107 protein-coding genes, 2 pseudogenes, 3 riboswitches and 1 other annotated feature (1 of these 113 running past the window's edge) are annotated in these 115,343 nt (G+C 54.5%); of the genes and pseudogenes, 20 read left to right on the top strand and 89 right to left on the bottom strand.

All coding sequences use genetic code 11. The annotated features are described in order from the left end of the window. Positions 1–130 precede the first annotated feature (130 nt). From ACI7RC_RS07645 to ACI7RC_RS07665, 5 genes are all read right to left on the bottom strand, one after another. A complete protein-coding gene (locus ACI7RC_RS07645) occupies positions 131–553 on the bottom strand; it encodes a hypothetical protein (protein WP_408107648.1) in 423 nt (140 codons plus the stop codon). Between the two features lie 18 nt (positions 554–571). Further along, a complete protein-coding gene (locus ACI7RC_RS07650) occupies positions 572–4,345 on the bottom strand; it encodes a S8 family serine peptidase (RefSeq protein WP_408107649.1) in 3,774 nt (1,257 codons plus the stop codon). Positions 4,346–4,493: 148 nt separating this feature from the next. Next, complete coding sequence (gene sdhB, locus ACI7RC_RS07655) at positions 4,494–5,243, bottom strand: succinate dehydrogenase iron-sulfur subunit (RefSeq protein WP_408107650.1); 750 nt, start codon at positions 5,241–5,243, stop codon at positions 4,494–4,496. Positions 5,244–5,245: 2 nt separating this feature from the next. After that, positions 5,246–7,006 (bottom strand): succinate dehydrogenase flavoprotein subunit, encoded by a 1,761-nt coding sequence (gene sdhA / locus ACI7RC_RS07660; RefSeq protein ID WP_408107651.1) that lies wholly within the window; start codon positions 7,004–7,006, stop codon positions 5,246–5,248. Between the two features lie 18 nt (positions 7,007–7,024). After that, positions 7,025–7,639, bottom strand: coding sequence for a succinate dehydrogenase cytochrome b558 subunit (locus tag ACI7RC_RS07665; RefSeq protein WP_408107652.1), 615 nt, complete (start codon positions 7,637–7,639; stop codon positions 7,025–7,027). Between the two features lie 476 nt (positions 7,640–8,115). On the opposite strand from ACI7RC_RS07665, the gene ACI7RC_RS07670 reads away from it, so the two are divergent. After that, a complete protein-coding gene (locus tag ACI7RC_RS07670) occupies positions 8,116–8,592 on the top strand; it encodes a DUF2507 domain-containing protein (protein ID WP_408107653.1) in 477 nt (158 codons plus the stop codon). A gap of 66 nt (positions 8,593–8,658) precedes the next feature. On the opposite strand, the gene metX is transcribed toward ACI7RC_RS07670, so the two are convergent. From metX to trxA, 11 genes and pseudogenes are all read right to left on the bottom strand, one after another. Then, on the bottom strand, positions 8,659–9,723 hold the full coding sequence (gene metX / locus ACI7RC_RS07675; protein WP_408107654.1) for a homoserine O-acetyltransferase MetX: 1,065 nt from the start codon (positions 9,721–9,723) through the stop codon (positions 8,659–8,661). Between the two features lie 87 nt (positions 9,724–9,810). Continuing rightward, positions 9,811–9,920, bottom strand: a riboswitch (SAM riboswitch). Between the two features lie 112 nt (positions 9,921–10,032). Then, the gene (locus tag ACI7RC_RS07680; RefSeq protein ID WP_408107655.1) at positions 10,033–11,274 is read right to left on the bottom strand and encodes an aspartate kinase; all 1,242 of its coding nucleotides are present in this window, start codon (positions 11,272–11,274) and stop codon (positions 10,033–10,035) included. Between the two features lie 181 nt (positions 11,275–11,455). Then, positions 11,456–11,647: riboswitch (Lysine riboswitch) on the bottom strand. A gap of 94 nt (positions 11,648–11,741) precedes the next feature. Beyond that, complete coding sequence (gene uvrC, locus ACI7RC_RS07685; protein ID WP_408107656.1) at positions 11,742–13,517, bottom strand: excinuclease ABC subunit UvrC; 1,776 nt, start codon at positions 13,515–13,517, stop codon at positions 11,742–11,744. Between the two features lie 152 nt (positions 13,518–13,669). Further along, positions 13,670–14,041, bottom strand: a complete 372-nt coding sequence (locus ACI7RC_RS07690; RefSeq protein WP_408107657.1) for a YxiJ family protein — start codon at positions 14,039–14,041, stop codon at positions 13,670–13,672. An 88-nt stretch (positions 14,042–14,129) separates the two neighbouring features. Beyond that, positions 14,130–14,225, bottom strand: a pseudogene (locus ACI7RC_RS07695) (TraB/GumN family protein); the annotation flags it as partial. A 104-nt stretch (positions 14,226–14,329) separates the two neighbouring features. Next, on the bottom strand, positions 14,330–15,046 hold the full coding sequence (locus ACI7RC_RS07700) for an ABC transporter ATP-binding protein (RefSeq protein WP_408107658.1): 717 nt from the start codon (positions 15,044–15,046) through the stop codon (positions 14,330–14,332). Further along, on the bottom strand, positions 15,030–15,809 hold the full coding sequence (locus ACI7RC_RS07705; protein WP_408107659.1) for an ABC transporter ATP-binding protein: 780 nt from the start codon (positions 15,807–15,809) through the stop codon (positions 15,030–15,032). The genes ACI7RC_RS07700 and ACI7RC_RS07705 overlap by 17 nt, the downstream gene beginning before the upstream one ends. After that, positions 15,810–16,772 carry a branched-chain amino acid ABC transporter permease gene (locus tag ACI7RC_RS07710; protein ID WP_408107660.1) on the bottom strand — a complete coding sequence of 321 codons (963 nt, stop codon included), beginning with the start codon at positions 16,770–16,772 and terminating at the stop codon, positions 15,810–15,812. It abuts the gene before it with no gap. Between the two features lie 17 nt (positions 16,773–16,789). Next, positions 16,790–17,656 carry a branched-chain amino acid ABC transporter permease gene (locus ACI7RC_RS07715; RefSeq protein ID WP_408107661.1) on the bottom strand — a complete coding sequence of 289 codons (867 nt, stop codon included), beginning with the start codon at positions 17,654–17,656 and terminating at the stop codon, positions 16,790–16,792. 94 nt (positions 17,657–17,750) lie between these two features. Further along, complete coding sequence (locus ACI7RC_RS07720) at positions 17,751–18,947, bottom strand: ABC transporter substrate-binding protein (RefSeq protein WP_408107662.1); 1,197 nt, start codon at positions 18,945–18,947, stop codon at positions 17,751–17,753. A gap of 116 nt (positions 18,948–19,063) precedes the next feature. Then, positions 19,064–19,387, bottom strand: a pseudogene (trxA, locus tag ACI7RC_RS07725) (thioredoxin); the annotation flags it as partial. A 224-nt stretch (positions 19,388–19,611) separates the two neighbouring features. Between trxA and ACI7RC_RS07730 the strand changes: the two are divergent. Further along, positions 19,612–19,935: a winged helix-turn-helix transcriptional regulator gene (locus ACI7RC_RS07730; RefSeq protein WP_408107663.1), complete on the top strand. Its 324-nt coding sequence runs from the start codon at positions 19,612–19,614 to the stop codon at positions 19,933–19,935. 54 nt (positions 19,936–19,989) lie between these two features. Here ACI7RC_RS07730 and ACI7RC_RS07735 read toward each other — a convergent pair whose 3' ends face one another. From ACI7RC_RS07735 to ACI7RC_RS07760, 6 genes are all read right to left on the bottom strand, one after another. Further along, on the bottom strand, positions 19,990–20,949 hold the full coding sequence (locus ACI7RC_RS07735; protein WP_408107664.1) for an electron transfer flavoprotein subunit alpha/FixB family protein: 960 nt from the start codon (positions 20,947–20,949) through the stop codon (positions 19,990–19,992). A gap of 16 nt (positions 20,950–20,965) precedes the next feature. Further along, entirely contained in the window at positions 20,966–21,733 is a 768-nt protein-coding gene (locus ACI7RC_RS07740; RefSeq protein ID WP_408107665.1) for an electron transfer flavoprotein subunit beta/FixA family protein, read from the bottom strand. A 14-nt stretch (positions 21,734–21,747) separates the two neighbouring features. Then, complete coding sequence (locus tag ACI7RC_RS07745; protein WP_408107666.1) at positions 21,748–22,524, bottom strand: enoyl-CoA hydratase; 777 nt, start codon at positions 22,522–22,524, stop codon at positions 21,748–21,750. Between the two features lie 119 nt (positions 22,525–22,643). Then, positions 22,644–23,237 (bottom strand): fatty acid metabolism transcriptional regulator FadR, encoded by a 594-nt coding sequence (gene fadR / locus ACI7RC_RS07750; RefSeq protein ID WP_408107667.1) that lies wholly within the window; start codon positions 23,235–23,237, stop codon positions 22,644–22,646. Positions 23,238–23,349: 112 nt separating this feature from the next. Next, a complete protein-coding gene (locus ACI7RC_RS07755) occupies positions 23,350–25,053 on the bottom strand; it encodes a long-chain-fatty-acid--CoA ligase (RefSeq protein ID WP_408107668.1) in 1,704 nt (567 codons plus the stop codon). 146 nt (positions 25,054–25,199) lie between these two features. After that, a complete protein-coding gene (locus tag ACI7RC_RS07760) occupies positions 25,200–26,228 on the bottom strand; it encodes an LCP family protein (protein ID WP_408107669.1) in 1,029 nt (342 codons plus the stop codon). A gap of 332 nt (positions 26,229–26,560) precedes the next feature. Here ACI7RC_RS07760 and csaB point away from each other — a divergent pair, with 332 nt between their 5' ends. Both csaB and ACI7RC_RS07770 read left to right on the top strand, forming a co-directional pair. Continuing rightward, positions 26,561–27,664 carry a polysaccharide pyruvyl transferase CsaB gene (gene csaB / locus ACI7RC_RS07765; RefSeq protein WP_408107670.1) on the top strand — a complete coding sequence of 368 codons (1,104 nt, stop codon included), beginning with the start codon at positions 26,561–26,563 and terminating at the stop codon, positions 27,662–27,664. 32 nt (positions 27,665–27,696) lie between these two features. Further along, entirely contained in the window at positions 27,697–28,548 is an 852-nt protein-coding gene (locus ACI7RC_RS07770) for a class I SAM-dependent methyltransferase (protein WP_408107671.1), read from the top strand. Positions 28,549–29,345: 797 nt separating this feature from the next. Here the strand turns inward: ACI7RC_RS07770 and murJ are convergent. The 7 genes from murJ to ACI7RC_RS07805 form a co-directional block, all read right to left on the bottom strand. After that, positions 29,346–30,881, bottom strand: a complete 1,536-nt coding sequence (gene murJ, locus ACI7RC_RS07775; RefSeq protein WP_408107672.1) for a murein biosynthesis integral membrane protein MurJ — start codon at positions 30,879–30,881, stop codon at positions 29,346–29,348. Then, positions 30,878–31,939, bottom strand: a complete 1,062-nt coding sequence (locus ACI7RC_RS07780) for a glycosyltransferase family 4 protein (protein WP_408107673.1) — start codon at positions 31,937–31,939, stop codon at positions 30,878–30,880. The genes murJ and ACI7RC_RS07780 overlap by 4 nt, the downstream gene beginning before the upstream one ends. Then, on the bottom strand, positions 31,926–33,263 hold the full coding sequence (locus ACI7RC_RS07785; RefSeq protein WP_408107674.1) for an O-antigen ligase family protein: 1,338 nt from the start codon (positions 33,261–33,263) through the stop codon (positions 31,926–31,928). The genes ACI7RC_RS07780 and ACI7RC_RS07785 overlap by 14 nt, the downstream gene beginning before the upstream one ends. A 4-nt stretch (positions 33,264–33,267) precedes the next feature. Next, complete coding sequence (locus tag ACI7RC_RS07790; RefSeq protein ID WP_408107675.1) at positions 33,268–33,570, bottom strand: hypothetical protein; 303 nt, start codon at positions 33,568–33,570, stop codon at positions 33,268–33,270. Then, the gene (locus tag ACI7RC_RS07795; RefSeq protein ID WP_408107676.1) at positions 33,570–34,067 is read right to left on the bottom strand and encodes a DUF4330 family protein; all 498 of its coding nucleotides are present in this window, start codon (positions 34,065–34,067) and stop codon (positions 33,570–33,572) included. Before ACI7RC_RS07795 ends, ACI7RC_RS07790 begins: the two co-directional genes overlap by 1 nt. 13 nt (positions 34,068–34,080) lie before the next feature. Beyond that, the gene (locus ACI7RC_RS07800; RefSeq protein WP_408107677.1) at positions 34,081–34,575 is read right to left on the bottom strand and encodes a DUF4330 domain-containing protein; all 495 of its coding nucleotides are present in this window, start codon (positions 34,573–34,575) and stop codon (positions 34,081–34,083) included. 89 nt (positions 34,576–34,664) lie between these two features. Next, positions 34,665–36,038: a glycosyltransferase family 4 protein gene (locus tag ACI7RC_RS07805; protein ID WP_408107678.1), complete on the bottom strand. Its 1,374-nt coding sequence runs from the start codon at positions 36,036–36,038 to the stop codon at positions 34,665–34,667. 124 nt (positions 36,039–36,162) lie between these two features. On the opposite strand from ACI7RC_RS07805, the gene ACI7RC_RS07810 reads away from it, so the two are divergent. Further along, positions 36,163–37,326, top strand: coding sequence for a glycosyltransferase (locus ACI7RC_RS07810; RefSeq protein WP_408107679.1), 1,164 nt, complete (start codon positions 36,163–36,165; stop codon positions 37,324–37,326). A gap of 5 nt (positions 37,327–37,331) precedes the next feature. Continuing rightward, positions 37,332–38,243 carry an NAD-dependent epimerase/dehydratase family protein gene (locus ACI7RC_RS07815; protein ID WP_408107680.1) on the top strand — a complete coding sequence of 304 codons (912 nt, stop codon included), beginning with the start codon at positions 37,332–37,334 and terminating at the stop codon, positions 38,241–38,243. A gap of 73 nt (positions 38,244–38,316) precedes the next feature. On the opposite strand, the gene ACI7RC_RS07820 is transcribed toward ACI7RC_RS07815, so the two are convergent. The 4 genes from ACI7RC_RS07820 to ACI7RC_RS07835 all read right to left on the bottom strand — a co-directional run bounded on the left by ACI7RC_RS07820 (position 38,317) and on the right by ACI7RC_RS07835 (position 42,608). After that, the gene (locus ACI7RC_RS07820) at positions 38,317–39,207 is read right to left on the bottom strand and encodes a putative RNA methyltransferase (protein WP_408107681.1); all 891 of its coding nucleotides are present in this window, start codon (positions 39,205–39,207) and stop codon (positions 38,317–38,319) included. Positions 39,208–39,456: 249 nt separating this feature from the next. Continuing rightward, on the bottom strand, positions 39,457–40,299 hold the full coding sequence (locus ACI7RC_RS07825) for a VOC family protein (protein ID WP_408107823.1): 843 nt from the start codon (positions 40,297–40,299) through the stop codon (positions 39,457–39,459). After that, positions 40,290–41,279 carry an ornithine cyclodeaminase family protein gene (locus ACI7RC_RS07830; protein ID WP_408107824.1) on the bottom strand — a complete coding sequence of 330 codons (990 nt, stop codon included), beginning with the start codon at positions 41,277–41,279 and terminating at the stop codon, positions 40,290–40,292. The genes ACI7RC_RS07825 and ACI7RC_RS07830 overlap by 10 nt, the downstream gene beginning before the upstream one ends. A gap of 30 nt (positions 41,280–41,309) precedes the next feature. After that, the gene (locus tag ACI7RC_RS07835) at positions 41,310–42,608 is read right to left on the bottom strand and encodes an MFS transporter (RefSeq protein WP_408107682.1); all 1,299 of its coding nucleotides are present in this window, start codon (positions 42,606–42,608) and stop codon (positions 41,310–41,312) included. 128 nt (positions 42,609–42,736) lie between these two features. Between ACI7RC_RS07835 and ACI7RC_RS07840 the strand changes: the two genes are divergently transcribed. The 4 genes from ACI7RC_RS07840 to ACI7RC_RS07855 all read left to right on the top strand — a co-directional run bounded on the left by ACI7RC_RS07840 (position 42,737) and on the right by ACI7RC_RS07855 (position 46,047). Continuing rightward, complete coding sequence (locus ACI7RC_RS07840) at positions 42,737–43,141, top strand: hypothetical protein (protein ID WP_408107683.1); 405 nt, start codon at positions 42,737–42,739, stop codon at positions 43,139–43,141. A gap of 187 nt (positions 43,142–43,328) precedes the next feature. Beyond that, positions 43,329–44,246, top strand: coding sequence for a DMT family transporter (locus ACI7RC_RS07845; protein WP_408107684.1), 918 nt, complete (start codon positions 43,329–43,331; stop codon positions 44,244–44,246). A gap of 92 nt (positions 44,247–44,338) precedes the next feature. Next, positions 44,339–45,082 carry a class I SAM-dependent methyltransferase gene (locus ACI7RC_RS07850; RefSeq protein WP_408107685.1) on the top strand — a complete coding sequence of 248 codons (744 nt, stop codon included), beginning with the start codon at positions 44,339–44,341 and terminating at the stop codon, positions 45,080–45,082. Between the two features lie 137 nt (positions 45,083–45,219). Continuing rightward, complete coding sequence (locus ACI7RC_RS07855; protein WP_408107686.1) at positions 45,220–46,047, top strand: M55 family metallopeptidase; 828 nt, start codon at positions 45,220–45,222, stop codon at positions 46,045–46,047. 347 nt (positions 46,048–46,394) lie between these two features. On the opposite strand, the gene ACI7RC_RS07860 is transcribed toward ACI7RC_RS07855, so the two are convergent. The 6 genes from ACI7RC_RS07860 to ACI7RC_RS07885 all read right to left on the bottom strand — a co-directional run bounded on the left by ACI7RC_RS07860 (position 46,395) and on the right by ACI7RC_RS07885 (position 51,645). Beyond that, entirely contained in the window at positions 46,395–46,889 is a 495-nt protein-coding gene (locus ACI7RC_RS07860; protein WP_408107687.1) for a VanZ family protein, read from the bottom strand. Next, a complete protein-coding gene (locus tag ACI7RC_RS07865; protein WP_408107688.1) occupies positions 46,886–48,187 on the bottom strand; it encodes a nucleotide sugar dehydrogenase in 1,302 nt (433 codons plus the stop codon). Before ACI7RC_RS07865 ends, ACI7RC_RS07860 begins: the two co-directional genes overlap by 4 nt. Positions 48,188–48,221: 34 nt before the next feature. Further along, positions 48,222–48,374 carry a hypothetical protein gene (locus ACI7RC_RS07870; protein WP_408107689.1) on the bottom strand — a complete coding sequence of 51 codons (153 nt, stop codon included), beginning with the start codon at positions 48,372–48,374 and terminating at the stop codon, positions 48,222–48,224. Between the two features lie 109 nt (positions 48,375–48,483). Further along, positions 48,484–48,783 (bottom strand): 2Fe-2S iron-sulfur cluster-binding protein, encoded by a 300-nt coding sequence (locus ACI7RC_RS07875; RefSeq protein WP_408107690.1) that lies wholly within the window; start codon positions 48,781–48,783, stop codon positions 48,484–48,486. 30 nt (positions 48,784–48,813) lie between these two features. After that, complete coding sequence (locus ACI7RC_RS07880; protein WP_408107825.1) at positions 48,814–49,218, bottom strand: DUF350 domain-containing protein; 405 nt, start codon at positions 49,216–49,218, stop codon at positions 48,814–48,816. Between the two features lie 48 nt (positions 49,219–49,266). Next, positions 49,267–51,645 (bottom strand): endonuclease MutS2, encoded by a 2,379-nt coding sequence (locus ACI7RC_RS07885; protein WP_408107691.1) that lies wholly within the window; start codon positions 51,643–51,645, stop codon positions 49,267–49,269. A gap of 158 nt (positions 51,646–51,803) precedes the next feature. Here ACI7RC_RS07885 and ACI7RC_RS07890 point away from each other — a divergent pair, with 158 nt between their 5' ends. Then, positions 51,804–52,178 (top strand): phage holin family protein, encoded by a 375-nt coding sequence (locus ACI7RC_RS07890; protein WP_408107692.1) that lies wholly within the window; start codon positions 51,804–51,806, stop codon positions 52,176–52,178. A 72-nt stretch (positions 52,179–52,250) separates the two neighbouring features. Here the strand turns inward: ACI7RC_RS07890 and larB are convergent, their stop codons facing one another. The 8 genes from larB to ACI7RC_RS07930 all read right to left on the bottom strand — a co-directional run bounded on the left by larB (position 52,251) and on the right by ACI7RC_RS07930 (position 60,929). Continuing rightward, a complete protein-coding gene (gene larB, locus ACI7RC_RS07895) occupies positions 52,251–53,012 on the bottom strand; it encodes a nickel pincer cofactor biosynthesis protein LarB (protein WP_408107693.1) in 762 nt (253 codons plus the stop codon). After that, positions 53,005–53,880 (bottom strand): ATP-dependent sacrificial sulfur transferase LarE, encoded by an 876-nt coding sequence (gene larE / locus ACI7RC_RS07900; RefSeq protein ID WP_408107694.1) that lies wholly within the window; start codon positions 53,878–53,880, stop codon positions 53,005–53,007. Before larE ends, larB begins: the two co-directional genes overlap by 8 nt. Positions 53,881–53,998: 118 nt before the next feature. Then, positions 53,999–55,147, bottom strand: coding sequence for a glycosyltransferase family 4 protein (locus tag ACI7RC_RS07905; protein WP_408107695.1), 1,149 nt, complete (start codon positions 55,145–55,147; stop codon positions 53,999–54,001). Between the two features lie 112 nt (positions 55,148–55,259). After that, positions 55,260–55,535 carry a cell division protein ZapA gene (gene zapA / locus ACI7RC_RS07910; protein WP_019120277.1) on the bottom strand — a complete coding sequence of 92 codons (276 nt, stop codon included), beginning with the start codon at positions 55,533–55,535 and terminating at the stop codon, positions 55,260–55,262. A gap of 79 nt (positions 55,536–55,614) precedes the next feature. Further along, entirely contained in the window at positions 55,615–58,038 is a 2,424-nt protein-coding gene (pheT, locus tag ACI7RC_RS07915; RefSeq protein ID WP_408107696.1) for a phenylalanine--tRNA ligase subunit beta, read from the bottom strand. Positions 58,039–58,053: 15 nt separating this feature from the next. Further along, the gene (pheS, locus tag ACI7RC_RS07920; RefSeq protein ID WP_408107697.1) at positions 58,054–59,088 is read right to left on the bottom strand and encodes a phenylalanine--tRNA ligase subunit alpha; all 1,035 of its coding nucleotides are present in this window, start codon (positions 59,086–59,088) and stop codon (positions 58,054–58,056) included. Between the two features lie 49 nt (positions 59,089–59,137). Next, positions 59,138–59,374, bottom strand: a binding site (T-box leader). Between the two features lie 89 nt (positions 59,375–59,463). Next, positions 59,464–60,273 (bottom strand): TrmH family RNA methyltransferase, encoded by an 810-nt coding sequence (locus ACI7RC_RS07925; RefSeq protein WP_408107698.1) that lies wholly within the window; start codon positions 60,271–60,273, stop codon positions 59,464–59,466. Then, positions 60,273–60,929 (bottom strand): potassium channel family protein, encoded by a 657-nt coding sequence (locus tag ACI7RC_RS07930; RefSeq protein ID WP_408107699.1) that lies wholly within the window; start codon positions 60,927–60,929, stop codon positions 60,273–60,275. Before ACI7RC_RS07930 ends, ACI7RC_RS07925 begins: the two co-directional genes overlap by 1 nt. A gap of 145 nt (positions 60,930–61,074) precedes the next feature. Between ACI7RC_RS07930 and sspI the strand changes: the two genes are divergently transcribed. Beyond that, entirely contained in the window at positions 61,075–61,317 is a 243-nt protein-coding gene (sspI, locus tag ACI7RC_RS07935) for a small acid-soluble spore protein SspI (RefSeq protein ID WP_408107700.1), read from the top strand. A gap of 97 nt (positions 61,318–61,414) precedes the next feature. Here sspI and ACI7RC_RS07940 read toward each other — a convergent pair whose 3' ends face one another. The 15 genes from ACI7RC_RS07940 to ACI7RC_RS08010 form a co-directional block, all read right to left on the bottom strand. Further along, positions 61,415–62,497, bottom strand: a complete 1,083-nt coding sequence (locus tag ACI7RC_RS07940; protein WP_408107701.1) for a M42 family metallopeptidase — start codon at positions 62,495–62,497, stop codon at positions 61,415–61,417. 26 nt (positions 62,498–62,523) lie between these two features. Further along, on the bottom strand, positions 62,524–62,874 hold the full coding sequence (locus ACI7RC_RS07945) for a DUF1294 domain-containing protein (protein ID WP_408107702.1): 351 nt from the start codon (positions 62,872–62,874) through the stop codon (positions 62,524–62,526). Positions 62,875–62,910: 36 nt separating this feature from the next. After that, a complete protein-coding gene (locus ACI7RC_RS07950; RefSeq protein WP_408107703.1) occupies positions 62,911–63,510 on the bottom strand; it encodes a DedA family protein in 600 nt (199 codons plus the stop codon). A gap of 190 nt (positions 63,511–63,700) precedes the next feature. Then, positions 63,701–65,479 carry a B12-binding domain-containing radical SAM protein gene (locus ACI7RC_RS07955; protein ID WP_408107704.1) on the bottom strand — a complete coding sequence of 593 codons (1,779 nt, stop codon included), beginning with the start codon at positions 65,477–65,479 and terminating at the stop codon, positions 63,701–63,703. A 67-nt stretch (positions 65,480–65,546) separates the two neighbouring features. Continuing rightward, the gene (locus ACI7RC_RS07960; protein ID WP_408107705.1) at positions 65,547–66,059 is read right to left on the bottom strand and encodes a MogA/MoaB family molybdenum cofactor biosynthesis protein; all 513 of its coding nucleotides are present in this window, start codon (positions 66,057–66,059) and stop codon (positions 65,547–65,549) included. Between the two features lie 150 nt (positions 66,060–66,209). Next, entirely contained in the window at positions 66,210–66,974 is a 765-nt protein-coding gene (locus tag ACI7RC_RS07965; protein ID WP_408107706.1) for an SDR family NAD(P)-dependent oxidoreductase, read from the bottom strand. 28 nt (positions 66,975–67,002) lie between these two features. Beyond that, positions 67,003–67,800 carry an SDR family NAD(P)-dependent oxidoreductase gene (locus tag ACI7RC_RS07970; protein ID WP_408107707.1) on the bottom strand — a complete coding sequence of 266 codons (798 nt, stop codon included), beginning with the start codon at positions 67,798–67,800 and terminating at the stop codon, positions 67,003–67,005. A gap of 344 nt (positions 67,801–68,144) precedes the next feature. Continuing rightward, the gene (locus ACI7RC_RS07975; RefSeq protein ID WP_408107708.1) at positions 68,145–68,903 is read right to left on the bottom strand and encodes a class II aldolase/adducin family protein; all 759 of its coding nucleotides are present in this window, start codon (positions 68,901–68,903) and stop codon (positions 68,145–68,147) included. Between the two features lie 27 nt (positions 68,904–68,930). Continuing rightward, a complete protein-coding gene (locus ACI7RC_RS07980; protein ID WP_408107709.1) occupies positions 68,931–69,167 on the bottom strand; it encodes a type 2 periplasmic-binding domain-containing protein in 237 nt (78 codons plus the stop codon). Positions 69,168–69,200: 33 nt separating this feature from the next. Further along, positions 69,201–70,151, bottom strand: a complete 951-nt coding sequence (locus tag ACI7RC_RS07985; protein WP_408107710.1) for a D-2-hydroxyacid dehydrogenase — start codon at positions 70,149–70,151, stop codon at positions 69,201–69,203. 54 nt (positions 70,152–70,205) lie between these two features. After that, positions 70,206–71,795 carry an amidohydrolase gene (locus ACI7RC_RS07990; RefSeq protein ID WP_408107711.1) on the bottom strand — a complete coding sequence of 530 codons (1,590 nt, stop codon included), beginning with the start codon at positions 71,793–71,795 and terminating at the stop codon, positions 70,206–70,208. 22 nt (positions 71,796–71,817) lie between these two features. Beyond that, positions 71,818–73,239 (bottom strand): aminotransferase family protein, encoded by a 1,422-nt coding sequence (locus ACI7RC_RS07995; RefSeq protein WP_408107712.1) that lies wholly within the window; start codon positions 73,237–73,239, stop codon positions 71,818–71,820. 154 nt (positions 73,240–73,393) lie between these two features. Further along, the gene (locus ACI7RC_RS08000; RefSeq protein WP_408107713.1) at positions 73,394–74,743 is read right to left on the bottom strand and encodes an MFS transporter; all 1,350 of its coding nucleotides are present in this window, start codon (positions 74,741–74,743) and stop codon (positions 73,394–73,396) included. A 129-nt stretch (positions 74,744–74,872) separates the two neighbouring features. After that, a complete protein-coding gene (locus ACI7RC_RS08005) occupies positions 74,873–75,394 on the bottom strand; it encodes a hypothetical protein (RefSeq protein ID WP_408107714.1) in 522 nt (173 codons plus the stop codon). Positions 75,395–75,486: 92 nt separating this feature from the next. Continuing rightward, entirely contained in the window at positions 75,487–77,226 is a 1,740-nt protein-coding gene (locus tag ACI7RC_RS08010; protein ID WP_408107715.1) for a sigma 54-interacting transcriptional regulator, read from the bottom strand. A gap of 162 nt (positions 77,227–77,388) precedes the next feature. On the opposite strand from ACI7RC_RS08010, the gene ACI7RC_RS08015 reads away from it, so the two are divergent. The 3 genes from ACI7RC_RS08015 (at position 77,389) to ACI7RC_RS08025 (ending at position 79,605) form a co-directional block, all read left to right on the top strand. Beyond that, the gene (locus tag ACI7RC_RS08015; RefSeq protein WP_408107716.1) at positions 77,389–77,574 is read left to right on the top strand and encodes a hypothetical protein; all 186 of its coding nucleotides are present in this window, start codon (positions 77,389–77,391) and stop codon (positions 77,572–77,574) included. 65 nt (positions 77,575–77,639) lie between these two features. Continuing rightward, positions 77,640–78,242, top strand: coding sequence for a DedA family protein (locus ACI7RC_RS08020; protein ID WP_408107717.1), 603 nt, complete (start codon positions 77,640–77,642; stop codon positions 78,240–78,242). A 13-nt stretch (positions 78,243–78,255) separates the two neighbouring features. Next, positions 78,256–79,605, top strand: coding sequence for a TrkH family potassium uptake protein (locus tag ACI7RC_RS08025; RefSeq protein WP_408107718.1), 1,350 nt, complete (start codon positions 78,256–78,258; stop codon positions 79,603–79,605). Between the two features lie 54 nt (positions 79,606–79,659). Here the strand turns inward: ACI7RC_RS08025 and ACI7RC_RS08030 are convergent, their stop codons facing one another. The 14 genes from ACI7RC_RS08030 to ACI7RC_RS08095 all read right to left on the bottom strand — a co-directional run bounded on the left by ACI7RC_RS08030 (position 79,660) and on the right by ACI7RC_RS08095 (position 95,988). Then, a complete protein-coding gene (locus ACI7RC_RS08030) occupies positions 79,660–81,435 on the bottom strand; it encodes a S8 family serine peptidase (protein ID WP_408107826.1) in 1,776 nt (591 codons plus the stop codon). A gap of 196 nt (positions 81,436–81,631) precedes the next feature. Then, complete coding sequence (locus ACI7RC_RS08035; RefSeq protein ID WP_408107719.1) at positions 81,632–82,906, bottom strand: TRAP transporter large permease; 1,275 nt, start codon at positions 82,904–82,906, stop codon at positions 81,632–81,634. Beyond that, the gene (locus ACI7RC_RS08040) at positions 82,903–83,415 is read right to left on the bottom strand and encodes a TRAP transporter small permease (RefSeq protein WP_408107720.1); all 513 of its coding nucleotides are present in this window, start codon (positions 83,413–83,415) and stop codon (positions 82,903–82,905) included. Before ACI7RC_RS08040 ends, ACI7RC_RS08035 begins: the two co-directional genes overlap by 4 nt. A gap of 22 nt (positions 83,416–83,437) precedes the next feature. Beyond that, complete coding sequence (locus ACI7RC_RS08045; RefSeq protein ID WP_408107721.1) at positions 83,438–84,517, bottom strand: TRAP transporter substrate-binding protein; 1,080 nt, start codon at positions 84,515–84,517, stop codon at positions 83,438–83,440. A gap of 27 nt (positions 84,518–84,544) precedes the next feature. Further along, on the bottom strand, positions 84,545–85,447 hold the full coding sequence (locus ACI7RC_RS08050; RefSeq protein WP_408107722.1) for a hydroxymethylglutaryl-CoA lyase: 903 nt from the start codon (positions 85,445–85,447) through the stop codon (positions 84,545–84,547). Beyond that, positions 85,447–86,649, bottom strand: a complete 1,203-nt coding sequence (locus ACI7RC_RS08055; RefSeq protein ID WP_408107723.1) for a CaiB/BaiF CoA transferase family protein — start codon at positions 86,647–86,649, stop codon at positions 85,447–85,449. Before ACI7RC_RS08055 ends, ACI7RC_RS08050 begins: the two co-directional genes overlap by 1 nt. Before the next feature lie 10 nt (positions 86,650–86,659). Further along, positions 86,660–87,328: a GntR family transcriptional regulator gene (locus tag ACI7RC_RS08060; RefSeq protein ID WP_408107724.1), complete on the bottom strand. Its 669-nt coding sequence runs from the start codon at positions 87,326–87,328 to the stop codon at positions 86,660–86,662. Between the two features lie 169 nt (positions 87,329–87,497). Continuing rightward, complete coding sequence (gene leuB / locus ACI7RC_RS08065; protein ID WP_408107725.1) at positions 87,498–88,598, bottom strand: 3-isopropylmalate dehydrogenase; 1,101 nt, start codon at positions 88,596–88,598, stop codon at positions 87,498–87,500. Between the two features lie 61 nt (positions 88,599–88,659). Continuing rightward, positions 88,660–90,192, bottom strand: coding sequence for a 2-isopropylmalate synthase (locus ACI7RC_RS08070; protein WP_408107726.1), 1,533 nt, complete (start codon positions 90,190–90,192; stop codon positions 88,660–88,662). 47 nt (positions 90,193–90,239) lie between these two features. Next, positions 90,240–91,235 (bottom strand): ketol-acid reductoisomerase, encoded by a 996-nt coding sequence (ilvC, locus tag ACI7RC_RS08075; protein ID WP_408107727.1) that lies wholly within the window; start codon positions 91,233–91,235, stop codon positions 90,240–90,242. Between the two features lie 42 nt (positions 91,236–91,277). Continuing rightward, entirely contained in the window at positions 91,278–91,778 is a 501-nt protein-coding gene (ilvN, locus tag ACI7RC_RS08080; protein WP_408107728.1) for an acetolactate synthase small subunit, read from the bottom strand. Beyond that, on the bottom strand, positions 91,779–93,515 hold the full coding sequence (ilvB, locus tag ACI7RC_RS08085) for a biosynthetic-type acetolactate synthase large subunit (RefSeq protein WP_408107729.1): 1,737 nt from the start codon (positions 93,513–93,515) through the stop codon (positions 91,779–91,781). A gap of 549 nt (positions 93,516–94,064) precedes the next feature. After that, complete coding sequence (sat, locus tag ACI7RC_RS08090) at positions 94,065–95,237, bottom strand: sulfate adenylyltransferase (protein WP_408107730.1); 1,173 nt, start codon at positions 95,235–95,237, stop codon at positions 94,065–94,067. Between the two features lie 19 nt (positions 95,238–95,256). Then, on the bottom strand, positions 95,257–95,988 hold the full coding sequence (locus ACI7RC_RS08095; RefSeq protein WP_408107827.1) for a phosphoadenylyl-sulfate reductase: 732 nt from the start codon (positions 95,986–95,988) through the stop codon (positions 95,257–95,259). Between the two features lie 177 nt (positions 95,989–96,165). On the opposite strand from ACI7RC_RS08095, the gene ACI7RC_RS08100 reads away from it, so the two are divergent. Further along, positions 96,166–96,840, top strand: coding sequence for an ankyrin repeat domain-containing protein (locus ACI7RC_RS08100; RefSeq protein ID WP_408107731.1), 675 nt, complete (start codon positions 96,166–96,168; stop codon positions 96,838–96,840). A 123-nt stretch (positions 96,841–96,963) separates the two neighbouring features. Here the strand turns inward: ACI7RC_RS08100 and ACI7RC_RS08105 are convergent, their stop codons facing one another. The 5 genes from ACI7RC_RS08105 to ACI7RC_RS08125 all read right to left on the bottom strand — a co-directional run bounded on the left by ACI7RC_RS08105 (position 96,964) and on the right by ACI7RC_RS08125 (position 104,055). Next, positions 96,964–97,755, bottom strand: coding sequence for an SDR family NAD(P)-dependent oxidoreductase (locus ACI7RC_RS08105; protein WP_408107732.1), 792 nt, complete (start codon positions 97,753–97,755; stop codon positions 96,964–96,966). A 203-nt stretch (positions 97,756–97,958) separates the two neighbouring features. After that, a complete protein-coding gene (locus tag ACI7RC_RS08110) occupies positions 97,959–98,969 on the bottom strand; it encodes a helix-turn-helix transcriptional regulator (RefSeq protein ID WP_408107733.1) in 1,011 nt (336 codons plus the stop codon). A 289-nt stretch (positions 98,970–99,258) separates the two neighbouring features. Beyond that, positions 99,259–100,422 carry an aminotransferase class I/II-fold pyridoxal phosphate-dependent enzyme gene (locus ACI7RC_RS08115; RefSeq protein ID WP_408107734.1) on the bottom strand — a complete coding sequence of 388 codons (1,164 nt, stop codon included), beginning with the start codon at positions 100,420–100,422 and terminating at the stop codon, positions 99,259–99,261. Beyond that, the gene (locus ACI7RC_RS08120; protein ID WP_408107735.1) at positions 100,419–101,582 is read right to left on the bottom strand and encodes an aminotransferase class I/II-fold pyridoxal phosphate-dependent enzyme; all 1,164 of its coding nucleotides are present in this window, start codon (positions 101,580–101,582) and stop codon (positions 100,419–100,421) included. Before ACI7RC_RS08120 ends, ACI7RC_RS08115 begins: the two co-directional genes overlap by 4 nt. Positions 101,583–101,685: 103 nt before the next feature. After that, a riboswitch (SAM riboswitch) is annotated at positions 101,686–101,801 on the bottom strand. Positions 101,802–101,889: 88 nt separating this feature from the next. Next, positions 101,890–104,055, bottom strand: a complete 2,166-nt coding sequence (locus ACI7RC_RS08125) for a M28 family metallopeptidase (RefSeq protein ID WP_408107736.1) — start codon at positions 104,053–104,055, stop codon at positions 101,890–101,892. A 156-nt stretch (positions 104,056–104,211) separates the two neighbouring features. Here ACI7RC_RS08125 and ACI7RC_RS08130 point away from each other — a divergent pair, with 156 nt between their 5' ends. Continuing rightward, on the top strand, positions 104,212–105,456 hold the full coding sequence (locus ACI7RC_RS08130) for a cysteine desulfurase-like protein (RefSeq protein WP_408107737.1): 1,245 nt from the start codon (positions 104,212–104,214) through the stop codon (positions 105,454–105,456). Between the two features lie 49 nt (positions 105,457–105,505). Here ACI7RC_RS08130 and ACI7RC_RS08135 read toward each other — a convergent pair whose 3' ends face one another. Continuing rightward, the gene (locus tag ACI7RC_RS08135; RefSeq protein ID WP_408107738.1) at positions 105,506–105,868 is read right to left on the bottom strand and encodes a VOC family protein; all 363 of its coding nucleotides are present in this window, start codon (positions 105,866–105,868) and stop codon (positions 105,506–105,508) included. A 150-nt stretch (positions 105,869–106,018) separates the two neighbouring features. On the opposite strand from ACI7RC_RS08135, the gene ACI7RC_RS08140 reads away from it, so the two are divergent. After that, positions 106,019–107,023, top strand: coding sequence for a copper amine oxidase N-terminal domain-containing protein (locus ACI7RC_RS08140; protein ID WP_408107739.1), 1,005 nt, complete (start codon positions 106,019–106,021; stop codon positions 107,021–107,023). Position 107,024: 1 nt separating this feature from the next. Beyond that, on the top strand, positions 107,025–107,498 hold the full coding sequence (locus ACI7RC_RS08145; RefSeq protein ID WP_408107740.1) for a GyrI-like domain-containing protein: 474 nt from the start codon (positions 107,025–107,027) through the stop codon (positions 107,496–107,498). A 34-nt stretch (positions 107,499–107,532) separates the two neighbouring features. Here ACI7RC_RS08145 and rplT read toward each other — a convergent pair whose 3' ends face one another. From rplT to ACI7RC_RS08180, 7 genes are all read right to left on the bottom strand, one after another. Further along, positions 107,533–107,892, bottom strand: a complete 360-nt coding sequence (gene rplT / locus ACI7RC_RS08150; protein ID WP_019120324.1) for a 50S ribosomal protein L20 — start codon at positions 107,890–107,892, stop codon at positions 107,533–107,535. Between the two features lie 98 nt (positions 107,893–107,990). Then, a complete protein-coding gene (gene rpmI, locus ACI7RC_RS08155; RefSeq protein ID WP_408107741.1) occupies positions 107,991–108,188 on the bottom strand; it encodes a 50S ribosomal protein L35 in 198 nt (65 codons plus the stop codon). A 17-nt stretch (positions 108,189–108,205) separates the two neighbouring features. Further along, positions 108,206–108,718: a translation initiation factor IF-3 gene (gene infC / locus ACI7RC_RS08160; protein ID WP_408107742.1), complete on the bottom strand. Its 513-nt coding sequence runs from the start codon at positions 108,716–108,718 to the stop codon at positions 108,206–108,208. A 300-nt stretch (positions 108,719–109,018) separates the two neighbouring features. Beyond that, entirely contained in the window at positions 109,019–110,932 is a 1,914-nt protein-coding gene (thrS, locus tag ACI7RC_RS08165; RefSeq protein ID WP_408107743.1) for a threonine--tRNA ligase, read from the bottom strand. Between the two features lie 345 nt (positions 110,933–111,277). After that, positions 111,278–112,150, bottom strand: a complete 873-nt coding sequence (ytxC, locus tag ACI7RC_RS08170; RefSeq protein WP_408107744.1) for a sporulation protein YtxC — start codon at positions 112,148–112,150, stop codon at positions 111,278–111,280. Between the two features lie 239 nt (positions 112,151–112,389). Continuing rightward, positions 112,390–113,496, bottom strand: a complete 1,107-nt coding sequence (mqnC, locus tag ACI7RC_RS08175) for a cyclic dehypoxanthinyl futalosine synthase (RefSeq protein WP_408107745.1) — start codon at positions 113,494–113,496, stop codon at positions 112,390–112,392. Positions 113,497–113,572: 76 nt separating this feature from the next. Further along, entirely contained in the window at positions 113,573–114,388 is an 816-nt protein-coding gene (locus ACI7RC_RS08180) for a spore coat protein (protein WP_408107746.1), read from the bottom strand. Positions 114,389–114,847: 459 nt separating this feature from the next. Here ACI7RC_RS08180 and ACI7RC_RS08185 point away from each other — a divergent pair, with 459 nt between their 5' ends. After that, positions 114,848–115,343: the 5' portion of a YqaA family protein gene (locus ACI7RC_RS08185; protein WP_408107747.1), read on the top strand. 71 nt of this gene lie beyond the right edge of the window; only the first 496 of its 567 coding nucleotides appear in the window; its start codon is at positions 114,848–114,850; its stop codon lies beyond the right edge, outside the window.

A 115,343-nucleotide genomic window follows, 5' to 3' on the forward strand; every position in this document is an offset into this window, starting at 1 on the left:
CGCTACCCTTCAATCGTGCCACCCCTCCTTGTGGGCTCTACAGGAACAAGGTTGAGGGATTACAGTCACCTTATCCTATGTCAGGGGGTGGGTGATGGTGCCGGAGTATAAGGGATTTTAGGCTTTTGCCTTACAGTCTATTCGCAGAATGGGCGAATGGTTCCTCCCCTTGTGGGGTTCTGATGGCGATTACGGGAATTCCCGGAAAAAGCGCCTGCAGCGGCTCCCGTTCGCCTACTGTGTAAATCCCGCTGGCCAGCCGCAGATCGAGGGTTGGAACACCGACTTCTCTCTGGCTGAGCTGCCACAGCGGGTCGGGCAATGTCGGGAAGACGAAGACGGTATCGCCAAAAGCAAGGCATTCGGAGATGCAGCGATCACCGGGATAGTCAGCGCCATCTTCCAGTAAATGGATCGGCTCAAGTCCAAATTGCTCAATCAGGTGCCGGCCGTCTTGAAGCTGCATCCAATTTTTGCTGGAGACGCTGCGCCGGGGGGAGAGGATCGGATAGTGGCGGAAGACGTATTTCCGCTTTATACCGTGGTAAAACACTTCGCCACCCTGGCCGTTTTACCGCTTCTTCGCCGTTACCGTGGCCTGGGCCTTGATCTCCCGGCCAAGCGCATCAACGCCGACCACGGTCAGGTTTTCCCGCCCGTCTTTGGTGAGTTGGACGAACAGGCGGAATTCGCCCCGGTCATTGATGTCCCCCATCAGCCTTTGCTCGCCCAGAAAGAACTGCAGGCGGGTCGGCGATTGCCCGACCACTTTGCCTTGCACCATGACTGTGTCGCCAACGGCCACCTGATACTCCGGCTTGGTAAACCCGATTGACGGCACCGGTGCCGGCTCGGCCTTGTAGGTGATCTTTCGCTCTCCGTTGAGCAGGACGAGCGATCCTGCCGACGGGTCTGCGTACACGTTCAACTGCAGGGCTGTCTTGTTCCCCGCTTCGTCCCGCCCTTCGATCAGCAGTTTGTTCTCCCCTGGAGTAAGCGGCTGCAGCTGCTCGAAGTACTTGTACGTGGCCTTCTCCAACTGCTCTTCTTCCCAACTGCGGATGATCATCCCGTTCAGGCTGACCCGCCCCTTGTAGTTCATGTCCCGGTAGCTGATCCGAAGCGGCAGCAGCATCCTTTTGGCGGCAGAGTCGTAGACAGGCTGCTCCGATCCGTCATTGGCCAGAGCGACGATCGGAGGAGTCGTGTCGACGATGACCCGCTGGGTAAACTGGCGGTTGTTGCCGTAGACATCGGTTGCGCTGTACGTTACAAAGTTGAGGCCCTCCGCCAGCTGCAAGACGGTTTTAAACGAGCCGTCGACATCTACTTTTACAGGCTGATCGTTAATCGTAAGCTTGACGCGATCCATCATATCCTCGCCGCTGATCCGGCCGCTGACGGGATAATGGCGCTGGGAGATTACCTGCACCTGCTGAAACAAATTTTGCGGGAACTCGACCAACGGCGGGACCGTGTCGCTCTGTCCGTTGACGGGCTGAATCGTAATATTGCCTGCGTAATCGTATGCCACCAGCGTGATTTTCTTGTTGGGCTGGCTGACTATCGTGCTGCTGATGGAAGCGGAGTACGGACCGCCCTGTTTTTTGCCGCCCACGTAGAGCAGGTACCCTTGAATGTCCTTGTCACGGCTGCTCCAGCTTACCCGATTACCCTCGAGCTTCGCCGTGACCACGGGTGGCTGCCGGTCGACGCGGACAGGAAGGGTTATCGTCTGCCAATTGGCATCGCGGCCGTCGATCTTGGCGCGGATGACGAACTGATAAGCGCCGTCAGGAGCGGGGACGTATTCTCCTTTCTGGGCGGAATACACCGTCCCATCCCAGCTCCACTCTTCTTTTTCCTTGTAGTAATAAGGCGTTCCTTTTTTGGACTGGTCAAATTTGGATACCTTCTCGTCCTTCACCAATGTGCGAACCAGCTTTCCCTGACTGTCGACGACATCGATCGACAACTGCTTGGCATTGCGCAAAAACGCAATGGACGGAGAGGCATGGTCGTAGTGGCCGTCCCCATTGGGGGAAAACGCAATCTTGTCAGGATCCACCTTCACGCCGCTATTCTCATCGACGCCGACAACCCCGAGATAATCCCTGTACTTCCACTTGTCGTTAAATTTGTCGTGATACCAAGTGGTCTTGATGCCCGTACGCTTTTCCTGGGCTTCCGGCTTCCACATCGGCGGATCCATCACACGGGGTTCGTCCCAGTCCCCGTAAAAGCCGAAGTAGGGGACGTGCAGGACGGGAACCTCTGCATCCAGCGGTGTCAGCGCGATAAACCCTTCGGTAAAAATGTTTCGCTTCGCATCCGGCGGGATGGTCAGCGTTACCTTAACCTGCTGTTTGGCGCCCGGCGCCACCGTCACCTTGTCACGGGAAAACTGCAGCTTGGCTCCTTTCAGCGGAATGTCTGTCAGGAGATTGTTGCCCTCGTGGAGAAGGTCCGTCAAGACACCGTATGGATCGCTTAGCTGGTATGTGATCGGCTTGCTGCCAAAGGCATTGTGGAGGACGAGCGAAAAGGTGATCTTTTTGCCGATCTCCCCGAGGGAAATCCCCGCTTTCCCCTTCGTATCTGTCACGATGACAGGAGTCTTGATCGCTTTGGCCACCTGCATCATCCCTGCTCCTTGGACGCGGGGCGAATACGGGTAGGATCCTTTTTTCGCAGCCGATGAAAAAGTGGGTATGTCTCTTGGATCGAGAATGGGCTGGGCGGTGTTCATGGCGGCAGCTTTCAGCGTTTCGACCAGGTCGCGTCCCTGCAGGTTGCGACCCATTTTCTGGTAAGCCTCCTTGATCAGTGCCATTCCCCCCGCTGCATGGGGTGTAGCCATCGAGGTGCCGCTCTTTACCGCGTACTCTGCATCGAACACCGTAGACAAGATCCCTCCGCCCGGTGCGGTGATTTCCGGTTTGAACTGCAGATCAGGGGTAGGACCCCAGGAAGTAAACGCGGATACCGTCCCGCCGTTGGGGTATGGCAGCCCGTTTTGACCGTATTCTCCGTCAAAGACAATCTCTACCTTTTTGCCCTTTTTCAGTTGGGCGGCGATCTGCTCCCCGGTGTTTCGCAAAATGGTGACAGCAGGGATGTTTTTTGTCTCTTCCGCGCTCATGATCAAGGGGCCCGCTTGGTTATTGAACAGAACCACGCCGGCTGCACCCGCTTCCCGGGCGTAGCGAAGCTTTTCGTCAAAGGTGATCTCGCCTCGCTCTAAGAGGACTACCTTTCCCTTGACGTCCTTGTTGTAGTCCTGCTTCTTCCCTTTGCCGAGGTAGACAAGCTCACTTGACTTGGCCAGCGACAGGGGTGGATTGAGCGGTGTACCTGACGTAGGACGGCCGACGAGATAGACGACCCGCTCCAGGCCTGGTACGCCTTGAATGGCAAAACTGACGCCAGCCAGCGTGGTGGCATTGGCCGAAGCGACCGACAAGGCATCCGGTGCCAAGCCGGGCGAACCGATCATCGAGACGTCAGGGTTTTGGGCTTTCACCTTATCGCTGCCAAAATGGCTGTCATTGCCCGCGGCTGCCACGACGATGATCCCGTTATCCACTGCCCGTTTGATCGCAAACTGCTCGACGCTCATCTCGTCCACGTAACCGGCGGATGAGCCCAGGCTGAGATTGATCACATCCGCCTTCTTCGCGATCGAGTCGTTGATCGCGAACAGAATGGATTCGTTTAACCCGCTTACCTCCCCATGGTAGTTGCTGAATACCTTTTGACTCAGCAGCTGCGCCTCCGGTGCCACACCTTTTACTTTCCCGTTGGCCGCAATGATTCCGGCTACATGCATGCCGTGCTGCGACTCTCCGACGTCTATGGTGGTTTGATTGCGGTCAGCCCAGTTGTATCCGGGGATAACCTTGTCCGCTGCGCCGCTTTTTTGCTCAGCCAGCTGCTTGTTCCGCGGCTTTGGCAGGTCCGGATGAGCGGGATTGATTCCCGTATCCACGACCGCGATCAGCATTCCTTCTCCCTTCACCTTCGCCTCCTGCCAAGCTTTCGGTGCCTCAATCATCTCCAGCGATGAGGTGGGGGCCTCTGTCACCTGTTCCCCCAGGAGCACTTGTTCCATACTGCTCCACTCATCTGCTTCCTGCGGCGAATTCTGGCTGCCGCCCGGAGCAACGCCGTTTGACAGGCGGCGATGTTTTAGCAAATCTTGAACGACCCGCTCGCGGGTAACGAAATTCCCCTGCAGCAGTGCCACTTTTTTTCCAGTCGTGTTGTTCGTTCCAGTGACATGTGCAGATATCGGCATGATAAGCAAAAATAAAGCCACACCGAAGCAGATAATACGTCGTTTCATATCCAGCCCCCCTCAAAAAAATCCCTGTACCTCAGTGTTCCAAAGCAAAGAGGGGAGTATTCAAAAACCGGAACCGTTGGAATTAATCCCTATGACAGCAAAAAAACACCCTCCAACCGACTTGGTCGATTGAAGGGTGCTCGGAAGTTTAAGAGAAAAAGAACGATTTGATCGCTTGTTTCGTCGTTTCCCTGTTCATGTGTGCAATGGAAGTCGTCAGTGGAATGCCTTTCGGGCAAGATTGGACGCAGTTTTGCGAGTTTCCGCACTCGCCGATGCCGCCTTCCGCCATCAAGGCTTCCAAGCGTTCGTGCTTGTTCATTTTGCCGGTTGGATGCTCGTTGAACAACCGGACTTGGGAAATCGCAAACGGACCAATGAACGGATTTTTGCTGTTCACGTTCGGGCAAGCTTCCAAACATACGCCGCAGGTCATGCATTTGGACAATTCATAGGCCCATTGACGGTCTACTTCAGCCATCCGCGGACCAGGTCCCAGATCGTAGGTACCGTCGATCGGAATCCACGCTTTCACGCGCTTCAGCGCGTCGAACATGCGGCTGCGGTCAACGGAGAGGTCGCGCTGTACCGGGAACGTAGTCATCGGAGCGATGCGGATCGGCTGTTCCAGCTTGTCGACCAAAGCCGAGCAGGCTTGGCGGGGCTTGCCGTTGATCACCATCGAGCAGGCGCCGCAAACCTCTTCCAAACAGTTGGATTCCCATACGACAGGCTTTGTCTTTTGCCCCTGAGCGTTAACCGGATTGCGCTGAACCTCCATCAAAGCGGAGATGACGTTCATTCCGGGACGGTACGGAACCTTGAATTCCTCATTATATGGTGTGCTGTCAGGAGTGTCTTGACGAGTCACGATCAACTGAACATACTTTTCGGCCATGATCAATGTCCTCCCTTATCGTGCGAGTAGTCACGTATACGCGGCGGAATCAGCGAAATGTCTACATCCTCGTAGGTAATGTCGGGAGCCAGCGTCTCAGGGTTGAATTTGGCCATCGTGGTCTTCAGGAAATCCTTGTCGTTTCTCTCCGGGAAGTCCGGCTTGTAGTGGGCACCGCGGCTTTCGTTGCGCTGCAGGGCACCCAAGGTAATCACCCGGGCCAATACCAGCATGTTCCAGAGGTGGCGGGTGAAGGACGCGCCGGCGTTGCTCCAGCGCTGCGTATCATTGATGTTGATCTTCTTGTAGCGCTCCATCAATTCCTGAATTTTTTCATCCGTCTTTTGCAGGCGATCGTTGTAGCGAACGACTGTTACGTTGTCCGTCATCCACTCGCCCAGCTCACGGTGAATCACATACGCGTTTTCCGTTCCGTCCATTTTCAGGATGTTCTCGTACTTATCCTGATGCTTTTTGGTATAGCTGTCCAAAACGCTGCTGGAAAGATCGCTGGAGGATTTATTTAAACCGTTGATGTACTCAATCGCCTTCGGTCCTGCAACCATGCCGCCGAAAATGGCGGAGAGCAGCGAGTTGGCACCGAGACGGTTGGCGCCGTGCTGCGAGTAGTCACACTCGCCTGCGGCGAACAGTCCTGGGATGTTGGTCATTTGGTTGTAGTCGACCCACATGCCGCCCATCGAGTAGTGGACAGCCGGGAAGATCTTCATCGGAACCTTCCGCGGGTCATCCCCGACGAATTTCTCGTAGATCTCAATGATCCCGCCGAGTTTTACGTCCAGTTCTTTTGGATCCTTGTGTGACAAGTCCAAGTATACCACGTTTTCGCCGTTGATCCCCAATTTCATGTCAACGCAGACGTGGAAAATTTCCCTCGTCGCGATGTCGCGGGGTACCAGGTTGCCATACGCCGGATATTTTTCTTCCAGGAAATACCAAGGCTTTCCGTCTTTGTACGTCCAGATCCGTCCGCCTTCACCGCGGGCAGACTCGGACATCAGGCGCAGCTTGTCATCCCCCGGAATCGCCGTCGGGTGAATCTGGATAAACTCGCCGTTCGCGTAGATAACCCCTTGCTGGTACAGTTCGGAAGCAGCCGTACCCGTATTGATAATCGAGTTGGTCGTCTTGCCGAAGATGATCCCCGGTCCGCCGGTCGCCATGATGACGGCGTCGGAAGCAAACGACTTGATTTCGCCGGAACGCTGATTTTGCGCGGTAATTCCCCGGCAGACGCCAGCGTCATCCAGGACGGCCCCCAGGAAGTCCCAGTATTCGTACTTGGTGACGAGGCCTTCCGTCTCAAAGCGGCGCACCTGTTCATCCAGCGCGTACAGAAGCTGCTGGCCGGTCGTCGCCCCGGCGAACGCCGTGCGGTGGTGCTTCGTTCCTCCGAAGCGGCGGAAGTCAAGCAGCCCTTCAGGTGTCCGGTTAAACATGACGCCCATCCGGTCCAGCATGTAGATAATCCCCGGTGCGGCATCACACATCGCTTTTACCGGAGGCTGATTGGCGAGAAAGTCCCCGCCGTAAATCGTATCGTCAAAGTGTTCCCAGGTCGAGTCGCCTTCCCCTTTGGTATTGACGGCGCCGTTGATCCCGCCCTGTGCGCAAACGGAGTGCGAACGCTTAACCGGAACAAGGGAGAACAGTTCTACGGGAACTCCATGTTCTGCTGCCTTGATTGTCGCCATCAGGCCGGCCAATCCGCCGCCGACGACGATTAGTTTGCCTTTTGCCATCATTTCTTCCCCCTGTCTCTATTGAATAAATGCTGCCACTGCCCGCAGGCCAACGAAGGATACCAGAACGAAAACGATCATCGTAAAGTAAGTGGCAATTCGCTGTGAGCGCGGCCCGATGGTAATTCCCCAGTGTACGAGGAACGACCAGATTCCGTTGGAAAGGTGGAAGACAGCGGCGAGCACGCCAAGTACGTAGAAGACGACCATGACCGGATTGCTCAGGATATTCGCCATCATGTCGTAGTTTAATTCCACGTTGCCAAGGGCGATTTGAATCCGAGTCTCCCAAACGTGCCACGCAACGAATATAAGGGTAAACACCCCGGTAATGCGCTGCCACATGAACATCTGGTTGCGGAAATAACCGTAATTTCTTACGTTGTTCTTCGATTGGAACGCGTAGTACAAACCGTAAATCGCATGGAACAGAAGCGGAAGATAAATAAAAAGGAATTCAGCAAACAGCAAAAACGGAATGCTTTCCATCGTTCCCGCTGCTCGATTGAACGCTTCGGCTCCTTTCGTCGCCTGGTAGTTGACCGTTAAATGAACCAGCAAAAATGCACCTACTGGAAATAAGCCTAATAATGAATGCAGCCTATGGTTAAAAAATTGACGGCTGTTCGCCATGCTGGGCCCCCCTTGTGATCAGTCCTCGCTTATTTCTTTGAAAAACGTAACCATCAAACCCTAACCTCTTCTCCACTATCCTGTCCCATTGATAGTCCGGTTAGACTCATTCTTTCACTACCGCCAAGTAAACTATTCATCGCCATCCCCCCCTCGCCGGACAGGCTTTATGTAAACGATTTCTGATCCGGACGGTGAAGCTTGTCCGAATTTGTCAAATTGTAGAGAATAGGCGTTTGGTATCTGACCACAACCATTTTACCCCTGTCTCTACAGAGCGTCAAGCGATTGATGAACTGAATTCATCTTTAGAATAAACGCAGTCAGACAGAAAAAATAAGCCGACAGCGGCACGGTACATCAAAAGCTTGCCGCGGGCTTTTGGACAGCTCTGTAACTTGGCGGGTCAAACCTGTCATGTCCGCATTCTCCGGCTCATATTGTAGTAACAATCCCAACAAAAAGGAGCCGAAACGATGCGCCAAACGATCGATCCGCTTGCTACCCTCCTCGCCCCTGACGTAATCGCCCGTGCGGAGCAAATGAATATGCCCTACCTTGGCTATCATTTTTTGCGTGAGACGATGACGCAAAAGCTGCTGGGTGAAAGCGAACCGCCAATCCTCTACTGGTTGGGCAAAGACATCGGCAGTGAATTTGGGTTAAAATCCGCCGCTGACTTGCCCATGCTGTTCATCCGGCTTGGGCTCGGAAAGCTTGATCTGGTGGAGGAAACCTCTGACTACTGTCAATTTTCCCTCACCCATCTGCTCTACGACCACCTTCCCGGCAGCCGGCTGAAACATTCCCTTTCCTTCGAGTGCGGGATCATCGCCGGAGCAATGGGCCGCTGCTTGAAGAAAAAGGTGCGGGCAGAGCTTGTCATAAGTCCCATTGTACCCGGCAAACAGCGCCTTGTCACCATCCATGTCTATTCGGAGGACAAGCACTAGGCAAAACGAGGACTCCGCCTGCATTCCGGCGGAGCCTTTTTGCTTGCTGCCGATCCCAGCCTGCTTTCATCTGTCGAAGTAAGGCTTGATAATCCTCCCCATCTTCTGAAATTCAACCAGAAACCCGTCGTGGCCGTATTTGGATTCCATCAGGTAGAAGTCGATTTTCTTCCCCAGGCGTTCCATCAGATCTGCCATATCTCGCTGATGCGAGTCAGGGTAGAGCAGGTCGCTGTCAATGGCGATACTGACTACCTTCGCCCGGACACGGGAGAGCGCCTGTTCGATGCCTCCCCGGTTTACCCCGATGTCGTGCGTATCCATCGCCTTGAGCAGGGTGAGATAGCTGTTGGCGTCAAAGCGGTCTACCAGCTTTTCGCCCTGATAGCGCAAATAGCTTTCGATTTGAAACATCGTCTGGGACGGATCGGAATCATTGGTCGCCTGCAGGCTTCGCCCGAACCGCTCCTCGAACAGCTCCGCCGTGCGGTAGGTGATCATCCCGATCATTCTCGCTACCGAAAGCCCCCGCCTCGGTCCGGCCGCAGGGTAGTAATCGCCGCCCTGCCACTCGGGATCAGATTGGATCGCCTGACGGGCCGCGTCATTATAGGCGATGGCGATCGCCGAAAACCGCGAACAGGTGGCAATCGGAAGGGCCAGCTGCATCATCTCCGGGTACTCGGTCATCCACTCGTACACCTGCATCCCGCCGACAGATCCGCCGATGACCGCATAGAGCTGTTCGACACCGAGGACCTCCAGCAGCCGGCGCTGCACCCGGACCATGTCGCGAATCGTGATGAACGGAAATCGCGAGCCATAGGGCTTGCCGTCTTCGGGACACAAGCTGGCCGGTCCCGTCGTGCCGTAGCAGCCGCCAAGTACATTGCTGCAGATCACGTAATACTTGTTGGTGTCGATCGGCATGCCTGGACCGATCAACCCCTCCCACCACCCGGCGCGCTGTTCGTCTCCAGCTACGTAGACATCTCCGGTCAGCGCATGGCAGACCACCACGGCGTTGTTCGCCTCGCGGTCATATGTCCCATACGCCTGATACCCTACTTCTACCTGCCGAATACATTCTCCTGATTCGAGAACCACATCCCCGATTGCCACACGTTTCACTTGCGCTTCCCCCTTGCCGATTAAAAGAAAAAACAAACCCCCTCTTCTTTGGAGAAGAGGGGGTGCAACAGACATCCCGGTCACCCACTCTTATCTCTCAAGTGCACGCTGTTACACTTGTAGGATTTAGCACCTCTCCGCTCTTGCGGGGTTGCCGGGTTTCATCGGGCCAGTCCCTCCACCACTCTTGATAAGAGTCTTTTGTGAAATTGTCAAACTACACCAAACCATAGCCATTTTAAAAACTTTTCTTAATCATACGCCGGGAGTCTTTTCCTGTCAACCGCCAAACGGAGATTTTGGGGCTCCTCAGATGCCGTGAACGACCGCTTCCTCTGCCACGTCAAGCCCGAACGCCGTATGCAGGGTGCGCACGGCCAGGCTGGTCTGCTCGGCGGGAATGACGCAGGATACCTTGATGTCGGAAGTAGAGACCATCTTGATCGAGATGTCCTGCTCCGCAAGCTGTTGGAACATTTCGGCGGCGACGCCCGGATTGGTGATCATCCCTGCGCCGACGATCGAGACCTTGGCCAAGCCCGATTCGTGCTCCACCTTGTCAAAGCCGAGTGCTTCCTGAAAAGCGGCCAGCGTTCCGAGTGTCCTATCCAGATCATCCGAAGAAACGGTGAAGGAAATATTGGTGACGGCGGCATCGTACGAGCTTTGAATGATAATGTCGACGTTGATTTGGGCACCCGCCAAGGTGTTGAACAGCCGCGACAACGTCCCAACTCGAGCCGGCATTCCTACGACGGTAATCTTGGCGATATCTTCATCGTGGGCAACACCGCTTACTACTCTTCCTGTTTCCATATCGGCAGCCTCCTCTACGCAAGTTCCTTCTTCTGGTGAAAAGCTTGATCTGACCACTAATTTCACCTTGTATTTTTTCGCCGCTTCCACGGATCTGGGATGAAGCACCCCGGCACCGAGGATCGCCAGCTCCAGCATTTCATCGTACGAGATGCTGTCCAATTTTTGCGCCATCGGAACGACGCGCGGGTCGGCGGTGTATACACCGGATACATCGGTAAAAATTTCACATTTATCCGCCCGCAAGCTCCCGGCCAGCGCCACGGCAGTCGTGTCTGATCCGCCGCGTCCCAATGTCGTGATTTCGCCTTTTTCGCTGATCCCCTGAAAACCGGCGACGATGACAATGCGTCCCCGCTGCAGCTCCGAACGTATCCGGGCGGGGTCCACTTCCTGAATTCGGGCTTTTCCGTGCACGGATTCCGTGGCGATGCCCGCCTGCCAGCCGGTCAAAGAGACCGCCTCATATCCTTTTTGCTGCAGGGCCATGGCCAGCAGTGCGATGGAAACCTGTTCGCCCGTCGTAAGCAGCATATCCATTTCCCGCGCTGACGGATTGGGTGAGATCTGTCTCGCCATCTCGATCAAAACGTCTGTCGACTTCCCCATGGCCGAAACGACCACCACCATGTCGTTGCCCGCGTTTTTATACTCAATAATCCGGTCTGCGACCCGCATGATGCGTTCGACAGTCCCCACCGAGGTGCCGCCGTACTTTTGCACAATCAAACCCATTCTGGCTTCTCTCTCCTTCTCTCTTGGATCCGATACGTAAATCAAGTGGGTAAACGTCTTATTGTCAGAAATGATTTAAAAAAGGCAACGACGAGGATGTAACCTGCCGCTGCCACGTGTGGACATACCGGTTCCTCCTTCCCTACTCCGAGCAGCAGTCAGTATCAAACAGACTCCTGTTCAGTGAGTTAGCTCTCCATCCGGGTGATAGGCAATCACGCGGATGACAGTCCTGCGCTTGTTCAACGCAGACCCAGCACGGCAGATGTCGAGCAAATCGGCCGCACTTCGGCGAATGCCCCTTTCCCGCTCCCGTCGTCGATGCCCGCATCTCGAAGAGGGTACTCATGGCCTTCGCGCCTCTAGCTCACTTCTGCGATTCGGTTGGGAGCTTTAACTCTCCAAACGAGGGAAGTGAGTTCTAGTTATTCATTTGAAAGGGATTATACCACGTAAACAAGCGGCGTTCAATTCATTTTGCGCAGATACTTGATGATTTCACGCGCCAATTTGTCACCGAATCCCAATTGCCGATACTCCTCTACACTCGCCTGACGCATCCGTTCGATCGACCCGAAGTGTTGAAACAGCAGCTTTCGTCTCCGTTCGCCAACGCCTGGAATCTCGTCGAGCTGTGAGCTGAGCAGCGACTTGCTGCGGGCACTCCGGTGGAAGGTGATCGCAAAACGGTGCACCTCGTCCTGAATGCGCTGCAGCAGGTAAAACTCGTAACTGTCCCGTTTCAGCTCGACAGGCGCGGGCGGGTCGCCAAACAACAGCTCCGCGGTTTTATGTTTCTCGTCCTTGGCCAGTCCGCACACCGGAATGTACAGCCCCAGCTCGTCCTGGAGCACTTCCATCGCCGCGCTGATCTGCCCCTTGCCGCCGTCGATGACGATCAGATCGGGCAAATCCTGGTTCTCTCTCAGGAGCCGAGTGTAGCGGCGGCGGATCACTTCACGCATCGAACCGTAATCGTCCGGTCCGGTTACCGTTTTGATCTTGAACTTGCGGTATTCTTTCTTGTCCGGACGGCCGTCGGTAAAGACGACCATCGCCGAAACAGGCTCCACGCCCTGAATGTTCGAGTTGTCGAACGCTTCGATGCGATGGGGCACGCTGATACCCAGTATGTGGCCGAGGTTGTGCACGGCCTGGACAGTCCGCGCTTCATCCTTGGACATCAGCGAGAATTTTTCTTCCAAGGAGAGTCTCGCGTTTTCGCAGGCCATCTGCACCAGCTCGTGCTTTTTGCCCCGCTTCGGCGTCAGCACTTTGACCCCCAGCCACTCTGCCAGCAGCTCCGGCTCGCTTTCCTGCGGCAGGAGAATCTCTTTTGGCAGGGCCTGTTGTTTATCGTAGTAGAATTGGGTCACGTACGACATGAAATCCTCTGTCTCGTCCGCGTAAAAAGGAAAGGCCGCCGACTCCCGCTCGATCATTTTTCCCTGGCGCATGTAAAACACCTGGACGCACATCCAGCCTTTGTCCGTCGCAAAGCCGATAATATCCCGGTCTACCGTGTCTATCAGGGTGATCTTCTGTTTCTCCATCACCGCTTCGATATTGTGAATTTGGTCGCGCAGCTCCTTGGCCCGCTCGTACTCCATATTCTCGGCCGCCTGCATCATCTTTTCCGTCAGTTCCGCCTTCATCGCCTCATGGCCGCCGTCGAGAAACTTGGCGATTTCAAGGGCGATCCGCTGATTCTCCTCTTGGTCCACCTCGTAGACGCAAGGAGCCAAACACTGGCCCATGTGGTAGTACAGGCACACCTGTTTGGGCAGGGTCTTGCACTTGCGCAGCGGGTAGAGACGGTCGAGCAGTTTTTTCACCTCGTTTGCCGCCCCGGCGTTCGGGTACGGTCCGAAGTACTTCGCCTTGTCTTTCTTCACCTTGCGGGTGATCTCCAGCCGCGGATGCGTGTCATTGGTAATCTTGATGTACGGATAGGTCTTGTCGTCCTTCAGCATGACATTGTAACGCGGATTGTGCTGCTTGATCAGGTTGCACTCCAGGATCAGCGCCTCGATCGGGGAGGAGACGACGATGTATTCAAAGTCGGCGATCTCGCTCACCAGAAGCTGCGTCTTGCCGTCATGGCTGCCCGTAAAGTAAGAGCGAACGCGGTTTTTCAGGACTTTTGCCTTGCCGACGTAGATGATTTCGCCCTGCTTGTTTTTCATCAGGTAACAGCCCGGTTTGTCAGGCAGCACGGCCAGTTTGTCTTTTATCGTGCTCACGTAAGCTCCCCCCTTTCATAGGCCGTAACGTAATTTTGCTCTACTCTCCATAGTAGCACAAACGTTCCGGTCATTTCATGGGGAAAATGAAGAAAAACCGTCAGAGCAAAGGCTTGACGATCTTTCGTTTGTGCAACAGGCAGGTAAAAAAACTATGTAGACAGAAGGATAACCAACAGCTTTCTTGCTTCTTCAAAGCTTTTATATTCCTTTTGGAAATATTTGTAGTTCACTGTTTTCCCTTCCAAAAATTTGTACTGGATGAATAAATCAAAGAACGAAAACTGCAGCATTTCAACTTGACGTTTCGGTATTTGACTTGTCTTGCCAGCTAAAACATAACTTAGACTTCCAGCGATATTCATGCCGTAAGAATGAAAATCACCAGTGAAATCATTCTCTTCATCTGACAGTTTTAAGAACTCCGAGTGAAAATCTTCTTGTATTTTATCTGTATCTTCGTGAGGAAATGGAAGATAAAGGTCAGATTCCAAATCCTTCAATTTTTTCAATATATTGTACATTATCGAAACCTCCTCAAAAACGCCACCCAAGTGGGTATTCCGAGCGGAAGTACTTCAACGGGATGACTGGCCCTCTAGCCCATAAAAGTTATTGTACAAACTCCACGTTGTAGCCCTTGTCCCTCAACTGGTCGATGATCATGCCCTCCAATGCGAAATGACCGGCACCCACAACAACGAAGGAGGTATGCTTGCCCTCTTTTTGCTATAGCGTATGTTTCCTAAATTTTATAAAGAAAAAAACTGCCAACGGCATGTATTTTGGCAGTTTCCACTCACTTGCTTCTTTTATGCGTGCTTTTTTCCGCCCAAATAGGCTTCGGTCACTTTTTCGTCGTTCAACAGCGATTTGCCGTCCCCTTCATAGACGATCCGGCCCGCTTCCAGGACGTAGCCGTAGTCGGCGATCTTCAGGACCTGTTTGACGTTCTGCTCGACGATCAGGATCGTTGTGCCTTCGCGGTTGATCTCCTTGATCGTGCGAAAGATCTCGGAGACGACGATTGGCGCCAGTCCCATTGAAGGCTCGTCGAGCAGCAGCAGCTTAGGGCGGGACATCAGCGCCCGGGCGATCGCCAGCATCTGCTGCTGGCCGCCGGACATGGTGCCGCCCAGCTGGTCGATCCGCTCGCGCAGGATCGGAAACCAGGTCATCATCTTTTCCAGGTCTTGTTTGACCCCGGCCGGGTCTTTTCGCTGATAGGCGCCCATCTCCAGATTCTCCAGAACAGTCATCTGGCCGAGGATCGCCCGGCCTTCCGGCACCAGCGCGAGGCCGGCCTGTACCAGGCGGTAAGGCTTCCAGCCGTCTACCCGTTTTCCCTCAAAGGTAATCGTTCCTTTTTCCGGTTTGAGCAGTCCGGCGATCGTTTTCATCGTCGTCGTCTTGCCCGCCCCGTTGGCTCCGATCAGGCCGACTATTTTTCCCTCGGGGACGTCGATCGAGATATCGCGGATCGCTTTGATCTGTCCGTAGGAAGTGCTCACATCACGCATGCTCAGCATCTTGCTCATCCTCCTTCCCCAGGTAAGCTTCGATGACGTCCGGATGATTTTGCACGTGGTCAGGCGCTCCCTCGGCGATCTTGACGCCGAAGTTGATGCAGACCACCTTGTCGCACAGGTTCATTACCAGGCCCATATCGTGTTCGACCAACAGGACCGTAATGCCCATGTCGCGGATCTTACTTACGAGCTCCATCAGGTCTTTCGTCTCACTCTCGATCATCCCGGCCGCCGGCTCGTCCAGCAGCAGCAATTTCGGCTCCGTCGCCAAAGCGCGGGCGATTTCCAGGCGGCGCTGCTGACCGTAGGCCAGCGTGTCGGAACGCACGTCGGCGATGTGGGAGAGACCGACAAATTCCAGCAGCTCCTCTGCCTTTTTCTGGACTTCCCGCTCTTCCCGCCGCTGCCCCGGCAGCCGCAGCAAGGAGTTCCAAAAGCCTGCGTGCGTGCGGGTGTGGCAGCCGACTTTCACGTTGTCGGTCGCGTTCATATGCCCAAACAGGCGAATATTCTGGAAGGTGCGGGCGATGCCCAGTTCGGTGATTTTATGCGGAGGGACCCCGTTTAAGGAGCGGCCGGCAAACGAGATCGTCCCCTGCGTAGGCGGGAAAATTCCGGTCACCATGTTGAAAATCGTCGTCTTGCCGGCGCCGTTGGGACCGATCAGGCCGACGATCTCCCCTTCGTTCACCGTAAAGTTCACATCGCGAAGTGCCGTGATCCCGCCAAAGCTCTTGCCGATATTGGTTAGTTCAAGCAACACTTACGCCACCTCTTTCGTCTGTTGTTCCTGCTGTTTGGCCCGGCGTTTGCCAAACAGTTTTTTGAAGGTGTCGGCAGCGATGAGTCCGTGCGGCCGAAACGCCATGACCAGGACCATGATGACGCCGTACAGCATCATTTTATAATCGGCCAAACCGCGCAGCACCTCGGGCAAAGCGGTCAGAATGACAGCTCCGAACAGCGGCCCCCAGATGATCTCGCTGCCGCCGATGACTGCAAACGAAAGGATCTCGACGACTCTGTGGTAGTTAAAGTCGCCCGGCGTGATGGCCGTGGTGATATGGGCGAACAGACCGCCGCAGAATCCCGCCAAGACGGCGCCGATCACAAATGCCAGCATCTTGTAGTAATTGACTTGCAGCCCCATCGCTCTCGCCGCAGTTTCATCCGCGCGAATCGCTTCAAATGCCCGTCCCAGGCGCGAATGGTTCAAACGCAGCGCAAGGAAGAGGATGATCAAGAATATCACCAGGACAAACACCAGCGTCGACATCGCCTTCATCTGAGAAACGGAGAGTCCGACGGCTTGCGCCTTGAGACCCACAGCCTTCTCCAGATCGTAAAGATAGCTGCCGACGGAAGTGAGTCCAGTCAAGCCCAAAGCCCCGTTGGTGATCTCCAGGTTTAGGAAGATGACGCGAACGACCTCACCGAAGCCGAGCGTTGCGATCGCCAGGTACAGCCCGTGCAGTTTCAACGTCGGGGCCCCGATCAACAGCGCTACCAATCCAGCCACGAGCGCTCCCAAGACCAGCGCCAGCAGCAGGGGAACATCCCCGCTCTTGGTCAATATGCTGGCCGTATAGGCCCCGATGCTCATAAATCCGGCGTGCCCGAGCGACAGCTGGCCCGTTGCCAAGGTGATGAAGATACTGATCGCCAAAATGCAGTTTAAGACGATAAATGTCAAAACCTGCAGGTTATAAGGATTGAGAAAATCCATGTAAAGACAACTCCCCTCTAGGTTCTCCGGCCAAATAGTCCTTGGGGCCTAATCAACAAAATTAGGATTATGAGTCCAAATGCCACAGCATCCCGATAACTGGAATCTCCATAGGCCACTGAAAAGACTTCGATTACACCAAGGATAATACCGCAAACCATTGCACCGGGGATACTACCTACCCCGCCCAGGATCAGCACGGCCAAGCCTTTGAACCCAAGGGTCAGGCCCATGGACGGAATCAAGGCAGAATAGGTCATGCCAATCAGTACGCCAGCCACTCCGCCGAGCGCAGACGCCAGGATGACCGTCGCAACGATCACCATGTTGGTGTTGATGCCCAAAACACTCGCCGTCTCCGCATTCTCCGCGGTAGCGCGAATCGCTTTGCCCAGCTTTGTCCGGTTGATCCAAAAGTGCAGGACAAACATCAGCACCAGCGATATTCCCAAAATCACCAGGTCGACGCTGCGCAGCTGGAACAGACCCAGATCGTAGATCCGGTCGCCAAAGCTGGATGGGAACGCTCGCGAATCGGCGCCAAACAGCCGGTTCATGCCTTCGTCCAGGATCGTAGCAAAGCCGATCGTGCTGATCAGCGGCGCCAGGTGGGGAACATTCTTTTTGCGGAGCGGACGCAGAGCGGTGTATTCGAGGATCAACCCAAATACGGCCGATACGGCAATGGTCACGATAAAAGCGACGCCGATCGGCATGTGAAAGCTGGTCATCATCATCAGGCCAACCAGCGAGCCGAAGATGAAGATTTGTCCATGTGCCATGTTGATAATGCCGAGAACGCCAAAAATCAGGGTATAGCCGAGGGCGATAAGCGAGTACGTACTGCCAACGGTTAAACCATTTACAAGCTGCTGCCAGAACAAGCCGCTTCACCTCTTTTCATCGCTTGGGGGAATAGGAATGCCCGGGAACACCCGGGCAACACCCCTATTTACAATCAATCAAACCATTCAGATTTTACTCAAAGGGTACGTATTTTCCGTCCTTTGCGACAACAACGACGGCGTCACCGATCGGATTCCGATTCTCGTCGAAGGACAGCTTGCCGGATACCCCTTGGAAGTCTTTCAGCTTCGCCAGTTCGTCACGCAGTACCTGGCGGTCTGCTTTGCCTGCCTGCAGCAGCGATTGAGCAATAATGTAGATGCCGTCATACGCCTGGGCAGCGAACTGGTCCGGTTTGGAGCCGTATTTCGCTTCATAGGCTTTTACGAAGGCTTGTACCTTGTCATCCTGCTTTTCCGGGCTGAACGGCGTAGCGACGATCAGGCCTTCCGCAGCAGGGCCGGCGATTTCAAATACCTTCGGATTGTTAAAGCCGTTGCCCCCGAGAATTGTAGATTGGATTCCCAACTCTCTTGCTTTTTTCACGACTAAAGAGCCTTCTTTATACAGAGCGGACACCAGAAGCACGTCCGGATTCAGTTCTTTTACCTTGGTCAATTGCGCGGAGAAGTCGACATCCCCTACTGCGAAGCTGGCTTCGCCCAGGATTTGCAGCCCCATCTCTTCTGCTGTTTTCTTCATGGTTTTGTATCCGGAAACAGAAAAATCGTCGTTGGATGCGTAAAGCAATGCTGCCGTTTTGAAGTGCATTTTGTCATTGGCAGCTTTCATTGCCGTAGGAACGGCGATGGATTCCGGCAGTGAGTTGCGGAACACGAACTCGCCGATGTCATTGATGCCTTCTACCGTGTTGGAAACACCGAAGATCGGGATCTCCGCTTCGTTGGCTACCGGACCGGCAGCAAACATTTCGCCCGACAGAGTCGGACCGATGATTCCGACAACTTTTTCGTCATTGACGAGCTTGTTCACCGCGTTAATGGCGCTTTCTTTCTTACCGCCAGTGTCTTCGTATTGCACTTCCAGCTTCAGCTTGCCTTTGTTGGCTTCATTCAGCTCGGCAACAGCCAGGTCCACCCCGTTGCGTTGGGCTTCCCCGTATGCCGCACTGGAACCGGAGAGGATAAATACAGCGCCAATCTTCGCGTCTATTTCTCCTCCGCCTTCGTTGGCTGCCCCCGTATTTGCCTCTGCATTTTCAGCCGGTTTGCTGCTCTCCGGCGCGGTATTGCCGCCCGAACAACCGACGAGCAAGGTTGTCCCAAGGAACACCGTGCACAATGATTTCAGAAAATTCGATCTCTTCATGGCTACCCCCTGAGTCATAATATTTCTTTTAAGCATAATAAGCATTTTAATAGATACATTCTTGAAACGCAACAAAAAAACAGCATCAGATGTCTGATGCTGTCAAAATATGCCACTTACAAGTGTTTGCCCAGTGTTGCCATCAAGGCTTCTTTTGGCTGGAAGCCGATTACCTTATCGACCATTTGGCCGTCTTTGAAGACCATCAGGGTCGGAATCGACATGACGCCAAAGCGGCCGCTCGTTTCGGGATTTTCATCGACGTTCAGCTTGGCGATTTTTAGTTTCTCTCCTACCTCACTATCGATTTGCTCCAGAACCGGGGCTATCATTTTGCAAGGACCGCACCAAGGCGCCCAGAAATCGACGAGTACGGTACCGCTTTCCACTTCTTGGGCAAAGGTTTGATCTGATACGTTTACAATTGCCATGAAGGATCTCCTCCTTGTTTTGCTTTGTGAATCACCTTACGATTCAAAAGTATACCATTCCCTTACGAAAATAACTATGGCAAGCGACACTTTCAAACATACACATATTCTGCCCATCGTTTGCAAAAGATACGGTCAGATTGACATTTTCCTTGAAAAACGGCATATTGTAAGGAAATTAGACGTTGTACGTTTCCTACTTTACGCTTTACAATAGATATAGGGTGATTCGAATGGAACCAAAACATTACGACTACTCTCATATGTGTCCGAAATACGAGAAGGCGATGGAAATAATCGGAAAACGCTGGACCGGTTTGATCGTTCGCGTCCTCATGAGCGGTCCGTGTAGATTTAAAGATGTAAAAGAGCAAATACCGGATATGAGCGACCGGATGCTGACTGAGCGAATGAAAGAGCTGGAAGCAGCAGGAATTGTCGTCCGCCGGGTGTACCCCGAGACCCCTGTACGCATCGAGTACGAATTGACCGAAAAAGGCAAGGATTTAAAATCAGTCATTGATGCCATCGGTGTGTGGGGAGAACGTTGGGAATGAAATGCAAAAGAGGAGATCTTGGTTCCTGTTCAAGATCTGCCTCTTTTTTCTTTCTTATCCCAGTAAACTTTTGAACTCTTTTGTCAGCAGGGGCACAACTTCAAACAAATCGCCGACGATTCCGTAATCGGCTACCTGGAAAATCGGCGCCTCCGGGTCTTTGTTGATGGCCACGATGACCTTGGAGTTGGACATTCCCGCCAGATGCTGGATCGCCCCGGAAATGCCGCAGGCAATGTACAGGTCGGGCGTCACCACCTTGCCGGTCTGCCCGATCTGCAGTCCGTAGTCGCAATAGCCTGCATCACAAGCGCCGCGGGATGCGCCGACAGCCGCCCCGAGGACTGCCGCCAGTTCCTCCAGCGGTTGGAAACCTTCGGCGCTTTTTACCCCCCGCCCGCCGGAAATGATGATTTTTGCCTCCGACAAGTCTACTTTCCCCGACGTTTTCCGTACGACTTCCTTGACGATGGTGCGAAGGTCTTTGATCTCGGCCTGAAGCGGGATCACTTCGGCCGTCCTTGCCGGATCAGGCTCGCTGACCGCGATGTTGTTGGGGCGGATGGTCACGAAGATCTTTTCGCCGGCAAACGACCGCTTTTGGAACGCCTTGCCGGCGTAGATCGGACGAACAAAAACCGGTCCAGCTTCTACTGCGGTCACATCGGAGACCAATCCATACCCGAGCCGGGCTGCAACACGGGGAGCGAGGTCCCGTCCCATCGCCGTGTGCCCGGCGATGATCGCATCGGGAGAAGCTTCCCGGATCACATGTGTGAACGCCTGGCTGTAACCGTCTGGCGTATACTTGGCGAGCTGGTCGTCTGCAACCGTATATACTTTATCGGCGCCGTGCCTTGCCAGTTCATCGGCGTACCCGTCTGCAGCGGATCCGATCACGACCGCTGACACTTCGCCGCCTTCAGCAAGTGTCTTGGCTGCCGCCAGGGCTTCAAATGAGACATTGCGCAATTGGCCGTCGCGTACTTCTGCCAGAACAAGTACCTTATTCATCCTAATCCCTCTCCCCTTAGATCACTTTTGCTTCGTTGCGGAGCAGCTGCACCAATTCGGCTGCCTGTGCCGGAATGTCGCCCGAGAGAATGCGTCCCGCCTGTTTTTTCGGCGGCAAATACTGGTCCACCACTCTCGTTTTGGCCTGCACATCTGCGCCGGATAACCCCAGATCATCGGCCGACCAGCGCTCCAGAGGCTTTTTCTTGGCTTTCATAATCCCCGGCAGTGACGGGTAGCGGGGTTCGTTCAAGCCCTGTTGGGCCGTCACCAATACCGGCAGGGAAGTTTCGACGATCTCCACATCTCCTTCCACATCGCGCTCGACGCGGACGGACGTTCCGTCCACTTCCAGCTTCACTGCTGTCGACACGTGATTGATGCCCAGTTCTTCCGCCAGCCGCGGACCGCCTTGACCGGCTCCGGAATCGACAGCCATCTGTCCGCCTAAGATGATGTCAAAGCCCAGCTTCTTGGCTGCTGCCGCCAACACCTTTGCCGTCGTAAACTCGTCGCCGAACAGGGACTCGTCATCGACCAGAACCGCTTTGTCAGCCCCCATGGCCAAAGCCGTGCGCAAAGCGCTTTCTGTGCGGTCAGGGCCGATTGAGAGCAGGGTCACTTCGCCGCCGTGCGCTTCCTTTAACTTGATCGCTTCTTCCACAGCGTACTCGTCGTAGGGATTGATGATAAATTCAACGCCGTCCTCGCTGATTTCGCCGTTATTGATCACGATTTTCTCTTCCGTATCAAACGTCTGTTTCAGAACAACCAGAATGTTCATCACGTTTTCCTCCCCTATCGGTCAGTAAATTGCGGCTTGCGCTTCTCCAGAAAAGCGGCAACTCCTTCTTTCATGTCCTCGGTTTCAAACGCTTCTCCAAACAGAGCCGCCTCTTGGGCAAGTCCCTCTTTGAAACCCTCGGCAAAACCAGTGTGAATGGCCGACAGGGCAAGCCGAATGGCCACCTTGCCTTTTTCGGCTATCTTTTGCGCCAGCTCTCTCGCCTGGACGAGCAGTTCTTCTTGCGGATAGACCTCATCCGCCAAGCCGATGCGCTTGGCCTCCACCCCAGTGACCATTCGGGATGTGAGGATCAACTCGGTCGCTCGGCCGCGGCCAACCAATCGGGGCAGGCGCTGCGTTCCTCCATAACCGGGGATGAGCCCCAGATTCAGCTCCGGAAGCCCCAGCTTTGCTTCCGCGGCGGCCAAGCGGATGTGACAAGCCATCGCCAGCTCCAGGCCGCCGCCCAGGCAAGCCCCGTTCACAGCGGCGATTACGGGTTTGGGAAAGGCTTCAATCCGGTTGAACAGTCCCTGGCCCGCTTCCGCCATGGCAGCCGCTTCGGCTCCGCTGATCCCGGTGAACTCCTTGATGTCCGCTCCAGCGACAAAAAAGCGGCCCTCGCCGGTCAGAATGACAACCTTTACCTCGTCATTTTGCTCCAGAGCTGTCAGCGCCGCGTGCAGCTCTTCGAGGACAGCTCGATTCAGCGCATTGGCTGGCGGATGGTCGATCGACAGCGTCGCTATGCGGTTTTCCACTGCTACCTTCAGATTGGGTAACGACATGCTACTATCCATCTCCTTTGTATATCAATACCGAGCGGACGCTCAGTTCAAACGTTGCCAGAATATTGACAAGTTTATTGTACCAGACACCCGCTTCCAGAAAAAGCGTTTTCTTTCCTTCACTCCGGGCGGCGCTTCAATCCATGCAGGATGGCGTCGTGGATCGGCCCTGCCTGTGCGGTCAGATCGTATTTGCACTTTTTCATCACCCATGCCGTAGCCGCCTGATCCAGCGTGCCAAAGATGACCTGCCGGGCGATTCTGACGTCTGTCCGCGGGTGAAACACTCCCTGCTCTACCCCCTCGGAGACAATCTCGTCGATCAGGTGGAAGTAACTTTTCAAAACCTCGCCGATTCCCTGGCTTACCACAGGGTTGGACTGGCGCAGCTCAATCTGTGTCACCACCGCCATCTCCGGATCCCGCGCCAGCTGACCCAGATGAGCCTCAAGCAGCACGCGCAATTTTTCTTCGACGGCGGCGGTCTGGTGAATCTGGCGTCGGCAGCTTTCTATAAACTGTCCCATCTTTTCGTTGAAAACAGAGATGAGAATATCGTCTTTGCTCGTAAAGTAAAGGTATATCGTCCCGTCCGCTACATTGGCTTCCCTGGCGATCAGCGAAACCCGGGCGTTGTGGTACCCGTGACGGGAAATGATCCGAACGGCGGCATCGATGATCGCTTGATACTTTTCCCCTGTTTTTTTGGCCATGGAAACCTCCGCACAAAAATCAAACGGATTATTCTAAACTGAATGATTATTCATTCACATCCAGTTTATTACACGAGCCGTCCGACTGTCAATGTTGTGCGGCCAGATGACGTCACGGATTCGAACGGGATTGCTGCTGATCCGGCTGCTGTACTTGCGCCTCCTCCAGAAGCTTTCTGCGGAGAACCTTGCCGACGAGCGTCTTTGGCAATTCACGGCGAAATTCATACACATGGGGTACCTTAAAAGCGGCCAATCGCTTGCGGCAAAAACCGTCCAGCTCATCAGCGGTGACTTGTTCCCCCTGTTTTAACACGATGTACGCCTTGACTGTTTCCCCGCGGTATGGATCTGGCACGCCAATAACGGCTGCTTCCATGACTGCCGGGTGCTCAAACAGGACTTCCTCCACCTCGCGCGGGTAAATATTAAAGCCTCCGGCAATAATCAGATCTTTTTTTCGGTCGACGACGTAAAAGAAGCCTTCTTGATCCATGTAACCCATATCGCCTGTCAGCAGCCATCCGCTGCGCAAAACGGCGGCGGTGTCATCCGGCCGCTTCCAGTAGCCGCGCATAACCTGCGGGCCTCGAACGGCCAACTCGCCAATCTCGCCGGGAGGCAGTTCTTCACCTGTAACTGGATCGATGATCCGGCAGTCCGTATCCGGCCAGGGAACTCCGATGCTGCCGGATTTCCGCCGGCCCCAGATGTGATTGGAATGGGTCACCGGCGAGGTCTCCGTCATTCCGTAGCCCTCCACCAGCCTGCCGCCGGTCAACAGCTCAAACTGCTGCTGGACGTCAAGCGGCAGCGCGGCGGAACCGCTCACACACGCTTCAATAGAGGACAAGTCGTATTTAGGCAGCTCGGGATGGTTAATCAGGGCGATGTACATCGTCGGCGCTCCCGGAAAAAGGCTTGGTTTTACCCGGTGAATCAGCTCCAGGATCTGCTTGACTTCAAAGCGGGGGACGAGCAGAATCTCTGCAGCCAGTTTCACCCCGAGGTTCATGACTGCCGTCATCCCGTAGACGTGAAACAACGGCAGGGCTCCGACGATCTTTTCCTGTCCGGGAAGCAATTTGTACAACACTTTTTCCGTTTGGACGGCATTGACGATCAGATTTTTGTGGGTCAGCATGACCCCCTTCGGCACTCCGGTCGTTCCGCCCGTATACTGCAGCAAAGCCAGGTCCTCATCCGGGTCGATCTCAGCGTGAACGGGCGTGGCCGGACTTTCCGCCAAGAGCTGCGTAAACCGCTCCACCTCATGCGTAAAGCTGATTTTCTGCCGCTCTCCCTTGCTTCGCTGGACAAGCGGGTAAAGCATCTTCTTGAACGCCGGCAAAAAGTCGCCTATACTCGTCAGGATCACATGCTGTAATGGCGTCTGCTGCTGTACCTGCCGGATTCTTTGATACAGCGCGTCAAGCGCTACAATGACAGTGGCGCCCGAATCGCTCAGTTGGTAGCGGAGTTCGCGCTCCGTGTACAGCGGATTGGTCTGCACGACGACCGCTCCGGTGAACAGCACAGCGTAATAGGCAATCACCGCCTGCGGACAGTTGGGCAGCATGATGGCGACGCGGTCGCCTTTTTTTACGCCGCGCTTGATCAAGGCATGGGCTAGCTGATAACAGGAATGCAGCAGTTCGGAATATGTGATCCGTTTTCCCATAAAAAACAGGGCGTAATTCGCGGGGTACTTTACCGCCGACTGCTCCAGGAAATGCGTCAAGGGAACGCGCGGGTATGGGATTGACGCGGGAACTTCCGGCGGATAACTGGCAATCCAAGGCTTGGCATTTGACATGGGCAAATCCCCCAATCCTTTGAATGTCACTCCGCTCCATCCTAACTCTACCTGCCTACATTGTATGCCAACACATCCTACTTTTCAAACAATACAATAAAATCTGACGATTTCTCAGGTGCGTAAAAAAAGCGGCAGGGGCGCATTCAGCGGGCCAGTTCCTCGGCGAAACGGCTGCGAATCCGCTCCCGCTCTTTTGGCGGTATAAAGTAATACCAGCCTAATGTTCCGTGACGCCAGATACGCCCGTCTGTTCCCTTCAACGTCTCCATCTCCAGCTCGTTCTGGCGGGAATCGTAATACGTGAACAGCAGGGAGGCCAATTCCGTCTCGGTCAGATCTGTTTTTACATGCTTGCCCAGAATATCCATCAGCTTGAATGCCTTGAAAAACGCTTGTGCCGTATTTCCCTTTTGGGCAAGCGCCCGAATCAGCTCCTGCTGCCGTAAAATCCGTTCGAAGTCGCCGTCATCCGGCCCGATGTCGCTTCTGCGGTACCTTGCGTAGTCAAGCGCCTGTTTTCCATTGAGCGTCTGGATGCCGGGAGAGAGGTTGATGTACGTGTCGTCCGTCGGGTCGGTGTACTTCATGCGTTTTTTTACGTTTACTTCTACGCCGCCCAGCTCGTCGATGATCTTCCTGAATCCTTCGAAGTCAATCGCCATGTAGCGGTCAATCTTCAAGTCGAAAAAGTTTTCCAGCGACTTTCTTACCAAAGCCGTCCCGCCAAAAGCCATCGCGTGATTTACCTTGTCGTACCCCTTGCTCGGCAGGTTCATAAAGCTGTCCCGGGGAATGGAGAGCAGGTAGGCTCGCTGTTTTTTGGGGTGTACGGCGGCGAGGATCATCGTGTCAGAGCGGGCCCGCTCTCCATCCCGGCTGTCTGTGCCGATCAACAGCAGGGTGAATGGCTTAAGCGGCCCTGGCTTGGGAATCGGGACAGCCGGGATAGGGATAGCCGGAGCAGCGAATTTGGGCTGAACCGGCTGGTCCGTCGGCAGCACAGCCTCGATCCTTTGCGGAGTTTGCTCCTTGACCGGCAGCGGCTGATACCACTCTCTGGTCATTTTACGCAGATGATAACCGGAATAGATCGCAAATCCGACCCCAACCAACAAGAAAAAAAGCACGACAAAGCCAAGCAGGCGTTTACCACGAATAGAAGATGACGGCATTCAACTTGTTCTCCTCCACGTTTTGCTAGGATGGGGGCCGTTCGTGTATATCTTTGCCTTGTTATGGGGAGGGTATTCGTTTTAAAATGAGGGGATGGGAGTTACAGAAATGGAGGGCGCGATCTCATGTTTGACGAATTTTTCTACCGTCGCCGCAAAAATAAGGGGATGTTCTATCTGGCGATCGGCTTTATTGCCGCAGCCGCCTTGCTCATCACCGTGGGGATTGTGTATCTTTGGTAGATTGCTTTACTTCCCTGTCTTTTTTCTATTATACTTTAGGATGTGTGTGCCTGCCTCTGGTTACGTTTGGATAGAAAGAAGGTTCTCTCATGCCGCGAATTCTCATCTCCGGCTATTACGGGTTTAATAATGCCGGGGACGATGTTGTACTATACGGGATTATCAGCTCGCTTAGACGGGAACAACCGAATATTTCGCTGTCCGTTCTGTCTAACCAGCCGGCGCGTACGACGTCTTTATTTGGGATTCCGGCCTACAATCGCTGGCGGCTCTCTACTATTGTACGTCAGTTAAAGCAATGCGACCTTCTCGTCATGGGCGGAGGCACCTTAATGCAGGACGTCACCAGCCCGCGAAGCGTCCTTTACTATCTCGGAATCGTCAGTATCGCCAAAATGCTGGGCAAGCCGGTCGTCTTTTACGCCCAAGGCTTTGGTCCCATTCTCAAATCGTTCAGCCGTTTTATGATCAAACAGGTCGTCAATCACGTCAATGTCATTACCGTCCGGGATTATGAATCGGGTGAAGATTTTAAAGCCTGCGGCGTGACAAAAGCACCGATTTACGTGACAGCGGACCCGGCCTTGATGATACAACCGGCAGACATCTCGTCCCAGCGTGGACAAGAACTCCTTAGCCGGCTGTTTTCTGATCTGCAGCGTCCCCTGGTCGCATTTTCGGTGCGCAACTGGAAGCAGGAAGAGCAGTTTAAACAGGTTATTGCCAAGGCAGCCGACTTTTTCGCCTCCCGGGGCTGGAACGTGCTGTTTTTGCCGATGCACTATCCGAGCGATCTGGCTCCGTCTCACGAGATCATCAGTTTTATGAAGGAACCCGGCGCCAAGCTATTGGAGATGCCGGTGCCGTTTCACGATATTATGAGCGTCTTAAAGCATTGCGACTACGTAGTCGGCATGCGCCTGCACTCGCTGATTCTCGCTGCTGTCTTTCAGGTGCCGTTTACGGGCATTTCCTATGACCCTAAAATCGACCGCTTCGTCGAGCGAGCAGGCATGCCGACCGCCGGCCATATTCAAGAGCTAAAGGCCGATTCGCTGCTAGCCTTGCTGGAAGAGCGGACAGGCCGTCTGGAAGAAGAGCGGCAAATCATTGCGGAACGTTCCAGGATGCTGGCCCGGGAAGCGATGAAGAGCAGCGAACTCGTGCTTCAGGCGCTGGCGAGTCGCAAATAGCATAACTACTGGATTATCGAGGAGGAACAATTGTGTCTTTTGCTTCCAACCTGCTGATTCGTCTCAATCGGCTGTTTCCGCTGCCTGTCCATCCGTTCAACCTCGCCAATGACGGGAAGATGAGCTATACGGAGTGGCAGTTTGTGAAAGGCGGGCAAACGATTCAGTTCTTTCTCCCCTTTCATACGCAGGAACAGATGTTTCAGGGTAAAACCGTCCTTGATATCGGCTGCGGCGGCGGTGGAAAGACGTGCTACTACGCCACTTTTCAGCCCAAGAAGATCATCGGCATCGACATCGTCGAGCACTATGCCGAAGAGGGAAATGCGTTTGCCCGGCAAAAAAATTTGGCTGACATCGCTTCTTTCATGACGGCTGACGCTTCTGCCATGCCGTTTGCCGACGAGACATTTGACACCATCATTATGAATGACGCGATGGAACACGTCGATCAACCGGAAAAGACTCTCGCCGAGTGCTTCCGCGTCCTGAAGCCAGGCGGACATCTCTACATCAATTTTCCGCCCTACTTCCACCCGTACGGCGCCCACCTCTCCGATGCGATCGGGATTCCCTGGGTTCATTCGCTCTTCTCTGAGCGCACCCTGATCGACTCCTACAAGCGCTTGGTAGCGGAACTGCCTGACGGCGAGGACCGGGTTCGTTTTCGCATCAGCAAAAACGACCGCGGAGAAGAGTACTTTTCCTACATCAATCGGATGACGATCGCAAGATTTCGGCGAATCCAGCAGGGCGTATCCCACCCTGCTGTCTATCAACAGGAGATTCCGCTGCGCCAGATGGTATCCGGGCTGGCCAAACTGCCCGGACTGCGCGAGTACTTCGTCAAAATGGTCGTCTGTGTCTATCGAAAGGAACAGTGATAACGCGTCAGCGAAATTAAACTTTCCGAAAGTACAAAAAGTCCAAGGAACTCCCTGGACTTTTTCTTTTTTTAGCGGACAGCCAGGCATGGGATTTAGCTGACAGGCCATTTGTAATTGGATGCTTTTTGCCCAGGCTGTCTGGTTATACGTCCAATCCGCTGAGCAGTGTGATACATAACCTTAAGTAATCTGAAGAGGAGGGATGGCATAGTCACGTAAAAACTGCAGATGTGATTCCTCATCGAACAGCCATTTTTCACCGAATTACCTTTCTTTTACAGAAGGCGCGTTTCTTCCACCAAAACGAGTATCGGCAATCAGAAACGGAACCTGCTGAAAAATCAAAAAGGAGTGAGATGCTTTGTCCCGTGAGCGCTGTAGATGTGAGTCTTCCAGCTACATGAGGTATCGCGATTCATCAAGTCGGATGCGGTATCGAGATTCATCAAGTCATATGAGATATCGAGATTCATCAAGTCATATGAGGTATCGAGATTATCCAAACATGTGGTACGGCGATCCGACGCCATATTGGGGAGAGCCCGATCGTTTTCGCGATGAATTCCGCGATGAATTCCGCCGCCCCTTTCCCGAAGAATTCCGCGATGAGTTCCGCCGTCCCTTTCCCGAAGAATTCCGTGATGAGTTCCGGGAAAGAGAGAGGTTCAGATCACCTGAATTTAGAAGGCCCCGGTAATTTCCGTTTTTAGACGCCGGTAACGATGCAAATACGCAAAAGACCCGAGCACTCAAATGCTCGGGTCAAAGAGACAGGTTATCTCATACGTATGCCTCTAGCCTCTTTGTTTTTTCGGCAGGCGGGCCAGCACCCGGCCCAGCAGCTCTGCAAGCAGCGGCTCTTTTGCGAGATACAAGACTGCCCCGTAGATGACAGCTCCGACAGCCGTGAAGAAGGAAAACGAAACGATTGCGTGGGAAAAGTGGACAGCCTGCTCCAGCATGGACAAGGCCACCGCCATGACAGCCACGCCGATCAGCGTCTTCCCCGCTGTCTCGTACAGCTCCCTGCCGACAAACCCGCCGATTTTCCGGCGAAGCGCCAACCCCAAAAGGATGACATTGAGAAACGCAGAGAGCGACATCGCCAGGGCAATTCCTCCGTGGTCGAGATAAGGCACGAGCAGGAGGCCGAGGCAGATGTAGATGGCTACGTTAATCCCGGCGTACACCACAGGGGTTTTTGTGTTCTCCAAGGCGTAAAACGTGCGGGTGAACAAGTCCCGCGCCGCCGTGGCAAACAGCCCGACCCCGTAGAAGATCAAAGCCCAGTACGTTAATTGCGTGTCTTCCGGACCGAACTGATTTTTTTGGTACAGCAGCTCGATCAGCGGCTTTCCCACCAAAAACAGGCCGACCGTAACCGGCACCATCAGCACGGTGAGGTACCTCAGCCCGAGGCAAAGGATCCGCTTCAACTCCGGCAGGTTCTGCCGCTTCACATGTTCCGACAAGAGCGGGAACAGCGGCACCGTCGCCGCTCCGACCACCATCATCGGCAGCTGGATAATCGTCATGGCATAGGCGAGCGCAGAGATTTTCTCGTTGCCAAGTCCGGAGGCGATGATCTTTTCAAAGAATACCGTCACTTGCCCCAGGATGATCGCGATAAAAATGGGAAACAACCGCTCTCCCATGCTGCGCAAAGCGGGATCGCCGCGCCAGTGAAAATTCCAGCGGAACGAATAGTTCAACTTACGAAGCGGCGGCAGCACAGTGGCTGCCGCAAGGATAAATCCGATCGTCGTACTGATGGCTAGACCGATAGAGCCGAGCCACGGCACCAGAACGACAAAACCGAGAATGGTCACGGCGGAATTGACCACCGTGCTCAGCGTCGAGGCAAAAAAACGGTCATGGGCATTTAACATCGTCGACCAGAGGCTGAGCAAGGCGATAAAAAAAACGGACGGCCACATCCAGGCAAGCTGGGTTGACACGATCCCCTTCGCCTCCGCATCCCAGCCGGGAACCAGCAGGCTGGTGACGGCGTCGGTCCCGAGCCAGCCCAACAGACTGATGGCACCGCCAACGATCACGGTCAAGGTCAGCATCTTGCTGTACAGTTCCCGGCCCCGTCCCTCGTCGTTTGACGCCATAATCCCCTTCATCGTCGGGATAAACAGGGAGTTGATGACAGTTGGAAAAACGATAAACAGCGTCATGGGAATCGCCACAGCGGTGAAGTAAGCCCCTGCCTCTGTGCTTGTGCCATATGCGGAGGAGACGAACATATTTCGGACAAACCCCAGTGCCCGTCCGATCAGGGTAATCACAAACACCATCGCAACAATTCGCTGAAAACGGCTCATGGCTGGGTCACCCGGGGCCCATACTGGTCAACGATCTGGCCGGCATAATCAGGCAGCGGATGTTCCTCCAGCGGAACGGCGATATCCCCGGAAAGGACGCCTGTCACTTTTTCCAGCAGATCGTCCAGATCCCTCTTTTTATAGACGACCACCTGCGGCGGCCACTTGGCGGCATTGCTGGCGACCACGGGAACGCCTGCCTGCAGCGCCTCAAAGACGGATATTCCGAAGCTTTCACTGTTCGTCCCGCGAATGAACAGATCCGATTTGCGCAAGATCGTCTGGTACTCGCGCGGCGATTCCAGGAACAAGAAGTGCCTTTCCAGCCCCTTGTCCGCCAGCTCCCGCTTCAGTTTGGCGTAGTAATCCTGATCCACGACATGTGTGACGCAATAGACAATCCGTACGCCGGGATCGGCTGCCGCCATTTTTTCACAAAGAGAGAGAAGCAAATCTGTTCCGTACAGGTCTTCTCCTTGATAGAAGTTTCCAATGGCTCCATTGGACAGAATCAAACGATTGTGGTCATCGCCGAGAAAGCGCCTGACTACCTCAGGCAGCTCGGAGAGGGCCGAGGCGGTTTTCGCAGGAATAAACGGCGGAATATAATGGATTTTCTTAGGGTTGATTCCATAAGACGCCAACTGTTCCACAAAATCCCTGTTCACAACAATAAAACCGCTGGCCAAGAGTCCGGTCAATTTCACCATCAGCCGCTTCAGGCCGGATGGCGGTCCGCCCTCCTCCCGCATGTTATGCACGGTAAACAGGACGCGTTTTCCGCGCAGGCGCAAAAGTGAGAGCAGAAAGCGAACCTGCCAGCGCAGAAAATGAACGTGAACAACTTTTTCCTTGCAGGAAAACAGGTATTTAAGCGCCCATGTCTCTAGCTTGCCCGTGTGGACGACTTCACGGTTTTTCTCACCCTGGGTATTGTCGTACAGGGTAAAAGCGATTCCCCGATCGTCAAGTGCGTCGCACAATCGTTCGATATGAACGGAGATCCCCCCGACCGGCGGGGGGTAGACTCCTATGATCGCTACTTTAGACTGTTCCATCCTTGTTTCTCCCCAGTCGAAGCATCATCTCAATGCTGCCAATCAGCGCGGTGACGATCCAAAACGCCATCATCACTCGATAGTCATGCCAGATATCCTCATTCAGCCCGGCGACGCCGATCCCGGTTATGCTGGCAAACAGGGCGATCCCCAAGGTTGCCAGGCGTCCGCCAAACCGGTTGGCCGAGATCGTGTAGCTTTCCTTCAGCATCCGGTAGAACAGGTACAGCAGGGCCGCGATGCCGAGAATCCCGCCGTTGACAAACGCCTGAATCCAGATATTGTGCAGGTGAAAAATATTAACTCCGGGAATTTCGTAATCGGCGTAGACTCGAAAGAGCGTGCTTGGGTCGCTCCCGATCCCCGTCAGCCAGTAATCGCGGATGATCGCGAACGCTGCCGTCCACATCTTGAAGCGGTAATCGCCCGAGGTGTCTTCCGCCGGGTTGACGATTGTCGCCAGCCGGTCCATGATAACTTGCGGGATCAGGTTGAATGCCGCTGCCACCAGTACCAGGAGCAAGCCGTACAAGATCAGTTTGCGATCCTTCTTCAACAGGAACAACAGCATCGCGAGCGCAAACGCCACCCAGGCTCCGCGCGAATAGGTGAGCACCAGGGCAAGTGCTGTTACGGCGAACAGGCCGCAGAGCAAAATCTTGTGTTTGTACGCCTTGACATAGTAAATCAGGGCAAAGCACAGCGGCAAAACCAACACCAGGTACTCGGCAAACACGTTAGGGTTGCCGAACACAGCGTATATCCGCGTACCCAAAAGCGGGTTGGTCTTGACGTCTACCCATTTCGGCGGCGTGTGTCCGATCAGGACGTACTGTGCCAGACCGTACAGGGCGAGCACCGCCCCGGATACGACAAAGCAGAGCAGGAAGCGGTACAGTACCGTGCGCGAATCGATGAACATCATCAATACGGCCAACAGCACCAGACTGGGCAGATAGTACAGCACGTAGTCCTGCATGCTCTCCCGCAGATTAACCGAAGTGACGGCCGTAATCCCCACCGCGAGGATAAAGAAGGCAGCCGCCAAAAATACTTTGCTCTTGAAAACGTTCATCAACCGTTCCTTGTCGATCCCCTCCATCAGCAGCAGGAAGATCAGCACCAAGAGGAAAAAGATGATCGGCCGAAAAGTCAAAAATGGATAACTCAGCGCGAAGAGGTAAAGTGCGTATTCTTTTTTGTACAGTCCGGCCAGGTAGAACCCTGCGTACAGGGTCAACTCGATCGCCATCTGGTTGAAGCCCTGTGCGGCGCCAAAGGCGAGCAAGATGACCGCCGGCAATAGTGTTTTCCAGTTAAGCATCGGTTTACTCCTCGTCTTCATCGTGTTTCCACAAGTCAATACAGGTTCGAATCGGCCAGCTGCCAGTCAGCCATTCCTGTTTATTGCCGTAACATACTGCAAACAGTAGGCCTGCGATCACGGCTGAGACGAACGCGAACAACAAGGAAAAGGTGAATGAATCGATAAACAACCGGGCAATCAGATGGATCAGTCCCATCAGGAAGAAGACGAGTACAATATAAGCCAGGTACGGACGAACTTGCAGCTTGTCCTGCAACCGCTTCTGCCACGATGACTGAATCATCCGCTGAAGGAAGCCAAACATCAACTCGTCCCCCCTTGTTTCTCTTTGTCCTTGATTCCCAGCACTCTGGTCTTGAACGAACCGTGATTCGTGTAGATGGGGAAGTACTGGTTTAGTTCAACCAAACCATTGTTTACAAGGAAGTTGCCGTATGGAGACTTCGAAGCAGTCGCTTCAATCGTAAAGTAGACGTCGTACATGGAAGGCACCTCGCTGTTTTTGGCCTCGCCTGTATTGCGGTCAAATACAGTCGCCATGGCGGGCCTTACCTCGACCTCCACAATCTTGCCGAAGACCTGGGTCAGCTCTCCCTTTTTGTACACGTTATCTCCTTTTAAAATAGCCGCAGCCTCAAATTCACGTATTCCCTCCGCCCTAACGCTGACAAGCGTCTGTCTGGGACCCTCGCCGAGCTTGGAGCGGATCGCGAACTTTTCTGCCGTCAGCCAGACGACGGCGAGCGCCAAAAGCACAAGAAAGACCGACCGCCACAGGCTGGTCCGTTTAGACGTTTTCATTCCTCGTCGCCCCTTATTGTTCAACCACTTTCGAGATGACGCTGTTCATGGTAAAACTGCTGCTTTTGATTTTGAATTCGTTTCCGACCAACAGCGGCGTGTTGCCGGCCATCAAAATACCGTTGGCCAGCTTGGCCGAGCCTTGCACTTCGATGTAGACGCTGTACTTGTCCGGAATCTTGCTGATCACGGTCCGGCCGTCGGCTGTCGATACGAGGTTGATCGCATCGTTTTTCTTGATGCTCACAATCGTGCCGATCACGTCGTTGGTGTCGAGGGTTCGGACGAAGTCGCCTTCCTTCATGTTTTCTACCTGGAAGGGGTAAAGCGCGTTTCCGTAAAACTCAACCGTCACCTTTTTCGATTCGGTCGGCAGGATCGCCAATTCTCCACCCTTGTTAAGCTTGTACACACCAAATGCAATCGCTGCCAAAACTACCAGAATTAGTAAAAAATCAATTAGATTGATTTTTCCGAAGAGACGTCCCCGATTATCGATGAAACTCATCGAATTTTCCTCCTTTAAACCTGCTATCTCCAAGTTTTCATAGAAACTCACTCGTATACCATACCATATTTAAGACGCAAAGAAAATTACTAGGATTGTCCAGTCAGCTCGTCCATCAACACCGCCAGCTGCCGGGCCTGTTCCCGCCGTTCGTAGGGTCTCACCCGCTCGGCAAAACCGGTCTGGTGCTGCTCGATGCCCGCTCCCGCATCCCCCGAACGCCCTGCCTTCCACTCTTCATAGAGCTTCAGATAGGCTTCTTTGACTGCCGCTTTATCGGTCGGATCGGCAATTTGGCCCAGCCGGAATTGCTGGATGATGCCGGTCGCCTCCCCTTCCATGTTAAGAGCGAGAATCGGCTTTCCGATGCCCATGTATTCAAACAGCTTGCCGGGGATGTACGCGCCGGCATCCGCCGAGACATCGCCAATCAGGAGCAGGGCGTCCGCCCCTTTCATCATGCCCAGAGCCTCTTGATGCGGCAGATTGCCCAGCACCCGGACAACATCCTGCAGGCCCAATTCCGCCACACAATCGGCGTTTTCCGAATAACCGGGATAGTCGAATACGCCGGCAAAAGAGAGCTGGATCTCGTCCTGCTTGACCCGCCCTTCATCCATCAACTCTCTGATCGCCTGAAGCAGCAGGCGCGGGTTGCGCTTCTGATAGAAGATCCCGGCATAGACGGCGTGAAATTTGCCCGGAGCCACCCGCTGCGGCTGCAGACCGGCGAAATCGGCCCGGTCAAAGCCGTTGTAGATCAGCTCCAGGCGGCGAATCACACGGCCGTACTTGCTGCGAAAATTTTGCGCAAAGGCAGCAGTTACCGTCGTTACGGCATCTGCCCTCGCCAGCACCTTCGCTTCCATGCGCTCCTCCAGGCGGTCCCGCCAGCCGATGCCGGAGCGGTGCATATTTTGCGTCCACGGATCGCGGAAATCGACTACCCACTTGCAGCCGAATTCCTTCACCAATGTCTGGGCGACGAGGTGGTCCGTGGCCGGACCTGAGGTCGAAAAAATCACGTCGATGTTTTCTTGTTTCATGATCTGCCGCCCCAGTTTCACCGCGGCCGGGTACCACAAAATGTTGTCGTCCGGGATCAAGAGGTAGGGCTTGGCCCGTTTTAACAGCGAAATAACCTGCCGTTTCAGCCGGGAGGCAAGCGAAGGGCGCAGGGGGGGCTGGTCGCCCGCCGCATTGGTGCCGCTCCCCGCCGGAACCGGCCGGGGAAGCAGAGGAATCTCCTTCGCGCGGTGAACGCGGACTTCGCCTGGCACCTCGGCCAAAAGCGATGCGTCCAGGGTAGCGTGGTAGAGCGGATCGACGGTAAGCACGTGCACTTTCCAGCCAAAGTCGCCAAGGTATTTGGCCATTTTTAACGGCCGGGGAACGCCGCCCCCGCCGATGGGAGGAAAGCCGTAACAAATCATGAGCACTGATTTTTGGTCTGATTTTGTCATGTTCGAATAACCTCTTAGGAAAAAATCTCACAGATAACCTTACCACAGTTCACGTTTTATTGCGAATACATCAGTCATCTGATATAGTGAAAATGGTTTGTTTGGAAAGGTTCGGGTGGATTTGATGAAGAACAGGATGCGCGTCCTCCACGTGATCGGCGGAGGAGAATTTGGCGGTGCAGAACAGCATATCCTCAACCTCCTTACGTCTTTGCCGAAAGATGAGGTAGAAGCGACTGTCGTCTGTTTTTACGAGTCCACCTTTGCGGCCAAGCTGCGGGAGGCAGGCATTCCCGTAGTCGTATTGGACCAGTACGGCCGCTTTGACTTTCGGCTGCTCGGCGGGTTAAAGCGGACGATCGAACGATTTCAACCGGACATCGTCCACACGCACGGTGTCAAAGCCAATTTTTTTACGCGGCTGGCTGCCGGCAAAAGCAAGGCTCTCCTGATTACCACAGTCCACAGCTACCTGCGTTATGACTATACCAATCCGCTTGCCTTTTTGCTTGTTTCCTTGATGGAGCGGGGCACGCGCGCTCGCAATGACCATTTTATCGCGGTCAGTCAAGCGATTCGCCAGATCCTGCATAAAGAGGGAGTCGCTCGGGACAAGATCAGCCTGATCTACAACGGGATACAGATCGCCCGCTTTCGCCATACGGAACTGCGCCAGTCCGATCGGGAGCGGCTGCTCGCCGAATGGCAGCTGCCCCCGGAAGCATTTGTCTTCGGAACGGTGGCCCGCTTCGTCCCGGTCAAAGGGCTGCCGCTGATGATCGAAGCGTTTGCCAAGCTCTGTTCGCGCGATCCGGCAAGGCCCTACTGCCTGGTGCTGATCGGAGACGGCCCGGAGCGGTCCGCCCTTGAACAGACGGCGGAGCGTTTTGGCGTGGCCAAGCTGGTGCGATTCACCGGATTTCGTCAGGATATCCCCGCTTGTTTGCACGCGTTTGACGCCTTTGTCATGTCATCGATCCACGAAGGCTTGCCGTACACCATTCTGGAAGCTGTCGCCTCGGAAATTCCCGTCGCCGCAACGGCTGTAGGCGGGATCAAGGAATTCATCCAGAGCGGCGAGACGGGACTGCTGGTCCCTTCCGGCTCCGTACAGGAATTGGCAGATGCGATGTACAGCCTGGCGAATGATTCCGCTTTGCGCGCAAAACTGGTGGGCGCATCATTGGTGCAGCTTGAACAGACTTTTACAATAGAGAAGATGGCGGCGAAGACGTACTCCTTGTACCAATCGCTGCTGCACAACCTGAGGGAAACAACGGGAGAGTGAACTCCATGCAAATATTGATTACCGGCGGAGCGGGGTTTATCGGCACCCATCTGGTCGACAGGCTGTTGGCCGGCGGACATGCCGTTACCGTGATCGACAATGAAAGCACTGGCAATCGCAGCAACGTATCTGCGGATGCCAATTATTACCATATGGACGTGCGTGATCCAAAGATCGATGACGTATTCGCCCGGGTCAAGCCAGAGGTCGTCGTCCATCTCGCCGCCCAAAGCGTTGTTCCCGTCTCCGTACGGGAGCCGCAGCTGGATGCCGAGATCAATCTGATCGGCATCTTGAACGTCCTGGAAGCCGCCCGTCGTCACGGCACCAGAAAAATCGTTTACTCTTCTTCAGCCGCCGTGTACGGCGAACCGTCCAGCTTCCCCATTCGCGAGGAACAAGCTGGCCAGCTGCTCTCGCCCTATGCCGTCAGCAAGTTCGCCGGCGAGAAGTACCTGGCCGCCTATCAGCATCTGTACGGGCTGGCTTTTACGGTGTTTCGCTTTGCCAATGTGTACGGCCCCCGGCAGCTGCCCAAGTCGGACGGCGGCGTCATCGCCATCTTTGCCGATGCCATTCAGAAGGGGCTGCCGCTGACGATCAACGGAGACGGGGAGCAAACCCGCGACTTCATTTACGTGGCAGATGTAGCGGAGGCCATTGAGGTTGCGTTTACCAAGGCGGACAACAGCGTGCTGAATCTGAGTACGGGCCACCCCACCTCGATTAATGCGCTGATCGACGAGTTGGTCCGGCTGTCCGGCCGCCACGTCGAACGGCATCACGCTCCCAACCGCCCCGGAGACATTCGCTTCAGTTATTTATGCAATAAAAAGATGGCCGAACAGTTGGCATGGACTCCGCGCTATTCGCTGCGAGCAGGGCTGGAACTCACCTGGAATGCCATCAAAGAATAAAGGAAGGCAGCCTAAAACGTGACGTGAACCTCACGTTTTAGGCTGCCTTTTGCTTGCCAGGAGAGAAGCCGGATTAAGACAGTTTCTTGCCGTACAAGACGATCAGATGGATCGTCACCTCCAACTCGTTCATCTCCTTGACTTTTTGCAGCCGCTCTTCATCTGCCCCCCAGGAGAGCGGCGTCATCCTTACCAGATGCCGGATAGACGAGGGATCCAGCGTAATGCTGTAACGCACGCTCTCCCGATCGACAAGCGCAAAGTGTTCGCGGAACCGGGCTTCCGTATCAGCTTCGTCATCTCCTCGCCGATTCGTCTGACCGTAAAGCAGACTCCTCAATTCCTGCAGGTAGCCGCTGCCGGGAATCACCTTGATAAGCATTCCGTCATCGGCAAGGATTCGCTGAAATTCCGCGTAGTTGGACGGCGACAGCATGTTGAGCAGCAGCGAGAATTGTCCGACGGCAAATGGCGGCCTGGCGATGTCCGCAACACACCAGATCACCTGTGGATGTTCTCTGGCTGCAAGATCAATCCCTTCTTTTGAAATATCCGTGCCAACCCCCAAAAGCGGGGCTGACATCTTGTGGATGAGCTTCTCCCGAATCCTCGCGAGATGGGAGCCTTCCCCGCACCCGGCATCCGCTATTATTATCAACTCGCTGTTAAAGCTGCCCTCTTGCGCGATCCGCTCGCTTATCCGTTCATGCAGCGGCTCAAAAAAGCCGCTGTTGCAGATTTGCATACGGGATTCGAACAACGGTTTATCGTATTTGCCTTTGGCAGGACGGGACAAAAAGTTGACGTACCCGCGCCTGGACAGATCAAAACTGTGGCGGCGGGAACATTGCAGACTTTTCCCATCTTCCAGCTTCATCGGGCTGTGGCAGATCGGGCAGTGAAACATCCCTTCATGCGCCGCTATCAGGCCTGCACTGAGCATTTTTTTGCTGTTTTTGGACACAAAAAGCACCCCATTCATTCGTAGTCGGTGAATGAAAAAAGGCACAGTCAAATAAACCTTAGCCAATTGAGTGAAAAAAATTGGCCGGGTTTTCATGAACTGCACCTCTCATTACCGGAAACGAATGAATTGGATGATCATCTAGCATACCCTCACTTATCGGAAATGTAAAACAAGGGACATCTGCCCCTTGTTAGTATAACAGCTTCCTTGCGGGAATGTGAATACGCTGACTGGTATAGAATTTTATTACAGCTGATAGAAGCTGCCCAAGACAAGATGCTTGGCTGAGCTGCGAGCTTTCCCTGAAAAACGGACGAGAAACGGTCTTTCTCCGCGTTCAGCCAACGTTTGGGCGACAATCCCTTCCCCCAGGGGACTGCACAGCAAAATATCTCCGCCGTCACATCTGAGCGCTTGGCAAGCAGCGTTAAGCTCGCAATCTGTATAAGGCACTCCCGGTTCAAGGCCGAACCACTCCTGCCAGCGGACAGCCGTCTCCTCTAACTGCTGTACGGCGCAAGCCACGTACTCCATCCGCAGGCTGCCGGCGGGGTGCTGCGCAATGATCCCGCGATCGGTCAAGTCCTGGCGCCGATCGTCATCCCCCTCCCCCCACTGGATAAAGAAGGGCAGCGGCAGTCCGTCCCGTTCCCTTTCCCCTTCCGCAAATAACATCTGCCAGCGAATGACGCTGCCATCCGAACGGGTGCGGCTTCCCGGGACCGGTCCCGTCACGGTCAGTCCCATACTGGTAAGCTGCGAAGCCAAGCCCGCTATGTCGCCGGTCCGAAGCGCAATGCGGGACAGGCCTTCATTTTCCGGCAGATCAGCCGCAATCTGCCGGATCAACCCGTTGTCTCGGACTTCTGCTGCCCTCTGCCGGTCTTCGATCGCCAGAAACTCCAGGTAGGTGAGACCAAAGTAACAAAGGCTGTTGTACGTGCCCCAGGTTTCATGCCGCCCGCCCGCGACGGCGTGAAGACCCAGCCGCTGCATTTCCTGTACGGCTGTTTCCGGATGACTGTTGATAAAATGGACGAGATGATCTAGCGACAGCGAGGCAATCCCCTCCCTTTTTCTCAGATCGATACTTCCGTGCCAAGCTGAAGAGTCTTGGCCCGTTCGTAGACAGCTTGTGCAACAACGGTATCCAGACAGGCGATCCCGACTGATTTGTACAAGGTAATCTCGTCGTCGGTCTCGCGTCCTGGTTTTTGACCTGCAACGATTTCCCCCAGTTCAGCGTGCAGCAGTTCAAAACTCCACTCCCCATTAGCTTCGGGGATCAAGAGGTCGCCCGCTTCGTGCTGAGCCCCTTCGAGCGTATCTACCACGACCTTCCGGGAGTTTTGCAGCGTGACAAGATCCAACTCCCGCATATGCGGCTGGTAGGCCCCGATCGCGTTGACATGGGCACCGCTTTTCAGCAGACGTCCATCAAATAGCGGTTCTGTAGACTTGGTGCTGCAGATCACCACATCCGCGGACTCTACTGCCCGGTTGGCGTCCGCTGCAACCTCAATCTCTCCGCTCCAGTCGGGATACTGCTCGCGGACCGTCTGTTTGAGCTGTTCCGCCTTTTCCCGCGTGCGGTTGAACAGCAGCAGCTTCTCCAGCTTCCGCACCTCCATCACCGCCTGAATCTGCCCGATCGCCTGAGCACCGCAGCCGAGCACGGCGCAGACGCTGGCATCCTCCCTGGCCAGGTACTTGGTGGCGACTCCGCTGCTGGCGCCGGTGCGAAGCACAGTCAAATAGGTGGCATCCATCAGCGCCACATGCCGTCCTGTCTTGGCCTCGGTCAGCAGAATCACGCCCTGCAGCGCCGGTAGTCCTTTTGCCGGGTTGTCCGGAAAAATGCTGACCACCTTTGCCGCCACGTAGTCCACCGGCTCGATGTAGGAAGGCATGTAGAGGGTGGTCGCTCCGAATTTCTTATGCTCCACTCCTGTGCGAACCGGCGTTACCGTCTTTCCTTCGATCAGGTACGAAAACGCCTGCTCCACATCCCGCAGGCAGTCTTTCATCGCGTACATCCGGCGAATATCCTCTCGAGCCAAGATGAGCACGGCCCCCACCTCTTTCATTTTTTCATTCAACTAACGGTTTTCCAGTTCCACATCTTTCGTTTCACCAACGCGGGCGACGGACAGCAAGGAGATGATCCCGGTCAACATGATGTATAGCGCAATCGGAATCCAGGTATGAAACCGGTCGAGCAGAGCAGTTGCGATGAGCGGCGCCGTTCCTCCTGCCAGGGCGGCCCCCAGTTGATAACCTAGCGAGACGCCGGTGTAGCGAACATTGGTATTGAAAATTTCAGAAAACATCGTGCCCAGCACGGCTGTCACCGGAGCCCATAAAATGCCCAGCCCGATCACTGTCGCCAGGGTCAGCCAGACGGCGGACTTCAGCGAGAGCAGGTAAAAGTACGGGAAAGCAAATAGGATAATGGCTATCGTCCCGCCGATGTACAAGGGCTTCCTGCCGATCTTGTCGGAAAGCCTGCCCATCAAGGGGATCATGATCGTGGTGACCAGTGTGGCGATGGTCACAGCGTTTAGGGCGGTTACCTGTTCAAAGCCCTGGTACTTCGTCGCGTAGGCGATGACAAAGGTCGCAAAGATATAAAAAGGACCGGTTTCCACCACTTTCGCCCCGACTGCGATCAGAACGGATTTCCAGTGGTAGCGCAGGGTTTCGACGATCGGAACGTTGACGATATCTCCGCTTCCTTTTGCTGCCTGGAACGCAGGGGTCTCATCGATGCCTTTGCGGATCCACAGACCGAAAAAGACGAGCAGGATGCTGAGAATAAACGGCAATCGCCATCCCCATGAGATAAACTTCTCTTCCGGAAGCAGGCTCACGACCGAGACGGCCAGCGTTCCCAGCAGCATGCCGATGGTGACCCCCATCTGCGGAATGCTGCCGAACAGCCCGCGTTTTTCCTTTCCCGAATACTCTACCGCCAGCAGCAGGGCGCCGCCCCACTCGCCTCCGATGCCCAGCCCTTGTATCAGGCGCATGGTCACCAACAAGATAGGAGCCCATACTCCGATGGAATCATAAGCAGGTAATAAGCCAATCAAAACCGTAGCCCCGCCCATCAAGGACAAGGTCAGCACCAGCGTCTTTTTCCGTCCGATCTTATCGCCGATATGGCTAAAGATAATTCCCCCCAGCGGACGAATGAAAAAGGGCAGCGCAAATGACAGGTACGACAGCAGCAGGCCGACAATCGGATCAAAGTTGGGAAAGAACAGTTTATTAAATACCAGTGAAGCCATCGTGCCGTACAAAAAATAGTCAAACCATTCGATCGAACTCCCCACCAGGCTCGCCACCAAGGCCTTGGAGGTCGTCCTTTTGGAAATCTCCAACTGCATTTCAGCCATTACTACCCTCCTTATCATACTATCTTGAAAATTCTAAATTAGATCACAGATATTAGTCAAGCCTGATTCACTACATATGTGGTAAAATATAGAAACAGGCAACTGACCCTGCTGAGGAGGGAGGCCGTATGAATGTTCCGTACAGTTGGACGAAGCCCAGGCGATTTGCCATCGGACTGTTATATGGAACAATCCTATCCACATTTGGAAGCTTTTTCCTCTTGATCCTGGGTACCATGGCGGCGGGTTTTTTTTCCTTGGACGCATGGACGTGGTTTTTTCTTTGCTCCGTTATCCCTGTAAGCTCATGCTTTGCCGTACTGGCGGTGGTGATAAAAAAACCTTTGCGTACGAAGAGTGTTTGGCTGCTCGGAATCCTTCTTTCCTTTCTGACTGTCGAACTTGCCTCTCTTGTCGGAATCGTTCTCAATATAGTCAAAATTGGTTATGAACGCGTAAATATTGAGGGTTACCTCGTGTGGGGGCCTATTTATGCAGTTTTTTTCTCCCTTTTTTTACTCCGGTATCAGTAGTGGCAATCAAAATTCTTGAGGAGCTCATCTTCCCGAAAGAGAAAGGGAATCTTTAGGAGCTTAATTTCCCCAAGATGGAATTTTCTGTTTTTTCTCTCCGCTTTCCATGTGCTAAGATAGGAATGAGGTTCCAGAATAAGGAATTTATTCATGATATTCAAACTTGATAGGAGACTAGGTGAGACTTTTGAGTAAATCAATAGCTTGGCTGTTTTTGATTCTGGCAAACGCTTTTTGGGCCGGCAACTACATCTTTGGCAAATTTGTGGCCGCAGAGGTTTCGCCGATCGGCATTACCTTTGCCCGCTGGCTGCTCGCCCTGTTTTTGCTCTTTCCGCTCGCCTTGTGGATCGAAAAGCCGGATTGGCGGCAGGTAAAACAAGCGTGGCTGCAGCTCGCGGTTTTGGGTATGACTGGGGCGATCGGCTACAACATCTCCCTGTACGCCGCGCTCCAATTCACGACGGCGACCAACGCCGCGCTCGTCAATGCCCTCAACCCCGCACTGATCGTGTTATGTTCTGCATTCCTGCTTCGCGAGCGCATGGCCAAAGTGCAACTTGGCGGCTTCCTGCTGTCGCTGTTCGGCGTGCTCTTCATCCTGACCCAGGGCAGTCTGTCTCGGCTTTTATCGACGGATTACAACACTGGGGATCTGTTGATGCTGATTGCGATCTCATCCTGGACGCTGTACTCTCTGCTGATAAAAAGGCTGGCGAACATTCCGCCAATTACAGCGACAGCCGTCTCTTCCCTGATAGCCGTGTTCCTGATGCTGCCCTTTGTCTTCAGCAGTCCTGTTTTACTCCAGCCGATCGGAACCCGTTCTGTGATCGGAATCGTCTACATGGCTGTGTTTCCCTCTGTCGGTTCCTATTTGCTGTGGAACTTTTCCCTGCGCACCGTCTCAGCCAGCCAGGCGGGCATCACGCTCAACCTGATACCCGTCTTTACCGCGCTGATCGGCATCACCATCGGTGAGCAGGTGACCGTCGCGCAAATCCTCGGAGGATTACTCGTTTTCGCGGGTGTTACCCTGACGTCCGTCTCCCCCGGGCTTTGGCGGCTGAGGCGGGAAAAACGCGGCGAGTCGCTGCTGCGATAACGGCTTCAACCAACGAATGGACGTCATGCAGGTGAAGTGGGCGTGGAAAGCCGGTACAAAATAGAATGATTTCGCAACAGGAGGAATGAAGGATGGCAGATGCTCGACATCGCCCGGGAAATTACGGCATCGACGCTCCCAACGTTGTGCGTAACCTGTTACTCCTCGGGATTGGCTGTCTAGTTCTTGGAGTTGTGTCGTTTTACGTATTTCCGGAAAAATGGCTTTGGCTCGGCGTTGCTATCGGCATGGTTTTATTCATCGCGTTCCTGATCCTGCTCATCGAATCGCTGTACATGATCTGGAGCAGCAAAGTTGGGAAATACCGCATGCGGGAGAAATTGCTTGATTTCATCCAGCTTCGCGGAGACGAATTGCTGCTCGACGCCGGTTGCGGCCGGGGCCTGGTTCTGATCGCAGCCGCACGCAGATTGACGACGGGGAAAGCATACGGAATCGACATTTGGAGCAAGCGGGACCAATCGGGCAACGAACCGGAAGTGACCAGGGAGAACGCCCGGGTGGAAGGAGTAGCCGAGCGCGTGGAAGTGTTGAATGGAGACATGCGAGCCATTCCGTTCCCTGACGGCTATTTTGATGCAGTCGTTTCCAGTCTCGCCGTCCATAATATTTCCAATCTCGAAGAGCGGCGCAGGGTGCTGGGCGAAATGATGCGGGTGCTAAAACCGGGAGGCCGCTTGGCCATTCTTGACTTTCAGCATGTGCGGCAATACGCTGATGCGCTCCGTGAGCTGGAAGCGCTCGACGTCCATATCTACGGGCCCTATTGGTCTATGTTCCCCCCGGTGCGGATCGTCGCCGGACGCAAAAAATAAGTCGGCAAAAAAGAGCCGCAGCCTGTAAACAAAACGGGAACAAGTCCTTTGGCACGCAGGCAGACGCTAGACCAATCTGTTCCTTAGTGCGATAATAGAAAAGTAAATACCAGGTGAACAGGAAGGTTGTGCATAGCATGAAACTTTTCATTTCTGCAGATATGGAAGGGATTTCCGGGATCGTCGACCCGAGCTACTTAGATCCGAAGTACGGAGTCAACTACGAACGGGGACGCCGATTGATGACTGACGATGTCAATGCAGTCATTGAGGCTGCCGTAGAATCCGGCGCAAAAGAAATCATCGTGACGGACAGCCACTCGGGTATGAACAACATCCTGATCGAACACCTCCATCCGAAAGCTCGGCTGCTCTCTGGATCACCGCGCGACCATTCAATGATGCAGGGGCTCGATTCCTCGTTTGATGCCGCATTCTTCATCGGCTACCACACGAGACACGGTGTACCCGGGGTACTGAGCCATACCATGGGACGCCCGATTCGAAATCTTTACATCAACGGCCAGGTCATGGGTGAATTCGGCTTTAACGCTGTCTACGCCGGATTGTATGGCGTGCCGGTCTGCCTCGTCTCCGGTGACAACCTGGTTGCGGCGGAGGCTAAAGAACTCATCCCCGGCATCTCGACTGCCGTCGTCAAATACGCCCAATCCCGTACCGCCGCGCTCTGTCTTTCGCTGGAAGAAAGCCGGCAGGAACTTAAGAACAAAACGAAAGAAGCTCTCGAAAAAAGGCCACAACTCTCTCCCGTCAACGTGCAGGCGCCGCTCACCTGCAAAATCGAATTCTCCCATGCCGGGGAGGCCGAGATGGCGGCGATCGTTCCTGGTTCCCTTTATGAAGCGGGTTCGTCTGAGGTCACCTTTGTGGCACAGAATCAATCGGAGCTGTACCGGACGATGCGGGCGATGCTGAATCTTGCCGACACGGTTGAATTTGCTTGATGGAATTTAATTGACAATATAGAAAGAACGCGGGGCCACTTCAAAGTGACCTCCGCGTCCTTTTTGGTTTGGTGAACATTGGTTGTGGAAACCGAGAAAAATGGGCTCGCTCGTTCGTGGCACGCTGGCGGGGAAGCCGTGATGTCCGTCTGCACTCCAAAAAACGGCACGTCGACCAAAAATGACTGGAAGTATGTCAACGTAGAGTTTGGTCGACAAGCGTGTGCCGTTTTTTTCCGTTCCGACTGGGTATGCATGCCAAGGCCTGCGCTCGCTCCATTTTTCTCGGTTTCTCGTGCTGTTGCTCATGAAAGCCCGCCCAATACTCTTCGGCTGCTAGAGATGGATTAAACCCGATTCCGTGCTCTTTGGATTACCAAAAACAGGTAGATCAATAAGAGAGAAACCATCACGCCTGCGGAATCGAGGATCACGTCGGCGAGCATCCCGGTGCGGCCGGGGGTAAAGGTCTGGTGCCACTCGTCGAGGATGGCGGCAACTACTGCGAAAAGCCCGCTCCATGGAAGGGCCGCGTTTGCTGAGCAGAAATGGCGAAGCAGACGGAATGCAAAGAACGTCAGCAGGGCAAAGAAGGTGAAGTGGGTGCCCTTGCGGATAAAAAATTCCAGAAAACCGGCCACCCCGACACTCTCCACACTGATCTCTTTCGAGCCGTAATGGAAGGAAATGCCTCCTACCTGTTGCTTCACTTGTTCATCATCCACTACCCGATCGATCGACTGACGCAAGTCCTGTTTTTCATACGGCGTTGCAGACGAGATGTACACCCCGATGACCAACAGGAGCAGCAGCAAAGCATCCCAGAACAGGCGTCTGGTCAAATCCGCACCACTTTGACCTGTTCATCGACGTGGCGGGGAATGCGGTTTTTCGCATCCATCAGGACAGGAGCTTGGCCCATCTTCCGAGCGACCTCAACCCAGTCCAACTCAAGAAATTCCTGCTGCACCGTTGTCAAGAGCAAGGCATCGGCGTCTTTTACCGTTTCTTCCAGAGAATTCATTTTGTGCGGGTATCGGGTAGGAACCGCGGGATCGTAGGAACGAACCTCGGCTCCGCAGGACTGCAGCAATTGGATCAAATCGTGGACAGGGCTGACGCGGTCGTCGTTCGACATGTCTTTCATGGCCAGTCCCAGTACGGCGATCCGGCTGCCCGCCAATTTTTTCCCTGCCTCGGCTAAAGCCTGCTCGAGCATCTGGGTCAAGACCCGGGGGACTCCATCGTTGATCTGCCTTGCCGTCTGCAGCAGGTGAAGGTCCAAACCCAATTCTTTTGCTTTGGGCTGCAGGTAGTAGAGCGCGTTGGGCAAGCAGAATCCGCCCACCCCAGGCCCCGGTGTCAACAGATTTACCCGGGAATGTGTGTTGGCTACCTTGATCATCTCAAATGTGTCGATGCCAAACGCTTCGGCAAAACGGGCGAACTCTTGCACCATGGCGATGTTTACGTCACGCTGGATGTTTTCGATCACTTTGGCTGTCTCCACGACGCGGATACTGGAAATCGTCACATCTGTCTCGCTGATAAACGAGAGAAGTTCCTTCCCTTTTTGCGCACTCGCTTCGTTCAGGCCGCCAAGCACCAGCGGCATATGGATAAACTCTTCGAACGCGCGCCCTTCCGCGATGCGCTCCGAACAGTAGGTCAGATAAAAATCAACTCCTGCCGTAAGTCCGCTGGTCTCCTCCAGGATCGGCAGGATCATCTCCTCCGTAGTCCCCGGCACGACGGTGCTGCGTATCATCACTGTGTCTCCCCGTTTTAGCACGCTCCCCAACGATTGGGCGCAGCTTTGCAGCGGCCTCAGATCCGGATCGCCGTTTCGGACAGGCAAGCCGACGGTGACGATGTAATGGTCAACCATCTGAGCCGCTTCTTCATAAGATGTCGTAGCGCGAAAGCGGTCAGCCGCCAGCTGTTCCCGCAGGATTTCCGGCAGTGTCTTTCCCTGGTAGGCTTCCAGGTGGTGGGAGCGGCCCGCGTTAATCTCTTCGACCACGCTCGGCAGAGCATCCACTCCGATCACCTGAGCTCCTTTCATGGCGTAAGTGAGAGCTAAGGGCAAACCGACAAAGCCAAGGCCCACAACAGCAACACGTACGGGCTGGGTCTTCATTGCATATCTCCTCTTTTCCCTGATAATCGCTTGTTTAGCTATGTGTTAAGACCACTGTGCTGCTCATCGATTGCGGCACAGAAGCAGGGGTTGATGGTACTTTGGGCAAATAGTAGAAAACGTAGACGGCTCCCGCCGCGAGAAACAGCAGGCAGAAGACGAACAACACCTTGTACAGGACCTGCAAGGTGATTTCCTCCCCTCATGTATCGTCAGGCACGTGCCCGGCAGCACAAGTCCCTGCCGCCAACTGTTAATTATACTGGTGTTTTGCGAAAAAAGGTAGAGAACCCGGGTTATTTGGACAAATAGACGGTAAGCGGCCCCTGCACGTAAAGCTGGCAGGCAAGCCGATACCCTTTGCTGAGGGCTTCTGCCCCCAGGCGGTAAGCCTCCGTCTCGCTGATGGGTTCGGCTGAACCGTCGGGAACGCTCATCACGAGACGACAAGTGGTGCATTTTCCCGTGGTGCAAAAAAACTCTACGGGCAGGTTCGCTTTTATCATTGCCAGCAGCAAGTTATCCCCCGGTTTGACAAGCACCTCTCTCTTCTCTCCCGCGTCTAGTACGGTAACGACGATGTCTGCTTCCGCCATGTGTTCCTCCTCCTTTTACCCGGAATCGCTCTACAGCTTCAGGCTGGCACCGACAATGTAGGAGAATCCGACGGACAGAACCATGGAGAGAAAGCCGACGGCACGGTTGTCCCGCTCGATTTCGGCATCTACATGGAAACTGGGCGTCATAAATTCGAAGACGAAGTAACTGACCAAAAGCAGCAAAAATCCAAATGACCCCCAGATCAGCGCCTGTCCGATGCTGTCGTGGTGCTCGATGGAAAAGCGGAAAATGTTGGCGATGCCGAATACCTTTCCGCCTGTAGCCATCGCCACCGCGACATTGCCTTTTTTGATCTCTTTCCATACCCGGTATTTTGTAACCAGTTCAAAGATGGTCAAAAAGAGGATCATTGCCAGACCTGTAACCGCAAAATAGGCGGCGGTCGCAAAATACGGATTAGCCAACAACATTTTCACGCGCTTTCCTCCCTTACCCTGCGTGCCCCATTATCCGGCGGCTTACTTCAGCTCAACAATCGTCGCGCCGACCCCGCCTTCTCCCTGGCCGCCCAAACGAAACGACTTGACGCTCCGGTGGCTGCGGAGAAATTCGTGTACGGCTTTTCGCAGTACTCCTGTACCGTGACCGTGGATGATCGATACGGAGTGCAGGCCAGCCAGCAGGGCTTCGTCCAGGTACTGGTCGATCTCAAGCAAGCCGTCCTCGACGTTGTAGCCTCGCAGATCCAGTTCCATTTTGACGTTGTCCCGCCGCGATTTTACTGCCGTGTACTGCACCTGCGGCTCGGCTTTGACCGATTGCAGCAGGTTCATATCCTCCCGTTTCACTTTCATCTTCATAATGCCGATCTGAACCAGGTACTCCTTGTCTGACACCTTTTCCAGAATCGTCCCTTTTTGTCCGAAGCTGGTCACCATCACTTCGTCGCCAGCTTTCAGCTGAACAGCGCGGACAGCCTTGGCCGGCTTGGAGACTTTTTCCCTTTCCAGGGGAAGAACGGCATTGCCCAGCCGCTTCTTGGCTTCGATCAAGCGGTGTTCTTTCACCTCGATGCCATCGGCCATCATCCCGCGCAGCTCGCGGATGATGCTGTTCGCCTCTTCCTTGGCCAACTGAACGGCAAGCCGCGCTTCCTCCTCCGCTTTTTCCAGCATGGCATTTTTCTCCTCGGCAAAACGCTCCCGTTCCTCTTGCACAAGCTTGCGAAGCTCTTCCGCCTCCCGCCTGAGCTGCTCGGCTTCCTTGCGTTCCCGCTCAGCTGTTTTGGTATTTCGCTCTAGGGAAGCGATCATCGATTCTACCTGGTTTTCTTCCTCGCTGATCGAGCCGCGGGCGGTTTCGATGATCTCCTCCGGCAAGCCGAGCCGCTTGGCGATCGCAAAGGCATTGGAGCGGCCGGGCACTCCAATCAGCAGGCGGTAGGTTGGACGCAGCGTCTGCACGTCAAATTCGACGCTTGCGTTAATCACGCCGTCGCGGTTATAGGCGTATGCCTTCAGCTCACTGTAGTGCGTCGTCGCCACCAAGCGAGCGCCGCACTGCACCACGTGATCGAGAATGGCCATGGCCAGTGCGGCCCCTTCGGCCGGATCGGTCCCCGCACCCAACTCGTCAAACAGCACCAGGCTGCGTTCGTCCATCTCCGACAGAATGCGGATAATATTGGTCAAATGGCTGGAAAAGGTAGACAGACTCTGCTCGATCGACTGCTCATCACCGATGTCGGCGTATACCGAGGAGAAGACCGCTACCTCGCTCTCTTCCTCTGCAGGGATGTGCAGGCCGCTCATCGCCATCAGCGACAAGAGGCCGATTGTCTTGATCGAGACGGTCTTGCCCCCTGTATTCGGACCGGTGATGACAATCGCCGAATAGCTGCCGCCCAGCTCCACGTCGATCGGGACAACGATGTCTCGGGCGATCAGCGGATGGCGCGCTTTTCTCAGCCGGATGAAGCCCCGATCATTCAACCGGGGGCTGGTCGCTTTCATCTCAGCCGAAAGCAGCGCACGGGCGAAGATAAAATCAAGCTCAGCCAGTGCTTCGATGTTGCCTTGCAGCGGCTCCATCACCTCGGCTACCCGGTTGGTCAAACCCAGCAGGATGCGCTCTACCTCCCGCTCCTCCTTCAGCCGCGACTCGCGCAGCTTGTTGTTCATGGAGACGATGACCTCCGGCTCGATGAACAGGGTCGCACCCGAAGCAGACTGATCGTGCACGATTCCGCCGAAAACGTGCCGGTACTCTTGTTTTACGGGGATCACGTACCTGTCGCCGCGAATCGTAATGATGCTTTCCATCAGCATCTTCTGATAAGAACTGGAACGAATCATCTGTTCGAGGCGTTCCCTGACTCGTGCCTCCAACCCGCGGATCTCCTGCCGGATGCTGCGCAACTCCGGACTGGCACTGTCTACGATCTCGCCGTTTTCGTCGATGCATCGTCCAATCTCCGTTTCGATCTCGCGCAGTCCTTCGATATTTTCCGCCAGCGCTTGCAGCAGCGGAAGCGGTTCTGTCTGGCCCACATCCAGCAGAAACTGCTTGAGGCGCCGTCCGGAGAAGATCGTACTGGCGACATCGAGGAGCTCGGAGGGAGACAAAATCGAGCCGAGCCTGGCTCGCTGAACCGGCCCCCGTATATCGCGGATACCCCCGAGCGGAACGCTGCCTTTTACCCGCAGCACCGTGCTCGCTTCATCGGTTGCCTGCATGGCCAACCGCACTTCCTCTATATTTGTAAACGGCCTGGCATTCCCGGCCCTTTCCTTCCCCAAGAGAGAGGATGCCTTATCTGCCAGTAAGGCGATTACCTTATCGTATTCCAATGTCTTTAACACGCGCTCCACGAAAAGAAGCCTCCTTCGGCGATTCATTTCCCCATTATAACACGTTGTTCCTTTATCTGACCATGAAGCGGCCGAAGGCGAAGGACAAGCCGATTTCCTGAATTTACAAGTTCTCCTCTTACATATGAACAGCCAAAACAAGCCACAATGAACGTGAAGACCTAGCCCATTAAGGAGGAGTAACGATGACTATCCTACGCCACGTCATCCGCTTTATCGTAGCGGCCATCGTGTTAATGTTCGTCGGCTTCCTGGTCCCTGGATTTTCCATCAACAGCTTTTGGACAGCAATCTTGGCGGCAATCGTAATCGCACTCATTGGTTGGGCGATTGAAGCCATGTTTGGCGAACGCGTATCTCCCTTCCACCGCGGGATTGTCGGTTTTTTAGTAAGTGCCGTAGTCATCTACCTCACGCAGTTCATCGTCACTGGCTTCCATGTCACCATTCTCGGTGCGCTGCTTGCATCCTTGGTCATCGGTATTATCGACCTGTTTATCCCGATCAAGACGCACATGGATTTTCGGGGCGGGGACGCAGGCAACCGCCAGAATACCTAATCTGACCAATGTACCTCAGGATGCCATGTGAAAAGGCCCGGGCTTTAGACAGCCTCGGGCCTTTTCACAGCTCTAATCGGAATGTGCCGCACGAGCCGATTGCCGGTGGATCATTCCCGCCATGTAGCCGGCGCCGAATCCGTTGTCAATATTGACGACCGCCACACCGGTCGCGCATGCGTTCAGCATGCTGAGCAGCGCCGCCAAACCGCGGAAGTTGGCACCGTAACCTACACTTGTCGGCACGGCGATCACCGGGATGTCGACAAGTCCGGCGATGACACTTGCCAGTGCTCCTTCCATCCCTGCCACACAAACGATCGCAGTCGAACCGCGGATTTCGTCCAGCCGCTGAAACAGTCTGTGGATTCCCGCTACTCCGACATCGGCAATCACTCGCGCTTCCGCACCCAGACAGCGAATCGTCCAGGCCGCTTCCTGAGCAACGGCCCAATCGGATGTTCCAGCAGCGACGACCGACACGTAGCCGGGAGAAACAGGTTCGAGCGGACGATCGCTCCAGATGGCCGCACGAGCGTCCGCGTGATACTCCACCATCGGCAAGCGCTGTACGAGCACCTCTGCTTGTTCAGGCGAGACGCGTGTCGCCAGGACAATCGATTGATGCTTCATCAATCGCTCAAAAATGGCGACTAGCTGCTCCTCAGACTTCCCCGCCGCATAGATCACTTCCGGAAACCCGGTCCGCTTTTCCCGATCCAGATCGAGATTGGCAAAACCGAGATTGCTTACGGCCCGCACCTGCTCCTCCGCCTGTTCAACACTTAGCGTGCCGTTGCGCACCTGTTCTAAAATTTCTTTAAGCTCAGCCATGGTTAACTTTAACTTCCTTCTCCAAGATGGTATTCATGCTGCCTGTCTGGTAGCCGAACAAGTCCAGCGTGACATAGCTAAAACCGATTTCCCGCAGCGTCTGGTCGATGTTCTTGTACTGTTCCAGCACCTTGGGAAAGTCGCTTGGCATCACTTCGATACGGGCAATTTTATCGTGGTGGCGCACCCGTACCTGGTGGAAACCGAGGCTCAGCAGATAGCCCTCCGCTCTGTCTACCTGGTCGATTTTTTCCAACGTGATTTCTGAACCGTAAGGAATCCTCGACGACAGACAGGCGAATGACGGCTTGTTCCACGTCGGCAGTCCCAGATCGAGAGAAAGCTGGCGGATTTCTTCTTTATACAGCCCTGCCTCCTGCAGCAGGCTCCGCACTCCGCGCTGGGCAGCAGCTACTCTTCCGGGACGGTAGTCGCCGAGGTCATCCATGTTGGCCCCGTCGCAGATGACAGCGTTCCATTTGTTTTCCTGCGCCATCTGGCCAAGGTGTTCATAAAGTCCGTCCTTGCAATAAAAGCAGCGGTTTATCGGATTGGAGACGAAATTCGGGTTTTCCATCTCACGGATTTCAGTCGTCACCTGCCGGGCATTCAGGCGCTTTGCCAACTGCTTGGCGGCTTCAAACTCCCGCGTCGGAAAGGTTTCCGAAGCGGCCGTAACGGCGATCGCTTCATCGCCAAGCTCCTGCACGGCCCGGGCCAGCAGAAACGTGCTGTCGACCCCGCCGGAAAAAGCAATTACCACTTTCTTCATCTCTCTTAATATGGCCCCCAGCTTGGCATCCTTTTCCTGAATCGTTAAACGGCTGGCCGCTTCGATCAACTGCTCTTTGGTTGGCATAGCGGTCATCGCGGCAACTCCCCCTTCTTCGCCAGTTCTGTAGTTTGTATCATGTATCAACATCCCTTATTATACGTTGTCGGGTCGTTATTCGCACGTGTTTATGTGCGAAGCCGCTCTTCCAGGGTCAAACCGCCTCTGACCCGGCTATATGCCGATAGATCCGCAGCAGGCCGCTGACCGTTCTATCCCAGCTGAATACTGTCAGTACACGGTTTCTGCCGCCTAATGCCATTATTCGAGAGGCAGCCGGCGAAGCGAGAATACGGTCGATCGCCCGGGCGTATGCAGCGGGATTGGCATAATCTTTAACCAATAGGCCGCTTCGGCCGTGCACGATCGCTTCGCGATTGCCGCCTCTATCGGATGCCACGATTGGAACGCCGGAGGACATCGCCTCCAGGCTGACAAGCGGCAAACCTTCGTGAAGGAGCGATGGACAGACCACAACATCCCCCAAGTGGTAGGCGTCCGCCATTTTGCAGGGCGGCAGGTAGCCGGTAAAGCGGATCGGCACCTTCAGCTGTTTGGACAAGGAGCGGACCTTGCGCAAGTACGAAGTCTGCCGCTGCACCCCGGGCCAGGAGGAGCCGACCGCAACCAGCCTGATGTTCGGATAACGCTGTTTCAATATCGCAACAGACCGCACCAGCGTGTGCAGCCCCTTGCCGTGCACCATACGGCCAACGAACAAGATGTTGCAGGAGCCCGGCACACCCCGTTTTACGCGGAGTTTTTGCTTCTGGCTGTCGGCTTGCGGACGAAACACATCGGTGTCGACACCGGTTTTATTCGTGAAAAATTTCCTCCGATGTATCGGAAAACGCCGCTTCATCGTCTGTGTGACGAACGAAGAGACCGATACGACTGCCCTGACCCGGTTTAACACTGAGTCGGCCTGCTCCCGCGGCAGAAGCGATATGAACGTAAGCGAATGCAGCGACAAGACGATTGGTGTCCGCGGAAACGCCTTTGCCACATGGGGGACAAAGCTTGGGCGGTTTTCGATTTGGATAAGGTCAAAGTGTTTTCCCCGAACTTTGCGTAGAGCATCCGTCAGATAAGGGAACCGTCTCGCCTGATTGATCCGGACAATCTTGCCGGTTCCCGCAGCAAGCGTGCTTTCATGCGGAAGCTGCCGATGTGCACGGGAGAGAATGGTTACTTGGGCCTTGCCGGCCATTCTGCGAAAGATATTGTACACACACGTTTCCACAGACCCTCCCTTGATCGGGGGGACGGGAAGCTGCTCGGGCGCAATCACCAGAATCCGCACAGTGACCCCTCCTCTTTCAAGTTGCCATATTATATGAAGAGAAGGATAAATGCCACGAGGGCATTCGCCACGTCATGAAAAAGAGAGGCATCTGCCTCTCCTTTCGAAACGGTTATGTTTTGTCGTTATCTGCTGCATCCTCTTTCAGGATCTTCAACAGGTCCTCGTACTCGCGACGGAGCCGAAAATATTCATCTGCAATGTTTACCGCAGTCAACACGGCAATTTTCGTCGTATCCAAGCGGGAATTTCCGTGACCGATCTCGTTCATTTTGTCGTCGACGTAGCCCGCCACCATGCGCATATGGTTGATGCTAGCCTTTCCACTGAGGCGATATTGCTGGCCAAAAATGTCTACCGTAACACGGTTTTTTTCGTCATTTTGCACGATGGCCTCCCCTCCCAACGACGACCGTTGTTTTCCCCTCTAAGGTTACTGAAAATGACAGGATTCGTCAAGATTTTCCTCAGCTGCGCAGTTCTGCACCTGTATTCTCGGCCAGTACGGATACGACGCGATCTGTTGCCTGCTGGACTTCCTCATCCTGGAGTGTCCGGTCCGGATGGCGGTACGTCAATGCAAAGGCCAGGCTCTTCTTCTCCGGGGCAATCCGCTCACCGGTGTAGACGTCAAACAGCACAATGGACTCCAAATACTCTCCTGCTTCTTGTCGAATCAGCCGGGTCAGGGCAGCTGCCGGCACCTGACGGTCAACGACAAAGGCCAGATCGCGTCCGATCGCAGGGAATTTGGGGAGCGGCCGGTACTCATGGAAGCTCTTGGCAAACGTAGCCAGTTTGGCCACGTCAAGCTGGAATACGTAAGTTTCGTCCAGGTCATACGCTTTTTCTGTTGCAGGGTGGACCTGACCGACGAAGCCGATCCGCTCTCCTTGAACGAGTACGTCTGCGGTCCGGCCAGGGTGCATTCCGCTGCGCCCCTCTGACGGCTGATAGTCGACATCTGTGATTCCCAGATGGGTCAACAGGGAATCGACCAGGCCTTTTGCCAGGTAGAAATCGACCGTTTGTTTTACGCCAAGCCAGTTTGGCCGCACCCAGCCTCCACTCAAGAGGCCGCCGAGGTATAATCTCTCTTCCGGCAGCTTGGACAGCTTCTCTTCATCGCTTAGGAAGACGTTGCCGAGTTCAAACAGCGCCAAGTCGTGGCTCTGCCGGTTTTTGTTGTAGGCAGCCGTCTGCAGCAAGCTTGGCAGGAGGCTGGTGCGCAGGACGCTGTGCTCCTCGCTCATCGGCATCGCCAGCGAAATCGGTTTGCACGTCTGTTCGTGCAGCCCAGAGACGTTTTCATTACGTTCCGGATGAACCAGTACGTACGTAATCGTCTCCGACATTCCGGCGCCGATCAGATGGTGGCGAATCGTCCTGCGAATTTTTTGCTCCCGGGTCAGCGTTCCCTGTGTCGTCTCACCGCTTGGCAGGCTGGTCGGGATGTGGTCATAGCCGTACAGGCGAGCCACTTCTTCGACCAAGTCCTCGGGCAGGGTAATGTCGCCGCGCCGGGTAGGAACCTTCACCGTCCAGATGTCATCCGCTGCTTCAAATGGAAACTGCAGGCGGGTAAAAATGTCGCTTACTTCTGCCGCCGTCAGATTCGTGCCAAGATGTGTGTTGATTTTGTCCAAGGATACCGATACCAGGACAGGCTTTTTCTCTACCACGGTACCGCCGGCTACGCCTTTCGAGACCGCAGCACCGGCCAGCTGCTGGATCAGTAGTGCTGCTCTCTCGCAAGCAGGCGAGACGCGCTGCGGGTCAACGCCTTTTTCCCAGCGGACACACCCCTCTGTACGCATCCCCAGCTTGCGGGCGGAACGGCGAATCGACTGAGGCGTGAAGTAAGCCGCTTCCAGGATGATTTCCGTCGTATCAGGGGTAATTTCCGAGTTGGCTCCGCCCATAATCCCGGCAATCGCCAGGCCCTTTTCCCGATCGGCGATCACCAGGGTCTCTTCATCCAACTGCCGCTCCTGATCGTCCAGCGTCGTCAGCTTCTCTCCTGCCTCGGCGAGACGGACGACAATGCTGCGGTCATGGACACACGTGGCGTCGAATGCGTGCAGCGGCTGACCGTACTCCAGCATGACGTAGTTGGTGATGTCGACCACGTTGTTGATCGGCCGGACGCCTGCCGCCATCAGCCTGTTTTTCAGCCACTGCGGCGAGGAAGCGATTTTTACATGGGTAAAGTGACGGCCAGAGTATTGATAGCAATGGTCGGCTGCCGCGATCTCGACGGTCACGGGATTGGCTTCACCGTCTTCGGTCACGTCGTTCTGAGGCAGGATGACCTCTCTGCCGAGGATCGCCGCTACTTCGTAGGCGACGCCCAGCATGCTCAGGCAGTCGGAGCGGTTGGGGGTCAGGCCCAGTTCCAGCACCGTATCGTCCATCCCCAGATAAGAGACCGCGTCCATTCCCACTTCCGCGTCGGAGGGAAGCACCATGATCCCTTCCTGTTGATCTTTGGCCAGCAATTTATCGTTTAGTCCCAGTTCTTTTGCCGAGCAGATCATTCCCTGTGACTCTACACCGCGCAGTTTGGAGCGCTTGATGTGGACGCCGCCGGGCAGTTTTGCCCCCACGAGCGCCACCGGCACCTTTTGTCCCTTGGCTACATTGGGCGCACCGCAGACGATCTGCAGATCTTCTCCCTGTCCGGCGTCGACGATGCAGACGTTGAGGCGGTCCGCGTCAGGGTGTTTGCCGCACTCCTTGACGTATCCGACGACGACCTGGGAGACACCGCCGTTGCGCGACTCCACCGCTTCCACTTCCACGCCGCTGCGGGTCAAAAGCTCCGCCAGCTGCTCCGGACTAATTCCGGACAGGTCAACGTATTCTTTTAACCAATTGTATGATACTTTCATCTCTTCTTCTCCTTTCTAAGCCCGGTTGAACTGACGCAGGAATCGAACGTCATTGGTGTAAAAGTGGCGAATGTCCTCAATGCCGTACTTCAACAGGGCAATCCGCTCTACGCCCATGCCAAAGGCGAAGCCGCTGACTTCGCTCGGGTCGTATCCGCCCATCTCCAGTACGCGGGGGTGTACCATGCCGGCGCCGAGTATCTCGATCCATCCCGTATGCTTGCACATCCGGCAGCCTTCTCCGCCGCAAATGACGCACTGGATATCTACCTCGACGCTCGGTTCCGTAAACGGGAAAAAGCTGGGCCGCAAGCGAATTTGCTGATGGGCGCCAAACATTTGACGGGCGAAAGTAAGCAGTGTCCCTTTCAAGTCGCTCATGCTGATCCCCCGGTCAATCACCAGTCCTTCAATCTGGGTGAATTGATGGGAATGGGTCGCATCGTCGTCATCCCGCCGGTATACCTTCCCCGGGCAGATGATTTTCACCGGCGTCTTGCCTGCCTTGCCCAGCATCGTCCGGGCCTGTACGGGAGAGGTTTGCGTCCGAAGCAGAATTTCTTCCGTGATGTAGAAGGAGTCCTGCATGTCCCGGGCCGGATGGTCTTTGGGCAGGTTGAGCATTTCAAAGTTGAAGTGATCCAGCTCCACCTCTGGTCCCTCGGCGACTTCGTAACCGAGGCCGATAAAGATGTTTTCCGCTTCTTCGATAATCCTGGACAGCGGATGCATCGTTCCCGTGGGAATCGGTCTGCCTGGCAGGGTGACGTCGATTTTCTCCGATGCCAGTTTGGCGTTCAGCACAGCCGCTTCCAATGCTTGCTGTTTCTCGGTAATCGCCGTCTCCAGCACCTCGCGAACCTGGTTCACCAATTGGCCGACTGCCGGGCGCTCTTCCGCGGAAAGGCTGCCCATCCCGCGCAGAATCTCGGTTAGTTCTCCTTTTTTTCCCAAATATTTGACGCGCAGCTCTTGCAGCTGCGATGCGTCCGTCACTTGCGCCAACTGGGCAAGCGCTGCTTGCTTCATGTTTTCCAAGCGTGTTTGCACGTTTGATCGCTCCTTTTCGAAAAGAGGTAAATAAAAAAACCCGCCCCAACAAAGGGACGAGTCTGCTCGCGGTACCACCCTGCTTAGACAAAATACATCGTTTGTCTCACTTGCTCATCGATAACGGAATGATCCGGTACCCTCCTACTTGCCGCCCGAAGGCTTTTCAGAGGTCAGCTCCGGAGGGAATTCCACAGGCCAGGCACGTAAAAACGCTCTCAATCTCCGGCGTTTTCTCCCTGTAAGGCCGTCATTCCTGTGTACTGGTCTCCATCAACGCAGTCTGCTTTTCTAATTGTACGTACTTTTTGGCACATTATATCGCATGCGGACGCACTTGTAAAGGACTGCCCGATGATCTCCCCGGCTGCTGCGTCAAGGAAGGCGCTGCCGCCTTGCTTCGTAGAGGATGACGCCGGCCGCAACCGCAGCATTGAGCGATTCCGCTTGGCCGCTTAAGGGGATGTGCACCTTGTGCGTCGCTTCGGCAAGCATGACATCCGAGACGCCGCGGGCTTCGCTGCCGATCACAATCGCTGTTTTGCCGCGGTAGAGAGGCTCATCGTAGGACCGGCTCGCAGGGTCCAGCGCCGTGACCAGCAGGCTCGCTCCGGCCGCTTTCAGCAATCCCGCCAGCTGAACCAGCTCATAGGCGAATACCGGCAGGCGAAAGATCGAACCCATCGTCGCCCGCACAACCTTGCTGTTGTACAAATCGACGCTTCCGCTGCCGATCACGACAGCGTCGGCGCCGGCCGCTTCCGCCGTGCGGATGATCGTCCCGAGATTTCCCGGATCCTGCACGCCGTCGAGCAGCAGCAGCAAGAAGTCGCGATTCGCCTGCCTGTCCCACCAGCGGTCCCAATTGGCCGGTTCCAGCATTACCTCGGCGGCGATGCCCTGGGGAGTCCGCGTTTCACTCAGCTTGGCCATCACAGCAGCGGACGCGGCGATTTGCCGCACGTCGTTTTGTCCGGCCAAGGCCTTGGCTACGACAGGGTCAATCCCCCGTTCGCTGTCGTAGATGATGGCGGTCACTGTTTTTTCGGAACGGAGCGCCTCTTCGACCAGGTGAACCCCTTCCACCAGAAAGCTGCCCTGCTCTTCCCGCCCTTTTCGGCTGTGCAATTGGCACCAGCGCTTTACTTGCGGGTTCTGTACGGAGGTAATGATTTCCCCATCCATTACGCCTTCTCCTCAAATTCTTTCAAATCCTTGTTGTGGCCAATGACGACTAGGACGTCGTTCGCTTGGATCAGATCGTCCGGCGCAGGGGAGATATTGAAGCTCTCGCCGCTTTTGATCGCGATGACGTTCACCCCGTAGCGGGCTCGTACGTCCAGTTGGCGGAGTGTCTTCCCGACCATTTTGGCGGAAGCGACACTCTCAATGACACTGTACTCTTCAGCCAATTCGATAAAGTCGAGGACATTGGCGGAGATGAGGTTATGTGCCAGCCGCATCCCCATGTCCCGCTCGGGAAAGACGACGCGGTCCGCCCCAACTTTGTACAGGACTTGCCCGTGCCGCTCGTTCTGCGCCTTGGCCACGATCTTCTTGACCCCCATCTCCTTCAAGATGAGCGTCGTCAAGATGCTCGCCTGGATATCGTGGCCGATCGCCACGACAACCACGTCAAAGTTGCGGATGCCGATCTCCTTCAGAGCAGTCTCATCGGTTGAATCGGCCGCAACGGCATGGGTGACGTATTGGATATTCTCGTTAATCCGCTCTTCGTCTTCGTCAATCCCCATCACTTCGTAATCCATCTCATACAGGGTACGGGCCACACTGGAACCGAAGCGTCCCATCCCGATAATGGCAAACTGTTTGGTCGACATCGCTCTTTCCACTCCTTATATCCCGACAATTGCGTCGCAAGCATTATACCATATCCTTTTTCCGCCACAAAAGGCGAATCAGGGCCGGCAATGTAATCCATACTATACAAAGCAGACTCACCTTTTACGAGAGGAGCAAAACACGATGAATATCAATCAGCTCGACCTCCGTCAAGCCATCATGTACAAGATGCAGGGTTCCACCGCAGGCGATGTGATGGATACGATCAACGATGCGGTAACCACCGGCCAGGAAAAAACCTTGCCCGGATTGGGCGTGCTGTTCGAAGTGCTCTGGCAGCACAGCGATTCCGCGGCAAAGCAGCAAATGGCAGGTACGATCTCCCAGTACATTCCGAGTCAGGCCAGTTCTCCTGTAGGAACCTGAAACGAAACACGGCAAAAACCCGTCTTGCGCAAAAGACGGGTTTTTGCTTGGGCAAGGCCGGCAGGTTCACGCCGGACAAAAGCTGCAAGCCTGCCGATTATTCGTACGTGCGCAGAGCCTTTACCTGCTGGGCATCCAGCCGCTTGACGAGCGCAACCAGGATGCTGACGAGGTATTCAAAATCGTCGTAGTGAAGGATCGACGCATGGCTGTGAATGTATCGGGTTGCGACCGACAGGGAGACGGCCGGCACGCCGCTGCCGACGAGGTGCATCGGGCCGGCATCCGTCCCTCCGCCCGGAACGGTGGCAAACTGATACGGAATCTTCTCCTCTTCCGCTGTGCTGATGATCAGATCCCTCAGCCCGGGGTGACCGATCGTCCGAGCATCGTACAGGGTAAGTTCAAAGCCCGCTCCGATCTTGGACGCCGACTGGTTGGGACTGATGCCCGGCGTGTCTCCGGCGATTCCCACATCTACGGCGATCGCAATGTCAGGCTGCAGGGTCTGCCCGACGGTCTGGGCTCCGCGGGTGCCCACTTCCTCCATGACAGTTCCGACGCCGTATACCGTATTGGGGTGCTCCACGCCCTTCAGGCGCTTCAGCACTTCGATCGCCACGGCGCAGCCCAGCCGGTTATCCCAGGCCTTCGCCATCATCAGCTTGGGATTTTTCATAACGGTGAACGGGCAGACGGGAATGATCGCGTCACCGGGCCGGACGCCGAATTCTTCCGCTTCTTTTTTGCTGGAGGCGCCGATGTCGATAAACATGTCCTTGATCTCGACGACTTTTTTTCTCGCTTCCGGCGTCATCAAGTGGGGCGGAACCGATCCGACCACACCGTCCACCATGCCGTTCCGGGTCTGCACCTGGACGCGTTGGGCCAGCATCACCTGTCCCCACCAGCCGCCTAAGGTCTGGAACTTGATAAAGCCATTATCGGTAATCTGGGTTACCATAAAGGCCACTTCGTCCAGATGGCCGGCGATGACGATCCGCGGACCGTCAAAGTTTCCGGTTTTTTTGGCAATCAGGCTGCCGAGTCCGTCATAGCTGATCTCGTCGGCATATGGCGCTATGTACTTGCGCATCACATCGCGGACGGATGATTCCATGCCGGGTGCTCCGGGCGCCTCCGTCAGTTCGCGAAACATCTCAAGCGTTTCATTTCCCATTTGTACCACCCTTTCCGTTTATTTACTTACCAAAGATACCAGATACCTATGGCTTGAAGCAAAAAGAACAACGGAATGCATGTAAGAAAGGAAGCATGCCTGCTTTTATGATGCACCAAGACCATACCCAAGCCAATGCCCGCAGCGCCCCCCAGCAGTCCGGTCAAGAGCAAGCTGTTTTCCGGCAGGCGAAACTGCCTCCGCCTGGCTGCTTGCTTGTCGATCGCCATCAGCGCAAAAGCGTAGCCGTTGATTCCGAGAAGCCCGCAAAACAAAGGCAGATGCTGGCCCGTTGCCACACCCCATAAGATCAACAGCCAACCGAGCACAAGGACGATCGTCCGCGTCCGGGCGTGTGCCCGCAGCTTTTCCCCCATATGTCCTGACTCCTTTTTTTGACGGCCTGCAGCCGTTTAATTCGCGATGCGCCTCCATCTGACCAGCAGCATCACGACCAGCAAGGCGACGAGAACGGCGAGCGCATAAAAGCCATAGCGCCTTGTCACTTCTATGATCTGCCACATGTTCTTGCCAAACAAATAGCCCACTTCATAGAAGCAGAAGGTCCAGACGAGACCAGTGGTATAGGAAAACAACGCGTATCGGCGGTACTTCATTCCGCCTGTCGCGACGATATAGGGAACAACGTGTCTGACTACCGGCAGCAAGTAGCTGAGGCACAGCGAAAACGTTCCGTATTTGTGAATCAGCGCAACGGAACGTTCAATATGCCGCTCCATCTTTTTCTTACGCGACAGCCAGTTCAGAATCGGCTTGCCAAACAGCCGTCCGAGCAGATACCCGATTGACAGTCCCGAGACGACGCCGAGGTAATCAACCAGAAAGGTGTACACCGGGTCGAGATACCCCTGTGAAGCGACAAAGCCGCCTGTCGCCACCACCAATTCGTCGGGAATCGGCAGGCCGACAATCCCCAACCACAGTAGAAAAAACAGAGCCAAATAGCCGTACTGTTCGATCAGCGAGATCAGCAGATCGAGATTTATCTCCATAACATGTGTCCCCTATCCGTTTCATCCATGAGCCAAGATGCCGAAAATATTTTGTACCAGTGGCCGAAATAACGAATCATATGCTCCCCGGCCGTCATCCATTCCATTTTTTTGCCCAATTTGATGGGAAGATTCTAATCTAGATACGCAGAAACCGGGCAAAAAGTTACAAGGGAGTACAAATGCTCCTTTATCCCGCGATCGAAACGGGCCGGTCCACGACCACAAAAGTATTATCCCTGCTATCTGTATAAGGATAGTAGACAACCAGCGTATAGTCGCCCTCTGCCAATTCGCCGTTCTTCAGCCAGCGTTCAACATCAAACGAAACCGGTGTGACAACTGTCCGTTTAAAGTACTCTTTTTCATTCGTCGCGTGGTCGGCAAAATCCTCGCGCAGCCGTTCACGCTGGGCCTGCACCTGTTGGAAGGCCGCCTTCAGTTCCGCTTTCCCCGTATCCTCGACCCACCAGACCTTGCGCGGCCGGTACTTCTGCTGGATCAGGTAGTCGTACCTCATCAAGCTTTCCACATGGGCCAGCCCGTCTATTTGACGATTCCCCAGGAAATGATGCAGCCGGCTAAACAGGTCCTCCAGTTGATGGCCGAACCGGCTCCAGCCCTGATTTTCCCAGTAATTTCCAAACTCCTGAAAGAAGTCGAAAGCGGAAGCAAAGTGGCGGGAAATCACCCATTCCATGGTGTTGTCCATCCGGTGGGCATTCCAGTACTTCTCCAAGACATCTTCCACCCGTTTGATCCGCATCATATCCTCAAAGCTTAAGCAGTTGTTGCCGAGGATTTCATAAGGCGCTTCATCCATGTAGACATAGTCGTACTGGGCCGCCCGCGCCCGCATGCCGGTTCCCCGCAGCATCTTCAGGAAGCCGAGCTGAAGCTCCTCCGGCCGCAGCGCAAACACGTCGTTAAACGTCTTGCGAAAAGACGAGTAGCCCTCCTCCGGCAGACCGGCAATCAGATCGAGATGTTGGGCAATTTTCCCTGATGCCTTGATTTTTCTCACCGTATTGCTGAGGCGTTCGAAGTTTTGGATGCGCTGGACGAGCCGGTTCGTCTCGTCATTGGTCGACTGAACGCCAATCTCGAAGCGAAAAATGCCCGGCGGCGCGTTTTCCGTCAAGAAGTCAACGACGTCCGGCCGAAGGATGTCTGCCGTGATCTCAAACTGAAAAATCGTCCCGTTGTGATGGTCGATTAAAAACTGAAAGATCTCCAGCGCGTACCGCTTGTGGATGTTAAACGTCCGATCGACGAACTTGATCGTCTTGACCCCGTAGTCGATCAGCCGTTTGAGATCCTGCTTGACCCGCTCCAGGTCAAAGTAACGAACCCCGTCTTCGATCGAGGAGAGACAGTACTGGCATTTAAACGGACAGCCGCGCGAAGCCTCGAAGTAGACGACGCGGTTTTTCAGCTCGTCCAAATTCTCCGTGTAGGGGGATGGGATCGTATTCAGATCGGCGATTTGTCCCCGCGGCATGGAAAAACGAACCCGTTCGCCGTCGCGGTAGGCGATCCCCGCCACCTCTTTCAGCCGGGGGGTCTGGCCGGTTCTCCCGGCCTCGTCATACGCCTGACAAAGCTCCAAAAACGTCTCTTCTCCTTCTCCCATGGCAATGACGTCGATAAACGGATACTCTTTCATCCAGAAGTCCGTATCGTAGGACACCTCCGGTCCTCCGAGCACTACCGGCGTGTCAGGGCAGACTTTTTTAAAATTGCGAATGACATCCAGAGTTTCGCGGATATTCCAGATGTAACAGGAAAAGGCGGCAATGTCCGGCTGCCGCTGGTACAAATCCCCGACCATGTTCATCGTGACGTCATTGATCGTGTACTCGACCAGCTCGACATCGGAAAATACCGGCTTCACATAGCTGCGCAGGTACCGGAGTGCCAGGGACGAGTGGATATATTTGGCATTCAGTGTAGCTAATACGATTTTCATGCCCGTTCACCTCTTTTTCTAGCATTCGATTATAGCAAACAGACGGTGATATGGGCAAATGATACGCCTACCCTTGTTTTTTCAACTCCCGGACGACATGCCCCAGCTCCGGGACGATCAGCTTCTCCATCGCCAGCTTTACAGCTCCCGATGACCCAGGCGTGGAAAAAATTGCCCGGCCGCGGTATGTGCCGGCGATTGCCCGGCTGAGAATCGCCGCAGAGCCGATGTCCACCGCGTAGCTAAGGTAGCGGAACAGTTCGCCAAAACCGGGCATTTCCTTTTCCAGCAGTTCCTTGACAGCCTCGTACGTGGTATCACGCGGGGCGATCCCGGTCCCTCCGTTCAACAGGATGACGTCTACCTGGGGATGTCCTGTCCCTTCGCGGATTGCCTCTATGATCTCGCTTGGCTCATCCTTGACGATGCGGTACAGATGTGTCTCATGCCCCGCGGCCGCCAGCAGGGATTTCATCAAGGCGCCGCTTTTGTCTGTCTCTTCGCTGCGCGTGTCAGAGACGGTAATCACCATGCAGCCGACAGTTTTCGGCGCTTCTGCTTTGTGTTCACTGGTGCTCACTTGCTGCATTCCTCCCCGTCATACGGACTTTTTTCGAGAATGGCCGTATTTACAGATTCTTGGCGGGGCTGTCGTTTCCCTGCTGGATGCCTCTTGGGAAAGAATAAAGAAGACCCGAAGCGAAGCTCCGGGGTTGGCCAGTAATCACATTTACCTATTTTTCAATAACTGAGCAAACATCTGTGTACCTGGACCCGCTTTCAGGCCGCCGTCGATATAAATGTCTTCACCGGTGATATAGCTGCAGTCGTCAGCAGCCAAAAAGTGGAACAGAGCAGCACACTCTTCCGGTCTGCACATCCGTGCCAGGGGTGTGATGATCCCGACTGTATGCAGCTCAGTCTCGCAGCCTTCGGCGTATGCAAGCGGCGTGTCGACAGTGTTGGGACAAATGCAATTGACGCGTATCCGCCGCGCGGCAAGTTCAATCGCCGCCGTTTTGGTCAAATGGACGACAGCCGCTTTGGACGAACCGTACGCTCCGTACCCGGAAAAACCTTCGTCAGCCGAATTGGAGGCCGTATTGATGATCGAGCCGCCGTCTTTCATGTAGGCAGGAGCGTATTTGAGACCGTACAGCACGCCAAACACATTGATCCGAAACATCCGTTCAAAGTCAGCCGCATCCGCTTCGACGAGCAGCTGTTCCGGCATGATGATCCCCGCATTGTTGATCACGATGTCGATCGGCCCGTACGTATCAAAGGCTGTCTGCATCAGCTGCCTGACTTCTTCCTCCTGTGTTACATCGGTCTTGACAAACGTACAGCCCAACTCGTCAGCCAGCCTAGTCTGGTCGGTAATATCGGCAATGACAACCTTCGCCCCGGCCGTGCAGAACCGTTTGACCGTCGCCAGACCGATGCCGGAGCCGCCGCCCGTGATCACCGCTACCTTTTCCTTGATCGAAAACATTCGGAGCCACCTCTTCTTCGGTTTCGGTTTAGTAATAATGCTCGCGCGGCCCCTTGTACTCCTGCAAGGAGTTGCCGCCGTCCGCTACGAATAGCTGGCCGGTGATGTAGGAAGCCTGTTCCGATGCCAGAAAGGCAATCAGATGGCCAATCTCCTCCGGCCGGCCGCTGCGGCCAAGCGGAGTGTTCAAACCGGCTGCTGCTTCCTTCTCCGTCTGCGAGCCTGTCTCAATCCAGCCGGGAGCGACGTTGTTGATCGTAATGCCGTGTTTGGCCACCTCGATGGCGATGCTCCGGCTCATGCCGACCATCGCAGCCTTGGCCGCGCTGTAGCCCGCTTCACCAGGGTTGCTGCTGATCGGCCCAGTGGTTGACGAGACATTGACGATTCTCCCGTAGCCGCTCTCGATCATCTGCGGCAGGACGGTCCGGGTGACGTTGAAGCAGGTAGTCAGATTGCGGGAGATGTCCAGATCCCAATCTGCGGCGTCAAGCTCGGCAAACGGCGTAAACTTTTCGGGTGATCCGACCTGTGCCATGCCGGCATTGTTGACGAGAATGTCAATCCTGCCGTATTTCGCCAGTACTGCTTCGACCAGGGCCAGAACCTGCCGTCTGTCCATCAGATCGGAGATATAGCCGGTTGCTTCAATGCCTTCTGTCCGCAGTTCCTCTGCCCGCCGGTAGATCCGCTCCGTCGTGGCGGCTATCGCCAGCCTTCCGCCCAACCGGCCGAGGATGGCGGCCGCCGCGAATCCGATTCCCGATGGGCTCCCCGAGCCGGTGACAAGACAGACCTTGCCATCAAAGCGCATGAGTGTTTGCATGGATTTGTGCTCCTTTCCGTTGTCCGTTCTGTCTTGCTAAAAATACCAAGCAACTATCATGCCAAGGATAGGGAAGCGAAAACAGGGCGGGTAATGCAGTAAACCCCTTCTACAGAAAGAAGAGAAACACGGGAGCGATGGAGATGATTGTCAATTTTAAAAGTGATTTCTCAATTTTGATAAACGGATCAAAGACACCCGTGTTCTCCCGGCTGCCTTTTTCGTAACCCTTCGCAAAAAATAGGCTAACCGGAAAACCCTGGTTAACCTAAACAGATGAACACTGCCCAATCGATGCCCGATCCCCTTCTCTGTTTCTTGTTCCCGAGCACGTTTCCTTACGATCAATCCAAAAAGTCGGGCTCCTCTCTAAGAACCCGCTCCCACAGCGGTTGAAAATTGATGTCGCCGGCCTGATGAAAACCGACCTGTGTCGCCGTCAGCTTGGCGTGCTCGTGGTCGATGAGGATGGGCTTTGCTACCGCTTCGGCCATCAGTTGCGTCTGACAGCACCGCTCCATGGAGATAAACCACCAGACCGCTTCCTCGACGGAGAGCCCGACGGTCAAGAGACCGTGATTTCTCAGGATCAGCGCTTTGTTGCTTCCCAGCGCCTGGGCAATTCGCTGGCCCTCATCCACTTCGTAGACAACGCCCGTGTAATCGTCAAACAAGCCATGGTCCTGATAAAACGCGCAGGCATCCTGCGTAATCGGGTCGAGCAGGCGGCCCAGGGTAGACCAGGTCTTGCCGTACATCGAATGGGAGTGGGCAGCGGCAATCGTATCGGGTCTGGCCGCGTGAATTTGCGAATGGATCGCAAAGGCGGCCTTGTTGACCGGTTTATCCCCTTCCACGACAACCCCTCGGTGATTGACCAGCAGCAAATCCGACACTTTGATCAGCCCAAAATCCATGCCGTAGGGATTGACCCAAAAATGGTCGGTGTACTCCGGGTCACGCGCGGTAATATGCCCGGCAACCCCCATGTCAAACCCGAATCGGGCAAACAGGCGGAAAGAAGCTGCCAGCCGCTCTTTCCGATGCCTGCGCTCTTCCTCGATCGATCTTGTGTGAAAAACCGCACCTTCGTTCGTACTCACAGCAAAACACCCCCAAAAGGATTTATTTCAGCAAAGATGGCAGCCAAGTCGACAGAGCCGGTAGTTGCTGAAGCTGGCCAGGGTAGGGGTTGCAACCGTCGTGAGATCGATATTCCCCAACTGAACCGCTTCCACGGCTTCGCGGTCCGATCCGTACAATTGGCTGTTGGGAAATACCTCCAGCGTGATTCTTTCGCCCGATTTTTCCTCCAGTTTTTTCCAGACGAGCAAGGCGATGTGGGAGGCGTGATCCTCTGCAACCACGTGGGAAAGGCGCAGCTTGGGCGAAAGTCCAGTCTAGTAACCCCGTCGCAGATCAACCAAGTACGGCGGAGTGCGGCCCGCCTTGTACGCCTCCATATTCTCCCTGAACTTGTCCAGTCCGCGGTCAAAGTACTGGCGGGTCCTGGCGGCGATGTGCGGCGTGATGATCACATTCTGCAAATCCCACAGCGGATGTCCCGCGGGAAGGGGCTCCTCTTCCGCGACATCCAGCGCGGCTCCCCTGATTGAGCCGTGTTTCAGGCTCTCGACCAATGCCTCCGTATGAACGAGAGAACCTCGTCCGAGATTGATGAGAAAGGCATCTCCTTTCATCACGTCAAACTCCTTTTTCCCGAAGCTGTGATGGGTCTCTGGCGTTGCAGGCAGCAGCAGGACGACAAAATCGCTTTCGGCAAGCACCCGATGCTTCTCGCGCATCGTGTACATCTCGTCAAACGCAGGCTTTCCCGCTCCGCTCGTATTGACTCCGATCACCCTCATGCCCAGCAGCTTGCACCTTTCGGCAATACACTCGCCAACCGTACCGGCGCCAAAAATCGAAACGGTCTTGCCGAACGCTTCTTCTACAAATTCCTGACGATGCCACAGGTGTTTCTCCTGGTAGGAGCGGTATCTCGGCAGGTGCCGGACGACGTACAGGATCATGCCGAGCACGTATTCCGACAAGGGGATGCCGTGAATTCCCCTGATGTTGGTCAGCATGATCTCCTTTTGCCGCAAAGCCTCAAAAGGAACGTATTCCACCCCGGACTGAAACACTTGGATCCAGCGCAGTGCGGGCATCCGCTCCAGGGCCGCTGCGGTGACATCGTTGCCGTACGTGATCCAAATTTCTACTTGATCAAGCGGCAGGCCAGCCTTCATGGGATCCGCTTCGACGCAGATCCGCATCGGATCGACGATGGAAGCAAGCCGGTCCAATTGCTGAGGGCCCAGCCGATCCGGTATCGAAACCAACAACACGCTCATCATCCCCTTTTTCTGATGGTGAAAGAGTTCACAGACAAGAAGCGGGGCCTAACGGCTGAACACAATCTTTCCGTCAATGACGGTAAGCTCTACTTTTGCTTCTTTTACCTCGTCGGGGGAAAAAGACATGAAGCCTTCCGGCAGAACGACAAGGTCGCCGTATTTCCCCAGCTCAATCGTCCCGATCTCCCTTTCGCCAAACGAAGCATAGGCGGCGTGGACGGTATACATCTGCAGTGCTTGAAACAGGGAAATCTGCTGTTCCGGCACCACTGCCGCTCCCTCTGTCGTCTGGCGGGTCATCGCTGTGTAGAGGCCAAGCAGCGGAGAGCTGGGCACCACCGGACAGTCGGAACTGCCGGCAACGCGGACTCCTTCCTGAAAAAACGTTTGATACGGGTACAAGCCTTGCAGGACGTGAGGCTTTAATACCCTGCGGTACACGTCGCCTGCGGTGTGCAGCAGCGCTGTCTGCGGAACAGGAATGAGGCCAAGCTTTTTGATCCGCCGAATGAGCTCGGGAGCAGTGACGGCACAGTGCTCGATCCGATGCCGATGATCCTCGCGCGGGCAGATCGCAAGGGCATTTTCATAGGCGGCGATCACCTGGTCAATCGCCCGGTCACCGATGGCGTGGACGGAGACCTGATATCCCTCGAGGTGGGCTTCCAGTACTTTTTGCTGCAATTCGTCCGCAGAAATCACCATCATGCCGGTCGTGCCCGGCGGATCGAGGTACTCCTCGGATACAGCCGCGGTGCGTCCGCTGAGCGTACCGTCAGAGAAGATTTTGACCGGTCCCAGTTTAAACCGGCCATCGCCAAGGCCGAAGCGCATCCGTGCCGCTTTTACCAGCGGGAAAAACTTGTCTAACACCATGCCGTAGACCCGGACGTGTATCGCTTCGGATCGGGTCATCTCTTGAAAGACCGCAAACTCTTCAAAGGAGTCGGTAAAAAACCCTATGCCGGCTTCATGTACGGTCGTGATCCCTTCGCTGATATAGCGGCGGTCCGCCAGTGTGAGCGCTTTTCGCATGTCATCCGGCGTACAAGGGGGCAGGACGTGCCGGATGAGATCAAGGGCCTTCTCCCGCAAGACTCCTGTCAGCTTCCCCTGCTCATCCCGCATGAGCTCCCCGCCGGGCGGATCTGAAGTGGTCTCGTCAATTCCCGCGGCGGCAAGTCCGGCTTGATTCACCACCGCAGCGTGCAGGCAAAAGCGGGTGATGTACACCGGATTGGGGATTCCCCGCAAATCCTCGGCTGTCGGCAGCCTTTTTTCCCGAAAACAGGTCTCGTCGAACCCCTGCCCGATGATCCAGTCTGTCGGTTCCAGCTCTTTCGCCCTCGCCCGTATCGCCTCTGCCATGTCCGCTATAGACTCCCGGCGGCAATCGACGCAGGAGAGATGGTGTCCGAAATAAATCATGTGTTGGTGGGCATCGATAAACCCTGGCAGCACGGTTCTTCCGTTCAGATCGACTACCTCCGCAGCGGGGCCCGCCGCCCGCAGCACCTCGCGGGCAGGCCCCAGACTGACGATTCTCCCGTGTTGCATGGCGACCGCCTCGTATTCGCGAGACTCGGCATCCATCGAGACAATGCGGCCGTTGATTAAGACAAGCTCACGGTCCATGTGAATCTCCCCCTCCCCGTTCCTATCCGACGCCGATCTCCCGTTCAAATACGCCGACCGCGTCGGAGAAGATCTCAAACATCAACTCCAACTCGTTCTTGGTCATGATCAGCGGCGGGGACATCGCGATAATATCCGTGCCGCCGTAGGTAATCGGCCTGACCAGCAGCTTTCGCTCAAAACACTGATTGACCACCCGCGAGGCGGCTTTGACGGAAGGATCAAACCGGGTACCCCGTTCCCGGTCGGCAAACAGCTCAAAAGCCCCCAGCAATCCCTTGCCTCTACCGGCAGAGACAGTCGGATGCCGCTCCTCCAGGAAGCGGAAACCATCCAGCATGACTTTTTCCATCTGTTTGACGTGGCCGACGATTCCCTCTCTCTCGATGATTTCCAGATTCTTCAAGGCAACGGCGCATGCGGTAGGATGGCCGCTGTACGTAAACCCGTGGAAGAACGTGTCGTTAGACAGGGATATCATCTCGTCGCGAATCCGCTCTGACATGATCACCGCCCCGAGCGGAATGTAGCCGCTGGTAATCCCTTTGGCTACAGACATCAGATCAGGCACGACGTCCCAATTTTCCACTCCGAACATCATGCCGGTCCGCCCAAACCCGGTAATGACTTCATCGGCGATCATCAAGATGCCGTACTCGTCACAGATCTTCCGCACCTCCTGCAGATACCCGTCCGGCGGCACGATGACCCCGCCCGCTCCCTGGATGGGCTCTACGATGACGGCTGCCACCTTTTCCGGCTGCTCCCGCTCGATGATCGAACGAAGCGTGCCGGCGCAAGCCAACTGACAGGCGGGGTACGTCATCCCCAGTTCGCATCTGGCGCAGTACGGAGCCGCTGCGTGAAGAAAATCGTCGGAAGGCGCCGAGGCCATCCTTTGAAACTGGGAAATCCCTGTGGCGCTGGTCGCTCCGATGGTAATCCCGTGGTAGGCAAGGTTGCGGGCAATGATTTTTTGACGGTCTGGCTGCCCCTTCAGCTTCCAGTAATGCCGGACGATTTTAAATACGGAGTCATTCGACTCGGAGCCGCCAGATGTAAAGAAGGAGACGTTCAAGTCCCCCGGTGTCAATTCAGCCAGCTTTGCGGACAGACGGATCACCGGTTCGTGGGAAAGCGTCAGAAAGGAAGAACTGAATGCGAGCTTGGCCATCTGTTCTCTGGCCGCTTCCGCCAGCTCTGCCCGTCCGTGGCCGATGTTGACATTCCACATGGAGGCCAGCCCATCCATGTACCGATCCCCGTGAACATCGGTCAAATAGACCCCCTTGCCCTCCGTGAAAATAAAGGAAGGCCCGTGCTGCTGCTGCTGTTGCAGGGAAGAAGTCGGGTGGAAGTGGTACTTTTTGTCCAATGACGCCAATTCTGCAGACAGCCTGTCGCTGTCCGGCAAGGCTGCTTGCCGCACATTGTTTTCTTGCATGATCTTCAACCTCCTTGATACTGAATTGTCGATGGATATTAGCAATTCCCGTGCCAGCCTGAAGTTGCTTTTGAAGTCAGTCGGCCCCAAGGCACTGGCCCCGCCGGGCAATGCGCTGATGCATTACTCAGGGCGTCCCGCCTGAGCCATACGCCTATCCGGCTTCTCTGCCGCCAGTCGAGCCGTCGACCGGGGTTTCGGCAAACTCCTGGTTCGCACGGTCCTTCAAGCCAAAGACAGCAATGATGGAGATCACGCAGGCGGCGATGATGTAGAGACTGATCGGGACCGTGCTGCCATACGTGTGCAGCAGGTAAATGGAAATCATCGGTGCGAGTCCTCCGCCGATCACCGAGGCCAGCTGGTAACCGAGGGATGCGCCGCTGTAACGCAGGTGTGTCGGGAAGTTTTCCGCGATCAGTGCCGCCTGCGGTCCGTATGATATGCACGGCCCGACGATCGACAGGGCAATTCCGAGAATCACCAAACCGGGTACAGTCGTATTGATCAGGCTAAAAAACGGAAACGCGAACAGAATGGTAAGGACCGATCCCAAGATGTATACCTTTTTTCTGCTAAACTTGTCTGAGAGATGGGCGAACAGCGGAATCAAAACGATCTCCACAAGCGGAACAGCCAAAAGGGCATTGGTGAGGAACTGTTTCTCCATCCCGAGCTGCTCTGTCCCGTAAGCAATGACAAACGTGGTAAAAATATAGAACGGGACTTGTTCGGTTAAACGGGCGCAAGCAGACAAGACGATTTCTTTGGGATGCTTTTTCACCACTTCCAGCACCGGTTGTCTGGCTACCCGCTTTTCCTGCTTCAGCTTGGAGAATTGCGGCGAATCGACGATTCCCAGTCGGATATACAACCCGATCGCGATCAGAACAAAGCTGACGAGAAACGGAATTCTCCATCCCCACGTGTCAAAGCTGTCACCGAACAGGCGAATACAGAAAGAAACGGTCAGGGTAGAGGTCAGCAGGCCGATCGGCACCCCAAGCTGGGTCATGCTGCCCATCAGTCCCCGGCGCTTTTTGGACGCCCATTCCGTCGACAAGACGACCGAACCGCCCCATTCGCCGCCGACGCCAATTCCCTGGCAGACCCTTAGCAGCACCAATAAGAGAGGGGCCGCGATCCCAATGCTCCCGTAAGACGGCAAAAGTCCGATCAATGTGCTGCTGATCCCCATTAGCAGAAGCGTCGTGACCAGTGTTGCCTTGCGCCCGATCCGGTCGCCGTAGTGCCCAAAAATCATCGCGCCTACCGGCCGCGCCAGAAATCCTAAAAAGAACGTCGCAAATGATTGCAAGACGGCGATATAGGGGTCAGACTCCGGAAAGAACAGCTTGGGAAAGACTAAGGCAGACATCGTGCCGTAAAGAAAGAAATCGTACCATTCAATGGAGGTTCCGACGACACTGGCAATCGCGGCTTTTCTCACCTGTTTCTTGCGAATGGCTTCACTTGGACTGTGCCGTTTGACTTGATCTGACATAGCTACATACCCCCTGTGTGATGTTCGTTTAATCCGCATTCAAGCTGTAATCGTTTAAATATTTCGTTAATTATTGCCAGACATCATGCACACGTGCATGACAAATGATGTCCTGATGCATGGTGCATATCAGCAAAGGTTGCGATTGTTCCATCTGCGGACGACCATCTTTAGCCATTCGATCCGGGAGATGAGGACCATCAGCGAATGTTCATGCCACAGGTAAAAAAAGGAATCCTCCCCCTGCCGGTCCAACTTTTCCATGATCATCTGCACCCGGGCTTTTTCTGCCTGTAATTCCACAGCCCACCTCTCCAGCATGGTTTTTTGCTCCGCCAGCCCCAGGGAAGGCAGGAACAGCATCTTTACCGGCAACAGCAGCCCGATTGCCAGTGAACACGGGTCTGTCGGGTGCTGTCTGATCTGTTCGGCAAGGACTTCCAGCCCTCGGTCGTTAATCGACAGCTCGTCTTGCTCAAGAATCAAGCACCTCTGCTTGAGCCTGGCAATCCCCTCGTCCAGTTGTGCAGCTGACTGCGGGCCGATCAACCCGGCCATTTTGTCCTTCAGCGCAGGACGGGATTGCGGCTGATGGTGAAGCAAACCCAGCAGCAAGAGTTCTGCAACCGTTTCGTCTTGAAATGAGATCATGCAAACCACCTCCTCTCTCCTCAGAAAGGGAAGGAAGCAAAAATCATGCCTGCCGCCTCATTCATCGGGCAGGACCGAAGCGTGAGAGATCGCTACTTGTTTTTCATGTATTTATGTACTTTGCGAATAGCGGTTGATTGATTGATTCCCAAGACTTCCGCCACTTTATACGAGCTTTTATACTGCTGATACGCCTTTCGGACCAACTGCTCCTCCATCTCCTCCTGGGCTTGTTTCAGCGGGCAGATTCCCTGGACCAGGATTATGGAGTCAGCCGCCCTCTCCGATTTCTTCACGAGGCTGTCAGGCAAGTCCTGCAGCGTGATAAGCGTTCCTTCGGTTGTCACGACCAACCGCTCGATCATGTTTTCCAATTCACGCACATTTCCCGGCCAAGGATACCGAATCAGGGCGTTTTCCGCCTCCAGTGCCAACTGTTTGGGAAGCTTGTACTTTTCACAGAACTTCTTGATAAAATAGTCGATCAAGTACGACACGTCTTCGGGCCGGGCCTTTAACGGGGGAATGTGAATGGGGATGACATTCAGCCGGTAGTAGAGGTCTTCGCGAAACTCACCGGCTGCGACCATTTTTTCCAGATCCCTGTTCGTTGCTGCGATAATCCGCACGTCGATATCAATCGATTTCCCGCTGCCGACCCGGTTAATTTTTCGCTCTTGCAGGGCCTTCAGCAATTTCACCTGCAGATTGGCAGGCATTTCGCCAATTTCATCCAAAAACAGGCTGCCACCGTTTGCCTGCTCGATCAAACCTTTGCTTCCTTCTTTTCGGGCCCCGGTAAATGCTCCTCCCTCATATCCGAACAGTTCCGACTCGATCAGCGCCTCCGGTATGGCGCCGCAGTTGATATGGACAAAAGGACCGTCTCCCCGCTCGCTGTTTTTGTGAATTGCATAAGCGATGACTCCTTTTCCTACGCCAGATTCCCCTGTAATCAGGACAGTAGAATCCACCTTGGCGATCCTGTGCACCAGCCTGAGGATTTTTCGCATGTTGGGGGAGTAGGCGACGATATCTTCCTGCGGCTGATAAAACTGCTTTAGTTCCTCCAGTTCTGATTTATAGGTTTGCAGCAAGACTTCTGTCCGTTCAATCTTGTCACGCAAATATCTGATCTCTGTCAGATCGCGGGATGTGAAGATGATCAGCGTCATGTTGCCCTCTTCGTTAAACACCGGGTTGGCGATGACATGAACTGTCTTACCGGTCTTGGTTCGTTGAATCATCGAAACCCGCTCTTTCCGCTCTTTGACAATGGGATACAAAGCCGGAGAATACAGGCCCCTTTCGCTTAACTCGTTCGTGTTCTTGCCGATCATCTCTTCCGCTTTCATTCCGTAAAGAGCCTCGCCGGCAGGGTTTACCCGCAGGACGGTCCCGTCTCCATCGGTCACAAAAATTTCGTCAAACGAGGAATTGATGATCATCTCCAGCTCCAGGTTCAACATTTCAACCTTATGCAGCTGCTCAAAAACCTGGTCCAGTTCACTCGTGTTCTTCAACAGGCATACGGCTTCCTTCCCGTCTGAAGTCACGTGCAGCGAAAGAGAACAGAGGAGCCATTTCCCCTGGACCTCGACGCTCACATCCTGGACGCTTTCCCCTGTCTCGAACACCCGCTTGAGACTGGCGTCATGAGAGAATATGTCAGCAAACGGCTGGCCGACCAGTTCGCCGCGATTTCGCGCCAAGAGTTCCTCTGCCATTCGGTTGTTCACTTTAACGGTGCCATCCTGATCGACGATCATGACCCCCAGCGGGAGCACATTGAGAATGGATGCAGGCAGCTCTCGTTCATAACTGTTGTTCATATCATTCCCCCAGCCAATTGTATTCGTTATGACTTATTTATAACATATCGTCAGAAAATTTGGTAATTGTGGATTTGGCATAACAATTCATACGTGTCAATCAAACTCGGAAATGGTTACCTAATTTGTGGTAAAATACTCCCATGGGTGAGGTGAATTCGCATGTCCTTTGGAGCTATTGTCATTGAGTGGAACAACCTGATACTGCAAGCAGCAATCATGCTTATTTTGATCGTTATGGCTGTCGGAATCGCAATCCTGTTTTCAAAAAAATTAGGGGGCAGGCAGGGGAAGGCAGAAGAGCTGGAAGCCGGTTCGGAGACGATCGAACAAGAACACAGCAAGTGAAGGAACCCGAAAAATCGGTGTTATTTTCCTACTTTGTCCGATATACTAGCATGAGGTGATTTTGCTTGATTGCGAGTGTATGGGATGCTGTCGTCGCACTGGTGCAAAAGCTGGGTTACCCAGGCATTTTTCTCGCGCTCGTCGCTGAAGGGATGGGACTTCCTTTTCCGGGAGATGCAGCTTTGGCGTTCTTCGGCTTTCTCTCCAGTGCGGAGCAATTCGATTTGGGATATGTCATCCTGTTTGCTTCACTTGGCAGCGGCACAGGTTCGTTAATCACCTTTGCACTGGGCAAGCTATACGGACTGCCGCTATTAAACAGATATGGAAAGTACTTCCTTATTTCTGATCACTCCATTCAGATGACTACCCAGTTCACAAAAAAATACGGCCCGCTGGTGCTGCTCTTGGGCCGCTTGCTGCCTGGCGTACGGACGCTCTCCTCGTATGTCGCCGGCGTCGGAAACATGAGTTGGCTGGCTTTCACTGTCTACAGTTTTGCCGGCTTTTTTCTGTTCTGCGTGTTCTGGATCAGCGTAGGGTATTATCTCGGGGAAAATTGGAGACTGGTCGTATTGATGATAAAAGACTACTTGGTAGGAGCTGCAATCGCGGTTATACTACTAAGTGCAAGTGTCTACATCTGGAGAAAACTACGCTTAAGGTAGAGGAAGCGATACCATGTTCTCAAAAGTCATCAATAACCTCAGGCACGATCCGCCCAAAATGCTGGTGCTCGGCTTTGCCGTCATCATTGTCATCGGCGCCTTTTTGCTCACCTTGCCGGCAGCTACCCGCAGCGGTACAGGACTGTCCTGGATTGACGCGCTGTTTACCGCTACTTCTGCCACTTGTGTCACAGGTTTGGTCGTCGTTGATACAGGATCCACTTTCACCCTGTTCGGCCAGTTGGTGATCCTTAGTCTGATTCAGGTAGGCGGCTTGGGCTTCATGACCTTCGCTACCTTCTTCGCCATGTTGATTCGGCGAAAAATCTCGTTAAAGGAGCGTCTGCTGCTCCGCGAATCCCTCAATCAGATCTCGATCGAAGGAATTGTCCGGTTGGCCCGGATGGTCATCATCTTCACCGCGATCATCGAACTGGCCGGGGCACTCCTGCTGGCTGTCCGCTTCGCTTTTGACATGCCGCTCGGCCAAGCACTTTACTTTGGACTGTTTCACTCGATCTCCAATTTTAACAACGCCGGCTTCGACATATTGGGCCACTTTAACAGCTTGACTATCTACGTAGAAGACCCAATTGTCAATCTGGTGATCCCAGCCCTTATCATTCTCGGCGGGATTGGCTTTATCGTCATGGCAGAGATGTATGAGTACCGCCGCCATAAACGGCGCGTTTCCCTACATACAAAAGTCGTGTTGACGACGTCGGCCTGGCTGATCATTGCGGGAACCGTCGCCATTTTTGCCCTGGAGTACAACAATCCCAAGACGCTGCAGCCGCTTTCCATGCTGGGAAAATTCTTCGGCTCCTTCTATCAGTCGGTAGCGGCCCGAACGGACGGCTCCAATACGATCAGCATCGGTGATATGCGTCATTCGTCGCTGTTCTTCATGATCATCCTGATGTTCATTGGGGCATCCCCCGGTTCCACGGGCGGCGGGATCAAAACGACCACGTTCGCCACCCTGTTGGGTGCGGTATGGGCGCAGGTAAAAGGCAAAGAGGACGTAATTTTCTTCCGTCAGCGAATCCTGCCCCATATGATCTACAAATCGCTTACGGTCACCGTGAGCAGCTTGTCCATTGTTATCGCCTCATCGATGATTCTTTCGATAACCGAGCAAAACGTCGACTTTTTGACGATCCTGTTCGAATCGACTTCAGCATTCGGCACGGTGGGCCTCTCGATGGGACTCACACCCCACTTGACCGATGTCGGCCGAATTGTCATCACGCTCACCATGTTCGCCGGCAGGGTAGGGCCGCTGACGATCGCCTTCGCGCTGGCGCAGCGCAAACAGAAGGAGTACTACCGCTTCCCGAAAGGAAAGATCATGATCGGGTAATCGGGTAAACAAACATCGGCACACGATCATGTGCCGATGTTTGTTTCGTTCGGGTCAAGCCCCTGCAGCTCTCAGTTGTTCGTCTGCGCTGTCTCGGCCACCCCCTGCGGCCGCAGAAATCGCCGAATCCCAATCGGCTTGCCAGACTCCCGCGATTTGCTCCACCACTTGCAGGGAATTCGTCAAGACAGCATGTTCACGCGTGGTATATAAGTCGCGATGCCGCCATTCCCCGCTGCCCAGCAGCACCCTGGTCTGATCAAACAGGGCGAAGGCGGTGTACAGCGGCCCGGCTTGCCCGGAATCGATGTGAAAACTGCGGATTTCCGCTCCCTTTTCGGCAAGGAAGTGAATCGTCTCCGCGTTCTCCGGATGTCCCGCGTCAAGCAGGATGCGCATTTTCACGCCCCGGCTGGCTGCGTTTGCCAATGCCGTCACAATCGTCAAATCCGTGATGCGCGGGACTTCGACCGCAATCTCCGAAGTCGCTGCGGCAATCTCCCGTTCGATGATGCCGGCGATTTCGGGTGTAAAGGCAACTGAAATATACGACTCGTCCTCACCCGCAGAAACGGCGGGAGCCTTGGGTGCTGCGAGGGCATCCAGCGCATCTGCCGCTTGCACAACCCCCTTGCCTGCTGTATTGGGATTGTGAAACAGATCCTTTGCTCCTGCCAAGAGTGCTGTTTTGATCTCGTCCGGAGAAGCTTCCGGCTTCGCTTCATACAACAGCGCCACGGCACCTGCACAGATAGGCGTTGCCATCGATGTTCCGGAAAGCGCGACGTACTGTTCCCCTACGCGCCGTTCGGGATAGGTCTTGTCGAGCGTCGAGCCCGGGGAGCGCAGCGATATGATGTTCACTCCCGGGGCGACGATATCCGGCTTGGTCAAGCCGTCGATCGTCGGTCCTCGGCTGGAAAAAGGCGCCGGCTTATCATCTGCAAGCGGTACAGTACGCTTGTCATCCACCGCCCCCACCGTAAGCAGCAGCGGGTGAATTCCCGGTGAACTGATCGTCCCGGTTCCCGGCCCTTCATTGCCGGCGGCTACACAGACGAACAGTCCGGCTCGCCACGCTTTCTCCAATGCCTGGCAAAGCGGGTCATCGCGATACGATTCACTCGCCGGGCCGCCAAGCGAAAGGGATAAAATGCGAATGCCCCATTGGTCTTTATGCTGAACACACCACTGTATGCCGTCGATGATATCTGAGATCGAGCCCTGCCCGCTTGCGTCCAGCACCTTGACCCCGACTAGCGAAGCTTCCGGAGCGGGGCCTTTATACTTGCCCCCGCTGGCACTCCCGTTGCCGGCAGCACATCCGGCAACATGTGTACCGTGGCCGTTATCGTCATATGGCTTGGTTTTTCCCTGTATCACATCGTAAAAAGCCACGATACGATTCTGAGGTACAGTCAAATCGGGATGTGCGTAAATACCCGTATCCAGGATGGCGATCGCAACATTCTTCCCGGTCCATCGGCTGCTAATCTCCGGTGTAACCCCGATGGACGGTGTGGCGACGTCGAGCAGGGCATGCATCGTCCGGTCGAGATGCACCCGATGGACGTGGTGGCTGCTGGCAACCTGTCCCAAGATTTTTACCGGCAGGCGGATGACAACAGCGTCGATAATCGGCAGTTCCTTGATAATCCTGCATCCGCAATCTTGTACAAACTGGTTGAGGATGTCACATGTGCTCTGGCCATCATCGATTTTACGCTGAATCAATACGGTGATTTCTTCATCCAGGCCCTTGGCCTGAGCCAAACGCTTTTGCAACTGGGCATCACACTTGTGCAAATGATCACGTAAAACGCTGTCCATTTGATACACCTGAAACTACCTCCTTTAGCTTGATCGGTATTATCATAGGTCCTGCTACTTTCAACATACCATTTTTTGGACATCAATTCACTAAGACTATCGGACCAATTCTGAATTATCAGATTTTTATTCGCACAAAAACCCCTCCAAACCGCTGACCCGCAGCAGATGGAGGGGCTATCCGACGATATTTGATTTACTTCACATTGTCTACCAGGAACGTAACCAGTCCCGGTGCAATCGATAACAGTACGATGAACAGAATCATAATCACGACGTAAGGCATGGAGCCTTTGACAATGGTCGAAATCGAGGAGCTCGGATCCACACCCTTAAGGACGAACAAATTGAGTCCGACGGGCGGAGTGATCAGGGCCAATTCCATATTTACGACCATGATGATCGCAAACCAGATCGGATCAAACCCAAGCGCGGTAATGATCGGATACAGGATCGGCAAGGTAATGACCAGGATCGAGACTGTTTCCAGGAAGCAGCCCAAAATGAGCAGCACGATGTTGATCAGAACAAAGATAACCCACTTGGAAACCGGCCAGGCCGTTGCCAGTTCCGTCAATTTTTGCGGTATTTGCAGAGAGGTCAAAATAAACCCGAACAGCATGGCGCCGACAATAATGAACAGAATCATCGCATTCGTCTTCACCGTGGAAAGTATGATTTTTTTCATGTTTTCCAGCGACAAGCTGCGGTACACCAATCCTGCGATCAAAAAGCTGACGACAACACCGACGGCGGCAGCTTCTGTAGGAGTGAAGATACCTGTATAGATACCGCCGATGATAATGACAGGCATCAGCAATCCCCAGATGGCCTTGCGGGTAGCCTGGAGGCGTTCTCCCCACGTCGCCGGCGCCTCTTTGATATGCCTCGTCTTCCACGATGCGAACACCATAAACAGCAGAAGCAGCAGCAGCCCGGGGATGACACCTGCGATAAACAGCTTACCGACCGACTCGCCAGTCACCGATCCGTAGATGATCATCGGCACGCTGGGCGGAATCAGGATGCCAAGCGTTCCGCCTGCCGCCATCATGCCGAGTACGCTTTTTTTATCGTAGCCCCGCGCGGTCATTTCGGGTATCGCAACCATCCCGATCGTAACCGCCGTCGCTACACTTGATCCGGAGATCGCGGAAAAAATCGCACAGCACGTCAGCGTCGCGATCGCCAAACCGCCGGGCAGATGACGAAACCACTTGCTGGCCATATCGTACAGCTCTTTGCCCACGCCGCTGTACAAGAGAACCTGGCTCATCAGTACGTACATCGGCAATGCGCTCATGGTAAAATCGTCCAGTGATTTATACGCAATAATCGGGATTTGCGACAAGCCCAGCGCTCCGCCGTTAAACAGATACAACCCGATCGCTGCGATAAAACTGAGCGCAAAAGCCACAGGAAGTCCAATCAACAGCAAAACGGCAAAACCGCCTGAAAAAAACGAAATCATTCTAGCTCCTCCTCCTGCTCTTTGCCGTTCATCGTGTCAATAAATTGGAGCAGAAAGGAGAAGCAAAGCAAAATTCCGCCCAATGGAAGGAGCATTTCCGGAATGTACATGGGAATCCTCAGCAGAGAGGCAGATGTAAAACCAAATTCCTTGCTGCTGATGACGTGTTCCCATCCGTATACCGTAAAGACGATGCTGAAAATTAACCCGATCACGCAAGTAACCATCAGCAGGCCTTTCCGGATCGGAGCGGAAACATTGTGAAGCAAGAGGTCCACTCTGATATGCCCGTTTCTCCTGAGTGTGTATGCCGCTCCAAAGAAACAGCTTCCGATGATGGTGTATATCGAAAGTTCCGTTGCCCAGATCGTCGGAGCGTTAAACAGGAAGCGGGAAACGACCTCGTAAAAGATCATTCCTGTCGCGCAAAGGATAAAAATACCAGCCACAAGTCCGCCCAGCGTGATGATTCGGTCCAGACCTGCGTATACCGACTTTAAATGCTTCATGATCCCCCTCCAAGATGTTGCGTTACTGTAAGCTCTCTACTAGCTGGATCAATTCTTTTCCGGTATCGCCGCTGTTTTTCAGATATTCGTCGACAGCAGGTTTTCCGGCTTCTTTCCATACTGGATAGTCGCTTTCAGGCACGACGTAAACTTCCATTCCCTTTTCTTTCAGCTGCTCTGCCGTCTTCTTATCCTCCTGCTCTGCCTGCTGGCGAATCCAATCTTCCGTCTCGCTGGCTGTCGTCGCGAGCAGCTCCTGTGTTTTTGGCGGCAGTCCGTCCCAGAACTTCTTGTTTACCGCGAGCAAAAATTCCAGATAAGCGTAGTTGGCAATCGTCAAATACTTGGACACCTCGTCGTACTTGCGCTGTACCATCGCGGTCGTTCCAGAGGTAGCGCCGTCAATCGTATTGCGCTGGAGCGCCATGTAAACTTCGCCCGCTCCCATAAAGACCGGAGCTGCCCCGTATCCCTGCAGCATGGCAGAAGGAATTTCCCCGATACTGCGGAATTTCAGCCCCTTGAAATCAGCAGGGGACTTCAGCGGTTTTACGTTGTTGGCAAATTGGGCGTAACCGTAGTCAGCGTACATGAGGACTTTCGCCCCTTTTGCCTCCATATGTTGATTCAATTTTTCGCCAATTTCTCCCTTCAGCGCTTTTCCGGCCAGATCATATGTAGGGAAAGAGAACGGGACATCAAAAATCCCCATCTCCGGTACTACCGATGCCCACAGTGTCGATGAGTTTACCCCCATTTCGACACCGCCCGTCAAAATCGCCTGGTTCATCTCTTTGTCACTGAGGAGCTGTCCTGACGGGTATACTTGAATTTTTACTTTTCCGCCGGACCTCTCCGTCACCTTCTTGGCAAAATCCTCCACCCCTCTGGATACGTGGTGATCCTGCGGCAGATTATAGGCGAGGCGGATCGTCACTTCTTGGTATTCATCTCCGCCTTGTGCGGCTGTTTGTCCTGCTCCTGCCTCGGTTTGCGGCTTGTTCTCGGCTGTCGGGGCCGCTCCTCCTCCACACCCCGCAAGCACAGATCCTGCCAGCATACATCCGGCCAGCAACGTTGTCCATATTTTCCGACTCTTCATACAAATACCCCCTGTAATTATGCAGCTTTAGATCGTCAACTGATTTCTGTTTTCCACCAGGCGGATTCTGCCCAGCGGATTTCTCTTTGAAAGACTGACAGCAAAATCGGAAGCTTCCAGCAGCCGGGAAAAATCGATACCCGTTTTGACGTTCATTCGCTCAAACATGTAGACCACGTCTTCCGTCGCCACATTTCCTGCGGCTCCGGGTGCAAACGGGCAGCCGCCCAATCCGCCGGCGGCAGCCTCAAACAAGCGAATGCCAGCCGTGTAGGCAGCGTATGTATTGGCAAGCGCCAGCCCCCTGGTATCATGCAGATGGATGGCGACCGAATCTGACCTGCTGTACTTCAATACCTTGCTGCACAGACTGTACACGTGATCGGGGACAGCAATTCCGATCGTATCGGCCAGCCCTACTTCATCTGCACCTGCTTTAAAGGCCGCCAGAGCAAGCGAAAGGACTTTGTCCTCGTCCACTTTTCCCTCGAACGGGCAGCCGAAGCTGGTCGCAATCGAAAAACGGATTTTCACGCCAGCCTCTTTCATCAGGGGCACGAGCTGCGTGAACGCCTCGAAATTCTCCTCAATCGACTGATTGATGTTCCGGGCGTTAAAGGTCTGACTGGCTGCCGTCACCCAGTTCACTTCGTCTATGCGCTGTTCGCTCGCCCGTTCAAAACCTTTCCGATTCGGCACCAGCGCACCGAGGGAGACGTTTTTGTACCCCTGCAGCTTCCGCATAATGTCGGAAGCGTCTGACATTTGCGGAACCTTTTTCGGGTGAACGAACGACGTCGCTTCCATCCGCGTGATCCCGGCATCGAGCAGCTTGTCTATCAGCTCCAGCTTCTTTTCCGTCGGGACAAACTCCGCCTCGTTCTGAAGTCCGTCCCGCGGACCAACTTCAATAATCTGCACCTCAGCCATTAAATCGCCCCTTTTTCTTTTAATTCGGTGATTGCTTCCTGGCTAAACTGCAGCAGCCCCTCGAAGATTTCCTGATTGTGCTGACCAAGTTTTGGGCCGCTCCACTCCAGGTCTCCCGGCGTTTCCGACAGTTTCGGCACGATGCCGGGTACAAGGACCTTCCGACCGTCCGGCAGGGTTACCGATTTCAGCATCTCTCTTTCCTTGTAGTGCTCGTCTTTGACAATGTCTTCAATGCTGTAGATCGGTCCGACTGGAACAGCAGCCTCATCCAGCCGCTTTTGCACCTCGGCAAGCGGATACTGCTTCGTCCAGTTCCCAATAACTTCGTCGAGAAAGTCTGCATGTTCGGCTCGCCCTTGATTGTCTGCATATTGCGGGTCTTCGGCCAAATCCCCTCTACCGATCGCGTACATCATCCGTTTGAAAATGCTGTCGCTGTTCGCCCCGATGACGATATACTTGCCATCGGCACATTCGTATGTATTGGACGGTGCAATACCAGGCAGGGTGCTTCCCGTACGCTCACGAACAATCCCCTTGAGGTCAAATTCCGGCAAAATCCCTTCCATTAAACTGAAAACGGATTCATATAAAGCCACATCAACCCATTGACCTCGTTTTTCCGGATGGTTGTTTCGCGCTTGCAGGGCGAACATCGTACCAATCACCGCGTACATGCCGGCCACGATATCGCCAATGGCGATGCCAACCCGAACAGGCGGGCGGTCGGGAAATCCAGTCAAATACCGAAGACCTCCAATTGCTTCTCCCACACTGCCAAATCCCGGTTTGCTGCGATAAGGCCCGGTTTGTCCGTAGCCGGAGATACTGGCCATGATCAGACCAGGGTTGATTGTCGACAGTCTTTCGTAATCAAGGCCCCACTTTGCCAGTGTCCCCGGGCGGAAATTTTCGATAATAATGTCTACTTTTTCTACCAGGGATCGGACCACTTCCTGTCCTTCTTTCAGGCGCATGTCTACGGTAATTGATTTTTTGTTCCTTGCCTGTACATACCACCAGATGGATGAATCCTCATGCATGGCACGCCAGTTGCGAAGCGGGTCACCCGTTCCCGGTGCCTCAACCTTGATCACCTCAGCGCCAAACTCAGCGAATATCTTTCCCGCGAAAGGAGCGGCGACAAGTGTGCCAAGTTCCAGCACCCTAAGCCCTTCCAGTGGTTTCTTCCTCTGCATATTGATCTCCCTATGTGTTTAATTCTTGATAGGATTTTAAATATAATCTGTAATCCGTACGAATATGCTCCTCCATCAACTTCTTTGCCCCTTGGCTGTCCTGATCGGCAATCGCCTGCAGAATAGCGGCATGCTCGTCAACGACTGTTTCCGGACGTTTTTCCTGGGTGCGAATGATCACATTTCGATAGAAGGAAATCAACACCTTTAAATCCCGCAGCATTTTCACGAGATAAGGATTGGCGCTTGCCTCTGAAATCAAGTGATGTATCTCAAAATTCAATTCGTGGATTTTGATCGGATCGCTTTGATGGTTTGGATTCTTCGTCATCTCCAGCAGTTCCTGCAGCCGCTCCACCTGCGCTTGCGATCGCCGCTCAGCCGCATACATCGCGGCCGCCGGCTCCAGGTTGAGCCGACATTCGTACAGGTAAGAAAAATCCTCCCATTTTGGCTCGTAAACCGTCACCCCCCCTTGCTGCTGCACCACCACCAATCCATCTTTTTCCAAACGGCGGATTGCCTCCCGAATCGGACTGCGGCTGACCCCGGTTTCTTCAACGATCCTCTCTTCGATCAGCCTTTGCCCCGGTGCTAATCCTCCAATCAGGATTTTATCACGCAGATATTCATACACCTGGGATTGGAGCGTCTCTGTCCGCTTAATCTGTTTTTTCATCTGACCCCGACCCTTCATTTTTGAATACTGCATTCTGTATACAAAGATATTTCCATCATATTTTATCGCTTTAGAACAGTCAATATATTTGTTTATCTTTTCATCATTGCGCCGAGCGACAAAAAAGTGGCCTCGATCAGGAAATGATCGAGGCCACTGTCTTACCTGTTTAGTTTGCCGCTGCCTGTTTTGCCAACTCATCCAGTACCAACCGGGTCATTTCTGCGGTACCGACCGCCTTGCCTGGATCGGATGAGATGTCACCGGTGCGATGGCCGGCATCGAGTACGGCCGAGACGGCTTTCTCTACTGCTTCAGCTGCGGCATCCAGGCCCAGCGAGTAGCGAAGCATTAAAGCCGTAGAGAGGAACGTCGCCAGCGGATTGGCAATTCCTTTTCCGGCGATATCCGGAGCCGAGCCGTGAACCGGTTCGTACAGGCCGAAGCTGCCTTCTGCCAGGCTGGCCGAAGCCAACATGCCGATCGAACCAGTCAACATGGCCGCTTCATCACTGAGAATATCGCCAAACATGTTCTCCGTAACGATGACGTCGAATTGTTTGGGCGCCCGCACCAGCTGCATGGCACACGCGTCAACCAGCATGTGCGTCAGCTCTACGTCCGGGTAGTCTGCCGCTACGCGCTCAGCCACTTTCCGCCACAGGCGGGAGCTTTCCAATACGTTGGCTTTGTCGACGGAGCAGAGACGTTTGCCGCGCTTCCGGGCGATATCAAAGGAGACACGCAGAATCCGTTCGATCTCCGCCTCGTTGTAAATAAGCTGGTCTTCGGCTACTTCAGCGCCGTCTGCCGCCTGGTAGCGCTTTTTCTCGCCGAAGTAAATCCCTCCGGTCAGTTCGCGAACGACCATCAGATCGACGCCGGAGACGACCTCCGGTTTCAGCGAAGAAGCCTCAACCAGGCTCGGGTGCATCGTCGCCGGACGCAGGTTGGCATAGAGCCCAAGGGCCTTGCGGATGCCGAGCAGTCCCGCTTCCGGGCGCAAATGGCCTGGATTTTGGTCCCATTTCGGGCCGCCTACCGCACCGAGCAGTACCGCATCCGCCGCTTTTGCCAGTTGGAGCGTCTCCTCCGGCAGCGGTGTACCGTCCTGATCAATCGCACATCCGCCGATGCGGCCGTAGGTGAATTGGAATGAAACATCGGATTGTTTCGCTACTTGTTCCAGCAATGTGACCGCTGCCGCCGTAACCTCAGGCCCAATGCCGTCGCCGGACAGAACCGCGATCGTAAAAGATTTCTTTGTCATAGGCCACTCATCTTTCTTCCTTATAATTATAGATCATGCCCGTTCCTGCCGTTTCGCTGCCCTATACGCTGGCAACCAGTGTCTCACCGCGCCGCTCAATGATTTTGTTGACCGCTCGCACGTAGGCGATCGCACTTGCTTCCAAGACGTCGGTACTGACGCCGCGTCCCTGAACGATCAGATCTCCCTGCTGCAGCCGGACGTACACTTCGCCAAGCGCATCCTTGCCGTGTGTGACGGAGACGATCTTGTAATCGGCCAGCGTTACATCTTCGCCGGTAGCGCGGTCAATCGCCTTGTAGATGGAGTCGACTGAACCATTGCCGCAGGCTGCTTCTTCCAAAACGGTGCCGTCCTGACGCAGCAGGCGGACACTGGCAGTCGGAACGGACAGGTTGCCGTAAGAGAGCTGCACTGACTCCAGTTTGTATGCTTCAGCCGAGCCGGACATCTTGGAATCGACGAGCGCAACGATGTCGTCGTCGCTGACTTCTTTTTTCTTGTCGCACAGTTCTTTGAAAGCGATGAAGGCGATGTCGATTTCCGCCTGTTCCAGATGGTATCCCAGGTCGGCCAACTTGTCTTTGAAAGCATGGCGTCCGGAGTGTTTGCCGAGAACCAGCCGGTTTGATTTAAACCCGACCGTTTCCGGACGGATAATCTCATAGGTCGTCGCCTCTTTCAAGACGCCGTCCTGGTGAATGCCGGACTCGTGGGCAAAAGCGTTCGCCCCTACTACTGCTTTGTTGCCGGGTACAATCATTCCCGTCAGGCGGCTCACCAGCTGGCTTGTGCGGGCAATTTCACGCAGGTTCAAAGTGGTCACAGCCTGGAAAACGTCCTTGCGGGTCTCCAAAGCCAGGGCCACTTCCTCGATCGCCGCGTTGCCGGCACGCTCGCCGATGCCGTTGATGGTCCCTTCGATCTGTGTCGCGCCCGCCTCAATCGCAGCCAGCGTGTTGGCGACTGCCAGCCCCAAATCGTCGTGGCAATGGCAGCTCAGCTTCACTTTTTCGATGCCCGGCACCAGTCGGAACATCTCCCGGAAGATATTGCCGTATTCCTGCGGGGACAAGTATCCGACCGTGTCAGGCAGATTGATGACGGTCGCTCCCGCCTTGATCGCCGCCTCTACGACCTCGGCAAGGTACGGAATCTCCGTACGGCCGGCGTCCTCGGCGGAGAACTCGACATGCTGCACGTATTTTTTAGCGTGCCGGACGGCGGCAACCGCTCGCTCCAGCACCTCTTCCTTGCTCATGCATAGCTTATATTGACGGTGAATCGGCGAGGTTGCCAGGAACACGTGAATCCCGGCATCATTCGCGCCTCGCACCGCTTCGTACGCCTTGTCAATATCTTTTTCATTGGAACGCGCCAGGCTGATCACTGTCGCATTTTTTACGCGGGCGGCTACTTCAGCCACGGAGCGTAAATCCCCGGGGGAGGCTGCCGCAAATCCGGCCTCGATGCGAGACACGCCTAATCTTTCCAATTGGAGGGCAATTTCCACCTTCTCATTCAAGCTCAGGTTTACGCCTGGAGACTGTTCGCCATCTCTCAATGTGGTGTCAAAAATCTCGATTGTACGCATCCTCTTTCCTCCTCCGTTAATTTACTGTTGTTCCTTTTTTCGGGTGATTACTTGTCTTTGTTGATCCAAGCCATCATATCGCGGAGCTTGGAACCTACCTTTTCGATGCCGTGTTCTGCCTCGATGCGGCGGCGAGCGTTAAAGCCAGGGCGATTTGCCTGATTTTCCAGGATCCAATTGCGGGCGAAGGTTCCATCTTGGATCTCAGCCAGCACTTTTTTCATCTCTTTGCGAGTCTCTTCCGTGATGATGCGGCGTCCTGTGCTGTAGTCGCCGTATTCAGCCGTGTCGCTGATCGAGTAGCGCATCCGGGCCATACCGCCTTCATACATCAGGTCGACGATCAGTTTCAACTCGTGCAAGCACTCGAAGTAAGCGATTTCCGGCTCATAACCTGCTTCCACCAGCGTGTCGAAACCGGCTTTGACAAGCTCAGTCACACCGCCGCAGAGAACTGCCTGCTCACCGAACAGGTCGGTTTCTGTCTCTTCGCGGAAGCTGGTCTCGATGACACCTGCACGGGTGCAGCCGATGCCGCTGGCGTATGCGAGTCCCAGTTCATGTGCTTTGCCGGTCGTATCTTGATAGACGGCAAGCAGGCCGGGAGTACCGAAGCCTTCGGTATAGGTGCGGCGAACGAGGTGACCCGGGCTTTTCGGTGCGACCATCACGACATCTACATCTGCCGGCGGAACGATTTGGCCGAAGTGGATGTTAAAGCCGTGGGAGAAGAACAGGGCTGCTCCGGATTTGAGGTTCGGTGCGATTTCTTCATTATAAACTTGTGCCTGACGCTCGTCTGGCATGAGGATCATGATGAGGTCAGCCTGTTTTGTCGCTTCTGCTACGGTAAAGACTTCAAATCCGTCTTCCGCTGCCTGGTTCCAGGATTTACCTTGACGCAGGCCGATGATGACGCGGCATCCGCTGTCGCGAAGATTTTGCGCTTGGGCATGGCCTTGGCTACCGTAACCGATCACTGCGATCGTTTTGTTTTGCAGTGCCGCCTTGTTAACATCAGATTCGTAGTACATTTTTACCATTTTCATTTCCTCCCTTGTTTCGCAAACCGGTTAAGTTTTTTCTTACATATATGAAGGTTGATCGACGACACTTCGCGCCATAGCCATTAACCCGGTCCGGGTCAGCTCGCGAATGCCGTACGGCTCAAGCAGTGCTAAAAGTGCATCAATTTTGTCAATATCGCCAGTCGCCTGGATGATCAGCGACGTAGGGCCGATGTCCACCACCGATGCCCGGAACGGTTCGACGATCCCGTTGATCTCGGCCCGTTGTGCAGGGCCGGCATCCACCTTGATCAGCGCCAGTTCGCGCGTTACCATCGGATCTTTGCTGAGTATCGTGACTGAGATGACATCGATCAGCTTGTTCAGCTGCTTCATCAATTGGCCGATGCGTTGATCGTCTCCGCTGGAGGTAATGATCATCCGGGACAGTCCCGGCTCCTCCGAAGCTCCTACGGTAATGCTGTTGATATTGCAGCCTCGCTGGCTGAACAGGTTGGCGACTCGCGTCAACACGCCGGGGTGGTCATTGACAAGGACGGCAATCGTATGTTGTTCCATCTACTCTTCCCCCAATACCATTTGATCCAGTGTGTCTCCCGCTGCGACCATCGGATAGACGTTTTCTTCCGGTTCGACGCGGAAGTCGATGACGACCGGGCCGTCGTAGGCGAGCGCTTCCGCCCATACTGCTTTCGCTTCCGCTGTTGTCGCCGCCCGCATCCCTCTGATTCCAAAGGCCTCTGCCAGCTTGACAAAGTCGGGACTGCAGGTCAGATCGATCTGGCTGTAGCGGTTGTCGTAGAACAATTCCTGCCATTGACGCACCATGCCGAGGCATTGGTTGTTCAAGATGACGATTTTAACCGGCAGTTTGTACTGGACCAGGATGGCCAGTTCCTGATTGGTCATCTGGAAGCCGCCGTCCCCTACCACGGCGATGACAGTTCGGTCCGGGTTGGCAAACTGTGCCCCGACCGCCGCCGGAAAGCCGAATCCCATCGTGCCCAGTCCGCCCGAGGAGATGAAGGAACGCGTATTTTTAAACTTGTAGTACTGCGCTGTCCACATCTGGTGCTGGCCGACGTCGGTGGTCACGATCGCTTCGCCGTTTGTCGTTTCGTACAGCATTTCGATCACTTCCTGCGGCTTCAGGGCATCGCTGTCTTTTTTGTAGCTGTACGGATGCGCCTGCTGCCACTGCCCCAGCTGGGCGATCCAATCAGCGGTGTCGCAGGCTTTCGCCAACGGCAAAGCCTTTTGCAGCGTGCTCTTCGCATCGCCCACTACAGTAACCGCCGTCTCCACGTTTTTGCCCAGCTCCGCCGGGTCGATGTCAACGTGGACGATCTTGGCGTTGGGGCCAAACTCTTTCGTCCGCCCCATCGTGATCCGGTCGTCAAAGCGGGCGCCGAGCCCGATGATGCAGTCGGCGTTGAGCAGGGCCTGGTTTGCCGTATAGCTGCCGTGCATCCCCGGCATGCCGAGCGCCAGTTCGTGGGTGCCCGGAAATCCGCCCAGTCCCATAAAGGTGTTGATGACCGGGATTCGGGTTTTTTCCGCAAAAGCGAGTAGTTCTTCTTCCGCACTGGCGGAGAGAATTCCGCCGCCAGCCAGGATAACCGGTTTTTTCGCGGCCGAAATCGCGCCCACAAACTCTTGCACTTCCTCATCGCTCGGGACTACCGTATCGCGATAGCCGCGAATCTCCACGCTGTCCGGATAAGCAAACGGCGCTTTGGCATTGGCTACGTCTTTCGGGATGTCGATCAGGACAGGTCCCGGGCGTCCGGTCGTCGCGATATAGAACGCTTCTTTGACGATGCGCGGCAGATCCCGGACGTCGCGCACGAAGTAATTGTGTTTGGTAATCGGCAGCGTGATCCCGGTGATGTTCGCCTCCTGGAACGCATCTGTACCGATCAATTGCTGGGCTACGTTTCCGGTGATGCAGACCAGCGGAATCGAGTCCATCTGCGCCGTCGCGATCCCTGTGACCAGGTTGGTCGCCCCCGGTCCGGAAGTGGCGATGCAGACACCCGGCTTGCCGGTGGCGCGGGCATAGCCGTCAGCGGCATGAATCGCACCCTGCTCGTGGCGCGTCAAGACGTGTTTGAGAAAACTGCTGTAGAGGGAGTCGTAGATCGGCAGCACTGCTCCGCCAGGGTAACCAAAGATCACCTCTACGTTCTCCAGCAACAGACACCGCAGCAAAGCCTCCGCACCTGTCATCTCTTCGCCGAATCCGATATTTGGCACACTCCGAAGCTTCGTTAGTTCGGCGGCATTTACACTCATCGTTTTCTCCTCCTCCATCTCCGTATAAAAAAGTAAAACCCTTCCACCCCGACACGATGTACATGTCTGATTGGGGCGAAAGGGTTCCGCGGTACCACCCAAAATTTATCGGCGTTTTGCAACGGCCGACCTTATGCAGTCTAGTTATCGGACTGCGACACGTTAACGTTTGTCAAACGGCCTTACCTACTCTCCGGAGGGCCGGATTTCAGCAGGCGGCTCAGAGGTGAGCGGTTGGACGCGTTCTTACCCGGTTCTCATCCCCCCGGGCTCTCTGTGGAAGAAGAGGCGAACAACGTTATCCTCATCACTGCCTTTATTCATTCGGAAAAGATTTTACATCTTTCATTGTTGTCAGAAAATAAATGTTATGTCTGATTATATCCGTGTAAAAATACGGTGTCAATGCAGTTGGCCGAAGTTTTTCAAACTTTCTCCCGAACGATTGTTCAGTCATAATCAGGAGATGTTAGGCCTCTCTTCATGTAAGCGGATACACAAAAAAATCCCCGCCTGCCCCCTCTTGACGGGAAGAGAGGGACGGGACGGTCACAGCCGAGAGGCAGTTTTTTCCTGAAGGCCGGCGATCAACACCTGCGCCACTTCCGGGCGGGTAAATTCCTGCGGGGGCACCTCGCCGCTGCCAAGCATTTGACGCACTTTCGTGCCGGATAGAGCGAGCCGGCTGCCGGGATCGTGGGGACAGGTCTTGGTTGTGGCCATCCCCTGACACTTGCGGCAGTAGAAGCTGTGCTCGAAGAACAGCAGGTGAATGCCCAATTCGTCCGGAGTGAATTCGGAGAATATGTGCTGAGCGTCATACGTTCCGTAGTAATCGCCCACTCCTGCGTGATCCCTGCCGACGATAAAGTGGGTGCAGCCGTAGTTTTTCCGCACCATCGCATGAAAAACCGCTTCGCGCGGACCGGCATACCGCATGGCGGCGGGAAACGCCCCGAGAAAGACGCGGTCTTTCGGGTAGTAGTTTTCCAAGAGCGTCAAGTAGCTTTGCATGCGCACTTTTGCCGGTATATCGTCAGCTTTTGTCTCGCCCACCAGGGGGTTGAGAAACAGGCCGTCGACGGTTTCCAGCGCCACTTTCTGAATGTACTCGTGAGCACGGTGAACGGGATTGCGGGTCTGAAACCCAACCACCGTCTTCCAGCCCTTCTGTCTGAAGATAGTTCGCGTCTCTTCCGGTGTAAAATAGTACTCCGGGAACACCTGCGGACGCGGACGCTGCAGGACGTCGATCGGGCCGCCCAGATACAGCGGCGGACGTTCATACAGCTTTTTTACCCCGGGGTGCCCGGCATCCGTCGTCCGGTAGACGTGGAGGGCTTCTGTTCGCTTGTCTGGCGTGTATTTGCTCTCCACGGTCAGCACCGCGTAATCAGCGCCATCCTGTCCGCGCAGCAGGACTTTTTCGCCAATAGCCACATCCCGCCAGCTCTCGTCCGCGGCCAGCGTGACCGGGATCGTCCAGACCGCACCGCTTTCCAGGCGCATGTTTTCCAGCACAGTCAGATAGTCTGCCTCCGTAAGAAAACCCTTCAATGGCGAAAACGCGCCCATTGCGATGCAGTCGATATCCGACAGCACCCAGGTGTCGACCGTCATGAATCGAAAACCCTTGCTCTCCCTCCGCAGCACTTCCAGGTCACTTCCTGTCACCATTCGGTTGACCAGCGTTCCCCCGTGGGGCACACTTTCCCGCCTCATCGAATCTCTCCCTTCCCCATTACTTGTGAAGTCCGCATTCCGTCTTGTCAAATCCCGCCCAGCGACCTGCCCGTGGATCTTCTCCCGGCCCCACCGGACGCGTGCAGACCTCGCAGCCAATGCTGGGATAGCCGCGGTCGTGCAGCGGGTTGTACGGTATGTCATGGGCGCGAATATAGGACCAGACATCTTCGCTTTTCCAGGAGGCGAGCGGATTGCACTTGACAAGCTGGAACTTGTCGTCCCATTCCAGTTTTTTTGCATGCGCACGAGTCGGTGCCTGGTCGCGGCGAATCCCGGTAATCCACGCCTTGTATCGTGACAAAATCCGGCTGAGCGGCCGCACTTTGCGTATTTCACAGCAAAGATTGGGGTTCTTTTCCCAAAGTTTATCGCCGTGTTCTTCTTTCTGCTGTTCCAATGTCAGCTCGGGCAGCACCTGAATAAAGGTGGTATTATACCTTTTTTGCAGACGGTCGCGCGTTTCGTACGTCTCGCGAAAGTGCTTGTTTGTATCCAAATAAAAAATGGGCACTTTGGGAGATATTTTCTGCAGCATGTCAATCAATACGACATCTTCTGCACCAAAGCTGGAGGCGAGAATGACGTCCTCGCCAAATTCTTTTACCATCCACCGCAGAATCTCTTGCGGCTCTCTTCCCTCCAGACGGTAGGCCCAAAGCAAAATCTCCTCCTCGGTCCACTTCTTCACCTGCGCTGTCTCTCCTTTCCTGCTCACTTCGCTTCCCATCTTATGTAAAGAGAGGCCGGATGGATACCCGCCTAGTTGTCCGAAATCCATGCGGATGTAAGCCTAAAAACCTTTTGGGCCGGCATGCCTTGCCCGGCAGGAAAATGGAAGCGCACTGCTGAATCCATAAAATACGAAAAACTTAGAAAATGGTTGCTGGTTGCAAAGGAGGATCACATGAACGCAAGAGAGGAAATCTTTACAGCGGTAAAAGCAGGAGACGTTGAAAAGGTCGAGTCGTTGATTCGCCTCGATCCCGAACTGAAGCAAGCAGTAGCGGAAAACGGCGATACTCTCTTATTGACTGCGGTCTACCACGGTGTTCGCCTCGTAGTGGATTACCTGCGCTACAACGGTGTGGCCATGAACATTCATGAAGCGGCTGCAGTCGGCGATCTGGAGATCGTGGAACGCCACCTGGAAACAGCACCCGAACTGCTCGACAGCTTCAGCCATGACGGCTGGACTCCGCTCCATCTCGCCGCCCACTTTGGCAACGCTCTCATCGCCCGTCACCTGCTCTCATGCGGTGCCGACGTCAACATCCGCTCGCGCAATTCCCTGAACAACATCCCGCTGCATGCGGCCGTGGCTGGAAAATCTCCGTACAAACTGGCCGAGCTGCTGCTGGCATCCGGGGCCGAAGTAAATGCGAAACAGCAAGGCGGATACACCCCGCTTCACGAAGCCGTCATAAACGAGGACCGGCAAACCGCGGGGCTGCTGATGGGCCATGGCGCCGATCCGCGTCTTGCGAACGACAAGGGCGAAACCGCTTTAACGATCGCCGAAAGCAAGGGGAATGCTGCACTTTTGGAGCTGCTCTGCTCAGGTCGGGCGGACTTGCAATAGGTGTTCCGTTCAGGACATTCGTTTTAGGTTGATCGGAATCAAGAAAAACAACAGCGGCTGACTAGGAAGAGAATATAAGGTCCTAGACTGCCGCTGTTGTGTCTGTGCGTATTCAAATTTATGTTAAAAAATTGTAGGCACCATGCCCCCGTCCATACGGATTGGAGAACCTTTAAATGCGGATGCATAAGGGCTGCATACGAATGCAGCCAGCCTGCCTATTTCAAAAGGCTTGATAAACCGCTGTATTTCGGATTGGGGCAGGTTTGCAGCCATAAATTTTTTCTCTTTTTCCGAAAATGCCATATCATCAGGAAACATACTTTCAATGATTTGATATACATTTTCGGAAAGTGTTGGTCCCGGCATGATCGTATTCGATGTGACTTCCGTTCCTATCGTAAGTTTAGATAAGCTTTTTGACAGTGATAATAACATAGATTTGGTCATACAATACTGAGGCATTTGCCCTGAAGGCATAATGGCTTCTTCACTTGCAATAAAGATGATTCGTCCAAAATTGTTTTTCAGCATTTTAGGCAAATAAAATTTCGATAATCCATTAGCGGCAAGGACATTCGTTCGGAAGTATTTTTCCCAAACTTCGTCGTCAACGTCCTCATACGACATGATTTCATAAATACCCATATTGTTAACCAGAATATCGACATGGGGATATTTCCCAAATAAAGCTTCTCTTTGCTGCCTATCCACAATATCGGCTGCAGCATTCTGAGGAGAGGTATCCGGGAACTCCGACTTCAGTTCATTTACGGTTCGTTCTACCTCTGCATGATTCCGTCCATTAATGAGGACGTTGACACCTTCTCTGGCAAGTTCGATGGCAATTGCTTTCCCTATACCTTTCGTCGATCCGGTTACTAAAGCTGTTTTGTTCCTTAATCCCATATCCATAGCATATGCCTCCTTTGTTGTCATGCACGGCAAGCTGATTAGAAGTTATTCTTGGAACATCCTTGTGCTATCGGATAGAGATTATATTACTTCGTCTGGATCGCTTGCGTAACTAGCGTACAACGCCAAATTTCTTGTTTAGCCCGCCAAATCATGAAACCCGGAAAATGCTGGCCCTGCGCAGAACGGTTAGGTTGGGGATTCTATGACGGCGGGTTTGCCCCTCTATATTCGGAACGCCAATTTGAAGGAGTAACGCCTTCCCAAAGGCGAAAGGCGCGGTAAAACGAGTTCTGGTCTTCATATCCAATTAAGAAAGCCACTTCTTTTATATCGAGCTTAGGGTCTGCCAAGTATTCTCGTGCCTGTTCATGCCGAGCCTCTGTCAACAGCTGCTTGAAAGTTGTACCTTCGTCAGTAAGGCGACGCTGCAAGGTTCGATCGCTCATGGAGAGCTCGCTCGCCACAGCCCGAATGTCAAGGCGCCCTCCGGATAGGCTGCGCTTCAAGATCCACTTGACCATCTCGGAGATGGAACGGCTGCGCTGTTCATCCAATGATTGGTCCAATGCGGGAGTCAGGATCTCTAGCAACTCTTTGTTATACGAAAGAAAGGGGCGGTCCAGATCACTTCGATGCAGCGTCAATCGGTTATCGGTCCCACCTATTAGGATCGGGCACCCGAAGTAAGCTTCAAGGGCACCAAGGTCGCCCATTGAGTGAGAAAATTCCACGGAACGTGCAGTTAAAGGCTGGCCTGTTCCCCGTCGCCCAAGCTCTAGAAGAAAGGCCAGCGTGGTTCCAACCAGCACGGGCGGTCCGGGTTGCTCGCCGTGCATCCATTCCAATTCAATTGTACAGCATTCGCCCTCCTCGGTTATACGCAAGCTTTCCGGAGGGCACAGTTGTTTGTACCGGGCCATTCGGTTAAGGGCGTCACGATAGTCACGAGCATGGTAGGTCGCTAAGACGGTCGGTGGGTATTGTGCCGTTTCAAAGACGGTTACAAGATTGATGATTCCGATGGCAGTGTCACCAACGAGATCGGAGTATGCCTGCCAGATTCTGAAATATTGAGCGGCGGTAACTGCAGCTTGTTCTGTAATAATGGTGAGCGGCAGCCCCGCTTTGCGAGCTACATCGTGTGGGGCAATCCCTACTTGTTGTAATCCCGCCCAAAATCCCGGCGGGAATTTTATATGGTCAGCTTTCATTACGTATGGCTCTCCTTTAGCTCTTACTATTCGTTTCGGTTATGATTAAGTATACATAAGAATGTTCTTATCTTCATGAAAGTATCCGGCTTAAGGACATGAAGCCGCGCCGCCCCGTTGACTGACGGAGAAGAACCTGACTTTTCTATGTTCGTGATCCCCATATCTGCATTGAATTCGGTACGAAAAAGACGCAAGAACTGTGTTCAGCTCTTACGTCTTTTTTGTCCGTTATCTAATTCGCACCTCAGATCGGATCCCGCTGCGGCGAGGCAAAGCTCCTTTGCAATCAGCGCTTGGCTGCGGCGGGGTGGGCACAAGTGTCAAGCGCCTGCTGCAAATCCGCGATCAGGTCGTCGGTATCCTCCAGCCCTACCGAGAGGCGAATCAGACCGTCGGTGATGCCGCGGTGGAGCCGTTCCTCATGCGGCATGGCTGCGTGGGACATCAGCGCCGGATAGGAGAGAATGCTCTCGACCGCACCCAAGCTGACGGCGACCAGCGGCAGCCGGGCGGCGTCAAACAGCGCTTTGGCGTTTTGCCGGCTGCCTACGTCAAAGGAGAGGACGGCGCCGTGCCCTGAAGCCTGCCGGGACTGCAGCTCGTGCCCGGGATGATCGGGCAGCCCGGTGTAGTAGACCCGCTCTACTACGGGATGCCGGTCCAGCCACACTGCCAGTTTTCCCGCGCTTTGGGTGCTGGCGTCAAGCCGGGTCTTCAGCGTCTTGAGGCCGCGCATGACCAGCCAGCAGTCCTGTACGCCGAGAATGGCTCCGAATCCGTTTTGAATCGCGTAAAGCTGCTCCCCCAACTCTTCGTCCCTGGTCACCGCCAGTCCCGCGACGACGTCACTGTGGCCGCCGAGAAACTTGGTCGCACTGTGGATGACGATATCCGCCCCCAATTCCAGCGGGCGCTGGTAATACGGGGTGAGGAACGTGTTGTCGACGATCGTCAGCAGTCCGTGCTGCCGGGCCAGCTCAGTCATTAGCGCCAGGTCGGTCACTTTTAACGTCGGATTGGAGGGCGTCTCCAGGTAGAGCGCACGCGTATTGGGCCTGATCCCCGCGGCCACCCGTTCGGGATCTGTCGTATCGACGAAGCTCACCTCGATGCCGAGCCGGGACAAGACGCGGGACAATATGCGGTACGTTCCGCCGTAGACGTCTTCCGCGACCAGCAGGTGATCCCCCGCAGAAAACAGCAGGAAGACACTGGAGATCGCAGCCATGCCTGACGCGAAGGCGAAGCCCCTGGCGCCGCCTTCCAGGTGGGCGATGGCCTCTTCAAGCGCCTGCCGGGTCGGGTTGCCGGAGCGCCCGTAATCATACCTGCCCATCTGGTCGATGTCGGTCTGGTGGAATGTGGACGCCTGGTAAATCGGGATGCTGGATGCCCCAGTCTCCTGATCGATCGCATTGGTTCCGTGCAGCAGTCTTGTCGCAAAATTCATGCCCGAACTCCCCCTTTCACAATCGAAGCCTCCAGCGCCTGCGCCAGGTCCTCCGTCAGGTCATCCGGATGCTCAATCCCTACCGACAACCGCAGCAGCCGGTCGCAGACACCCACTTTTTCACGGACCTCTTCGGGGATATCGGCGTGCGTCTGGGTTGCCGGGTAGGTACAGAGCGACTCCACTCCGCCCAGGCTTTCCGCAAACGAGATCAGCTTCAAACTGCGCAAAAACTCAGGTACCTGTGCCGCGTGCTTGACGCGAAATGAGACCATGCCGCTAAAACCGCTCGCCTGCCGCAGCTGCACCTCATAGCTGGGGTGATCAGGCAGCCCCGGATAAAACACTTCGCTGATGCCCGGGTGGTTCTGCAGAAACCGGGCAACCGACAGGGCGTTCGCCTGATGCCGTTCCATCCGCAAAGCCAGTGTCTTTAACCCGCGGATCAGCAGCCAGCAGTCCTGGGGTCCCAACACGGCGCCTATCGAGTTGTGCAGGAACCGGACCTTTTCCGACAATTCCTGCCCTTTTGTAACGATCAGCCCTGCCAGTACGTCATTGTGTCCGCCCAGGTACTTGGTGGCGCTGTGGACGATCACATCCGCCCCCAGTTCCAACGGGCGCTGAAAATACGGAGTCATAAACGTGTTGTCCACGATGGTGAGCAGCTGATGCTCCTTCGCCACCCGGGCGATCGCGGCCAGGTCGGCCACCTGCATCAGCGGATTGGTCGGAGTCTCGACAAAAACGGCTTTCGTCTCAGGGCGGATCGCCAGTCTCACCTGTTCGATATCCCGCATGTCGGCATAGGTGAAGGAAACTCCGAAGCGGGTGAGAATTTGTTCGAACAAGCGATATGTACCTCCGTACAAATCAAGCGAGACGACGAGGTGTTCCCCTTGGGAAAACAGCCCCATCAGCGTCTGGATCGCCGCCATCCCGGAAGCGCAGGCGAACCCGGCGTCTCCTCCTTCCAGATCGGCAGCGGCTTCTTCCAGGACAGTGCGCGTCGGATTTGCCGTCCGCGTATAGTCAAAGCCGGTGCTCTCCCCCGGCGCCGGGTGCCGGTAAGCCGTCGCGTTGAATACGGGATAGCTGATCGCCCCTGTCGTCTCCTCCCTGCCTACTCCGATTTGAACCAGTCTGGTTTCCATGTTCATCTCCGTATGTCCCTCCTGTTATTTGACCCCGTCTCTCCCAATGAAAAAAACCTTCTTTCGTCAGAGCGAAGAAGGCTTTGGATACGTTGCCGTAAGCAAATCCTTCTCATCTCTCAGAGCTTTTTACGCTCTGCAGGAATTGGCACCGTATCTCCCCACTGTTGGGTGATTGGTTGCCGGGCATCATCGGGCCAGTCCCTCCGCCTCTCTTGATAAGAAGTTTGCTATTCAGTTTAAGTATTTCAATACTAGCGAATCTTTCTGCACTTTGTCAATACTCTTTTGGAACAGAGGTATTTCCGTCTTCTCATTCTTTTGCCGAGCGGGCGGTGTTCGCAGCTTTTGCCAGAACCTCTTTTAATTGGTCTGCCGCCTTTTGCATAGCCGCTTTATCGCCGGCTTGCAAGGCTTCCGCCAAAGCGGGCAAAGGCTGTGCTGCGTAACCTGTCGTCCGGCCGGGAGCCCAGATCTGGTGTTTGTACCAGGGACGGCCAGTCAATCCTTCCTCTCGAATCAGATCGCGCTCTTGCTTCAGCATGGCCTCATTGATCTTCTCCAGCTCTTTGCGGTCAGCCTCGCTGACGCCATCGGACAGCAATTGCCGGGCTCTCTGTTCCAGGGCCGCCGCTGCCGACTGCCACTCTTTGGCCTGGGCGATGGCGGGAGCCAGATCGACACCCAGTGTGCCTTCCTTGGCGAGACTCTCCAGCCGGCTCATCACATCTACCGCATAGTCGGAATAGCTGAACGGCAGCACGTCGGCATTTGCCAGGCGCAAGGCGGTAATCCCGATCAGTTGAGCGCCCGCCTTATGGTGCTCATAGCCTGGATCCGCAAAACGGGTCAAAGCATCCACATTGTCATAGGCACTGTGATAAAGGCCCCCTGACGAACCGAATCCCATATCGAGCGAGGGCACACCTACATGTTGAATAAAGGGGGTATAGTCCGAGCCGCTTCCCAAATCTCCAAGGGTCGGGGCTTTGCGTCCTGATCTGATATACCAGTCGTCAAAAATGCTCATATCGCTTCTTGGCTCGGTCACTTCCTTGGTTACCTCGTACACAAGCTGCTTTAGCGAAGGTACTGCCGAAGCCCCGAAAAACTGGCCGCCGATGCTGTCCATGTTGATATAGGCGACGGCATTTTCGGCAAGTTCTGCGCGATGCTCCTCCACCCACTCGGTGGAACCTAACAGGCCGTATTCTTCCCCGTCCCATCCTGCCAGAACAATTGTCCGGTCAGGCCTCCAGCCACTCTGATACATCTCGCCCAAAACGCGAGCAATCTCCATCGTCGTGCTCCAGCCAGACGTGTTGTCAGTCGATCCGTATACCCAAGTGTCGCGGTGGGCTCCGATCAACACGGTTTGATCAGGATACTTCGCCCCGGGAATCCGGACGACTATGTCGTTTACCGGGACGCGCTGATAATCGATGTCCAGGGAGATCCGGACTTTTGTCGGACCAGGTCCCAGCTTATAGGTGAAGGGCAGTCCACCCTGCCATGCCGCTGGAGCCTCGTCTCCTTGCATCGATTCGAGCAGCTTGCGCGCCTCTCCATACGATAGCGGCGTTGTGGGAATGGTCGGCAAGGATGAGGCCTCGGACGGGTCGATCCGCTTGGTGTCCGGTGTAGACGGCTCACCCGGCGTCAACGGGTCGCCCGGGTAGTCGAAAATGTACAGGATGCTGCCGCGCTGGATCGCATCGTCCGGTCTCCATGGCCCGTCCGGATAGACAGCTCCCTTTATGTAACCGTCATCAGCAGGGTCGCTGTAAATCAACATGCCGATCGCGCCGCGTTTGGCCGCTTGTTCCGGCTTGACCCCACGGAAGTTTTGCCCGTATCGCGTAATCACGATTTTTCCCGCAACCGATACACCCTGGCGCTCAAGCTCGGCGAAATCCTCCGGCCTTCCGTAGTTGGCGTAGACGAGTTCGGCTTCCACGGTGCCCGCAGGCGAGTAAGCATTGTAGCCCGGAACGGCCTCATTTGCGTAAGGTGTTCCTGGAGGGCGATTCTCCATTACCTGCAGGTCGCGTTTTTCGGGATATGTTTCCGCTACGGCGATCTTTTTCGGGATTGACATGTAAACGTCGTACGTCTTCACTTCCGGCTTGAGTCCCGCTTTTTGCAATTGGCCGACGGCGTACTCCAGCGCCGCGGCATTGCCGGCCGTTCCTACCATTTGCGGGCGCTGGCTGAGCCCTTTTGAAAAAGCCCCGACCGAATCCGCGCTCACCTTGTCCGCGAAAGTCTGCTCAAACTCGCGCTGCCAATCCGCCCTGTCTTTGGAAAAGCCTGTAACCTCTGCAGATGCCGCCGCGAAAGACGGCATCGAAGGGGACAGGATGAGCGCAGAGGCCATCAGCGCACTGATGATTGCCGATGCCCCCCTCCATTTTCTTCGCGTTTTTCTTTCGTCAGGAAAGCCCTTACAAAATGCTGGCGACTGTAACCCGTGTTTCAATTCGATCCCTCCTGTTTTTGATGGTATATATATGTTCATTATCAGTGACTTATTTCAGAAGGGTTAGAATATTCACAAGGATTATCAGCCTAAAAAGAGAATAGGAATAGGTAGAAAGTTCATCAAGTGAGCGATGAACGAAAGGAGAAACCAAACATGACAAAACTGGCACATTCTTTCCCCATTCAAGAAGTCCGGGAGCAGTTTCCCGCCCTGAACCGCACGTATAACGGCAAGCCGGTGGCTTATTTCGACGGACCGGGCGGCTCACAGACGGTTAAATCCGCGATTGAAGAGATTGCATCCTATATGGCAAACGGCGGAGCCAATCTGCACGGCTCCTTCCCCACCAGCCGCGAGACCGAGGCGATCATCGCCGAAGCGCGGGAAGCCGTCGCCGATCTGTTTGGCGCGAGGCCCCAGGAAGTCGCGTTCGGGGCCAATATGACGACGCTTACATTCGCCATTGCCCGGGCGCTGGGCCGGGATTGGAGAGCAGGCGACGAGCTCGTCGTGACCGAGTTGGACCACCGCGGGAACGTCGATCCGTGGCTGGCGGTCGCTGCGGACCGGAACATGACTGTCCGCTGGCTGAAAGTGGATCCAGAGCGGCTGACGCTTGATCTGGATGAACTGGATTCGATCATCACGCCGAACACCCGTCTGGTCGCGGTGGGCCTCGCCTCCAATGCCGTCGGAACGATCAATGACGTCGAGCGCATCGCCCGCCACGCCAGACAGGCAGGTGCCCTGGTCGCAGTAGATGCCGTACATGCAGCTCCCCACTTCGCCATCGATCGCGACCAGATCGGCGCCGATATCCTGACGTGCTCCGCCTATAAATTCTTCGGTCCGCACGTCGGGATTACCGTCATCCGCGAGGGGCTGTTTGAGCAGCTTCAGCCGTATAAACTGGCTCCCGCCCCCGGGTACCTGCCGGATAAGCTGGAGACTGGAACGCAAAACCACGAGGGGATCGCCGGCATCCGTCCCGCCATTGACTTCATCGCAAGCCTGGGATCGGGCGCCAGCCGCAGGGAACGGATCATCTCCGGATTTGAGCGGCTGGAAGAGCATGAAAACCGCCTGGCGGCCAGACTCCGGTCGGCGCTGGCGGAGATGGACGGCGTCACCTTGTACGAGGCTGACGCTTCCGTAGCGAAAACCCCGACAATCGCTTTTCGCATCGAGGGCTGGAGCCCCCAGGAGGTCTGCCTGCGGATGGCCGAAGACCACGCCGTCTTTATCGCGGACGGGGATTTCTACGCCTCTACGCTGGCTGACAAGCTGGGGATCAACCCCAGCGGCTGGATTCGCGCCGGACTTGCTCCCTACAATTCGGATGAAGAGGTAGACCGCTTTATCTCCGGGCTGCGTTTGCTCGTAAGCAGCGGAAAGTAGAGCCGTTGCCAGAAATGGCAAAAGGAGCGCTGCAGAGCGCTCCTTCCCTTTATCCCTTCAACAAAAACTGGTTGCCGTCCACATCTTCAAACGTCGCATAGGTTCCCCACGACATTTGGTTTGGCGTTTGCGAAAAGGTCACACCGTTAGCCGACATTCGCTCATATGTCTGGTGAATGTCGTCGCATTCAAACACGATCGATGCCTTCTGCTCCTGCCAATTTTTCATCATCGCCCGCGGGTACAGGACCAGACGAGACCCAGCCCCCTTGGGACCAACCTCGATCCAGTTGGCGGCCGGTCCCATCGGATGATTGGCATACACTTCAAAGCCTGCCTTCTGGGTCCAAAACTCCAGTGCCTTCTGCTGATCTTCTACATAGACAGCTACCGTCGCAATTTGTTTGATCATTTCATTTGCACCCCGCCTCTTCGTTGGTCATACGACATCTCTCATTGTAACCAGCAGAGAGGATTGTAGTCTAGTCTAGAAGTTTCCAGAAACGCCAGGGCCAAAGGGAGCGTCGTTATAGGTAGAAACGTAAGAGAGGTGCCAAATCAGATGAACAAGAGTCAATTGCTATTGTCCTGTCTCGCCCTGTCGTTGTCGCTAACCTGCGCACCCGTATTGGCCGCTGCCCCGTCTGATACCGTGACCGTACAAGTGGGCCAATCGATCGTCCCTACCCCGCCGGGAATTCATCTGGCCAACGGACAAGTTATGGTCCCCATCCGCTGGGCCGCTGAACAGCTGGGAGCGCGTTCGATCCAATGGGATGAGGCGACCCAAACCGTCACTATCACGACGAATGAGGCTTATTATCAGAAGTTGAAGCTGGATTCCTTTGTCTATAACGGCCTTCAGCCGCGTTCAGCAGAAAGGGAAGCCCAGATGTGGCCCCTGCCGGAAAAAGCAAAGAGCATCTCCTTGCCGCAGTTCCCCAGAAGGGAATTGCAGCTAAACCCGGAAGTGCCCAATTCCGGCCGCGGGATGACGATCACCATCAACAACTCGCCTAGTCTCATCTACAACGCCGAGACCATCAATGACCATATCTACGTGCCGATGGATTGGATCGAAGCTTTGTTCAAAACCGAAGTCCAATACGATCAAGCAGCGAACAAATTAACCATCAAGGCACTGAATCAAGCAGAGATTGAACAGCAAATCAAGACGATCGAAGATGCGCTGATCCCTGACTCTCCGCAAGCCGCGATGAAATTGTGGGGACGCGGCGAGCAGACCCGAAGTGCTGCCTTGCAATACGCGGCACTGTCTCCGGAGCTTCGAAAGCAGGCAGACGCCCGGCTTCGCGATACCTTCTGGGTCACCGGCTTCTCCAGCCCGTGGGTGGGTGCGATCACTGTGGAAGCCGAACAGCAGCGAAGCGACACAGCGGTTGAATACACGGTAAGCTTTCCGGAAATCACCTCGGCGGGGCAGCCGTACACGACTGCCATGGAAAAATTCGTCGTCGAAAAGCTCACCGTAGACGGCAAGGAAGGCTGGTATATTACCGAAATGCTGCAGGGCAGCCCTTATGGCATTTTGGCAGAGGAGGATTAATTTGGAGAAAGAGTTAGTCAAAAAAAATGCTTTTTCAGCAGTCGGCGTGATCTGGCAGGGAACGTTTCAACAAGCTGCATCCGGCGAAATCAGGAATGTCATGGAGGAACTTCGCAGCCGTATCAAAGAAATTACGCAGGTAGTAAATCCTGAAGCAATTCTCGGGATTTCATTCCATAATATTCCAAACGGATTCACCTATCATTTGTGCATGGAAACAACCGAAGGCGGCACGATTCCTGAAGGCATGCAGCGCATCGACATACCTGCCCTGACCTATGTCACCTGCAAACATGAGCGGGGGAAAAATGTAAATGACACGTATACGGACTGCTACCGGTGGATCGAGGAGCAGGGATATATCTTGCACGAATCCGAATACAAGCAGTTGGAGGTATATCCCGTCAGCTATCGCCCGCTGACGGACGAGCCGGAATTCATCATCATGATTCCCGTAAAAGAAGCACTCATCTGATCAGATGAGTGCTTCTTTGGTATCGGCAGCGCGATTATGCGTTTAATTTGCTTTTCGCTACAGTTGCCAATTCATTGAATGCTGCTTTGTCGTTGACAGCGAGGTCAGCCAGCATTTTGCGGTTTACTTCGACCCCAGCTACCTTTAAACCGTGCATCAGACGGCTGTAGGACAAGCCGTTGAGACGGGCTTGAGCGTTGATACGAGTGATCCACAGTTTGCGGAAATCGCGCTTCTTCTGACGGCGGTCGCGATACGCATACATCAAGGATCTCATGACTTGTTCGTTAGCTGTTTTAAACAGACGATGCTTGGAACCAAAATAGCCTTTCGCCAGTTTTAAGACCTTTTTATGACGACGGCGTGTTGTAGTGCCACCTTTTACTCTTGGCATACGAAACTCCTCCTGATCTGTCGAGCATGGCGGTCCATTGCCGGACGCTTAGGGAGCCATACTGCGTAAATTGGTATTGCTGTACGGATAAGAAAAACTTACAAGTAGGTGATCAGCTGCTCTATGCGCTTTTGATCGCCTTTGGACACCATTGCGGATTTGCGCAGATGGCGTTTTGCTTTGGTCGATTTGTTGGCAAACAAGTGGCTTGTATAAGCGTGGTCGCGTTTCAGGCGGCCGCTACCGGTTCTCTTAAAACGCTTCGCTGCACCACTGTGGGTTTTCATTTTAGGCATAGTGAATCCTCCAGTCTTCAATCTTTTTTGTTGTCCGCCTTCGGCGCCAGAATCATGATCATGCTGCGCCCGTCTATCTTTGGCTTGCGTTCGACGGTGGCGATATCCTCGCAGAGGGAAGCCACGCGTTCGAGCACCTGTTGACCGATTTCGGAGTGGGTAATTTCACGACCGCGGAAGCGGATCGAGCATTTTACCTTGTCCTCTTCAGCCAGGAACTTGCGGACATTGCGAAGTTTGGTCTGAAAATCGTGTTCTTCGATGTTGGAAGAGAAGCGAACCTCTTTAAGTTCGATGACCTTCTGATTGCGACGCGCTTCTTTCTCCTTCTTCGCCTGCTCGTATTTGAACTTGCCAAAGTCCATGATTCGGCAAACGGGGGGCTTTGCGGTTGGTGCAACATTCACGAGGTCCAAGTTAGCCTCTTGGGCAATCCGCAAGGCCTCTCTGATTCCTACGACACCCAACTGCGCGCCATCCGGTCCAATCAAACGGACTTCACGAGCACGAATCGCTTCATTCACTAACATCTGATCCTTGCTAATAACTTGCCACCTCCATCAGCTTTCGAGAAGTGCTTACTTGACGTCTCATAGCTTTCGTTACCTAAAAAAGTGCGAACGCGACTGCGCCCGCACTTGTCTCACCCAGGCAAAAAACAATTGGCTCAAGGCTTCAACAGATAACCTGTCAACTTTCCCAAACTGGACGTCGATTCAGGTGAGAAGCAGGGCGCTTCTTCTTCATTCTCGAATGTGAAGTTAATACTGCTTTGTAAATAATACAAGTATCTCAGGCATCTGTCAAGACTTTGACGCTCCGACACTGTTTTATCTGTGTTCCTCGATTTCCTTCTTGATATCGGCGAGGAATTGTTCAACCGATTGCGCACCGAGGTCCCCTACGCCGCGCTTGCGGACGGAGAGAGTACGATCTTGTACCTCTTTTTCCCCGATGACGAGCATGTACGGGATCTTCGCCATCTGCGCTTCGCGGATCTTGTAGCCGATCTTTTCATTGCGCGAATCCAGTTCGACGCGGATGCCTGCCTGCATCATCTGCTCTTTCATCTCTTCCGCGTACGGCGCATGTGCTTCATTGATCGTCATCAAGCGCACCTGGATCGGCGCCAGCCAGGTCGGGAAGGCCCCGCCATAGTGCTCCACCAGTATTCCGATGAAGCGGTCAAGCGAACCGTACATCGCCCGGTGCAGGACGACTGGACGGTGTTTTTCATTGTCCGCTCCGATGTAAGTGAGGTCGAATTTCTCCGGAAACTGGAAGTCCAGTTGAATCGTACCGCATTGATGGCGCCGCTTCAGCGCATCGGTGATCTGGAAGTCGATCTTCGGTCCATAGAAAGCGCCGTCGCCTTCATTGATCTCGTAATCCATGTCCAGCTCGTCCAATACGTTCTTCAAGGAGCGCTCTGCAATCTCCCACAGTTCGTCAGAGCCCATCGAGTCCTCCGGACGAGTAGACAGCTCTACCGAGTATTCGAAGCCGAACACGCTGTAAATGCTGTCGATCAGCTTGATCATCCGCTTGATTTCCGCCTCGATCTGATCCGGGCGAACAAAGACGTGGGCGTCGTCCTGGCAGAACGTCCGCACGCGCAGCATCCCGTTCAGGGCGCCGGAGTATTCGTGGCGGTGCACCTGACCAAACTCGGAATAGCGGATCGGCAGGTCGCGATACGAGTGCATTTTGTTTTTATAGATCAACATGTGTCCCGGGCAGTTCATCGGCTTCAACGCGAATTTAACGTCGTCTACCTCGGAGAAGTACATGTTCTCATGGTAGTGATCCCAGTGACCCGACTGTTCCCACAAGCGCTGGTTCATCATGAAAGGAGTGCGCACTTCGGTGTAGTGAGCCAGTTCCTGCAGGCGGCGGGAGAACTGTTCCAGCTGATTGCGGATGGTCATCCCGTTAGGCAGGTAGAATGGCATTCCCGGCGCTTCCTCGGAGAACATGTACAGCTCCAGTTCCCGGCCCAGCTTGCGGTGGTCGCGCTTTTTGGCCTCTTCGATGAAGTGGAGGTATTCGTCCAGATCCGCCTTCTTCGGCCATGCTGTTCCGTAGACGCGCTGCAATACCTGGTTGTCGGAATTGCCGCGCCAGTACGCCCCCGCTACGCTCATCAGTTTAAATGCTTTGATAAAGCCGGTGGACGGCAGGTGCGGGCCGCGGCAGAGGTCGAAGAACTCTCCCTGTTCGTAAATCGTGATCTCCGCATCCTCCGGCAGGTCGCGAATCAATTCCAGCTTCAGGTGGTCGTTCAATTCTTGATAAATCGCAATTGCCTCGTCACGGCTTACTTTTTTGCGGCGAATCGGCAGATTTTCGCGGACGATCTTTTCCATCTCCGCTTCGATCTTGCCTAAGTCGTCGGGTGTGAGAGACTCAGGGATGTCCATGTCGTAGTAAAAGCCGTCCTGAATCACCGGCCCGATGCCCAGCTTTACCTCTTTGCCATAAATACGCTTGATCGCCTGCGCTAACAGGTGGGCGGTGCTGTGGCGGTACACTTCCAAGCCGTCTGGCGAGTCAAGAGTGACCACTTCAACGGCGGCATCCTCCGTAATCGGTGTGTAGATATCGACCACTTTGCCATTTATTTTTCCGGCAACAGCCTTTTTCTTCAATCCAGGGCTGATCGATGCCGCCAGGTCTTCAATTGTACTGCCGGCCACCAGTTCACGAACGGCGCCATCCGGCAGGGTAACGTTCACATGTGCCACTGTAAAAAACTCCCTTCTCATTCAAAAATAATAAAAGCGCTTCATCCCCAAGGGACGAGCGCTTGTTCTCGTGGTACCACCCTAATTCAGGCCAATCCGCCTTTTCTACCAGGCAAAACGGGCCCCTCATCGAACGATAACGGATAATCCGACATGCCGATACTAGGTGTTCCGTTCCCGGCAGTGACTCAAAGGGGGTAGATCGTTGCACGCTCGCAGCAGGCTTGCAGCCAATGGCCCGCTTCTCTGTAGGCGGCAGGGCAACATCCGCGTCCTTCTCATCGTCTGTTCAGTATAGAGTATAAAAACATTATAGGGGATATGGATCGTTGAAGTCAAGCAGGCCTAGTAAGTCAGGCAGTATGCGCAGGTTCGACAAAACGTCACCCGCTCGCCAAAAATTCCGCTGATCGTCTCGGCCAGGGCTTTTTTCCTATCGCCAAGGTGAAAGACGATCTTTTTGGGCGCCAGCGAAACGAGCACGCTTACCCAGTAATCCTCTTCCCGGCAGAGCCCGTCTGCCATGCCGAAGAGATCATCAAACTGCTTGAGATTGAGCCGCTGTCCTTGATCGTCAAAAATCCAGCCTGGCTGATCTTTGGGGAAGACGATGTGCACCAGTTCGTACTTGGGCTCCTGTACCGAGACGAAATAGCGCAGCAGGTTGACAAACTGCTGGTATTCCTGATCCCGCAGGTACTCATCAATCCCGCTCTCCACTGCGTCCGGCAGTGCGGCCAGCTCCTCCTTTAGGCGAAACCGGACGAAGCCTTGAAGCACCATTTCATGATTTTCCCCCAGATATTCAAATACTTTCTTGTAGATCCTGGCCCGTCGAGACTCCCAAGGGCCTTCCGCCTCCGACCCGTACAGCACAAACTGGACGTAAGGAGAGATCACTTCCCAATCGGAGGCGTCAGCAAGGGTGAAATCCCGGCGCAAGATGGCCTGGATCAGCTCCGGTTCCAGGGTACGGACGATCCACTCTACTACGATCAAGGCAACGAACGAACGGACGATATCTTTCGCCCCCGCAGCGTATTCCTCTTTGGGCCAGCTGACAAAGGTAAACGCGTAGTAATCGCCGCGGTTTTCTTCCCGGAATTCTACGGTAACAGGGTCCGTACAAACCTGCTGTTGAACGGCCCGAACAGTTACGCGGAATCCCTCCTGCTGGGACTGCTGGTCATTCGGGAGGAATACGGATATCTTTTCCACGTTCGTCACCTCCTTTTTCTGCGAAACCTCTTGACGTGTGTCATCAAACATGGATGTGACCGCTTGCGGCTGGCAAACCGGGCATGACCGTTTTGTGTAGTTACAGTATATGTCCCCCCTCTATCGATATACTTTTGAGGAGTTGGTAAATAAAGCTTCGCCGAAGTCCGCCTGACGGCAAAAACGGCAAACACCTCCCTGTAGCGGGAGGTGTCGGCCTAGCGGGTTATGTCTTTCGTTTAGTTTTGCATCACAAAGTCGGTTTCGGCCATTTCGCCTTCCTGGAACACGCGCAGGATATCGTACTTGGTATTGCGCTGGGCCGGGATTTTGCCCGTTTGACGAATCAGTTCCAGAATGAGATTGGTGTTTACCTTGTAAGTGCACTTGGCTGCCGAGACGACGTTTTCTTCCATCATCGTCGAACCGAAGTCGTTGGCCCCGTATGACAGGGACAGCTTGCCGAATTCCGGACCGACAGTCACCCAGGAGGATTGGAAGTTGGGAATGTTATCGATCATCAAACGGCTGATGGCCAGTGTTTTCAGGTACTCTTCCGGCGTATTGTTGACCGCCTTCATATTGGTATTTTCAGGTTGAAACGTCCAGGTGATAAAAGCGGTAAACCCTTTTGTTTCATCCTGGGCTTCGCGAATCCGCATGAGCGAAAGCACCCGTTCTTCCATTAACTCGCCAAAACCGATCACCATTGTCGCCGTGCCCGGCAGCCCGGCTCGGTGAGCTGCTTTTTGCGTCTCAATCCAGTTTTTCCAGGATCCTTTCAAGCGTGAAATCTTTCGGCGGGTGCGGTCATCAAGAATCTCTCCCCCCGCTCCCGGCAGCGAATCAAGTCCGGCTGCTTTCAATTGTTTCAGCACTTCCGGGATGGGGAGTCCCGAAACCTCTGCCATCTTCTCTACCTCTGCGACAGAGAAAGAGTGCATGGTAATGTCAGGAAAACGACGCTTGATATCTCTCAGCAGAGTCAGGTAGTAATCAAACGGCAAGTCGGGATTGGTCCCGCCCTGCATCAGGATTTCCGTCCCGCCAACATCTACTGTTTCCTGGATTTTTTGTAAAATTGTCTCAGTTGGCAGCACGTACCCTTCACTTGAACCGGGACGCCGGTAAAACGCACAAAACCGGCAATAGGTGTCACAAACGTTGGTATAGTTGATATTGCGTCCAATGACAAACGTCGTAATCGGCTCGGGGTGCCACTTTTGCATGACCTGGTTGGCTGCGTGGCCGATCTTCTCAACCTGGTCGCTCTCAAACAGCGCCAAGCCGTCTTCAAGACCCAGCCTTTCGCCGGCTACGGCTCTTTCTAATATTTTGTCTATCAACTGGACCGCTCCTCTCTCCTTTTTTCTTCCCTTTTGATCGTAACACAAAAAAAACGCCCTGCCTATTGGCAGGGAGTTACATCAGTGGATCAGCCTTGTGTTCCGACTCATGCTGGTCCGTCAGCGAATGAAGCGGAGATTGACCGGATCCGCCCATGGTTAAGTTGGGATTTGACGCACTTCCTGTCATCGTCTGCTGCTTGCGATAAGCCGGTGACGAGAAGATCTGGCTGGCGTTTGCACTCGCGCCCTGATTCGTCCCGACACTGCTGGTCACGGTTGACTCAGGAGGCGAAGACTGTCCGGCTTCAACCGGCCCCGAGGGCGGCTGCAAATGCGGCGGCATAGCCTGGTTCATCGGTTGGTAACCGCGCAGCATATTGGTTTGCGCCATCTCTTGAAGCACGGGGATCTGATAGTAGCCCCGCCTGTTCATATACGACCAGATTTCGTATGCCTGATGAGCGCAATTGTTTGCCCCCTGCAGCATGGCTGCCCGTACTTCCGGGTCGGCACATTCCAGAGCAGCGTGCATTTTCATGACGGCACCCGTTTTGTGCAGACCAAGGAACGCAGACGCTACGTCCCGATCACCCATCTGCTCTGGACTATTCAGGGGCTGTACCGGGTTGGCATTCTGAACGCCGTACTGACCCGGCGTAGACAGCGGAGTCCGATAGGGAATGGCCTGTCCTCCGCCGCGGCCGTTGATGTGGTAAATCAGATTGTTGTATTCCGCTGTCATAAACTGCATCTGGTTAGAGATGATCTGCCTCAGTTCCGGATCCCGGACATAAGGGAGGTACACCTGGCCGAGATTGATTGCATCGATCGAAGCGTTTAACACCTCGTGCAGTTCCATGATTTCATGAGCGCCAAATTGCTGCTGCATGGTTCGCGCCTCCTCATCGTAAAGTTTTTCCAATGGCCGAATGCCTATTTTGCCCGGGCTTTCATCACCCTCTAGACGTATGTACATATATTTTTAATGTGTAAACATAAATCAAAAGAGGAGAGATTCTCGTTGGTCCAAAATTATCCGCCCCCACATCCTGGAGTGCATCCCGCACCGGCTGCCGACCCTGTCTTCTGGAGAAGACGTCGTTTCGACGGCGGGGCAGCAGCACTGCTGCCGTTTCTAACTCTGCCATTCCTGTTTAACTATTATTACCCCTACCCGCCGTTTTATCCCCCGTTCTATGCGTATCCATACCCGTTCTTTTCGTATCCATACCCATACTTTTAATCTCCTTGCAGTCGCAAAGACTCCAATGACTCCAATAACCTCTGTAGAACACAGAGGTTTTTTGGCTTATAATGAACAGGTAGAGGCATTCAAAAGGAGAGGGCCATGATTGATCAATTAACGGAAATATTTATGCGTTTTGGAACTTGGGGACTCTTTGGACTAGCCTTTCTTGACTCGATAATTCTGCCGCTGCCCCCTTTTTTCTTACAGATTGCCATGAGTTTCCTCAATCCATCCTATGCAATGATATATGCCACAGTCGCCTTTATCGGATCCATCGCAGGCGCGCCTGTTGGGTATCTCATGGGCAAAGTGTTGGGAAAACCTATCCTGAACAAGATACTGCCGCAAAAATGGATTTCCGTAGCGACGGACAAATTCGCCAAGGACGGAGACGCCGCTGTCCTGGTCGGCTCGTTCACGCCCATCCCCTTCAAGGTGTTTACGATTCTGTCCGGGGTGTTCGGCTTCTCGTTTATGAAGCTGATCTTGTACGCCATTCTTGGACGGGGGATCAAGTTCTTCGGGATCGGTTTGCTGTTTTATTGGTACGGAGAATATGCGAAGACGCTGCTTGAACAATACCTTGACATCTCAC

Source organism: Brevibacillus sp. B_LB10_24, from assembly GCF_046036945.1.
Lineage (GTDB): Bacteria > Bacillota > Bacilli > Brevibacillales > Brevibacillaceae > Brevibacillus_C.

Bases quoted from the DNA above. Each gene is read 5' to 3' on its own strand.
- ACI7RC_RS07650 (WP_408107649.1), bottom strand. From the start codon at position 4,345: ATGAAACGACGTATTATCTGCTTCGGTGTGGCTTTATTTTTGCTTATC.
- sdhB (WP_408107650.1), bottom strand. From the start codon at position 5,243: ATGGCCGAAAAGTATGTTCAGTTGATCGTGACTCGTCAAGACACTCCT.
- sdhA (WP_408107651.1), bottom strand. From the start codon at position 7,006: ATGGCAAAAGGCAAACTAATCGTCGTCGGCGGCGGATTGGCCGGCCTG.
- ACI7RC_RS07665 (WP_408107652.1), bottom strand. From the start codon at position 7,639: ATGGCGAACAGCCGTCAATTTTTTAACCATAGGCTGCATTCATTATTA.
- ACI7RC_RS07670 (WP_408107653.1), top strand. From the start codon at position 8,116: ATGCGCCAAACGATCGATCCGCTTGCTACCCTCCTCGCCCCTGACGTA.
- ACI7RC_RS07680 (WP_408107655.1), bottom strand. From the start codon at position 11,274: ATGGGTTTGATTGTGCAAAAGTACGGCGGCACCTCGGTGGGGACTGTC.
- ACI7RC_RS07690 (WP_408107657.1), bottom strand. From the start codon at position 14,041: ATGTACAATATATTGAAAAAATTGAAGGATTTGGAATCTGACCTTTAT.
- ACI7RC_RS07700 (WP_408107658.1), bottom strand. From the start codon at position 15,046: ATGCTGAGCATGCGTGATGTGAGCACTTCCTACGGACAGATCAAAGCG.
- ACI7RC_RS07710 (WP_408107660.1), bottom strand. From the start codon at position 16,772: ATGGATTTTCTCAATCCTTATAACCTGCAGGTTTTGACATTTATCGTC.
- ACI7RC_RS07720 (WP_408107662.1), bottom strand. From the start codon at position 18,947: ATGAAGAGATCGAATTTTCTGAAATCATTGTGCACGGTGTTCCTTGGG.
- ACI7RC_RS07730 (WP_408107663.1), top strand. From the start codon at position 19,612: ATGGAACCAAAACATTACGACTACTCTCATATGTGTCCGAAATACGAG.
- ACI7RC_RS07735 (WP_408107664.1), bottom strand. From the start codon at position 20,949: ATGAATAAGGTACTTGTTCTGGCAGAAGTACGCGACGGCCAATTGCGC.
- ACI7RC_RS07740 (WP_408107665.1), bottom strand. From the start codon at position 21,733: ATGAACATTCTGGTTGTTCTGAAACAGACGTTTGATACGGAAGAGAAA.
- ACI7RC_RS07745 (WP_408107666.1), bottom strand. From the start codon at position 22,524: ATGTCGTTACCCAATCTGAAGGTAGCAGTGGAAAACCGCATAGCGACG.
- fadR (WP_408107667.1), bottom strand. From the start codon at position 23,237: ATGGCCAAAAAAACAGGGGAAAAGTATCAAGCGATCATCGATGCCGCC.
- ACI7RC_RS07755 (WP_408107668.1), bottom strand. From the start codon at position 25,053: ATGTCAAATGCCAAGCCTTGGATTGCCAGTTATCCGCCGGAAGTTCCC.
- ACI7RC_RS07760 (WP_408107669.1), bottom strand. From the start codon at position 26,228: ATGCCGTCATCTTCTATTCGTGGTAAACGCCTGCTTGGCTTTGTCGTG.
- csaB (WP_408107670.1), top strand. From the start codon at position 26,561: ATGCCGCGAATTCTCATCTCCGGCTATTACGGGTTTAATAATGCCGGG.
- murJ (WP_408107672.1), bottom strand. From the start codon at position 30,881: ATGAGCCGTTTTCAGCGAATTGTTGCGATGGTGTTTGTGATTACCCTG.
- ACI7RC_RS07780 (WP_408107673.1), bottom strand. From the start codon at position 31,939: ATGGAACAGTCTAAAGTAGCGATCATAGGAGTCTACCCCCCGCCGGTC.
- ACI7RC_RS07785 (WP_408107674.1), bottom strand. From the start codon at position 33,263: ATGCTTAACTGGAAAACACTATTGCCGGCGGTCATCTTGCTCGCCTTT.
- ACI7RC_RS07790 (WP_408107675.1), bottom strand. From the start codon at position 33,570: ATGTTTGGCTTCCTTCAGCGGATGATTCAGTCATCGTGGCAGAAGCGG.
- ACI7RC_RS07795 (WP_408107676.1), bottom strand. From the start codon at position 34,067: ATGAAAACGTCTAAACGGACCAGCCTGTGGCGGTCGGTCTTTCTTGTG.
- ACI7RC_RS07800 (WP_408107677.1), bottom strand. From the start codon at position 34,575: ATGAGTTTCATCGATAATCGGGGACGTCTCTTCGGAAAAATCAATCTA.
- ACI7RC_RS07805 (WP_408107678.1), bottom strand. From the start codon at position 36,038: ATGACAAAATCAGACCAAAAATCAGTGCTCATGATTTGTTACGGCTTT.
- ACI7RC_RS07810 (WP_408107679.1), top strand. From the start codon at position 36,163: ATGAAGAACAGGATGCGCGTCCTCCACGTGATCGGCGGAGGAGAATTT.
- ACI7RC_RS07815 (WP_408107680.1), top strand. From the start codon at position 37,332: ATGCAAATATTGATTACCGGCGGAGCGGGGTTTATCGGCACCCATCTG.
- ACI7RC_RS07835 (WP_408107682.1), bottom strand. From the start codon at position 42,608: ATGGCTGAAATGCAGTTGGAGATTTCCAAAAGGACGACCTCCAAGGCC.
- ACI7RC_RS07840 (WP_408107683.1), top strand. From the start codon at position 42,737: ATGAATGTTCCGTACAGTTGGACGAAGCCCAGGCGATTTGCCATCGGA.
- ACI7RC_RS07850 (WP_408107685.1), top strand. From the start codon at position 44,339: ATGGCAGATGCTCGACATCGCCCGGGAAATTACGGCATCGACGCTCCC.
- ACI7RC_RS07855 (WP_408107686.1), top strand. From the start codon at position 45,220: ATGAAACTTTTCATTTCTGCAGATATGGAAGGGATTTCCGGGATCGTC.
- ACI7RC_RS07865 (WP_408107688.1), bottom strand. From the start codon at position 48,187: ATGAAGACCCAGCCCGTACGTGTTGCTGTTGTGGGCCTTGGCTTTGTC.
- ACI7RC_RS07875 (WP_408107690.1), bottom strand. From the start codon at position 48,783: ATGGCGGAAGCAGACATCGTCGTTACCGTACTAGACGCGGGAGAGAAG.
- ACI7RC_RS07880 (WP_408107825.1), bottom strand. From the start codon at position 49,218: ATGTTGTTGGCTAATCCGTATTTTGCGACCGCCGCCTATTTTGCGGTT.
- ACI7RC_RS07885 (WP_408107691.1), bottom strand. From the start codon at position 51,645: ATGAATCGCCGAAGGAGGCTTCTTTTCGTGGAGCGCGTGTTAAAGACA.
- ACI7RC_RS07890 (WP_408107692.1), top strand. From the start codon at position 51,804: ATGACTATCCTACGCCACGTCATCCGCTTTATCGTAGCGGCCATCGTG.
- larB (WP_408107693.1), bottom strand. From the start codon at position 53,012: ATGGCTGAGCTTAAAGAAATTTTAGAACAGGTGCGCAACGGCACGCTA.
- larE (WP_408107694.1), bottom strand. From the start codon at position 53,880: ATGACCGCTATGCCAACCAAAGAGCAGTTGATCGAAGCGGCCAGCCGT.
- pheT (WP_408107696.1), bottom strand. From the start codon at position 58,038: ATGAAAGTATCATACAATTGGTTAAAAGAATACGTTGACCTGTCCGGA.
- ACI7RC_RS07925 (WP_408107698.1), bottom strand. From the start codon at position 60,273: ATGGATGGGGAAATCATTACCTCCGTACAGAACCCGCAAGTAAAGCGC.
- ACI7RC_RS07930 (WP_408107699.1), bottom strand. From the start codon at position 60,929: ATGTCGACCAAACAGTTTGCCATTATCGGGATGGGACGCTTCGGTTCC.
- sspI (WP_408107700.1), top strand. From the start codon at position 61,075: ATGAATATCAATCAGCTCGACCTCCGTCAAGCCATCATGTACAAGATG.
- ACI7RC_RS07940 (WP_408107701.1), bottom strand. From the start codon at position 62,497: ATGGGAAATGAAACGCTTGAGATGTTTCGCGAACTGACGGAGGCGCCC.
- ACI7RC_RS07945 (WP_408107702.1), bottom strand. From the start codon at position 62,874: ATGGGGGAAAAGCTGCGGGCACACGCCCGGACGCGGACGATCGTCCTT.
- ACI7RC_RS07950 (WP_408107703.1), bottom strand. From the start codon at position 63,510: ATGGAGATAAATCTCGATCTGCTGATCTCGCTGATCGAACAGTACGGC.
- ACI7RC_RS07955 (WP_408107704.1), bottom strand. From the start codon at position 65,479: ATGAAAATCGTATTAGCTACACTGAATGCCAAATATATCCACTCGTCC.
- ACI7RC_RS07965 (WP_408107706.1), bottom strand. From the start codon at position 66,974: ATGTTTTCGATCAAGGAAAAGGTAGCGGTGATCACGGGCGGCGGCTCC.
- ACI7RC_RS07970 (WP_408107707.1), bottom strand. From the start codon at position 67,800: ATGCAAACACTCATGCGCTTTGATGGCAAGGTCTGTCTTGTCACCGGC.
- ACI7RC_RS07990 (WP_408107711.1), bottom strand. From the start codon at position 71,795: ATGGACCGTGAGCTTGTCTTAATCAACGGCCGCATTGTCTCGATGGAT.
- ACI7RC_RS07995 (WP_408107712.1), bottom strand. From the start codon at position 73,239: ATGCAAGAAAACAATGTGCGGCAAGCAGCCTTGCCGGACAGCGACAGG.
- ACI7RC_RS08000 (WP_408107713.1), bottom strand. From the start codon at position 74,743: ATGTCAGATCAAGTCAAACGGCACAGTCCAAGTGAAGCCATTCGCAAG.
- ACI7RC_RS08005 (WP_408107714.1), bottom strand. From the start codon at position 75,394: ATGATCTCATTTCAAGACGAAACGGTTGCAGAACTCTTGCTGCTGGGT.
- ACI7RC_RS08010 (WP_408107715.1), bottom strand. From the start codon at position 77,226: ATGAACAACAGTTATGAACGAGAGCTGCCTGCATCCATTCTCAATGTG.
- ACI7RC_RS08015 (WP_408107716.1), top strand. From the start codon at position 77,389: ATGTCCTTTGGAGCTATTGTCATTGAGTGGAACAACCTGATACTGCAA.
- ACI7RC_RS08025 (WP_408107718.1), top strand. From the start codon at position 78,256: ATGTTCTCAAAAGTCATCAATAACCTCAGGCACGATCCGCCCAAAATG.
- ACI7RC_RS08030 (WP_408107826.1), bottom strand. From the start codon at position 81,435: ATGGACAGCGTTTTACGTGATCATTTGCACAAGTGTGATGCCCAGTTG.
- ACI7RC_RS08035 (WP_408107719.1), bottom strand. From the start codon at position 82,906: ATGATTTCGTTTTTTTCAGGCGGTTTTGCCGTTTTGCTGTTGATTGGA.
- ACI7RC_RS08040 (WP_408107720.1), bottom strand. From the start codon at position 83,415: ATGAAGCATTTAAAGTCGGTATACGCAGGTCTGGACCGAATCATCACG.
- ACI7RC_RS08045 (WP_408107721.1), bottom strand. From the start codon at position 84,517: ATGAAGAGTCGGAAAATATGGACAACGTTGCTGGCCGGATGTATGCTG.
- ACI7RC_RS08050 (WP_408107722.1), bottom strand. From the start codon at position 85,447: ATGGCTGAGGTGCAGATTATTGAAGTTGGTCCGCGGGACGGACTTCAG.
- ACI7RC_RS08055 (WP_408107723.1), bottom strand. From the start codon at position 86,649: ATGCAGAGGAAGAAACCACTGGAAGGGCTTAGGGTGCTGGAACTTGGC.
- ACI7RC_RS08060 (WP_408107724.1), bottom strand. From the start codon at position 87,328: ATGAAAAAACAGATTAAGCGGACAGAGACGCTCCAATCCCAGGTGTAT.
- leuB (WP_408107725.1), bottom strand. From the start codon at position 88,598: ATGACAAAGAAATCTTTTACGATCGCGGTTCTGTCCGGCGACGGCATT.
- ACI7RC_RS08070 (WP_408107726.1), bottom strand. From the start codon at position 90,192: ATGCGTACAATCGAGATTTTTGACACCACATTGAGAGATGGCGAACAG.
- ilvC (WP_408107727.1), bottom strand. From the start codon at position 91,235: ATGGTAAAAATGTACTACGAATCTGATGTTAACAAGGCGGCACTGCAA.
- ilvN (WP_408107728.1), bottom strand. From the start codon at position 91,778: ATGGAACAACATACGATTGCCGTCCTTGTCAATGACCACCCCGGCGTG.
- ilvB (WP_408107729.1), bottom strand. From the start codon at position 93,515: ATGAGTGTAAATGCCGCCGAACTAACGAAGCTTCGGAGTGTGCCAAAT.
- sat (WP_408107730.1), bottom strand. From the start codon at position 95,237: ATGAGGCGGGAAAGTGTGCCCCACGGGGGAACGCTGGTCAACCGAATG.
- ACI7RC_RS08095 (WP_408107827.1), bottom strand. From the start codon at position 95,988: ATGGGAAGCGAAGTGAGCAGGAAAGGAGAGACAGCGCAGGTGAAGAAG.
- ACI7RC_RS08100 (WP_408107731.1), top strand. From the start codon at position 96,166: ATGAACGCAAGAGAGGAAATCTTTACAGCGGTAAAAGCAGGAGACGTT.
- ACI7RC_RS08105 (WP_408107732.1), bottom strand. From the start codon at position 97,755: ATGGATATGGGATTAAGGAACAAAACAGCTTTAGTAACCGGATCGACG.
- ACI7RC_RS08110 (WP_408107733.1), bottom strand. From the start codon at position 98,969: ATGAAAGCTGACCATATAAAATTCCCGCCGGGATTTTGGGCGGGATTA.
- ACI7RC_RS08115 (WP_408107734.1), bottom strand. From the start codon at position 100,422: ATGAATTTTGCGACAAGACTGCTGCACGGAACCAATGCGATCGATCAG.
- ACI7RC_RS08120 (WP_408107735.1), bottom strand. From the start codon at position 101,582: ATGAACATGGAAACCAGACTGGTTCAAATCGGAGTAGGCAGGGAGGAG.
- ACI7RC_RS08130 (WP_408107737.1), top strand. From the start codon at position 104,212: ATGACAAAACTGGCACATTCTTTCCCCATTCAAGAAGTCCGGGAGCAG.
- ACI7RC_RS08135 (WP_408107738.1), bottom strand. From the start codon at position 105,868: ATGATCAAACAAATTGCGACGGTAGCTGTCTATGTAGAAGATCAGCAG.
- ACI7RC_RS08140 (WP_408107739.1), top strand. From the start codon at position 106,019: ATGAACAAGAGTCAATTGCTATTGTCCTGTCTCGCCCTGTCGTTGTCG.
- rplT (WP_019120324.1), bottom strand. From the start codon at position 107,892: ATGCCAAGAGTAAAAGGTGGCACTACAACACGCCGTCGTCATAAAAAG.
- rpmI (WP_408107741.1), bottom strand. From the start codon at position 108,188: ATGCCTAAAATGAAAACCCACAGTGGTGCAGCGAAGCGTTTTAAGAGA.
- infC (WP_408107742.1), bottom strand. From the start codon at position 108,718: ATGTTAGTGAATGAAGCGATTCGTGCTCGTGAAGTCCGTTTGATTGGA.
- ACI7RC_RS08180 (WP_408107746.1), bottom strand. From the start codon at position 114,388: ATGCAGCAGCAATTTGGCGCTCATGAAATCATGGAACTGCACGAGGTG.